This window comes from Burkholderia dolosa (assembly GCF_902499135.1).
GTDB classification, from domain to species: Bacteria; Pseudomonadota; Gammaproteobacteria; order Burkholderiales; family Burkholderiaceae; genus Burkholderia; species Burkholderia dolosa.
Window position 1 is genome coordinate 1 of sequence record NZ_CABVPR010000025.1, and the last position, 84,027, is coordinate 84,027.

Sequence of the window (84,027 nt, forward strand, 5' to 3'; positions counted from 1 at the left end):
CCGCCCGGCGCGGTCGCATCGACGATCGCGCCGTTGCCGATGCCCACACCGTTGTCGCCGTTCACGACCGTCGTCGGGCCGACCGCGATCGACTCCGCACCGACCGCGAGCGAATCGCCGGCCGTCGAATTCGCATGGAAATACTTCTGGCCGGTCACCGCGAACGACTGCAGCGCGCCGGTCAGCTGCCGCACCGTGACCGCGTCCTGCTGGCCGGTGCCGTCCGCGACGTTGGTGATCTGCCGGTACGTGCGGTTCGTCGCGTCGCCGACCGACACCGCGCCGAGCAGCGTCTGGTCGGTCGTGTCGAACGGAATCGACGCGCTGCCGTTGCGCAGGACGCCCGATGACGGCACGGTCGCCCGATCGGCGACCGAGCCCGAGCCGAGCGCGATGCTGCCGTCCACGCGCGAGATCGCGTTCGGGCCGATCGCGACGCTGTCCACGCCGATCGCCTGGCTGTCCGGCGCGGTCGAATTCGCGTGGAAGTACTTGATCCCGTGCGCGTTGATGTTGTCGAGCGCCGAGCCGACGTTGTTGTTGATCGTCGTCGAGCCGTCGGTGTTGTACGTGACGTACGACGGCGCCGAGATCGTGCCGGTGGTCGGATCGTAGGTCGCGCCGCCGCCGATCGCGCCGGCCGTGCTGTTGCCGAGGTTCGTGTTGTTGTTCGTGATCGAGCTGATCGTGGTCGACAGCGAGCCGATGCTCGTCGACGTTGCCGTAGATAGCGACGTCACGCTGCTGTTCGTCGTGCTCAGGCCGGTCGACAGCGAACCGATGCTCGACGACGTCGCGGTCGACAACGACGTGAGGCCGCTCGTCGTCGTGCTGAGCCCGGTGGACAACGAGTTGATGCTCGACGACGTCGCCGTCGACAACGACGTGATGTTGCTGTTTGCCGTGCTGAGGCCGGTGGACAGCGAGCCGATCCCGGTGGACAGCGAACCGGTAATGATCGACGTCGACGTCGACAGCGAAGTCAGGTTGCTGTTCGTCGTACTCAGGCCCGTCGACAGCGACCCGATGCTCGACGACGTGGCCGTCGACAGCGACGTGATGCTCGACGTCGTCGACGTCGACAGCGAATCGAGCGCCAGATTCGTCGAATGGAGCTGGCTGCCGTTGATCGCGTCGGTCGAACTCGCACTGATCCGCCCCGCCGCGACGTTCTGGATCTGCCGCGGCGCGGCAGCGGAACCGACGCTTACCACGTCGCCTGCTGCCGGCGTGCCGCCGGCGAACGTGTACGTTGCGCCGCCGATGACGGCGCTCGGCGTCTGCACGGCGGCCGACACCGTCGACGCGTTGCCGAGCACGACCGCGCCGTCGAGGCCCGTCGCGACGGTCACGCCGTTGCCGACGACGAACGCGTTGTTCGAATTGATCGTGTTGTTGTTGCCCAGCGAATACGAGCCCGAGCCGGTGATCGTGCTCGGATCGCCGATCGCGCCGGAGTTCGCGCCGCTGACGAGGTTGCCCGTACCGATGCTCACCGTGTTCGCGCCCGTCGCCTGCGCGCCCGCGCCCATCGCGATGGCATTCGTGCCCGACGCCTTCGCGTTCAGACCGATCGACGTAGTACCGCTTGCCGTGACGCCGATGCCGGCGTTCGTGCCGATCGCGACGTTGTCGTTGCCCGATACGAGGCTACCCGCGGAAGCGGCCAGCGTACCGTCATACGTGACCGTGCCGTCGCCCGTGCCCATCGCGACGTTGCGCGTGCCGGTGACGCCGGAGCCCGCGCCGCGCATCGCGCTCGCGATACCGCCGCCGACCGCGGTGTTCTGCGCGCCGCTGACGAGCGTGCCGGTTGCAAGACCGACGGCGACCGAACCGGTATTCGCGGTGGTCGAGCCTGCGCCTGCACCCTGGCCCGCCGCAACGGTGCCGTCGCCGATGGCGAGCGCCTGACCGCCGATCGCGAGTGCCGTGTTGCCGCTCGCTTTCGCGCCGTTGCCGACTGCGGTAGCGGCGGCATTCGTCGCCTGCGCATTCGGGCCCAGGGCGACTGCGTTGGCAGCGCTCGCCTGCGCGCTGATACCCATCGCGATACCGTAGAACCCGCTCACGGCGGACTGCCAACCGAGCGCAATGGCGTACTGATTCGTCGCACTCGCAGCCGTCCCGACGGCAATCGCGCCTTGCTGGGCAGCCGTCGCGCCCGCGCCGGCCGCGAACGTGTCCTGTGCCGAAGCCATCGCGTTCCCGCCCAATGCGATCGCCTGCAGCGCGGTGGCGGACGACGAGTCACCGATCGCGATCGCCTGACCAGAGCCATGCGTGGCGGCACCCGTACCACCCGTCGCAAAGGCACTCGGGCCGATCGCAATGTTGTTTGTGTCACTGGCCGCGGTCGAGCCCGCGGTAGCCGCGCCGACGGCGACCGAGCCTGCGCTCACCGAGTTCGCGAAACTGCCGAGCGCGCTGCTGGAGGCGCCCTGAGCCTTCGCACCTGGTCCGAGCGCCGCGGAATTGAGGCCGCTCGCGTTCGACGACGTACCGAAAGCCGACGCACCTTGAGCAGTCGCCTGCGAAAAGATCCCGACCGCCGTACCGTTGACGCCGCTCGCCATCACATTCGCACCGATCGCGATCGCACCGCTCGTGCTCGCTGCGTTTGCCGTACAACCGATCGCAATGCCATTGTTCGTGTTCGCGGTCGCGGTGCCCGGGCAGTTCGTGCCGGAAACCGCCACCTGCGCAGCCGCATCGCCGGACCACGCCAGCACGCCGCCGATCGCGGCCAGCGCCACGGCCGTCAGCGGGGACGGCACACCGCTCCACGTGCCGCCGGCTCTGTCGTCACATACGCCGCCGGCGCCGCGAATGCCGCCTTTGCCGTCGGCACGCGCGAGTTCCGACACGGCGACGAACGCGCAAAGCGACCGATTCCAGATCGTTCGAAACACCTTGTTCATGCCTTCACCTCTGCTCTTGATTGATCTATCTGATAAGGAGAACGAATTTGCAAAAACAACGACGCACAGCGACAGCACAACTGTTTCAGCTACGCCGACGGCATCGCCCACGCATTCGGGCGCACCGAAAATCGGGCGCAACGATCCACTCCGTGTGCCCGCGGCATCGCATGCGCCTCGACAAGGCGAACGAAGCCCCTCTCCACACGGAGATCAGAAAACGCGCAACAGGATCTTTAGGCCGAGACAGCCCGAAAAGACGAAGCGCCGATATGCGCCTGTCTCATGCAAACATTAGGGAGGGTTGTGACGTGCCTTCCCGCCTCGATCGACGGAAAGATCGCCAGTCAACGGACGACCGTGATGACCGTTTCGCACTGTCGGATCCGCAGCCAATCCGGCGTGACTGTATGTATTCATGTTCGTGCTCTTGTCGCAATGTGCAGCGAAATTGCGGATATCGAGGGCACCGTATCGGTGTCCCACGACCAATTTTTTGTACTTCGTTTGGACTGCCTGCGTCGTTTCTGCACTCGCTGCGGCGCATTTCCCCCAGCCCGGTCAAGCAAAAGTGCAGACTCAGCGCACCTTTAAAACTTTCGCATACGGGTTTGTAATTGTCTACAGAAAAGTTAACGAATTGTTAAATTGTGGTCTGATAAATACGATAGTGAATGTGCCGATCGAGCGCGCCGTGGCGCGGCAGCCGCGTCGATATATTCTCGCGAGCCAATGGCAGGCTTTATCGTGAAATTAACCACTCCGAGTAATCAATAGCCGCGATTGGAGTCTGTATTGCCGTCTTCATTTCGACACGGCAATGCTCGGAGGAAAGATGCGTGCGCAACTACTGCCGCGCAGTCGGCGGACATGATAATGCGGCTCGTTGAGTTTGACGTCCGGGCCGACGTCGCGACACGGACCGGGCATCGAGATCCGCTGCGGTTCGTCGAAAGGAGCCGCGCGGTGCAGTGGCCGTAACGGCCGATGACTCGATCGGCTGACCTTTAGTCCGCCGCTCACGTTCTCCGCGACGGCACGCCAAAACCGGATCGGCCGCAGTTTGGAACCGCGGCGCGCTTCAACGTGACTCGATGCCACGACTGACTGCCCGAGATGTGAAAGTGTTCCGTTGTATCGGCGGTATCGGACGCGTCGCGATCACGTCGGGGCTTCAGGCCCACGCGCATTCGCGGCCGTGCCCAAACAGAGTCCGGCACGGCCGCGAGCATGCCGGCGAGATGGCTTCACCGAAAACGTGAATCACCACCTCATCCGCGTGCATCGCACGACCGCTGCCATACAGCGCGCGATACCGGCATTGCGACGGTACTACTACCAGCCATAACGCAGCCCGGCCTGCACCGCCAGATTGCGTCGCGCGTCGCCGCCAATGTGGTGCGCGTATTTGACTTGCGTCGTCAACTGCATCGACTTGCCCAATTGCGCCGATACGCCCGCGCCCAGTTCGTACCATGTCCGCGCGAATTCGCCGGGCACCGCGCTCCCCGCGATGACGGTCGTCCCCATCGGCGTGAAGTCGTGCAGCACGTCGGCCGTCAGATACGGCGTCGCTGCACTCGTTGCCGATGCATCGGCCATGTTGGCCTTGAACAAACGGATGCCGGCCCGGCCGCGCAGCGCGTGCGTCGTATTGCCCGATACCGATGAAACCGCGTCGTCGAAGTGATTCAGATGCGTGTACTGATACATCAACTGCATCTGCGGCTCGATCGCGAACAGACCGGCGACGGCAAACGGCTGGCCGGCCTCGACCGACATGCCAGCGCCATATCCGTTCTGCACGCCCTTGCCGCGATACGCGTCGCCATACTCGGTTCGGTAGTGCGTGACTTGCGCAACCGCGTCGACGTAGCCGCTGCCGGCAAAGTAACGCGTCAGGTATGCGCCCAGCGATTGCGCATGCATTTCGGCGGTCCCCGTCTGCGTCGACAACCCGACGATCGAGCGGAGGCGATCGTCGAAGCTCGCCGACATCGAACCGATCGTGGCCGTCACGCCCGCGTGCGTGCTGCCGCTGGCTGCGTTCGAGCGCAGCGTCCAGTCCTTGCCGAACTGCGCAAAATACGTCCGCGAATCCGCGGAGAAACGCCCGGCACTCGCGTCCAGCCCGTTGCCGCCCACTCGTCCCCATACGGCATCGCGATGCGTGCCTTGCGCCCCTTCCAGTGCAGCGACATCGCCGACCCGCTCGTGCAGACGCCCGAGCACCGAGAAGCCGTAGTCGACGTTGAGCGCCGGCATCAACGCATAGCCCGCGACGGCCGGCCGATAAAGCGGCACCGGCTCCGCGCCCTGGACCGGTGCGACCGAACCCGGCGCGCCCGAGCCGGGCGTACCCGAGCCCGGAATACCGGCGTCGACGATGGTCGAGCGCAGATACCAGTCTTGTGCCGACTGAGCGCCGCCCTGGTAAAGCAGATATTGGTATGCGCCGCCCTGGACCGGGCCCGCGAGCTGGAAGCTGCCGGACGTGGACTGGACACCCTGATAGACCTGACGCTGAACCACCCGGTCCGCCGCGGCCGTCGCCTGCTGAACGCTGCTCGCGCTCGCCTGCGGACCGACCTCGACGACGAGGATCCCGTCGCCGACCGTCTTCGCGCCGACGCCGCTCGCGCGAACTGCAATCGCGGTTTGACCGCTTGCCTGCCCGTGCACGACGAGCCGGTCGGTTTGCGACGCTGCGCCGCCCTCGTTGAGCACCGTGTTGAGGACCAGCCGGCCGCCGCCCGCGTAATTGCCGCCGACGTCCAGCACGTTACCGGGCCGGCCGTTCGCCGCGGCGAGTTGCAAAGTGCCGCTGTTGGCCAGCGAGCCGCCGATTTGCAGCGTGCCGGTCGGGCCCGCGGACAACGCCGTCAGTGCATTCGCCGGTGCAAGCGTGCCGCCGTTTTGCACGGAGCCGGCGATGTGTCCGTATCCGCCGAGCGACGCACCCGACGCGACGGAGATGTCTCCCGACCCGCTCGTCGCCAGTGGATGCAACGCATCGCCGATCGCCAGCGCGCCGGCAGCGACCGTCGTGCCGCCCGCGTAGCTGTTGTTGCCGGTCAGAATCGTCGTGCCGGTCCCGCTTTGAGTCACCGCGCCGCTACCGGAAATCGTGCCGCCGTACGTGACGGTATCGGCGCGGGCAAAAGCCAGCTTGCCATTGTTCAGCACGTTGCCGACGATGCCGCCCGATGTACCGCCGTTGCCGAGTTGCAGCGTACCGGCCGAAATCGTCGTACCGCCTGTATATGTGTTGTTGCCGCCGAGCACCGTCGTGCCGGTGCCGAGCTGCGCGAGCGCGCCGCTGCCCGAGATCGTGCCGCCGAACGACACGGTATCGGATCGGTTGAACGCCAGCGTGCCGTTGTTCGTCACGTCGCCGACGATCGAGCCCGACGTGCCGCCGTTGCCGAGTTGCAGCGTGCCGGCCGAAATCGTCGTGCCGCCCGTATAGCTGTTGTTGCCCGTCAGCACCGTCGTGCCGGTACCGATCTGCGTGAGCGCGCCGCTGCCGGACACCGCGCCGCCAAACGTCGCGGTATCGGAACGATCGAACGCCAACGTGCCGTTGTTCGTCACGTCGCCGACGATCGCACCCGACGTACCGCCGTTGCCGAGCTGCAGCGTGCCGGCCGAGATCGTCGTGCCGCCCGTGTACGTGTCGTTCGCGGTGAGCAGCAACGTGCCGCCATCCGTCTTCGTCAGCGCGCCGCTGCCGCCGATCGGGCCGGTCAACGTCAGATTGCCGGTCGTCTGGAATGTCCCGCCGCCCGCGTTCAGCGTGATCGCACGCGCGGACGCAAAGTCGGCCGTATTGCGCAGCGTGCCGCCGCCGAACGACAGCGAACCGCTTGCATCGCCAAGATTGGCGTCGCCGGCCACTTGCAGCGTGCCGCCATTGACGGTGGTGCCGCCCAAATACGTGTTGTTGCCGCCGAGCACCGTCGTGCCGGTGCCGAGCTGCGCGAGCGCGCCGCTGCCCGAGATCGTGCCGCCGAACGACACGGTATCGGATCGGTTGAACGCCAGCGTGCCGTTGTTTGTCACGTTGCCCGTGATCGAACCCGACGCGCCGCCATTGCCCAGTTGCAGCGTGCCGGCCGAAATCGTCGTGCCGCCTGCATAGGTATTGTTGCCCGTCAGCACCGTCGTGCCGGTACCGATCTGCGCGAGCGCACCGCTGCCGGACACCGCGCCGCCAAACGTCGCGGTATCGGAACGATTGAACGCCAACGTGCCGTTGTTCGTCACGTCGCCGACGATCGAACCCGACGTACCGCCGTTGCCGAGCTGCAGCGTGCCCGCCGAAATCGTCGTGCCGCCCGTGTACGTGTTGTCGCCCGTGAACGTCGCCGTGCCGGTTCCGACCTTGGTCAGCGCGCCTGTCCCGCTGAACGGGGACGCTGCGGTGACATTGAAAGCGCCGGTATCGAGCGTGAGCCCGCCCGCCGCGATGTTGAGCCCGGTAGCGGTAAAGCCGCTGATGAACGCCGTGTTGCTCGCCGTTGCGCGCAAGGTGGCGCCGTCGAAGTTGACCTGCGCGGTGCCCGGTCCGCCGGTGAGCGCCTGCGTCGCCAGCGTGCCGCTGCTCGACAGATTGAGCGTGCCCTTTGCGGCGGGGAGCGCGGTCACCGTTACCGTATTGGCGGTCACCACCGCGCCGTCGGAAACTGTCAGCGTACTGCCGGTGCTGTACAGGCCGATGTTGAGCGCGCCGCCGGTGCTCAACCGGGAGCCTGCGCCGTCGACCGTGATTGCACCGGCTCCGCTCGTACTGAGGGTTAGTCCACCAATAGTGATGTTGCCGGTGGCCGTCACAGCGGCGCCGTTTGCAATGTTCAGCGTTCCGACTCCGGCGCCGTTGCCGCGGCCCAGGCCAACCGTCAAAGCTCCACCGACGTTCCACTGCGATCCAGCGCCGGAAATGCTGCCGGTACTGTTCGAGTTGCTCGCCGCAATAGTGGCGCCACCCGTCGTGAGCGTGCTTCCATTCGTTACGTTCAGCACGCCGCGACCGCCTGAAGTCTGTCCCACAGCCAGGTTGCTCGCCAAGCTGGCGGTGGCACCATTGGCAACGTTCAGCGTGCCGGTACTGCCAAGGGCCGCACCGAAGATAGTCGACGACGCCATGGACCAGCTCGAGCCCGTCCCCGTCACGGTGATGGTGGCATTGGTCGCTCCCGAACTCTGACCAATTTGATTCGTGCCCGTCGTCACGCTGGACGACAGCGTGCTGCCGTTCTGAATCGTCAGCGCGCTCGTTCCCGTCGCGGTGCCCATCTGCAGGTTGCCGATCGTCGAGTTCACCGCGCCGGAGACACCCAGCACCGTCGGATTCGGCGAGTTCGTGTTGATCGTCACCGTCGCCGTGCCGCTTGGTGCCGCGCCCGTCGACCAGTTGCTTCCCACCGTCCAGTCGCTGCTCGTCGTGCCGTGCCATACCTGCGCGGTAGCCGGCGACGACCAGCAGCCGATCGCCAGCGCGCCGATGCCGACGCTCACGACCAGCGCCTGGCATCGGCCGCTGTCCGCGCCGCTCTTGCTGCGTCGCGTGGTCAGTTCCGACGCGACCACCCAGGTGCCGAGCGCCTTCGACCAGATAATGCGGAACATGTGATTCATTGTTGTTTTCCTGTCGGTGAGTGATCGGTTCAAAGGCCCTTGCAGGTGGCAGCTCGTTGCGCCGCCGGGACTGGACATGCAAGATATCCGTCGATGCGTCGCCGCGAGGTTCCGCACTGCGCGACGCGCATCGAATCGACGCGTTATTCGAGTCTTTCGAGAACGCTTTCGAAAACGATTGAAAATGCTGCTTTCAAGATTCCGGCGCTTCCTGCCACGACGCCTGTACGGTTTCCATACCGATAAGCCGACGCACTGACGCTTCGCCTGTTGCCTGTCGCTGCGTTTCGGCATTCTCCGAACCGGCGACCGGCATCACGCGCGGCAAATAACTGCTTTGCTGAAAAGGCCATCGCGCTGTTTGCAAACCGGCCGCAACGCACACCGCGCTGCCGCATATCGCCGAAGACGACCGATCGCGCACGACGGCAGCCGCCGAACGGCGTGTCGTTCGCGCGAAAGAGTCAGTAACGGTTGAACCGGAAGTCCGCGAGCAGCACGCTCAGAGCCGGCGGGCAAACCCGCGGCGCGAATCGGAAAGCGCTGACGAAAGCAGTGATGACGCAGTCGGATGCATTCGCATCTGCGTGGAAGAAGCGTGGCCCGGCGCATCGCCAGCCCGTCGCTGTCGCAGGATCAGTACCTTTGTATTGGCATTTTGCGCACTGTGCGTCATACACCCACCCCACCAGACGGATTTCTTGTCGTGAATATGCGCAGCCGTCGCGGGCTGCGTCAGTGTTTCATCACATTACCGGCATCGATATGCATCGTCTACCGATGCCAATTCATTTTTCATTTGATTTGGCTTGCGAATTCCGTCATGTTCGATTACACCCGGGACGCCCGGTTGTCGGGCTCGACACCACAGCGCCGATCGCCTCGGAACGCCGGCATGCAGCGGCGTTTGACAAGCCATTCCGGCATCCGACGCGCGGTTGCGACGCCGGATTGCCCAGCAACGATGCTAAAGGGGGAAGATCAGACGAATGTTTGATGAATCGCCCGTTTTGTTTGGTCGGGCGTACGCGGCCCGACCGTCACGCGCAGCGAGCGCTCCACCGCCACGCGCGGACGGATTCGACGCACCGGCGCGACGCACGCAAATCGTCAATCGATCGACCGCTCAGGTCGATCGATATCGCGATCGTTCAGCGACCGTTCAGCGATCGACCTTCGAATCCGATACGACGGCAATCGCTTCGACTTCGATCAGCGCGTCGGGCGAAAAGAGCGCCGCCACCTCGACGAGGCTCTCCGCCGGATACGGTGCCGAAAACCATTTGCGCCGTACGTCGACCATCTTGTCGAGATACGACATCGACGACAGGAATACCGTCGTCTTGACGACGCGGTCCATCCCGGAGCCGGCCGCTTCCAGTACGCGCGCCAGATTGCCGAAAGCGCGCTCGGCCTGGCGTTCGAAGTCGCCCGGCCCGTCGATCCGGCCGTCGTCGCCGATCGCCGGCTGGCCCGACACGAACACGAAGTCCCCTACCCGGATTGCCTGTGATAATAGGAACGGCGCATAAGGATCGGGATGGATATGTACTTGTTCGATTTTCAAGAGCGACCTCCGGGTTCGACTCGTCATCAGGGACCGCAGTATCGGTCCAGCGCCCGGGCGCAACAAATGGTCAATTCTCACCTTACGGATGAACGCTTTTAATCCATGCGCAAACTCCCTCCATTGAGCTCGCTGCGCGCGTTCGAGGCCGCGGCGCGGCGCGCCGGGTTCAAAGCGGCGGCGGAAGAACTGAATGTCACGCCTACCGCCATCAGCCATCAGATCCGCCAGCTCGAAGACTGGCTCGGCGTGAAGCTGTTCGAACGGCAGACGCGCGGCGTGCGATTGACGGAATGCGGAAAGGCGCTGTTTCCGGCGCTGCGCGACGGGTTCGACGGTTTCGAGCGCGCGATCGAAACGACGAGAAACATCGACGACGGCAAGGTCGCCACGTTGACGTCGACGGTCGCCTTTACCGCGAAATGCCTCGCCGCTCGCGCCGGCGGATTCCGCGCCGCATATCCGAACTGGACGCTTCGGCTCGACGCAACGAACGCGATCGTGGATCTCGACCAGTCCGCCCATGCATCGATCCGTTACGGGCCCGGCTATTACCCGGGCCTCGTTTCCGAGCCGCTTTTCAGAGACCACTTCGCGCCGGTATGCCGTCCGGGCTTGTCGATTACGACCGGCGACGATTTGCGGCGCGCGACGCTGATTCATTTCGACTGGGGCGCGTCCATTCGCGACGATCCGCGGGCGATCACGTGGGGACACTGGCTCGATGCCGCCGGAATGTCGGGCATCGATCCGAACGCCGGGCTGAGATTCAACGACGAGATCCATGCGATGCAGGCGACGCTCGCCGGACAGGGCGTTGGCCTGATCAGCCTGACGCTCGTCGCAGACGAACTGGCCAACGGCACGCTCGTGCGGCCGTTCGACCTGGCGCTGGAGAGCTTTCAATACGACCTCGTCTATAGCCCGCGCTCCGCAACCCGCCAGGCGACCGAAATATTGAAAGGCTGGGTTCGTCGGGAGTTCGCGAATACGCATTCGCGCGCGGCGGCCGACGCGGTGCATTGTGCGGCGACGGCGGACTGACGGTGTTCCGCGCACGCGATTTCGCCGATATGTCGCGGCCGCGATCCGTATGGCCGCAATGCGTTGCACGCAACGGGGCGCCGATCGACCCGCGATAGAAAACCGCGCCCGATGCGGCCGTCCGCTACGGCAGCACGCCGCCTGCTCAGGCAGCGCGGCGGCTTGCTGCCCGCGCGCGATTGCGCGCGATTCCGCTCACTTTCGACTCAGTCTTCATTGGTAAAGTGAGTGCGTGACAGCCGGCATCACCGGCGGCGCGCCGTCGGCATCCGCGATACAGCCGCCGACGCGCCGCTCACTGCCCCACCAGAGAAGACCATGAGACCCGACCATTCCGCAGCCGTCGACGCCGCGTCGGCTGCGGCCGTTTCCACCTCTGCCCGCGCATGGCTGTCCGTGCTGACGGTGGCCATCAGCGCATTCGCGTTCGTCACCACGGAGTTCCTGCCGGTCGGCGTACTGCCGCGCGTCGCGGCCGACTTCGGCGTGACGGCCGGCGCCGCCGGGCTGATGGTCACGATCCCGGGAATCGTTGCGTTGTTCGCTGCGCCGGGAATCGTGCTGGCCGCCGGCCGGCTGAACCGGCGTCGCGTCGTGCTGCTGTTGACCGCGTGCCTGCTCGCGTCCAACGTCATCGCCGCGCTCGCTCCGGATCTGTCGACGATGCTGATCGGTCGCGCGCTGCTCGGTGCCGCGCTCGGCGGGTTCTGGACGCTCGCGATAGCCGCCGCGACGCGGCTCGTCCAGCCGGCCGACGTGCCGAAGGCCATGGCAACGATCCTCGGCGGCGTCACATGCGCGACGGTGATCGGCGTGCCGATCGGCACCTATATCGCGGGTATCGCTTCGTGGCGCGCTGCGTTCGCGTCCACCGCGGTTCTCGTCGGCATCGCGCTCGCCGCGCAGTTCCGGCTCGTGCCGTCGCTGCCGTCGCATACCGCGATACGCGGACAAGACCTCGTTGGCCCGTTGCGCGAGCGTCAGGTGCGGCTCGTGCTGCTCGTCGCCGGCCTGCTGTTTGGTGCGCATTTCTGCGCGTACACGTACATCGCGCCGTTCGTGGTCGCGCATACGAACTTCACGATGTCGAGCGTCACGTGGCTGCTGCTCGGCTTCGGAATCGTCGGCTTCCTGTCGAACCTCGCCTTTTCGAAGGCGGTCGAGCGCGATGTGACGCGTTCCATCGTGGTCGCCGCCGTCATGCTGCTCGCCGCGCAGGCCGCGTTGCCCGTCGTCGCGCCCGTCAAGGCTGGCGTCGCCGCGGTTTTGATGCTGTGGGGCATTGCGTTCGGCGGCATCCCGCTCTGCTGCAGCGTGTGGATGCAACGCACGACGCCCGACAATGCGGAAGCCGGTTCCGCGTTGTTCGTCTGCGTTCTGCAGCTGGCGATTGCGATCGGCTCGTCGGTGGGCGGATTCGTCGTCGACCATGTCGGCTCGGCCGACGTCTTCGGCGTCGGCGCCATCCTCGCGCTGGTTACGCTGCTGATGTTCGAGCTGAAAAAGCCGGGCACCGCGCGGACGATGCCGCTTCGCGTCAGCAATGACGTGCGCGCTCGCGAATGCCCAACCGCGATGGCGCCGCGCGTGCCCGCCGGCGAAAACGAATGAAGGTACCGGGCGGCGATCGCGGCGACCGAGCATCGGCTGAGCGCATCGCCGGCCGCGTCGTCGCACGTCGTATCGGAAGCCGGCAGAGACGCCGTCGGCACAGCTCGCCGGCAGCATGCGCGACGACGTGGAAAGCGCCGCGCGAACTGCGTCGCGCCTGGATTCGACCGCACGCTATTACCGGAGGTGAACCTCGATGAACAGCAGCGAACATGCCGCCGCACGCGTCATCTCGAGAATGGCGGCCTGGCTCGAACGCGTCGATCCGGGCGCCCATCGACGCATCAAGGGTTTGAGGCTCGTGACCGCTTACGGGCTCGCGGCAGCGCTCGGCTCGCTGCACGACCTGACGCACGGTGTGCCGCCCGATGTGTCGGTCGGCACGCTCGCGGCGACGTTCGCGCTGTGGGCGAGCGTATCGGAAGCGCGTACGACCCGCGCGGAATCGAGCCGCGATCTGGTCATTCTGTGCACGGCCGCGGCCGTCGGCGCATTGACCTTTGCTTGGTCCGCGCCATCGTTCGCCGGCCTCGGCCGCGCAGGCACGGAGCTGATCCTCGTGACGGGCGCCTTCTGCGCCGGATACCTGAAGCGCTTCGGCATCACCGGCGCGGGTGTCGGGTCGCAGCTTTATATCGGCCAGCTCGCCGCATATGCAATGAATCTCGCGCCGATCGACGCATGGGTCGTCGCGCTCGCGCTGCTGATAGCGATGCTCGCCGCCATCGTGCCGCGCCTGCTGAGCGGCCCCGCCGAGCGCCCTGCCAGCTTGCCCGCACTCGCACCGGAAGCGGCGTACGGCCAACAGTCGGTATCGCCCGCATTGGCGATGGGCTTGCAGGCAGCGAGCGGAGCGCTCGTCGTGGTGCTGCTCAACGCGGTGTTCTCGCTGGAGGAATCGGCCTGGGCGATCACGGCGTGCGTCTATGTCGTCGCGACGTCGTCGGCAGGCACGGCGGACCGCGTGCGGCGACGCATCTACGGCACGCTGATCGGCGTACCCGCCGGGCTCGCGTGCTTGCCGCTCGCCGAACATTTGCCGCTCGTCGTGTGGGCAATGGCAGCGCTCGCGATGATCGTCTACTCGATGGCGTTGCCCGATCGCTACGACATCGCGTGCGGCGCGTTCGCTTTCGCGCTGATCGTGACGCTGGCCGCGAGCGGCGTGCATTCGGTCCCGCTGCTGGCCGCACGCGCATGGGAAACGCTGATCGGCGGCGCATTGGGGCTCGTTTCCGCGAGGCTGATCCTGCCTTTGAGGCCGGCGCGGTAGCCGAGCCGTCCACGTGAAAACGCCGGAAGGCGCTCTCTCGAGCATCTTCCGGCGAACGTCGGCGGCACGGAGCAATCGTCGCCGAAACGCTAGCGCGGCATCTGCTGCGCCGCACTATTCGACTTGCGGGTCCGCCGGCGCACGGGCTCCTCGGGCTGCGGATCTTCCGACATCCTCGCCAGCAACACCTGCTTCGCCTTCACGACATGCGCGCCGGCGAGCATCGCCGCGGCATCGGCGTCTTTCGCCCGAATCGCCGCGAGCAGATGACGGTGATCGTCGACTACTCCGGCGAATCGCTCGGGGCCGTATTCGTAACGCCGCCATAGCGCGGCGATGAGCAGCCAGTGCCGGTTGAGCAGCGTCACGGCGTCGGGATTCTGCGCAACTTCGCCGATCAGCCGATGCAGTTCGCGATTGGCGCGCAATACGGCCGGAAAATCGCCACTCGCGATGTTCGCCTCGACCTCCTGTTCGATTTGCTCGAGCTGCGCGAGATCGTCGGCCGTGCACCGCGACACCATCTGGCGAACGATGAGCATCTCGAGCGAGCATCGCAGATCGAAGATGTTGCTGACGAAATGCCGGTCCAGCGAACGCACGCGCGCGCCGCGGTTCGGTTCGATGACGAGCAGGCCTTCGCCGTGCAGCGCGCGCAGCGCTTCGCGGATCGGCATCTGGCTGACGCCGTAGCGGTTCGCCAGCTCCGCAATGGTGATCCGCGAGCCGAACTGAAGTTCGCCTGCAACGATGTCCTCGCGGATGCGATGCTCGATGTCCTGTATCTGAACCATGACGTTTTTGAATGGATTTTCCGCCCGCCCGATGCGACGCGCGGCGGGCGCCGCCGCGTCGGACCGTAGTGTAGCGCAACCGGCGCCAGGCCCGGCGCGGCCGCCCGCCCGCTTGCGCGCCGCGCCTGAAGCGGCAGCCGCAAGCGAACAGGCCCCGACGCGCCGCCGGGGCCGGCGCCAGCGCAATCGCCGCGTCGCGCCGCACCGTGAAGCGACGAGCGGATCAGACCTCCTCGAGTTCGCGCCGCGTCGTGTTGAGAAAGGGCGACGCGACTGCGATCAGCGCACAGCCGAGATAGCCGCACGAATAGATCGCGACCGCACGCAGCCCCCACGTGCTGAGCAGCATCGGCGCGAGCACCAGGTTCAGCGCGATCGCCAGCCGCGTCACGCACTGCGCGATGCCCGAACCGAGCGCACGAAGTTCGGTCGGGAACGCTTCCGAACTCCATACCCACGACAGCACGCCGGGACCGAACCACGTCAGCATCGAATACGCGACGAAGCACAACAGCAGCGCGACCTCGCTGTGCGGGCCGACGAATGCAATGCCCATCCCGGCGGCAAATACGGCAAGACACGACCAGATGCCCATGCGGCGGCGATCGACGTTATCGATGATCAGCGAGCCGATGAATACCGCGACCAACCCGATTACGAAGCCGGCGAGCGCGAACTCCAGCGAGCGGCTCGTGCCGAGGCCGCTGCTCGCGAGCACGAGCGGCCCCGCGATCGTCGCCACCGCACCGGCAAAGCCGTTCAGTGCGAAGAACCCGGTGACCGCCAACAGGCGGCGAAGCGCCTGGCCGCGCAGCAGGTTGCGATACTCGCGCTTCGGCACCGCGACGTTCACCGGCTCCGGAAGACCGAGCGCGCGGAAGATCTCGCGCGCCTCGTCGACACGCCCGTGCGCGCGCAACCACCGCGGCGACTCCGGCAGGAACTGACGCGCGATCAGCACGCCGAGCGCCGGGATCGCTGCGAGACCGAACAGCCAGCGCCACGTGTTTTCGCCGGTGATCGGCTGCAGCACCAATGCGAGAACGACGCTCGCGATCGCGCCGCCGAGCCACATCAGGTTCGGCAGCGACCCGGCCATGCGTCCGCGTCGGGCGCTGGGCGCGATTTCGGCGAGAAAGCTGTGCGAAGTCGGAATGTCCATCCCGACCGCGATGCCGATCACGAAACGGGCGATCAGCAGTTGCCAGACGTCGGTCACGAATGCGGAAGCCAGCGACGCAACGACGAAAAACACCAGATTCAATACGAAGATGACCTTGCGTCCGAGGCGATCCGAAAGATCGCCGAATACGACCAGCCCAAGCGCCGTGCCGATGAACGCGGCGGCGGCAAGCCAGCCCTTTTCGGTGCCGGTCAGATGCAGCTGCGGCCCGATGAACAACAGCGCAGCCCCCATCACGAGCAGGTCGTAGCCGTCGATGAATTCTCCAAACGCCACGAGCCGCGGCGTCCACACGCGGATACGGTCCGCGGCCTGCGGCGAAAGCGCCGAAATGGTTGTCATGCTCTCCTCCAGATCCGTCAATCACGTGCCCGCCGATGCGGGCCCTATGTATGGCCGGTGCGATAGCCGTCGCGTTGCCCGCCGCTTCGCACCCGGTTCGTCGCCGACGTCGTCGGCGCGGTGGCTAGAACGCCGTGCGCAGGCCGATCGTGAACGCCCACGGATCGAAGCCGGGCGTCACCTTCGCGAACGACGTCTGGTTGCCGGGCGCGGCATTCAGCGTGCCGAGGCCGATCGTGCTGTTCGCGCTGTTGAAAAGCCGCGTGTAAAGCGTGTAGAGCTGCGTGCGCTTCGAAATGAAATAGACGTAGCCGACGTCGAAGCTCGTGGCGCTGCCCACGCCGCCGACCTGCGAGCTATTGATATGACCGACGCCGAGATTGAGCTGGCCCGGACCGATCGGGGCGACCGCCGTGGTCGTCCACGAAGAGGCGAACCGGTTCAGGCTGTCGCTCGCGTACACGTAGTCGGCACCCACGGTCGCGAAGCTCAGGCTGTACGTCGCGCCGACGATGTGCGTCTTCAGGCTCGTCAGCGCGCCGTCGATGTAGTAGTGGGAATTGTTGAAGCCATAGCCGATCTTCAGGCCGTTGCGTGCGTAGATCAGGTTCGCGCCGAGGTTCTTGCCGTCCTGCGTATTGTCCTGCACACCGTTCGCGCCGGTCGAATACGTGATCTCGGACGTCAGGCCGCCGAACAGTACCGGCGTGCGGTAGCTGACCGAGTTGTTGCTGAACCCGCCGAGCCCCGAGAACGCGCCGCCCAGCGTCGTGCTCGATCGCTGCGCGCCGAAAATCTGCGACAGAACCGCCTGGTGCTGGATATTCGGTGCGGTGTAGCTGTCGAGGCGATAGGTATTCGCGTCCTCGAACAGGTAAACCCAGAACGTCGGCGCGCGGTAGCGGCCCAGCGTGACCGTCCCCTGCCTGCCGGTCAGCGCGACCCATGCTTCCCGCGTGAACAGGCCCGAGCCCGCAATCGTGCCGTCGCTGACGTTGAACTGGTTCTCGAGATGGAACTGGGCGCTCAGGCCGCCGCCCAGATCCTCGTTACCGGTCAGCATGATCCGGTTCGCCTGCAGATTGCCGTTCTGAAACCGATACAGCGTCGGATGATTCGACGGATCCGACTTCAGCGCGCCGACCCGCGAAACCTCGAAGCCGCCGTCGATGATCCCGCTCAACGTGACCGATGACTGGGCATGTGTGCTTCCTGCGACACCCAGCGCACACATGCAGAACGCCAGCCTTTTCATTTTCATTTTTCGCTTCCCCTCCGTCGTACTAATTAAAGACGCGAATAACTTCCCGCCGCAAAAGCGGCGCGGGCTAACCGCGATTCGGTGCAGGTGATTTACAGATGCGCGCCGCCGTCGACCGGAATATCGGCACCGGTGATGAACGCGCCCGCCGCCGAAGCCAGCAACAGCACGAGATGCGCCACTTCCTCCGGGACGCCCGCGCGATGCATCGGGTTCGCGTCGTGCTCGATCCGGCGCCATTCGTCGGCGTTCTCGCGCCGCCACGCATTGCGCGGCGTCGAGATCAGGCCGGGCGAAACCGTATTGAGCGTCACGCCGTTCGCGGCGTGAACGCGCGCGAGATTGCGAATCAGGTTGTGATGCGCGGCCTTCATCGCGGCATAAACGGCCAGTTCGGGATCCGGCCGGTTCTGGTTCAGGCTGCCGATCGAGATGACGCGGCCCCAGCCTGCGTCGGCCATTGCCGGCAATGCCGCCTGCAGCATTTCGACCGACGCTTCGAAATTCACGCGCGCATGCTTCGCGACCGACTCCGCCGTCACGGACGCGAACGGCTCGCGCGTCTGCGTCGAGGCACAGACGACCAGCACGTCGACGCCGCCGAGCGCTTCATTCGCGCGCTCGACCAGCCGGACACCGCTGGCCGGTACGCTCAGATCGACGTCGAGACCGACCGCGCGCGGCGAATGCGCCTGCAAATCCTTCACGAGCGCGGCGGCAGCGCCTGCATAGCCGGTCATCTCGTCGACCTGATGCGAATAGTGGATCGCGACGTCCGCGCCTTCGGCCGCGAAGAGTCGCGCGACTTCGCGTCCGATGCCAAGGCTGGCGCCGGTAATCAGCACGCGGCGGCCTGCGTGCGAAGTCAGGCGGTGCGGCTGCGCGTAATGGGTCGTTGTCGTCACAGGTGGGCTCCGGTTGTTGGCGCTATTTGAAACCCTCGGCAGCCCGCTCCACCATCCGTGCAATCCCGTAGATATGATCATAATTACAAATTCATCACGATAACTAGCGCGGTTTACTCGCGACATTTGATCATTTATGATCAAATCAGCATCACAACTCCGAACTGGAAGATCATGCGAACGCAACAGGTGACGGTGGCGAGCCGCGGCAGCGACGTACTCGGCGAATCGCCCGTTTGGGACGCGCGCGACGGCGTGCTGTATTGGGTCGACATTCGCGAAGGCGCGTTACGCCGATTGCAGATGTCGGATGACGGGCCCGGCGAGCGCACGCGATCGTTCAGGCTCGGCGTCGGGCTGTTGACCGGCGTCACCACCGCGACCGGCAACGCATTGCTGATCGGTCTTGCGCGCGGCATCGCGACGGCAGGCACGCGCGATCTCGATGCGCCGGATATCCTGCGGCCGGTTCTCGCGGCGCAATGCCTCGCACCGCAAAACAGGCTCAACGAAATCAAGACCGATCCGTCCGGGCGCATCTGGTGCGGAGCGATGTGGGACTACGCGAGGGGCCGCTCGGGCGCGCTCTACCGCGTGGACGGAACGGACCTGACGTGCGTCCGTCCGCACGTCACCGTGCCGAACGCGCTCGCGTTTTCGCCCGACGGCAAATGGATCTATTTCTGCGATTCGGCGATCGGCGTCATCGAACGCGCGCCGTTCGACGTCGAGTCGGGCCGGGTCGGCGCGTGGCACGAGCTGATCGGCGCGGCGCAGGCGCCGGGCAAGCCCGACGGACTCGCTGTCGACGCCGACGGATGCTTGTGGAGCGCCCGGTTCGGCGCGGGCTGCGTGATCCGCTTCACGCCGGACGGCAAGCGCGACACCGTGATCGAGCTGCCCGTCAGTCAGCCGACGTCGTGCGCATTCGGCGGCGACGACCTCCGCACGCTGTTCATCACCACCGCCACGCAAGGGCTCGCCGCGCACGACCTCGCGCGCGAGCCGCTCGCCGGCAGTCTCTTCTCCGTCAGGACGTCCGCAAGCGGCTTGCCGCTCGCCGACGCACGCGTGCCCGGCAGTTGAGCAGCGCGTGTCGCATGTGCGAGAACGCATCATCGGCGCACCGGCATCGCGACGCTGCCTCCACCACACCAACAACCGTTTTTCCCGACACATGAACGCAGAAATCGGCATCGACTCCATCACGCTTTCCATCGCACGCGTCACGCCGTCCACGCATTGGACGTTCGTCGAGATCGTCGACGAAGAAAACCGGATCGGCCTCGGCGAGGCCACGTTGACGGGGCGCGACAGCGAACTGCTGCGCGCGGCGAGCGACATGTTTCCGGCCATCGTCGACATGCGCGTCGATGATGCGGCCTCGTGGCTCGATACGCTCGAGCTCGGCACGATCGCCCGCGCCGCCGTGGCGTCGGCGCTCAGCCACGCCGTGACGGATCTGCGCGCGCGGATCCGCAACCGGAGCATTGCGGAGCTGCTCGGCCATCCGGTACGCGCGTTCATCCCGATGTACGCGAACATCAACCGGCGCACGCATACGCGGTCGCCAGACAGCTTCGCGCACAGCGCGCGTTCGGCCGTAGCCGCCGGCTTCTCCGCGGTCAAGATCGCGCCGTTCGACGGCGTGACGCTGTACGGCAGCGATGCACACGCGCAGCCGTCGCTGATCGACGCGGCGCTCGAGCGCATTGCCGCGGTGCGCGATGCAGTCGGCCCCGCGGTCGACGTGATGGTCGATTGCCATTGGCGGCTCAATGCACACGTCGCGCGTCAGGTGCTCGCGAGCGACGTATGCGACGGCCTGCACTGGCTCGAATGTCCGCTGCCCGAGACGCCGGACCGCCTGCACGAGCTGCGCGCGCTCCGGTCGCTGGCGAACGACCGCGGCATTCGTCTCGCCGGCTGTGAAGAGGCGATCAGGGCCGAAGGCTTCATGCCGTTTGTTGAAGCCGGCGCTTACGACGTGATGATGCCCGACGTCAAATACGTCGGCAGCGTCGACGAAATGCTGCATGTCGCGCAGCTGCTCGGCCGGCACGACGTCGAATTTTCGCCGCACAACCCGAGCGGGCCCGTCGCTCACGCGGTCAGCATGCAGATCTGTTCGCTGGTGCCCAATTTCAGACGTATGGAAATGCAGTTCGACGAAACACCGTACTTCCATACGCTCACGGGCGCGACCGTGCCCGTGCCGGACAACGGCGGCGCGCAGATCGCCAGGACGTCGGGCATCGGGATGCGGCTCGATCGCGATGCGCTCGACCCGCTGACGATACGCCGGCTGCAGTTTCATCGCGCATGCCGGGCCGGTGAGCTCGTCGTCACCTGACACGCCGACGTCTGCCGCCGGATCGGTCTTACCTCTTTCATTTGTGTCCGCCCTCTCCGTCAACCGTCACGCGATAGCCATGAGCCAGCCTACGAACGCCTCCTCACCCACGCCGGTGTCCGCACCGCCGTCGTCATTCCACGCCCACGCTGCACGCGCCTCCGGCGACGATCGCGGCACGCACGCAGACTGCCCGGTACTGATCGGGCTCGACTGGGGCACCACGTCGCTGCGCGCCTACCTGTTCGACGCGGCCGGCCGCGTCGTTGCGCAACGTTCGTCCGCGGCAGGAATCATGAATCTTCCGTGTCCCGCGGACGAAGGCGGCTTCGATACCGCATTCGACGCCGTATGCGGAGAATGGCTCGCGCAACGCGCGGACGTGCCGGTCGTTGCATCGGGGATGGTCGGCAGCGCGCAAGGATGGATGCTTGCGCCTTATGCGGAAGTGCCGGCCGGCGCCGATTCGCTCGTCCGGCGACTCGTGCAGGTTCGCACCGCACGCGGCACGACGATCTCGATCGTGCCCGGCCTGATCGAAGACGGCGAGCTGCCCAACGTCATGCGCGGCGAGGAGACGCAGATCGTCGGCGCGTCGTTGCAGAATGCGGCACTCGCAAGCGGCGGTTCGCGGATGCTGGTCGGCCTGCCGGGCACGCATGCGAAGTGGGCGATCGTCGTCGACGGGACGATTCAGCGTTTCTATACGTTCATGACGGGCGAAGTGTTCGCGGCGCTGCGCGGCCACACGATTCTCGGCCGGACGATGGTCGCGCCATCGAGCCCGCAGACCGATGCGTTTCTGCACGGTGTCGACGTCGCGCGCCGCACCGATTCGGCCGGTGTGCTGTCGACGATATTCACGATGCGCACGCTCGGGCTCACGGCGCGCCTGCGTGCCGACCAGCAATCCGATTACCTGTCCGGCCTGCTGATCGGTCATGAGCTCGCCGGACTCGAACGCATGCTGGCCGCGCAGCAGATGACGCTTCGCGAACGGCCGCCGATACTCGTCGGCGACGCATCGCTGTGCGCACGTTACCGGCTCGCGCTGTCGCTGTTCGGATGCGCGGAGGTCACGCTGACCGAGCGCGCGACCGAACTGGGCCTTTGGTCGATCGCAGTGAAGGCCGGGCTCGTTGCCGCTACGTCCGCACGCCACGCCGGCAGCCGCTGACGCACTGCATCAGCCGACCGCCCGAATCTGATCAAAAACCGCGTCGGCGTCGCGCGCATACAGCCGTTCCGCGCCGTCCGCTCGAGGGCGGCCGCGTTCGCCAGCCGCTGCATTCGAGCCGCGCATGCGCGGGCGCAGCATGCGCAGTCCATCATATCGTTGACCGCCGCAGAATCGACTACCATGAAACTGGCCCTGTGACCGGAAGCGGACAACGCGTGCGTCGTCGCGCCGCGCACAGGCTTGGGTCGTTCGCCCGGAGGTCATCATGAAAGCCAGAATGCTGGTCATCGCGTTCGGAATCGCTTGTGCGGCCGGTGTTCAACCGGCGGCCGGTGTTCAACCGGCGGCCGCGCAAACGGCCGAACAGCAGCCCGCGGTGTCGCCGCCGCAATGCGATTCCGTCAGTTTCGCGCAAGGTACGGCCGCGAATCGTGCCGCGTGCCGTCGCGTCTATGCGCACGACGTGTACGGAAACCGGACGAACGTGCCGCATTGGGCGGTCGACTACGAGTGGTGAGCGCATCGCGTCGGCCGCTTCGGGAACCGGCGCACGCGCCGCTTGCCGGCCTCACACGTTCGCCGCGCGATTGCGCGTTGCACGCGCCGCGGGCTTTCGCGCGATGCGCGTCGTGACCGCATGCTCGCCGTCGGCAGTGCGTCGCCGCGCGTGCAAATGCGTCCGGCGCGGCGCTCACGCAGCCGCGCCGGACGCGCTGACGACATCGACCGTCACTGCGGCGTGAAGCGGAACGCCGTGATCGAATGCGCGGGGAACGTCCACTGGAACGTCGACGTGCCGACGTTGGCGACCTGATCCGCCAGTTGCACGGTGTACGGCGCGGACGGCGTGTTGTCCGACGTAATCGACGTCGACGCCAGCGTCTCGACCGTCGCGCTCGCGCCGTGCGGCAGATTTTGCGGCTGGACGGTCGCCGTCACCGGCGTTTCCGGATCCTGGTTCACGACGATCAGATAGCCGTTTCCGCTCGCGTCCACCGATGCGATCGGCACGAGCGCTTTCAGCGTCTGCCCGCTCGTGAGCGTGCGAACCGGGTTGTTCGTCGTCGAGCTCGACACGAGCGTCGTACCGCTGAAGTGCGTGAACATCTTCATCGCGAGCGCGGCGGGCGTCGCGATCGTCTGCGGACCGGGGCCGCCGAACAACACGTTGTCCGGGAGACTGACGCCCGTGTTGACCGGCGGCGTACCGAACGTGTAGTCCGTGAGCGCGTGGCGCTCGGCTGCCCGAATGTCGTGATTCATCCATGCCTGCAGCGTCAGGCCTTCGAATATCGCCGCGCCCATCGAGCGGAGAAAATTCGGCGCGTAACTCGGCTGCGGATCCTGGATGCCGTACTCGCTGATCAGGATGTCGACCTTCGGCCCCTGCGTGGTGCCCAGCACGCTGTTGATCGTCTGTCGCATCGACTGCACCTGGCCGCCGAGCGCCGACACTTGCAGCATGCGCTCGCCGAAGTATTCGTCGATGTCGGTGGGCGAGCTGAGCGTCGGCGCATATTGATGCATGACGACGCAGTCGAACGGGTTGGCCGTTCCCAATACGTTCGGCGCGGCGGTCGACGCACACACCTTGACGGACGGATTCACGGCCTTGATCGCCGCATAGTACGCCGTGAAGCCGTCGTGCGGGCCCGATTGATACGTCGCGGTAATCTTGCTTCCGCTCGGCGGAATCGCACCCTTCGCGCCGTCGCCGAACGTGATCTGCCCCGTCGCGGGATTGAACGTATAGACCTGATCGGTCGGCCCGGCCGACGATAGCGACGCAACCGGCGTCCACGCAGTGCTGCCGACGTAGATCGTCTGCGAGCCGGGCACAGCCGGCTTGTACGACACGTAGAAGCTCTGATTCGGCGCACCGGTACTCACCGACGCGGACGATTGCCAGTTGTCCGGCGCCACGACCGGCTGCTTGGTGAAGCTCGTCGTGCCGCCGAACGCGTACAGGCACGGCACCTTGTTCGACGAACACGCGGCATTGATCGTGACGGGCGTGCCGGTCATCCAGTAAGTCTGGTTGCCGAGGCTCATCTCGTTGCCCACTTCGACGTACGCGATGTTGTACGGCGCGACGTGACCGTTCGCGGCGCGCATCGCGGCCCAGTCCACGCCGTCCACCACGCCGGCACCTTGGGGCGCCGTCATGTACGCGACGAAGTGCGCGGCATCCGCGGCGGACTCGGTCGCGAAATTGACTATCAGATTGCCCGCCGCGCCGGTCCGATCCAGCAGATTGCCGAATTCGTCCGGACCGAACGTGCTGTCGAGCGGTACGGCGGCGTTCACGTTGCCGTTGACCTGCGTTTTACGCTGCGACTGCGGCCCGATTGCGTTGTACCAGTGATACGTGTTCGCCATCGTGCCGCCGGGAAAGCGCAGCATCGTGATGCCGGCATCCGCTATCTGCGACACCAGCGTCGGATACGTGATGCCCGTCGTCGGATCGGCGCTGCCGCTCCCATAGACGCCGTATCGATGGTTCGCACCGAACACGCCGCGATGAACCGTGCCGGTCTGCGCGGCCGCGTTGAATGTGACGACGGTCTGCGCCGACGCGCCGACGCAACCCAGCAGGCCGACCAGCGCGGCCAACGTTGTTCTTCTCGCGTGCATCGCCTTCTTCTCCTCGATGTTGTACTTGCCTCCGATCGAACCCACGACGGGCTCGCCCATGGATTTGATCATAAATTATTTGAAAACACGTACAACGGCGCGTTTACCACTAGCCAAAATGATTTTTTGATCATAAATGAAAGCTGAACGTCATCTCTCGCAGGGATGGCGTCGCGAGGAATCCGGCTGGTAGACGGCGCGCACGGCATCGGCGCGGCGGTTTCATGCCGGCAGACAGGCGTTGTGGGTCGGTCCGTGCGGAACGACGGCCGAGTACAGAAATGCCGATGCGGTGTGTCGCCGTGATCGCGCAAACGGCGAGCAAGCATGCGGACGCGGTGGCGCGATGAAATCGGCGTTCGTCGACGTCCCGCCGTGCCGCGCTAATTGTGTGCTCATGCGCGGTCGCTACGCTGGCATCGTTGCAGAGGCGATGAAGAGAATGTCGACGGGCAACCGCGATGCCGGCGAACCACAAGCGCATCGAATGCGCGGCGCTTCGCGCGAGCGATGCGCGAGCGTACACACAGATGCCGTGAAAGCTTGAAATCGACCGAACCCGCGAAACGTTCGCACCGCATTGCCATGCACGGCTCCATTCCCCGCGTAGCAGGAAATGCAGCACCAGTCGCCGGGAAGACACTTCGTTCCTCCATATCGAAGGACAACCCATGACCGAACGACTTCCCACGCATCGCGTCACCGGAATCAGCAAGGGTACCGGACACCGCATCGCACGCACCGGCCGCACGACGCCCACGCTCCGCGCTCGACGGTTCGTACACGCGCACGCCGGGCAACGGCAATCCCGCGAGTGGCCCGACACCTATCGGGACGCGCGTAACGAGCCGAATCGCGACGCGGCGATGCAACCGGCGCGTGCGCGTGCGCGTGCGCGCGCCGCGCTAACCGCGCGCGATCGCGACACGCCGGTCGATGTGGCGACGAACGGCCGTCAGCGTGCCGATGCACAGCTGAAAGAACTGGCCGACCGATACGGCGTTTTCTACAGCAGCCATACGTCGGCCCAGCGCCTGTTCCGCCGGATCTTGATGGCGCTGCGCGTTCACGGGCGAGAAGTCGAACTCTGTTCGTGGTTCGCGTATCGCGTCTACTGCACGCTGGCGCGACGCGGCGCGGGTACTACGGCGCTGCACGGCCCGTTTGCACCGGCGATACGGCAAGTCGGGGCAAAGCTCGCGAGCCGGCAGACGATCGTGGAGTCCATCCGCCGATGCAGCGACGATGCGGACTTCATTCGTTTCAGCGCCCGAACGGCATCGGATCGCCGCTCGCCGATTGCGGAAAGCGGACTCAATGCCGCCTACCGCAACGCGGCGGCGCTCCTTCGACCGGTGATCCGGGCAGAGCAGCGCGTCAAGCCGCCCGCGGCCGCGACCGGGTACGCGAGACACGACGCCGAACGTCACGCGCACTCCGAAACGTCGCGCGGCACGGGCCAGCGATCGAAGCTGACGACGATCGCGCTCGCATTGGCGGCCGGCATGTTCGTCGGCGCGCTCGTCGCGTTCATCGTGCTCCATGGCCGGGCCGGCTGGATGTATTGGCTCTACAACCGCGACAGCACCGCGTTCATCATCCGTTGACGAATGCGGAGAAGGAACGCCGGGCACTGCGTTTACCACGGATTGCAGCGCTTCCGCGTTGCGCGTTTCCGCTCGGCTGGTCCCGCTTCGTCGGAGCACGAAGCGGGAGTCGCAGCTCGACGCTCGCGTGCGTGTACCTCATTCAACGTCTACCGCGAACTACCCGATATCGCTGCGCTCACGATCTCTTCGCACATTCCGAAGCTGTGTGACGAGTCGTCATCGCGGGACCGGCCTGGCTGCTACGCGTCGCGTAAAACAGTGCCGGTTAAACGGCACGAAGAAACCGCGTACCTCCGCTCACATAGCGCTAATTCAAGGTCCTTAATATTTTCTCCAGAGACAAGTTCATTTTGCACGGAATGCCGTGCATTGCTCCCAGGAGAAAATCATGCTCGACAAGTTCTTCAGCAGACTGTTAGCAACGCTGATCGTGTCGGAAGATACGCGACGCGACGCCTATCTCAGCCGTTCCGCCGATCTGGCCGATCTCGAACGGCGCAGCCGCTATTTCGAAGCGAATCACTCGCCGTTCTCGATGTCGTACGACGATCGTCGACGCGACGGGCAAGACTGATCTCGCTTCCGCCGCGCTTTTCGGCCCGCTCTTCATTCGACAAGCGGCGCACCGGCTCCGTATCAGGTACGTGCAAGCGTGACGCGATCGGGCACAAGGCCCGTATGCGGGATTCGCTCGCCGTCGCACCGCATCGCGGAGTGTCGCTGCCGCCCGCGTGGACCGTCCACGCGATCGATCGAACTCATCTTGATCTCATTCGAGCGGTTCAAGATGAAGACGCGGCATCCGATCAGTTCGATGTTTCCGTGTCTCCCTTTTTCAGCCGAGCCAGAATATGTCCAAGACCGTCGTCGTTGCGATCAATCACAATTTCACCGATTCGTTTCTCGCGTCCGCGCTCGAAACCGCGCGGCATTGCGATGCGCGAATCGCTGCCGTCCATGTCGTGGACCTGACGCACTGCTATGCGGGATTGGGCGACTCCAATTACGGTCTGGTAGTCGGTGCGATGCTCGCGTACGGCCGCGCCGCGCTGGCCCGCGCGATGACCACGCTGAACGACAATCCGCGTGGCGCCGACGCACATCTGCTGACACTGCCCGTGCGCGGCTCGCACATCGGCCGCGAGATCGCGTCGGTCTGCGAGGCATCGAATGCGGAGCTGGTCCTGCTCGGCGCACGCAAGCGCGTATGGTGGCAGGTAATCGGCGAAGATGTCGCTGCGACGCTGCGCAAGGCCACGCGTACGCCGGTTCAGATCGTGCGCGCGGCACCGGGATGTCAGACGACGCCGCAAACGTCGAATGCGCACCCCGGCGTACGTAACGGGCAGCGCCGTTTGCAACGTTAGTCCGTCACCCGGTTTCAGCCGGTTCGACGCGTCGTTTTCGCCGTGCAATGCCGGCGCGTGCATCGAACTCGTGTCGCACGTGCCGATCGCCGTTCAGAACAACGCTGAAGCAATGACTCAGGAGGCAGGTGATGTCACACGACATTCGCGGCGCTCGCAGCGCACGCTCGTCCCGCAACGGAACGACGCCGTCACTTCGTCATGCGGCGCTCGCGCTGTTGATGGCCGGCATGCTGAACGCCCCCATTTCCGCGCGCACCGTCAGCTATTCCGCGACCGGCGATTGCGCGGCCATCGCGGGCGATCCGGTCTCGCGCGCTTCGCTTCACCAGCAGATTGCCCATACGGCAAACGGCGACATCGCGTATTACCGCTTCGGAAGCGGCAGCCCGATCGTGCTGCAAACCGGCTTTCGCGCGACGATCGCCGAATGGAATCGCGCCTTTCTTCGCAGCCTCGCGCAGCATCATGAAGTGATCGTGTTCGACAACCGCGGTGTCGGGCGCTCGATTCCCGATGCCGCGCGCTTCACCGTGCGCGACATGGCGTCCGATCTGAACGCGCTGATCGATACGCTCGGGCTGAAGGACGTCACGGTGGTCGGATGGTCGATGGGCGGTGCGGTCGCCGCGCAATTTGCGGTCGAGCATCCGCGCGCGGCGCAGCGGATCGTGCTGATGGCCGCGCCTGCGCCGGGGTCGAGCGCTGCGCGCATTGCGCCCGACGTCGACGCCACGCTGTCCGGCACGCCGGGTACGACGTTCGACGACGTGATGGCCGTGCTCTTCCCGAAGTCCGCGCTGCCCGTGGCCGAACGATGCTTTCGCGATGCGATGTTCGTGCCGCCCGACTACACGCTTCCCGACATTTCCGCGCCCGTGACCGCCGGCCAGTCCGCGCTGCTGCGCGACTGGGCGAACGATGCCGACGCCGCGCAGTCGCTGCGACGGCTGTCGCTGCCGACGCTGGTGCTCGCCGGCGACGACGATCAAGTACTGCCACGACGCAATGCGGAAACGCTCGCCGATACGATCGCCGGCTCGCAACTGCTGGTGGTGCGCGCAGCCGGCCACGCAATGATGTACCAGTATCCGCGCGAACTCGCCGCCGCCATCGACGCCTTTATCGCGCGAACGAATGCGGCCGCCGCGGGACGATGAAGCGTCGAAACGAGTGCGCCGGCTCGTCGCGGTAGGAATACCGGCGCGCATGCCGACCGACCGCGACCGCGCTGTCCGGCGCGTTGCAAAGCACGTTCATTGCTGCGACGAGCGGATGCGGCCAACCGTCTTCACCGTGACCGCGCAAAACGCGAACAACGACACGGCGACCAGCAACCACATGCAAGCCCGATAACCGTGCAAGAAATAACGCGTGACGAGCTCGCGAGCTGCATCGTGATCGATGCCCAGACGTGACAGCCGCGCGTCGGCCGACAATGGATCCGCGACGATCGATGCGGTTCGATCGGCATCGATCATGACTCGCGCGGCCAATGCGGCGGACAACCCGTGTCCGGCGAAAACCTGGTAAACGGTCGTGGCGACCGACAGCCCCGTCGCGCCGCCGAGGTTGTGCATCGTCCAGCTCGTGCCGACCGCCACGCCGCCGACGTCTTCGGGAACGGACGCGAGCGCGAGCACGGTCGACGGCCCGAGGACGCACGCCCAGCCGATGCCCATCACGGCGAACGCGGCGATCACATAGCCGATCGAAACGGAACGCGCAAACTGCACCTGCATCGCCGCGGACACCGCAAAGAACAGAAAGCCCGCGGCCAGGAACCGGACAGGCCCGATGCGGTCGGTCGCGCGTCCGACGAACGGCGACAGCAGCGCAATGAGCGCAGTGGTCGGCAGCAGCATGACGCCGATCATCACGTCGCTGAACCCGGCGACGATCTTCAGATAGAGCGGCATCAGGAAGAATGCCGCGCAGTAGAAGAACGCGAGCGACGAAGTCGCGATCGATGCGCGGACGAAATCGCGATTCGAGAACAGCTCCAAACGAATCAGCGGCGACCGAACGGTGCGTTCGACGCGGACCAGCGCCGCAAAAAGCGCGACCGCAACGGCAAAGGAAGCCGACGTCCTGAACGAAGTCCAGCCCCAGCGATTGCCCTGCGTGATGTCGAGCAGCAGCAGCGGCACGGCGACGGCGAGCAAAAGCACGCCGCACCAGTCGATCCGGCCGCGCTCTTTGACGTCCGGCAATTCGCTTGCACCGTAGAGGCACAGCGCGACGCTCGCCAGCACGAACGGCACGTTGACGAGAAACACCGAGCGCCAGCCGAGCGCACCGACCAGCACACCGCCGACGACCGGACCGATCGCGAGGCCGATGCCGTTCGCTCCGAACAGAATGCCGAGCGCCTTGCCGCGTTCGTCTTCCCCGAACGCGGCGGAGGCAATCGCCGTCGTCGCGGTATAGAGCACCGCACATGCGATGCCCTGCACGAAGCGACACGCGATCACGCCGGCGATCGCGGTCGCCAGCCCCGCGCCGAGCGACGACAGCCCGAATACCGTCAGCCCGATATACAGCACCGGACGCCTGCCATACAGGTCGGCCATCCGTCCCGCGGCGACCATGCTCGCGCAAAGCGCGATCAGGAACGCGGTGACGATCCATTGGCTCTGCGTGACACTCGCGTGCAGATCGGCCTGGATGTCGGGGATCGCGGTATTGACGATCGTGAAATCGATGCAGCCGAGAAAGCTGGCGATGCATACGCCGGCCAGCAACCACCATCGTCGGGCGCGCGCAGCAGCGGAACAGGAGTCGGCGAGTTCGCTCATGTCGGATCTGGAAAGCGGTAGTCGAGACGCAATGCACGTTCGTCCGAGTCTATCCGGCGCTCGTCTCGACGTCTGCCGTCTTTACAGACGACAAACGCGACACGCACGCATCGCGCCCCGCAAAAGGCGCGACGACACACATCTGCACGAACGGCACGCGTCGGGTGCCGGCGCGAAACACCCTCACTGGACGCTCATTCTCCGGTTCGACAATGAAGTCGTTGGCAGCGGCCCTTCATCGGAGAGGAGTTCGAAAATGACCAAGAGAATTCTCGTAGCAGTCAGCGCGCGCACCGCACCGTGTGTGCTCGCCAGTGCCCTTGCCGCGTCGCGCGAATGCGATGCGCCGATCACGCTGCTGCACGTGATCGATACGGCGAGCTGCTTCGTCGGCGCAGCCGATTTCGACTGCGGGCTCGTGATGGAAGCGATGCAGGAGCAAGGCCGGCAAATCCTGTCGCTCGCGGAACAATGGTTCGCGTCGCGAGGCTGTACCGTCACCACGCACATGCTTCAGTTGCCGACGTACGGGCTCACGGTCGGACACGCAATTGCCGTCTTCGCGAGCGGAATCGACGCCGATCCGGTCCTGCTCGGCAGCAGAAAGCACGATGGGTGGCAATGGTTGCGCGACGATATCGCCGCGGACATCGTGCGCAATACCGGCGTGGCGGTGCGCCGCGTTCCGGACGATGCGCCAACCGACGTGCCGCATCGCAGCGCGCCGCAACGCGCAGCCACCCCTGCCGCCGGACGTGCATAGCGTCCTTTCCACCGGCCGACGCCGGCTCGATCGCGAGCGTTCCGCGCAATGCTCGCCGATCGGCCGGCGCTTGACTGTCGCGCGTTTCCCGAACAGAATCTTTCCAATGGAATAATCTGCGCTCGATCTCGCGGACGAGCGCCTCGCTCGGGCCGCTCCCGCATAGATACGTCAACCGTCTTACGGATCGCTACATGACCATGTTCAGCTCGCTCGGGCAGCACGGCGCGGCTGCCGTCACCGCCTTGGGTCGAGAGCTCCGAGCGTGGAAAGGCACGCGCACGCGCGCGCTGTTCGGCGCGCAAGCGGTTCTGTCGGTCGCGCTCGCGGTGCTGCTCGCGCGAATGCTGCATCTCGAGCATACGTGGTGGGCGGCGATCAGCGGCTTTGCAATACTGCGCGACAACTTGCGCGGCTGCCTGGAGCGCGGCGCTCATCGCCTGCTCGGCACGCTCGTCGGGGCCGCGTTCGGTGTACTCGCGGGGCCGTGGATCGGCGATCGACCGTGGCTGCTCGTACCTGTGCTCGGCGTGGTCGCCGGCTGCACGGTGCTGCGCGCGAACGATTCGACATCGTCGTACGCGTGGGTGCTCGGCGGCGTCACGGCGATGATGGTGCTCGACGAAGCGCGTGTGCTCGGGTCCACGAGCGCTACGTTCGACTTTGCGCGTTCCCGGGTCATCGAAGTCGCAGTGGGCACGCTGGCATGCGTGCTGGTCGCTACCGTCGTGCAACGCATCCTCGTCCAGCAGCGCTGTGCAGGTACGGCGGCAGCGGGCGGCGCGCGCGCGTCGGCCGCCGACGTACCGCTGCAGCACGCGCCGACTGCGAGCCCGTCCACGTACGCCACGCGCGTGCGGCTCGGCATCTGCGCGGCATTGGCCACCGGCCTGATGGCCGCGCTCAGCTATTTCCTTCATTTGCCGGGGCTCGCGCAAGGCATGGTGACGTCGGTCGCCCTGCTGATCCTGCCCGCCGATGCGCTCGTCGAGCGCACGCCGGCCGCGATCCGCGAACGCATGACGCAGCGCCTGATCGGCTGTCTGCTTGCGGGTGCGCTCGGCGTGGGCCTGCTCCCGCTGATGGACGGCGCAGCGCTGGGCTGCATGCTGGTGCTGTCGCTCGGCGTGTGGGTCGGATGTCACGTGCAGACGGGTGCCGAAGGCGCAAGCTACGTCGGCAGACAGTTCACGGTCGCGTTCATCATGGTGTTCGTGCAGGACCACCACTGGTCGGCCGATCCGCATCCGGCGCTGATGCGCTTCTGCGGCATTCTGATGGGTGTCGTCGCGCTGTCAGCCGTGATGCTCGCGATGCAAGCGCTACGGCCTGCGCGCGATCGCGGTGCGGATCCGGAAAATGGCGATCCCGGCGCAAGCGCATCGCGATGACGAGCGACGAACATCTGCCGGCGCATGCGCGCCACGCGCTGCGGAACGAGCGCTTTCGCGTACGGTGCGTTTTTGACTGGGCTGACTCTTTTTGTTAGAGTCGGCCATCTTTATCGACTCCGGCAACTATGACTCAAGGGACAGGCGGCCAGCGCGCTTCGCGTTCGTCGAAGGCGCAGACCGGGAAGAGGTCCGCCCGCTCCTCTTCCGACAAGCCCTACCACCACGGCGCGCTACCTCAGGCGCTGCTCGATGCAGCGGAAGTCGTGTTACGCAGGGACGGCATGCGCGGGCTGACGCTCAGAGCGATTTCCCGCGAAGCAGGCGTGTCGCATACCGCGGCACAGCACCACTTCGGCGACATGTCCGGCGTGCTGAGCGAGCTGGCGGCCAGCGGCCATCGGCGGCTCGCTTCGGCGCTGTCGAGCGCGATGCAGAACGTGAAGGCAACGCAGGCAGGCCGTCAGGCCGTCGCCCACGCGTACGTGCGCTTCGCAGTCGATAATCCGGACCTGTTCCGTCTGATGTCGCGCAACGAACTGCTGGACGCCACGCGCCCGGCTCTGCTCGAGGCTCGCCGAATCAACGCACGTGCGCTCGCACGCCTGCATGGCGTGGACGACGCGGCCGCACGCGACAGCGATCAGTATGGCGGGCCCGACATCAAGCAGGCGATCGGCATGACGTCCGCGTGGGCGTACGTGCACGGCCTCGCGAGCCTGTTGATCGACGGCCGTCTGAATGCGCTGGCCACCGCGACCGAAGGCGTGCGCGACGCCGAGGATCTCGTCACCGCCGCGATCGAACAGGTACGTCTCGTGCAAAGCGCGCCGCCCGAGCGCACCAAGCGCGGCTGATCGCCACACGCCGTCGCATCGCCGTCCCGCTTTCACGATTCACGCTCGTCGACGGCAGGAAAGTGCCGATGCACGAACGCCGCGACCCGATCGGCAACGATACGGTGCGTGCGTGTCGTCGGATGCACGATGTCCCAGAACACGAACGCATCCGGATTCCTGCACGCCGCGCGCGGCCGATGACTTTCCATGAAGTTCGACAGCCCCGTCCGGTCGATCTCGAGACACGACTCGGTGCTGTTCGCAAAACCATATGCGCGCGGCTCGTCGAACAGACTGCTGAACAGCGCGTTCGTATCGAACAGCTGGATATTGACGCTGCCGGCGTGTTCGTCGCGAATCGATGCGACCATCGCGGCCAGGCCGAGATTGACCGCGTCGACCTGCGCAGCGGCGCGGTTCGCACCGGCTTTCAGCTGGAAAATCGGTGCGCGCGAAACATCCGGCAGATTCATCACGAGAATATTCTTCGCGCCGCCATCGATCAGAACGTCGATCGCTTCGCGCTCCTTCGCGAGAATCTCGTCGGACGGCGTATCGAAATAGATCAGATCGTTACCGCCCACCATCACGGTGAACAATGTCCGCGCCGGATCGTACGAACGATCGTCGCGCGTCGCACTGCGCCACGCTCGTACCTGCGACAGCAGCCCCGGCATGGCGACCCACGGCAACACGCGGCGATCGGCCACGCCGGTGCCGCCCACCGCCCAGTCGTAGAGCGGCACGTGCAGATCGCCGGCCAGATATTCGACCCAGTTGCGGCCGTTCGTGAAGCGGCCGTCGAACCACGACTTATTGTCCGGAATGCGGCCGTGCGACGCGTTGTACAGATTGTGCGTGTCCGACAAGCTGTCGCCGAACGCCACGACGCGATCGATACGCGTACCGCGGCGGCCCGCGCTCCACGGCGCGTAGTCGATTGCGGAAGCGCCGTCGCCTGCCGCCCAGCCGATGACGGCGCTGTCAATTCCGTCGCGTCGCAGGCTCCCTTCGCAAAGCGAACGAAGCTGGCTCGGCGACTCCGTCGTGTAGAAGATCGACTCCCAACGGTGCGTGTCGCCTCCGTGCCACTCGCCGCGCAGTCGATAGAACCAGTCGGTGGCCGGATCGATCGCCCATACGTAGCCGGTATCGAAACGAAACGAATCGCCGGACTTTCGGTAGTAGCAACGCAGATACGTCGATGTCTGCGGTTCGCTCGCCGATACATCGGGCAGCGTGCCGCCACGCACCGTATCGGGACCGGCCGACGGCCAATCCGCGGGGGATTCACGCGTGGTCGCATCGCACCCGGTCAGCATCGCAGCGACAAGCAACAGCGCACACGCGAATAGCCGTCGCAGAGAATAGCTGCTCATGCGCGACACTCCGCTGCGAACGCAACGATCGTCGCGGCGCGTGGCGCACACGCGCCAACGGCATGCGAGCACGAAGCCAGCCGTCGAAGATCCGACGCTTCGTGCAGACGCACACGCGCACAACCGCCGCCGGTTCGCGTGTCGTTTACGACGATCAGCTGCATACCTGCTCGTACGAAAGAAAGTGCGACGCGCTTCGCATCAGCAGAAACGGCGGAAATGCCGGCAGCTTCATTTTTACGCAGTCGGCGCTGATCATGCCCATCGAGTGATAGAACCGGATAGCGCCGGTCGCGCTCGCGGACACCGCGAGCGACAGATTGTCCTGATAGCCGGCCGCGCATGCCATTGCTTCGGCGGCGCGAAACAACGTCTTGCCGATACCCTTGTGCTGCATGTCGGCGACGACCGCCAGCGCGTCGATGTAGAAACTGTCCGGAATCCGCAAGGTTTTGAACGGTTCGTGCAAGCCTTCGATGCTGTGCGGCGAACACCTGCTCCAGTCGGTCGGCGCAAAATCGTTCAGCGGCGCGCACACCAGCGCGCCGATGACCCTGTTGCCGCGCGCGGTATCGAGCAGCACGTACGAATTCGCCAGACGCGGCGCCACGAGAAATCGCGTCAGAAACGCGCGATAGTCGAGCCCGTCCGAATTGTTCGCTACCGCGGTTCGATACGGCCCGGTCGTACAGATCAGTTCGACGAGTTCGTCGATATGGTGCGGTTCGGCGCCGACGACGTCGCTCATGGCCGTTTCCTCATCGTGTTGCATGAGCGACCAATCTAGTGCGCGTTTATGAGCTGATCATGAGCAAGCGAGTGCGCCGCGCAGGCTGAGGCGACGCGCACCGCGACATCGACGACCGCTTACGCGCAAGCCGGGAAGCTGATCGACGCGACGAGTCCGGACGCGCCGTCGCTGCGATTGCGCAGGATCGCGTCGCCGCCGTATCGGGTCGCGACGGCCTTCACGATCGACAATCCGAGGCCCGTTCCCTCGATCTCCGTATTCGCGCGGAAGAAGCGGTCGAATACGCGCGACAGCAGGTGATCGGGAATGCCCGGCCCCGTGTCGACGACGTCGATCCACGCGACATCCCCGACCTCGCGCACGCACAGATCGATCTTCCCGCCGTCGGGCGTATACCGTATCGCGTTGCATACGAGATTCCGGATCGCGACACTGACGTCGGACGCGATAGCGTTCACGTAAACCGGCGGCAGATCGTCGGCGCCGATGTCGATATCGCGGCTGGCCGCGATAGGCAGCACTTCCGCAATCGCATTGACGATCACCGACGTCACATCGACACGCGTGAGCGCGTCCGCGCACACCGCGGTCTCGGCCCTCGCCAGACCGAGCAGCTGCTCGACCACGCGTGCACCTCGCGCAATGCCGCCTTGAAGTTCGCGAAATCGCTGCTGATTGCTCGGAAAGATGTCGTGCGCGAGATTGGTCGCCTGAATCTGAAGCGCGGTAAACGGCGTTCTCAGTTCGTGCGCGGCATCGGAGATGAACTTGCGCTCCGCCTCGATCGACTTTGCGAGTCGTTCGATCATCCGGTTGATCGAGTCGATGAACGGCCGGATTTCGACGGGGACGTGCTTGACCGACAGCGTCTGCAACCTGCTGACGTCGATACGCTGCACTTCGTCCCCGAGCCCGTCGAGCGGCCCGAGCGACCAGTTGATCACGACCAGCACGAGCACGCAGACAAGCGGAATCAGCACGATCATCGGCCACAGCGTCTTCATCGCGTTCTGCTCGGCCAGCTCCGCGAGCACCGAAGACCGTTGCGCAACCTGGATCACGCGATCCCGGTCGTGCAGCGTATAGACGCGCCAGCGCTCGTTGCCGATCGTCACCGTAGCGAATCCGTCCGATGCGTCGCGCGGCAACTGCAGCGTCGGTTCGGTGCTCCGATAAGGTGCGGACCGCGCGTCCTTCCAGATCGTGACGACGACGTCGCGTTCCGGCTGCGAATCGCGCGATGCGGTCTCGGGCAACAGATTGCCCATGTCGCCGCGCATCCGGTTCGCGACCTGTTCGAGCCGTAAATCGAGCAGCGCACTCATGCCGTCTTTCGACAGCTGATAGGAGCTCAGCCCCTGGACGACCGCGAATACCGCAACGAGCATGCACAGCGCAAACGCGAGCCGCCCTCGAAGCGAGTGGTTCATGTTGACTTTCGTATTGACGTTGAAGCGATGCCGGCTGACGCGACGAAGCGCCGATGCGACGAGCCCGCCTGCGTCGACATGCGCTCGATCGGCGCGCCACAACGTAGCGGTGACGCGAACGATATCACACAATCTTTCCAATGGAAATATTTCGTACGTGCGGCGGCCGATTTCGATCGAGCGTCGGCGAAGGCAGCCGGGCTTTGCATGGTCGTGTCGTACAGGCTGTCCTTCCGTGAGAGGACAGACACGTGCTCGAAGCCACCCTAGAATCGCCTCCGGGCTGGCTCGGTGCTCGCGCCCGTTTCGCCGCATCGTTGTGCGCGCATCGGCTTTCTTCTTTTCACGGAGATACTCAATTGGTCAGAAAAATCGTGACGGCAACGGCCGCAGCGGTACTTGCGATAGCCGCCACCGCGGCATACGCGGACGATCTCGCTCGGCATCCGAACATTGCCGCGGCAGACAGCTACGCGCAGAACGCAATCGCGCGGATGCACGAAGCACAGCGTGCGAACAACTACGACATGCACGGTCATGCGGCGCGCGCGATCAGCCTGCTCGAGGAAGCGCGCGGCGAAATGCGCGCGGCCGCGGCCGACGCCTCGCACTGACGCTGCCGAACGTGCGTACCGGACGCTGCGCACGTTCTCCGACTATCCCGCATCGACTCCCGAGCTGGCCTCCATCCGGCGCCTTCGCCTGCACGACGATACCGGCTGCGTCCCACGAAGCAGGGACTGAATCACTGTGATACCGAATCATGAGATTGCTACTGGTTGAAGACGATCTGTCGATCGGGCAGAGCCTGCTGCGCGCGCTGTCCGATGCAGGCTATGGTGTCGAATGGGTGCGCGACGGCGCCGCGGGGCACGCGTCGATCGACGCGTTCGAATACACCGCCGTTTTGCTGGATCTCGGCCTGCCCGGCATGAGCGGCCTCGACGTGCTCAGGGCTGTGCGCGCGAGCCACAAGGAAGTGCCGATACTGATATTGACCGCGCGAGACGACGTCGACACGCGCGTTCAGGGCCTGGATCTCGGTGCCGACGATTACATCGCGAAACCGTTCCAGGTTCGCGAGCTGCTCGCACGCGTGCGGGCGGTCATGCGGCGCAAGGCCGGCTATGCCGCATCGCGGCTCGGCGACGACTCGCTCTGCCTCGATCTCGACAAGCGCACGCTGAACTGCCGTGGCGTAGAGCTCCCGCTGACTTCCCGCGAATTCGCGCTCATGCTGGCTTTTCTCGAACGGCCGGGCACGATCCTGTCGCGCGAACAGCTCGAAGAAAAGCTGTATGGATGGGGCCGAGAAATCGAAAGCAACGCGATCGACGTCCTGATCTACTCGATTCGCAAGAAGTTCGGGCAGTCGGTGATTCGCAACGTCCGCGGCATCGGCTGGACCGTGATCCTCGATCAGGACAGCGCGCACTGACGTGCCGGACGCCGCGCGACGCGGCGAACGAGCGCTTTGCCGGCGAGCGCAGCAACGCTCGCCGGACTCGGCTGCGCGCTTCGGCCAAATAGCGCCGGACCCGGCCGGCCACCGCGAACCGGCCACCGCAAACCGACCGCAGCGGCGCCGCGTGCGCCGTTAACGCCGTCGTCTCGCCGATAAATATTTCCAATGGAAAGATATCTTGACCGGCGCAAGCGTTATCGCCACAATCTTGCCACTGGAAACATAGAGCGGTCCGTCGTTCGCGGCCGCTCCGCTCAATGGAACGCTGATGAACCTGTTACCGGCTGTTGCCCCGCTTCTGTCGTCGGCCGCGATCGGATCCGCGCTGTGCGCGTTGCATACCGCCGTCCGCAGTGCAGCCGCCGCTGCCGCGATGCCGCTTCGCGATATTTCGCTCACGCCGCAACCCGCGTACGCACGGACAAGCCCGAATCGGTTGTCGACTCCGGTTCGCATTCCGCCATGGACGAAGCCGTACACGGGCCGAGCCGCGATGTAACGCATATGAGCACCTTCACCTCCGCCCGATTCGCCGAATGCATACGCGCCGCCGGTTTCGACGATTTCGTCGCGACGCTCGTGCAGGCACTGAACCAAACCGTGTCGATCGATTGTGCGGTGCTCGTCGACGTCGGTCCTGACGGTACGCGGCTGTCGAGTTGTGCGTCGCACCGCGCAGGGCCGTGTTTCGATCCGTCCGCGGAAGCAATCGCATGCGCGAGCGTGTTCGGCGCGTGGCGGACCTGCGAACGGTCGGCGGGGAAGGCACGCGCGCTGCGGGATCCCGTGCTGCTGCACCGGTCGACGGACGAATGCGCGGATCGAAGCCTGTACGGCTCCGTGCCGATGGCCGATCGCTGCTTCGTCGTTCTGCCTCGCGGCGACAACACCGCGATACTCGGCCTGTACCGGCGTCCCGGCAACCGGTCGTTCTGCGATGCCGATCGGCACGCGATTTCCGCTGCGATCGACGTGGTCGCCGCGCTCGCGGACATTCATCTTCGCATCGGTGCGGTCCGCAACGTACCGCGCGACGTCGAGCAAGCGTGGAACGCCGGCCTGTCCGATCGCGAACGCGCGGTCGCACGGCTGCTCGCGCGCGGTGAAACGTCGCGCACGATCGCCGCGATGCTGGGCGTCGCACCGACCAGCGTGATCACTTACAAAAAGCGCGCATTCGTGAAGCTCGGCGTCACACGCCAGTGCGAGTTGACCGCGCTGGTCGGCGCGCTCGGCTGACGCGCGCGTCGCGCCGCCGCGGGCGACCGCCCACAGCGCAAAAGAGCCGTCGTTCACGACAGCTTTCGATATATCGGATTTGGAACGCTTCGTAGCGAGCCGGACGAATCCCGAGATTGCTTGCACGCACAACCATCGTCGACACGCGACGCGCAAGGACCGGCGGCTGCGATCGCGCCGATCATTCATCGCGTTGAATCCGACCACATTGCACGCGCGCCGCAGTCGATGCCCGTGCAGGAGCCGTAAACGACGCACGATACCGATGTGGTCATTGCCGGCGCCGGATCCGCGGCGCGTGTGCGCTATGAAGACCGCACCGGGCGGCCGCGCCGTCGGCCGTTGCGACCGGACGACGCCGCCCGTGCCCCGCGCGAAGCGGCGACGCGCTCGACCGTAGACGCGCGTCGTCCGCTGCCGCTTACGCTCATTGCCAAGTGCCGTTCGGCAGGCGTCCGTGATACGGCGTATCGCGGCAATGTCCCCACGGACCCAGCCAGTATCCCGGCGGGCACACGTTGCTCGGCGGGGGCGGCGGGTAAATCACCGGTTGCGGCGCCACGTAAACCGGCGCCGCATAGCGACAGTACCCCCAAGGACCGCGCCACCCGTTCGGGCCGCAACCCTGGGCGGCGACCGCGGTTCCGGTGGCAAGGACAGATGCCGCTAATACGGCTGCAATGATCGAATGACGAGGTTTGAACATGATGTTTTCCGCCGAGATGTGATGTCGGGACCCGAAGGAACGGTTTGCTTCCGGGTTCATGATCGCTCGGCAGAATGAGCGCACAGTGAGCACTCGAGCCAGCATCGCACGCTATCGATGCGTGCGACCGGCAGCGCCGCAACTGCGGCGATCGGCGGCCCGTTGCGCCGACGTCGGCCTGATCCGCGGCCGTGGTTTCGACGCACCGCTATCCGCGCTATCCGTGCGATCTTCGCGGTCGCTGGCCATCAGCCGACTTGCAACGACCTGATCAGTTCCGCAAGACCGAGCCAGAAAATCTGAACGCCGATACAGAACAGCACGAACGCGAACAGCCGCATCGCAGCCTGCGTTCCGGTCTTGCCGAGCAGGTCCTCGATCGCCGCGCAGAATCGGACGCACGCATAAATGCTCGCGCACAACACGGCCAGCGCGGCGACGACGCCGACGATGTGGACGGGAGCCAGTCCTTCCCGCGGAGAACCGGTGCCCAACGCGATCGCGACTGCAATCGAACCCGGCCCGACGGTAAATGGAAGGGTCAGCGGATAAAACGCCTTCGCGCGCAGCGACTCGCGCGGCGCACGTCTTTCGTGCTCGTCGATGGTGTCGCGGTCCTTGTTCAGCAGGTTCCACCCTGCGATGCCGATCACGATGCCGGCCGCCACGCGCAATACCGGCATCGATATGCCGAAGAACGACAGCACATACGCGCCGATCGACAGCGAAGCCGCGAGTATCGCGAGGCTGTTGAACGCGATACGCCGTGCCAGTTCTTCCCTGTCGGCGGGCGTCGCATCGGGGACCATGCTCAGTACCATCAGCCCGGCAGCCGGCGGATTGATGACGGGAAAGAGCGCGGCGACGATCAGCAGAATGGTTTTGGTGAATTCGTGCAGCATCATGTCGACGTTCGTGATTGACCGGAGTATCGGCGGCTTGCCGTCGCAAGTCTGTCCTCCAACCGGGCGACAGCGGCGGCCGCAGCGGCGATTCGCTCCGCATCGCTGCCGTTGCGCGCATCCATTTACCTGCGCCGGCGATGCACGGCGACGTGGCCGTCGACGATCAGCGATGACGCGGCCGCGCACTGCGCCGCCACGCGTCGACGCTCATACCGTTACCCACTTCGCCGCGCGCTCGATTGCAAGGCTGCCGGTTTTCGCGTGCAGCATCGCCGCGGTCGGCCGCGCTTCGCGATCGGCGCGCTTGCTCGCCGGTGCGCGCGTGCGGCGGTCCGACACACCGCTCGAATCGGGGCTCGCGCCGCCCGACATCCATCCGCCGCCTCTGACGTTGACGATCGCCGAGCGTCCGAACCGTTTGCGAATCTGGTGAATCAGCACGTCGAGCGCGTTGCTTTCCACTTCCTTGCCCCAGCCGTAGAGCCGGTCCTCGAGCTGCGCGCGCGACAGCAGCAATCCCGGCCTTTCGAGCAGTGCGTGCATCAGCGCGAACTCGCGCACCGACAACGGCGCTGCCGTCCCCATGAAGCACAGCGTGCGCGTATCGAGATCGAGGCTCAGCGCGTCGCTGCCGATTCGCGACGTTGCGTGCCCCGCCCTGCGCCGCAATACGGCGCGGATTCGCGCGAGGACTTCGACCATCTCGAGTGCGCTGTGCAGGCAATCGTCGGCGCCGTTGTCCAGGCTGCGGACGCATGCGTCGTCCGTGGGCTCGGCAAGCGTCATCACCGGAACCGTCTCGCCGCGGCTGCGAATCGTTTTTAAAACCTCGATCCCGCCGACTCCCGGCAAGCCGACCGCGATCAGCACCAGCGCGTAATAGGCGCCGTTGAACGCGAGCTGTCCTGCCTGCGCATCGCGAACCCAGTCCACGCTGAAACCGTCACCGGTCAGCGCACGCCGCAGGCTTTCGCCGCGGTCGATATCGTTGTCAATCAACAGTGTTCTCATAGCCTTTGCGACGCGAGCCGACCGTGTCGGTTCGCCACATGAAAAAAGATTGAAAGAGTCCGCGCCGTCGGGCACATGGCCCGGCCGAGCACCGCCCGGCAAGCCGGCGACCGCGACCAGCCGTGTGCGTTGGCCATCGCATTCGCGATGGCGTGCGATACGTCGCGCGCGCGACGCTGCGATCGTGTGTCGGCCGAGCGTCCGGCACGATGCGCACCGAGCATGCTCGGTCTCCCGGGTTTCGACATCACGCCGTTTTCTCCGAACGTTGCGCGTGCACCGGATCGCACGACTGAAACAGTTCGTCCATCCAGCCGCAGACTTCCTGCACGAGCCGCAGCCGCGCATTGACCTGGCAGTGCCCGTCGGCGCCGGTGGCCGCATCCAGCTCCACGAGGTCCTTCTTCGCCGATGCGATCCGTTCGTGCCATTCGCGTGCTTGTGCGATGAAAATCGGCGAATCGCCGAGCCCGACGATCGACAGAAACGGCAGCGCCACGCGCGCAGGATCGGCACGCGCGCCGCGCCAGCGTTCGATGAACGCCTGCGGCGAAGCCGCACCGGCCTTCCACAGCATCATCTGCCTGCTTCGCAACGCGGCCGAACTCGCGTCCCCGCTCGCGTTGTCGTCCCGCGCCGCTTGCACGCTGGCGCCGAATAGCGCGCCCGGCTCGGGAAACGGCGTACTCGCGATCACTGCTGCAAGCCGCTTCTCGTAGCCGGCCGCCCGCGTCACGAAATAGCCGCCGAGACTCAGCCCGAGCAGCACGATGCGCGCCGGCCGCGCATCGAAGTGCTGCAGAAGATGATCGACGACCGCACCAATCGCATGTTCCGGCTCGATCTGCCAATGCAGCCCGTTCGCCGCGGTATTGCCCTGCCCGGGCAGATCGACCATCGCGACCGCATATCCGCGCTCGCGGATGCCGCGACCGACCGACAGGAACAAGTCCTCGAAGCTCGTGTCCGCACCGCCGATGACGAGCACCACCGGCGCGTCCGGCGTCGCCGCGGAAACGAACGCCCCCGGCAGTTCGCCCTCGCCGAACGGCACGTTGAAGAACGTGCACGGAATCGCAAGCTCGGCCATTGCGTGCGCAAACGCCGTTTGATGCTGACGATACAGCCGCGAGAACATGTCGCCGCCCGCAGCTGCAAACTGCCAGGCCGAGCGATAGCTGGCAAACGCCTTCAACCTCGCTTCGCCGGCAGCGCGACGCCAGCCGCGCTGCGCCCACGTATCGGCCTGCGCGTTCTGCAGATCGCCGTACGCGGCAAACGCGCCGACCCAGCTGTCCGCGTCGCCGTCGGCGATCGTCGACGCGACGTGAAACGCCTGACCGATATCGAGCCCGCCTGTCGGCCCCCAGCTCAGCGCGGACATGAAAAACAGATCCATGTCGGCATCGTCGAAGCGATACCGGCGCGACAGCCGCTGATCGGGGCGCGCGTCCGCTCCGTCGTGCCGCGCGTTGTCGTTGCCCGCCTGAATCGATTGTGTCGTTCCCACATTAGCTCCCGTGTCCCGGTCGATGCGCGTACGCTGCGTATCGGGCCGGTGCGTTCATGATGAAGAGATAATATGAGCGATGCTCAGGTTTGGAAACTCGCGTTCCGGCACACCCGCAAGGCGGAGGAAATCTTTGGAAAATCAAAGTGTTACGCGTCGAAACCCGCGGCAGGCGCGCTCGCTGCACAAGGTCGAACTCATATTGGAGGCAGCGATGCAGCTGCTCGAGAGCGCCGGCCTGGAAAAGCTGACGACGAACGCGGTGGCCGCGAAGGCCGGCGTGAGCATCGGCACGCTGTATCAGTACTTCGGCAGCAAACAGGCGTTGCTCGATGCACTGGTGACGCGCGAACTGAGCGCGATGTCGGCGAAGGTCGTCGCGTCGTTACGGATGGACGCGCCTGCGTCGCCCGGCGACCGGATACGGCGTATCGTGCGGGCCGTGAACGCGACGTATGGCGGACGCAATCGCGTTCACCGCCTGCTGATCGAACATGCGTCGGCAACGCAGCCCGCCGGCCGGCTCATGCCGCTGTTCGCCGAGCTGATCGACCTGTGGACGAACGAAGGCATCGCGGCGCCGGGCGACGGCCGCCGCCGGCTGTCGCGCGCCGACGCGTTCGTGATGGTTCACTCGATCGCCGGCGTGCTGCGTACGTTGGCTGCCAGCAAAGACGCACCGCCGGCAGCGGAGGTCGAAGACGCGCTCGTCCGCATGATCGTCGGCTTCGTTTCGGGCAGCGAAGGCCGCCGGCGCCCGCCGACCGCGTGATCGGTCGATCGCACCGATACTCGGATGTGTGAACGCGCGAATCGTTGCGTCCTCAACGAGCGCAAAAGCGCTCCGGCCTGCTCGGCGACCGTTTAGCAGCGCGCTGCATCCGGCAAAGCGCGCGCCGGCTCGTCGGCGACGAACGCATAGTTGCTGCGCAAGATCGCTTCCAGATGCCGGCCATATGTCGATGTCGAATCCGACATGGGCGCCGCATCGAGATCGAGCGGCGTCTCGAGTCCGCAGTCGTAAAAGAAGGCGATCGAATAGCGGTCGGCCGCTTCCGGCGTCAACACGCGATGCGGGGTCGGCTTGATCCGGCCTCCGCTCCATCGCGCGATCACCTGACCGGTGTTCAGCACCAGCGAATTCTTCACCACCGGCACGTCGAACCATTCCCCGCGATCGGACTGCACCTGCAGCCCGCCGACGTCGTCCTGCGCGACGAACGTCAGGCATCCGTAATCGGTGTGCGGAGCCGAGCCGAAAACGTCCGGCCCACGATGCGGCACCGCCGGATAGTGAAGCAGACGCAGAATCGGGTTCGGCACGCGGAAGTAGTCGCGCAGTCCGTCGCGCGGCAGCCCGAGCATGACCGCAAAGCAAGGCAGGATCGCGTCGCCCAGCTCGATCATCGCGCGCCGATACCGTCGCGCAGCATGCTCGAACCCGGCAATTTCCGGCCACGGTTGCGTGCCGCCCATCGCCGAATTTTTCCAGTCGGGCAGCAACGATTCGGGCAAGTCGCCGAGAACGACGAACGAATCGCTGTGATTCGGCCGCTTCGCGGCGCCGAGCGTCGACGCCTTGAGCACCGACGTGTTGAGCGGCAGATAGCCGCGCAGCGTCGTGCGATAACGCATCGCCATCTTGCGCTCGAGCGGCCACGCATGAAAGCTTCGCGACGCGTCGAACAGTGCATCGACGATGTCGGCCCCGACGCCGTGATTGACGAGAATCGAGAAGCCGACGCGTGTGTGCGCGTCCAGCAGCTGCTGCATGACGTGCCGCCAGCCGGCCGCCTCGTTGCTTCGCAACGGGCTCACATCGATGATCGGTACGTTCATGTTTCACTCTCCGCGTCGTTCAGCGCGGCGAAGCGACGGCGCCGCGATACGGCGGCTGCATCGCTGAAATGCCGCGTGAGCATCAATCTATCGTCGAAAACTTAGCGATGAATTAACGCGCTTGCGGCAGCGGCGCCGAAGCGTTCACAGGCTGCGACGGCGTTGCAAAGCGCAAACGCCGCGCCGTTACCGCATGACCTTCGCGCTCGCATCGGCCAACGGCAACGACTGTATGCCGCGATCGATCGGCGCTCGATCCGCGGCGGCCGGACCGCCGGCATTGCGGAGAGCAGTTGCGCGCTGGCGTTCGCTCATGAGCGGCGCGCGTTCGACGCCGGCGGTCGATGCGTCGATCGCGCCGGCAGCGCCGTGCGCCTCCGTCGCACCGCGTCTCGCGCGCGCCGCGCCGGCTGCCGGATGAACCGGCGCGTCCGTCTCGCGCCATGCGTAGCGCTTCAGCAGCTCCCAGTAGCCGCCGCGGATCACATATCCGCCGTTTTTGTCCGCGTAGGCTCGAGCACGCCCGAGATAGACGCGCCGCAGCAGATACCACGGCAGCCCCGGAAGGTCGTGGTGAACGACGTGGTAGTTGTTGTTCAGATAGAGCAGCCGCATCGGCAGCCCGGCTTCGTTGATCGCGATGCGATGCTTCGGATCGTCGGCCGCGCGATGTTCGTACAGCGATCGGATCATCGCGACGGACAGCGCCGGCCACGTGACCGCGAGCAGGTAGTACCACCATGCGATCCCTTCTGCGCACTGCAGCCATGCGAGCAGCAGGCACGCGGCGATCGCATGCGCGAACCACGTGCGCGCATAGCGGCGATCGCCGCGACGCCACTCGCCGATCGCTTCGGCGAGCATCGTCGACACGCTCAGCGGAGGACCGACGATCAATCGGCCGACGAAGCGCTTGCGTGTCCGCCATAGGTATCGCTGCACGGCGTTCGCATCGTTCCATTGCTCGCGCAGCACGTACGTGCTTTCCGGATCGATGCCGGGCACCGTCAGCGTCGCGTCGCGATGGTGAGCGAGATGCGTGTCGCGATAGATCGTGTACGGATACCAGATCGCGAGCGGAACGCTGCCCAGCAGCCGGTTGACGAGCGCGGAGCGCGTCGGATGCCCGTGCAGCAACTCGTGCTGCAGCGACATGTGCCACGCGGACAGGATGACGAGAAGCGGCGTCGCGGCAAACCGGGGCAGCCGCCCGGCATGCATCGACATGACGACGGCAAGCCACCCGCCATGAATGACGACGACGAGAAGCCACGTCGGCCATTCGGTGCGCGCGGCGAACGTCGATCGCAAAGCGGCAACTTCGCGTGCGTGCGCGCTATCGAGGTATTCGTCCAATTCCGTTGTGCTCGAATCCGTTGCTGATCGCGCACAATCTAGGCGGGAAAAATGAGGGGAAATTGACGAACGTCCGCGCGCCGTCGGATTCGTGCCGGCGCGGGCGGCGATGGCAGCCGCCGGCCGGATGGCGACGCACGCGATACGGCCGGCGTGTCGGTGCGTTGCGCTACGCGTTCGCGGACGCGGACGCGGACACTTCGGTCGTAACCGACGTTGCGAGTGTCGCGACGATCCACTCGATCACGACGCGGACTCTCGGCGAAAGCTGCTTGTTCTGCGGATATAACAGGAACGCCGGCAACGGCGGCACCGGAGAATCGGGCAGTACCCGCGCCAGTTGCCCCATCCGACGCCGGCAGCCCCCGCTTTACGCCCGCGTCGGCCGCGCGCCCTCACCGGCTCGCACGACCGCATTACCCGCAGACGCCGGCTGAAACGCGAAGTCCTGACCGCGCGACTCGCGCGATGCGATCACCGCGACGAACGCAGGCAGCGCCATCAGCATCGCGTAACCGGCGACGAAGATCGCCGAGCCGGTATAGCTGACGAGCAGCGTGCCGACGATCGGTGCGATCGAGCCGCCGAGCACCGATGCGAGCTGATAGCTGGTCGACAGTGCGGTAAAGCGCACGCGCGTCGGAAACAGTTCGGCCATGTACGCGGCCATCGGCCCGAGAATGATGCCGTGGCAGGTCAGGCACGCGATCAATGCCAGTTGCAGATGCGCATAGTCGCTGCCCGGCGACAGCGTGAACAGCGAACAACCGGCAACCGCCGCGCCGAGCAAGCCGGCGATCAGCACCGGGCGCCGCCCGATCCGGTCCGACACGTGCGCGGCGATCAGGATCACGACGACCTCGATCGCCGATGCCCACATCAGCGCAGACAGCGCCTGCGGCCGGCTGAAGTGCAGATAGCCGGTCGCGAGGCCGAGCGCGAACGTCGAGAACAGATACAGGAACGTGTTTTCCGCGGCCTTCACGAAGAACGCCCGCGTCATCTGCCGCCAGTTGCCCGCGCACGCTTCGCGCAGCGACGCACGCTCGACCGTCTGGTGCGCGGCGGCCAGCTCGGCGAACGCCGCCGATTCCTCGACGCGCCGGCGCGTCCAGAAGCCGACGATCACGAGCAGCGCGGAGATGAAGAACGGAATCCGCCACGCCCAGTCAACGAACGCGGCATCGCCGTAGAAGCGCTGCACCATCCCGATCACGAACGCGGTCAGCACGTTCGCGAGCGGCCCGGCGAACATCGTGAAGCTGGTCCAGAAGCCGCGCTGCGTGCCGGGCATCGACTCGGCGATCATCAGGATCGCGCCGGTCGCTTCGCCGCCGACCGCGATTCCCTGCACGATGCGCAGCAGCACGAGCAGCAGCGGCGCCGCGATGCCGATCGACGCATAGGTCGGCAGCAGGCCGACGCAGAACGTGCTGATGCCCATCATCAGCAGGCTGACGACGAGCGTCTTGCGGCGGCCGATGCGGTCGCCGATCATCCCGAACACGATGCCGCCGAGCGGCCGTGCGACGAAGCCGACGGCGAACGTCGCAAGCGCGAGCAGCGTGGCCGCGAGCGGATTGCCGACGACGAAGAACTGCTTGTCGAACACGAGCACCGCGCACGCGGCGAACGCGAAAAAGTCGTACCACTCGAGCGTGGTGCCGACGGTACAGGCGAACATCAGGTTGGCACGCTTTTTCATCGCGGATGTCTCCGGTCTTTTATGGTTTGTGAGGCGCGGCGCCGCGGCGCCGCCGTGCGTTCAGAGTTCGAGAACGAGCCGCTCGCCGCCGCACGCGCGCGAACAGCAGGCCATCATGCGATCGTGCGCGTCGCGTTCGGCGCGCGTCAGCACGCTGTCGCGATGATCGACGCGACCGGCGAGCACGCGCACTTCGCACGATCCGCACAGTCCTTCGCGGCAGTCGCTCTGCACGTCGATGTTCGCGTGCTGCAACGCGTCGAGCACGGTCTGGTTCGCCGCGACCGTCAGCGTGATGCCCGAATCCTTCAGCTCGACTTCGAACGGCTGCTCTTTCGACGGATCGAGCGCCGCCTTCGTCGATACGAAGTGTTCGACCCGCAGCGCATCGCGCGGCCAGTGCGCGCAGCTCGCTTCGAGCGCGTCGAGCATTCGCGCGGGTCCGCATGCGTAGATGTGCGTGTCGTCGGCGGGCGTTGCGAACAGCGCGCGGAAGTCGTTGCGCGTCCCCTCTTCCGACACGTACACGTGTAAACGCTCGCCGTGCAGCGCGGCGAGCGTGTCGAGCATCGCCATCGACGCGCGTCGTGCACCGCTGTAGTGGATTTCGTAGTCGATGCCGCGCGCCTTCGCTTCGCGCGCCATCGCGCCGATCGGCGTGATGCCGATGCCGCCCGCAACGAAGATCGCCTTGCCGGCGTCGGCCGCGAATCGGAAGTGATTGCGCGGGCCGCGGATCTTCAGCACGTCGCCGACGCGCAGATTCGCATGCACCCACGCCGATCCGCCGCGGCTCTGCGCTTCGCGCAGCACCGCGATCTCGTACGCGTCGCGCTCGTCCGGGTCGCCGCACAGCGAATACTGGCGCGTGATGCCGGTATCGCCGCAGATCACGTCGATATGCGAGCCGGGCGTCCAGCGCGGCAGCGGGCGGCCGTCGGCGGACACGATCCGGATATGCGCGACGCGATCCGCGCACATCGAGACGCGCTCGACTTTCACCGCGCGGCTCACCGCGTGCGACGACGGCTCGCCGATGCGCACCGCCGCACGCGGCCGCAGCACCGACGGGTCGCGGCGCTCGGGGTTCAGCGCCGGGTCCCATTCGACGTACAGATGCTCGGGGCCGCGAAACGACGTGTTCGGCACGTACGTGAAGCGCTGCTCGGCAAGCTTCATGTGCGGCAGACGGCGCGTGAACTCGTCGAGGAAGATCTGCATCTCCATGCGCGCGAGATTCTTGCCCATGCACTGATGCGATCCGTAGCCGAACGTCAGTTGATCGCTCGCGTTCTCGCGGCGAATGTCGAACAGATCCGCATCCGCGAAGCGCGCTTCGTCATGATTCGCGGACGACGTGACGATCAGCAGCTTCGAGCCGGCCGGAATGTCGACGCCGCCGATCGTCACGTCCTTCGTCGCGAGCCGTCGCCATGCGGCGACCGAACCGTTGTGCCGCAGGCACTCCTCGACCGCATTCGGGATCAGCGACGGATCCTCGCAGATGTCGCGCCACGCATCGGGATGCTGGAGCAGCAGCTTCATCGCGTTGGCCGTCGCGTTCGCGGTCGTCTCGTGCGCGGCGACGATGCCCGCCATCATCATCGAATGCAGGTACGAGTCGGTGATCACATCGGGCAGCTCCTTCTGCTTGCGGATCCCGTACTGCATCCAGCCCGGCCCGGACGGATCCTCGCGCATCTTGTCGAGCACCTTGCCCGCGAACTGCCAGAACTTGCCCACCGCATGCGCGACCGCGACCTGCTCGTCCGGTTTCGGACGGCCCCACGTGTTGATCGTGTGCGCGATCGAGTATTCCCGCAGCGTATCCATGTCCTCTTCGGGCACCCCGAGAAAATGCAGCGCGACGGTGAGCGGCACTTCCCACAGCATCTGGTCGACCAGATCCGCGCGGCCGTCGTCGATGAAGCGATCGACGTATTCGCGCGCGAGCCGGCGCACCATCGGTTCGTGATGCTTCAGCGCGTCGGGCGTGAACGGGTCCAGCAGCGCGCGGCGGCGCGGCATGTGCGCGGGCTCGTCCTCGTTGACGAGCGTGCGGTTCAGCGCGAAGCCGTACGACGCGAGCACCGCGTTCGCTTCGGGGCCGGTCGGCGTGATCTTCTCGAGCGCGATCGACGGGCTGAACGTGATGTTGTCGCGAAAGATCGCCTTGATGTCGTCGTAGCGCGTGACGACCCAATAGCCGAGCTTCGGGCTGTAGAACACCGGCTCCTGCTCGCGCGCCCAGCGGACGTACTCGGGCGGATCCTGCTGATAGCCGTCGTCGAACGGGTCGAACGCGGCCGCAGCCGCGCTGACCGGACAGCCGTTCGGCGCGGTCGCACCTGTCGGCGCGGGATGAAACGGACATTTCGACGCTGATGCGTGGCGCTCCGTGGCGGACATGATTGGCTCCCGTGCTATGCTTTTGCGTAAATCTAATACGCATTGCGTAATCACACGACTGGGGTAAACCTTGGCGACCGATCGCCGCCGGTCGTCGAGCTAGAATCCGCGCTATGGAAAAAATCGCGAAAACGAAGAGGACGGCTTCCGCCGAGCGAGACCGCAGGCAGCGCGTTCAATCCGCGTCGACCGGGCTGCTCGTGCTGAAGGAACTGGCCGCGTGCGGCGGCCGCGCGACGCTGACCGCGCTCGCGGGACGGCTCGACGAGAATCCCGCGAAGGTGCACCGCTATCTGGCGAGCCTGATGGAGGAATCGTTCGTCACGCAGGACCGCGACACGCAGCAATACATGCTCGGCCCGCAATGCATCTCGATCGGGCTCGCCGCGATGCGGATGGCCGACCCGATACGGCTTGCCGAACCGTCGCTCGTGCGGCTGCGCGAGCGTCTGGAAGTGACGTGCTTCGTCGCGATCATGGGCAATCGCGGGCCGACGATCATGCGCTTCGAGGAGCCCGGCTTGCCGGTGACGGTCAACGTTCGCGCCGGCTCGGTGATGTCGTTGCTGTGGTCCGCGACCGGCCGGCTGTTCCTCGCGCTGCTCGACGAGCCGCGCGTGCGGCAGCTCGCGGAAGACGAGCTCGCATCGGCGTCGACCGAATTGCGCGCACTGCTCGATCGACGCGATCCGGTCGGCAAATTGCAGCGTGAAATCCGCACGGCCGGCGTCGCGACCGTCTGCGACACGAATCTGAAGGGGATCAGCGCGGTATCGGCACCGCTATTCGATGCGAACGGGCATATGTGCGCGGCGCTCACCGCATTGGGCGCAACGGGCGGCTTCGACGCGTCGATCGACGGGCCGATCGCGACGGCGCTGCGTCACGAGGCCGAACGGATCAGCGCCGAACTCGGGTATACGGGCTGATCGCGGACGCCGGCTTGCCGTTCACGATACCGGCGCGGCGAATTGCACGGCGACGTGACGAACCGGCTCGAGCGCTCACACCGGTTGCGCGGACAACGCGGCCAGCCGCTCGAGCAACGCCGCCCGCGGTACGCCGTCGCCCGCTGCCTGCCGGCTGCGCGGACGCGGCACATCGACGCGCAGCTCGTGCACGATGCCGCCGCCCGCGTCGTTTTGCCCAGCCTGCATCACGAGCACGCGGTCCGACAGCAGCAGCGCTTCGTCCACGTCGTGCGTCACGACGAGCGCGCCCATCCGGTGCGACGACGTGACCTGCAACAGAAGATCCTGCAGACGCATTCGCGTGATCGCATCGACCGCGCTGAACGGTTCGTCGAGCAGCAGCACGCTCGGACGCGAAAACAGGCCGCGCGCTATTGCGACGCGTTGCGCCATGCCGCCGGACAGTTCCTTCGGCCAGCGCGCGTCGATGCCGGGCAGGCCGACCTCGGCCAGCAGTGCCGCGACACGGTCGGCCGCTTCGCCGCGAGCGCGCAGCGGAAAGCACACGTTGTTCGCCACATCGAGCCACGGCAGAAGCCGCGGCTCCTGAAAGATCACGCCAAGCTCGGGCGACGGACCGTCGAGCGGTACGCCATGCAGCTTGACCGAGCCGTCGAAATCGCGATCGAGGCCGGCGACGATCCGCAGCAGCGTGCTCTTGCCGCAGCCGCTCGGACCGAGCAGGCTCACGATCTCGCCCGCGCGCACCGCAAGCCGCGTGTCGTTCAGCACCGTGCGGCCGCCGTAGCGCTTCCGCCGTACGCGTATCTCGAGCAGGGGTGCGCTCATCGTCGCCTCTCGCCGGTATCGGTATCGCGCCATACCAGCACGCGCGCTTCGAGGGCCTTCATCGCGCCGTCGGTCAGCTTGCCCATCAGCGCGAGCAGAATGATCGCGCCGAACACGATGTCGGGGCGTCCGGTTTCGCGTCCGTCGCTCAGCAGATAGCCGAGGCCGCGCGTGGCGGCGATCAGTTCCGCGGCAACGACGAACATCCATGCGAGGCTCAGACCCGTGCGCAGGCCCGTGAACAGTTGCGGAAGCGCCGCCGGCAGCAGGATGCGCGCGAGCATGCGCGCCGGGCTCAGACGATAAACGGAACCGAGCTCCACGAACTTGCGATCGACGTTGCGAATGCCGGCCACGACCGCAAGGTGGACCGGAAAGAATGCGCCGACCGCGACGAGCGCGATCTTCGGTGCTTCGTCGATACCCATCCACAGCAGCAGCACCGGCACCCACGCGAGCGACGGAATCGCGCGCAGCGCCTGGAACGACGGATCGAACAGCGCATCGAGCTTGCGGCTCAGCCCCATCGCCGCGCCGATCGACACGCCGAGCGCCGCACCGAGACCGAAGCCCGCGAGCACGCGCAGCGTACTGGCGCCGACATGGCGCAGCAGCCGCTCGCCGCCCATGTGCATCAGCGTGCCGGCGATCGTCGACGGCGCGGGCACCAGGTTGGCGGGCAGCATCTGCATCCGAACCAGCAATTCGATGGCGGCGAGAAACGCCATCGGCAATGCGAGCCCCGCCCAATGCCAGCGACGCAAGCGTTTTTCCGCGGCTTCGACGGGTGCGCCATCCGATGCGCGATTGCGCATCGCGGCGCTCGTATCCGACGCAACAGCAGCCTGTGCGGCGCTCCGCGATTGCACGTCGTGCGCGGGCACCGTGCCCGATGCGTGGCTGTCGCGCAGCGCGAGCGAGTCGTCCATCGGCATCGCGCGGTCCTTTACGGTGTGCGCGTCGACGCGACGACTGCCTGGGCGGGCCGCACGTCGATCAGCGCGTCGACGACCTGCTCCACCTTCGTGCCGGGCTTCACCAGCTGCTCCTGCGTGAGGATGGGCGCCGCGGCCTTGAGCGCCGCGATCTGCTTCGGCCCCGGCTGCGGCTGACTGAAATCGTTGCGGCTCAACTGCAGCTTCGCCACCGCGAGCGACACCTTCGATTCGCTCGCAATGATCCGTGCGGTCTCGTCCGGATGCGCGGCGATCCATAGCCGCGCCTTCTCGTAGACTTTCAGCACGCGCGCGAGCGCATCGGGGTACTGCTGGATGAAGTCTTCGCGCGCGTTCAGAAAGCCCCACGTGTTGAAGTCCACGTTGCGGTACAGGAGCCGTGCGCCGTTGTCCACTTCGGCCGCGGCCATGTGCGGATCGAGCCCGGCCCACGCATCGACCTGCCCGTTGACGAGCGCCGTGCGTCCATCGGGATGCTGGAGATTGACGATCTCGACGTCGTCCGCGGACAAGCCGGCCGTGTGCAGCGCGCGCAGCGTGAACAGATACGGGTCGGTGCCCTTCGTCGCGGCAATCTTCCTGCCCTTGAGCTGCGCAAGCGACCGGATGTCCGAGTCCTTGCGCACGACGAGCGCCGTCCACTCGGGACGCGAGAAGATGTAAACGGTGCGGATGGGGTTGCCGTTCGCCTTGGCCAGCACCGCGGCCAGTCCCGCGCTGGAGCCGATCTGGATCGCGCCGCTGTTCAGGTATTCGAGCGCACGATTGCTGCCGAGACTCAGCACCCACGTGATCTTCGTGTGGTCCGGCGCAAACGCCTCTTCGAGCCACCCGTGATGGCGGATCACGAGGCTTTCGGGCGAGTAGTACGCGTAGTCGAGCTTCAGTTCCGCCGGTACGGCGTCGGCAGCGCAGGCCGCGCGCGGCAGGACGGCCGCGCTCAGCAGCGTGAACGCGACGGCGATCAATGCGGCGCCAGCCGCCCGTGCGCGCGCGAAGGCGACGCGGCTCGATTGCTTCATGGTCAATTCCCCGGTTTTGGTCAGTCGTATCGGCGTGCCGGCGTGTGCCGTCGCGATCGGCGCGGCAACGCCTGCGCTCGACGGCATGCGATCGAGTTCACGCAGCGAGACCGACGATGCTAACGGCCGCGCGCACATCGGCGAACTGATGTTTCGAGCGAAGCAAATGACGGCGTGCGAATTGCGTTCCCCGCATGCTTCGCGCCGCTCCGGGCGCCGTTACCGGCGCGGCACCGGATGCGTTATCGCGTATGAGCATAAGCATCGAACGATCGAATCTTTGGCAGGATGGATCGCACGCGGTTAATCTGCCGCTTTCTCTTTTCCTGCTTCATGCCGTTGCGCCGCGCGCACGCCGCGTCGCCGGCAATACGTCGACGCCCTTTCCGTTCATGTCCAGCACCGTCGAAAAAGCCGCCGACTGGCTGCTGTCGGGTCTCGCGCTGAAAAGCACGCTGTTTCACGTCGGGCAGTATTGCGGCGCGTTCCGGGCGTCGACCGCCGGCTACCGGCGCGCGAGCTTTCATCTCGTTCTGCACGGCGAGTGCTGGCTGCATCTTCAGGAGCGGGACGGCCGTCCGGCCACGAGCACGCGCCTCGCCGCCGGCGACGCGGTGTTTCTGCTGCACGACATCGGCCACTGCCTGTCGCCGCACGACGCGGCGCCGACCGCGCACGATTTCCGCACGCGCGCCGGAACGATGACGCCGCTCGACGAAGTGGCCGACGCAGCACCGGGCAGCGTCGGACTGGCGTGCGGTTTCTTCGAATTCGGCTCGGACCTGGGCGACGCCATCGCGGGCCTGCTACCCGATCATGTCGTCGCACGGCACGACGATCCGCAACTCGCCGGCGCCCGCGTCGTGTTCGATCTGATCCGCGCGGAGGCGCTGCGCACGCACGAACTTCCGTCGCCGCTGCTCGAACGGCTCACCGACGTGCTGTTCTTCTACGCGCTGCGCGCCGCCGCCTGCGCCGACGAACTGGCGCCCGGGCTATGGTCGGCGATGCGCCGCCCGGAATTCGCGCCGCTGGTGAACGCGATCATCGCGCGCCCCGGCGAAGAGTGGAACACGAGCTCGATGGCCGCGTTCTGCCATATGTCGCGCGCGCGTTTCTGCAAGCAGTTCGCCGACGCATGCGGTCAGCCTCCCGCGCAGTTCGTCGCGCTGATCCGCATGAAGGCGGCTGCCGCGCTGCTTCGAAGCGGAACGAGCACGTCGCGCGCGGCCGAGTACGTCGGCTATCAGTCCGAGTCCGCGTTCGCGCATGCGTTCAAGCGCATCACCGGCATGCAGCCCGGCATGTGGCGCAGGGAAAGCGCGGGCATGGCGGCAACGGGCCGCAATACGAGCTACGCATGCGCGCACTGAGCGCACCGAGCGCGCGAGACGAATCCGCATAAAGCGTGGACGGGCGCGCATTGCTGCTTCGACGCGCGCTCGCAACAATGGGGCTTTACCGAACGAGGAAGCCATGAGCCGCCTACCGCTGCAGACCGTCGATACCGCGCCGCCCGCGAGCCGTCCGTTTCTCGAGAAATCGCTCGCGAACAACGGCTTTCTGCCGAACCTCGTTGCGTCGCTCGCGAATGCACCGGTTGCGCTCGAAGCCTATCTGACGGTGGGCGAGATCAATGCGCGCGGCGGTCTCACGCTCGCGGAGCGCGAAGTGGTGCAGATCACCGCTGCGGCGATCCACGGCTGCGGGTTCTGCGTCGCCGGGCATACCGCGGTCGCGGTGAACAAGGCGCGGCTGCCGCGCGAGCGGGTCGACGAGATCCGTAATCAGCAGACCCTGTCCGACGCACGCCTGAACGCGATCGCCGAGTTCACGCGCGCGGTGATCGCCACGCGCGGCGCCGTGTCCGACGCGGCGCTCGACGCGTTTCGCGCGGCCGGCCTGACGGACGCCAACGCGCTCGAAGTCATTCTCGGCGTGAGCCTCGCGACGCTGTGCAACTTCGCGAACAACCTCGCACGCAACGAACTGAACCCGGAACTCGCCGCGTGGAGCTGGGAACCCGCGGCGCAGATCGTATGAGCAGCGTCGTATCCGCGATCGCGCATGGCGAGCCGGCATCGGCCAAGCTCGGCGCGTGGCTCGACACCCATGCCGACGCGCTGGACACCGACGCGTCGCGCGCAGCCGACGTGCTGCCGCAACTGGCGAAGGCCGGCATCACGCGCGTCGGCGTACCCGGCTCGATGGGCGGCAGCGGCGGCACGATCGCCGATGCGATCGTCGCCGTTGCCGACGTAGCGCAGCATTCGCTCACGGCAGCGTTCGTGCTGTGGGGGCACCGGACCTTCATCGAATACCTGGTGCAGAGCGACAACGTCGCGTTGCGAAGCCGCTGGCTACCCGCGCTGCTCGCCGGGCACGTCGCCGGTGCGACGGGTCTGTCCAATGCGATGAAGTATCTGTCCAGCATCGAACCGTTGCAGATGCACGCGTCGCGCAGCGGCACCGGATGGTCGCTCGCCGGCGCGCTGCCGTGGATCACCAATCTGCGGCCGCAGGGCTTCGTCGCGGCTGCCGCATTCGAACACGACGACGGCACGCCGCCGTCGATCTTCGCGATCGCGCACGACGCGCCGGGTGTCGAGCGCAGCGCGGACCTCGACCTCGTCGCGATGCGCGCGAGCAACACCGCCGCGCTGAAAGTGAACGGCACCATACTCGACGATGCGTCGCGCATCGCCAACGACGCACGCGCGTTTCTCGTGCGCGTACGCCCCGCGTTCCTCGGGCTGCAATGCGGGATGTCGGTGGGCCTCGCGCGGCGCGCGCTTGCCGAAGTCTCCGCGGCGAACGCCGGCTCGCGCGCGGCGCTCGCGGACGAAGCCGCAGACGTCGACGCGCGACTCACGGCGCAGACGAAGCAGCTGCTCGACGGCGTGCTGAACGGTACGTTCCGCGACGAGCCGGCGGCGCTGTTCGAACTGCGGATCGCACTCGCGAAGACGGTCGAACACGCCGTCGCGCTCGAAGTGCAGGCAAGCGGCGGGCGCGGCTACCTTCGCGCGACGGGCGGCACCGCGCGCCGGGTGCGCGAGGCGTCGTTCGTCCCGATCGTCACGCCCAGCCTGGTGCAGCTGAAAGCGCAGCTTGCCGCCTATTACCGGACGGCCGCACGATGAGCGGCGCCCGCATCGCCGTCAATGGCGTGTCGCTCGCGTATGCCGCGCACCGCGTGCTGCACGGCGTCGAGCTGACAGTCGAGCGCGGCGAACTCGTTGCCGTACTGGGCCCGAGCGGCTGCGGCAAGTCTTCGCTGCTGCGTGTGCTCGCCGGCCTCGTGCGGCCGACGGCAGGCGCCGTCCGCATCGACGACGTGCCCGTGACCGGCCCGCGGCCCGACGTTGCACTTGCGTTTCAGCAGTCGTCGCTGCTGCCGTGGCTGAGCGTCGAGCGCAACGTCGCGTTCGGGCTCGCGTTCAAGCGGCAGCCGCGCCTGTCTCGCGCGAGCCGCCGCGCGCGCGTGCTCGACGCACTACGCGAAGTCGGCCTCGAGCACGTGCGCTCATGGCACCCGTCGCAGCTTTCCGGCGGCATGGCGCAGCGCGCGGCGCTCGCGCGCAGCCTCGCACGCGAGCCGCGCGTACTGCTGCTCGACGAACCGTTCGGCGCGCTCGACGAAGTAACGCGGGCCGACATGCAGCGCCTGCTGCTTGCCGTCGTGCGCCGCACCGGCGCATCGACCGTGCTGGTCACGCACGACATCGACGAAGCGCTGCTCGTTGCCGACCGTATCGTGCTGCTCGGCGAGCGCGGCACGCCGGCAGCGCAATGGGCAGTTGACGTGCCGCAGCCTCGAGAAGTGCAGCTCGACAGACTCGACCCGCTGCGCATTCAGATACGCACGGCGTTGCAGCGGGTCATCGCGCGCGCTGCATGAAGCCGTCCACCATCGGGGAATCTCATGTGTCAGTTATCGATATCGCGCCGCGAATGGTTGAAGCTCGCGGCCATGTTCACCGTGGCCGGCGCCGCACCGCTGCTGCGCGCGCTGGACGCACGCGCGGCCGCCGAACCCGATGCGCCGGTACGCATCGGCTATCTGCCGATCACGGACGCCGCGCCGCTGCTGGTCGCGCACAACAACGGCTATTTCGACGCGGCCGGCCTGCGCGCCGAACGGCCCACGCTGTTACGCAGCTGGGCGCAGCTCGTCGAAGCGTTTCTGTCGGGCCAGGTCAACGTCGTGCACCTGCTGTCGCCGATGACGATCTGGGCGCGCTACGGCAGCCACGCACCGGCGAAGGTCGTGGCGTGGAATCACGTCAACGGCTCCGCGCTTACCGTCGGTCCCGACATATCGACGCTCGCGGACCTGCGCGGCAAGACGGTTGCGGTGCCCTTCTGGTACTCGATCCATAACGTGGTGCTGCAGGACTTGTTGCGTGCGCAAGGGCTTCAGCCGGTCTTGAAGAAGGCGACGTCGATCGGACCGAACGAAGTCAACCTGGTCGTGATGGCGCCGTCGGACATGCCGCCCGCGCTGGCGGCGCGCCGGATAGCCGGCTACATCGTCGCCGAGCCGTTCAATGCCGCGGCGGAGCAGCTGGGCGTCGGCAAGATTCTGCGCTTCACCGGCGACGTCTGGAAAAGCCACGCGTGCTGCGTCGTGTTCATGCACGAGCAGGATCTGACGCAGCGGCCCGAATGGTCGCAGAAGGTGGTAAACGCACTCGTCAATGCGCAGCTGTGGACGCGCGCGCATCCGCAGGAGGCCGCCGCGCTGCTGTCGAAGGAAGGCGCGAATCGCTACACGCCCCATTCGCCGCAACTGCTGGCGCGCGTGCTGAGCCCGGCGCCCGACGACGGCGCGCGCTACCTCGGCGACCGCGCCGTGCTCCACGCGGACTGGCACCAGAAGCGCATCGACTTTCAGCCGTACCCGTACCCGAGCTACACCGAGGAACTGGTACGCCGGCTCAAGTCGACGCAGACCGAAGGTGCCGGGCAGTTCATTGCAGGCCTCGATCCGGCTTTCGTCGCACGCGATCTCGTCGACGACCGCTTCGTGAAGAAGAGCATCGAGGCCGCCGGCGGCATGAAGGCGTTCGGGCTGCCGAACGGCTTCTCGCGCAAGGAGACGATCGTTGTCTAGCGTCGTCGCTCAACGCGCGGCCCACGGGCGTCGGAGCGCGGCGTCCGCGCGCGGCGGATCGCGCGCGCGCGCCGTCGTGCTCGGCACGAGCGGGCTGCTTGCCGTGATCGCGCTCTGGTGGCTCGCGGTCACGCTCGCCGGCACCCGCAATCCGATGGTCGCGCAGTTCGCACCGCAACGCACATTGGCGGCGCTGCCTGCGCTGGTCGCACAGGACCAGCTCGTTATGCACGTCGCGACGAGCGTCAAGCGCGTCGCCGTCGGCCTCGCGTGGGCGCTCGTCGTCGGCGTCCCGGCCGGGTTTGCGATCGGGCGGCTGCGCTGGCTCGAGCAGATGCTGTCGCCCGCGATTCAGTTTCTGCGCATGGTATCGCCGCTGTCGTGGATGCCGATCGCCGTCATGTCGCTCGGCGTCGGCGACCGCGCGGTGTACTTCCTGCTCGCGTTCTCGGCCGTGTGGCCGCTGCTGATGAACACGGCTGCCGGCGTCGCGCAACTGGATCGGCGCTGGATCGAACTCGGCGACAGCCTCGCTGCGACACGCATCGAAATGATCTGGCACATCTACGTGCCGGGCATCGCCGCACACGTGCTGACGGGCGTGAGGCTCGCGATCGGCGTGCTGTGGATCGTGCTCGTGCCCGCCGAAATGCTGGGCGTGAGCGCGGGGCTCGGCTATCTGATTCTCGATACACGCGACCGTCTCGCCTATTCCGAACTGACCGCGGTGATTCTCGTGATCGGCGCGCTCGGCTTCGCGCTCGATCTTGCGGCGCGCGCGCTCGCGGCGCGGTTTCATCGCGGCGCGTCGCAGAGAAACTGAAACGGCCGGCGCTTCAGTCATACAATTGCACGTCGACGCTGGAGCGACGCCGCGCGATTGCCGTCGACGGTCGCGTGCAGATGGAACGACGACGCACGTGCCGGCTTGCTGCAGTTTCCCGGCCGGCAGGATCGGCGTGCATCGCGCGACGTATGCCGCCGCGTCCACCGCGTCGGCGATTTTTTTGCTTGCCGTCGCACTGCGCCGGCATCCGGCGGACGACCCGACAGGATGAACGCAATGGCAAAATCCGACTACCCGACCGTCGCCCTCGTAGGCCCGGGCGCAATCGGCACGACCGTAGCCGCGGCCCTGCACGAAGCCGGCCGCACGCCGGCGATCTGCGGCCGCTCGGCGCACGAGCAACTGACGTTGCGCTTCGACGGCGGCGAGATCGTCGTACCGGGGCCCGTACTGACCGATCCTCGACCGGTGAAGACGAGGTTCGATCTCGTGTTCGTTGCAGTCAAATCGACGCAGACCGCGAGCGCGGCACCGTGGGTCTCCGCGCTGTGCGATGCGAACACCGTTGTCTGCGTACTGCAAAACGGCGTCGAGCAGCAAACCACGTTCGCGCCGTATGCGGCCGGCGCGACGGTCGTGCCGTCGGTGGTCTGGTTTCCCGCGCAACGCGAATCGGGTTCGTCGGTATGGCTGCGCGGCGAACCGCGGCTCACGCTGCCCGCTACGCCGGCGACCGACGTGGTGGTCGCGGCTTTGCGCGGCACGCGATGTTCGGTCGAGGTCGCGCAAGACTTCGTCTCGCTCGCGTGGCGAAAGCTTCTGCAGAATGCCGTGGCCGGGCTCATGGTGCTGACCGGCCGCCGCGCGGGGATGTTCTCGCGAAGCGACATTACCGAGCTGTCGCTCGCCTATCTGCGCGAATGTCTCGAGGTCGCGCGTGCGGAGGGCGCGAAGCTGGGCGACGAAGTGCCGCAGCAGATCGTCGACGCGTTCCATCGCTATCCGCCCGATCTCGGTACGTCGATTCTTGCCGACCGGCAAAGCAACCACGCGCTCGAATGGGACTGCCGCAACGGCGTCGTGCAGCGATACGGACGATCTCACGGCATTCCGACACCAATCAGCGATCTGGTCGTGCCGCTTCTGGCCGCCGCCAGCGACGGTCCGGGCTGACGGCGACGAACCGGCATTCGGTCCGACCGGGCGGACGCTCACCGCAGGCCGCTCCGATCAGCTATACCGACAGCGCGATCCATACGGCGACGTCCGTCATCGCGTGCCGCTGCCCGCGCCGACGAGCCGCATCAACGTTCCGGCGTTGCGCACTCCGACGTCGCAGTAGCAGTTGTTGAACACGACGTGCGTATGCGCGGTGCGCGCCGCCACGTCGACGATCGGTCCGGCAAGGTCTCGCAGTTCGTCGTCGCTGTATTCGTAGTTGAACCGTTCGGCCACCGACGCGGACCCGTTCCAGGTCGACGCATTGCGGCCGTGCAACCGCACGATCACGAGCTTCGGCGACGTCACTTCCCAGATCGAATGCACGCGGTTCGTCACGCCTTCCGGCGCATCGACGATCACGTGCACGATTCCGCGCTCCCGCTCCATCGCAAGCGTCGACTCACAGTGCTTTTCATCGAACCAGCTTTCGTGCCGGAATTCGAACGCGGTGAGCAGCGGATACATCCGCTCGGCGCAGTGCCCGACGTGCGCGAGCGACTTCGGTGCCGCGGTGATCCAGTGCGGAAACTGAAACAGCACCGCGCCGAGCTTGCCGGCCTCGTGGAGCGGGCGCAGCGCCTCGAAGAAGCGCGACCACAATTCCTCGACGATCGGCGCCGGCACGTCCTTGTAGTACAGGTTCTTCTTGCCGTTGTCCGGCAACTCCGCCTGCAGATCCTTCGGAAAGAACTTGCGCTCGGTCTGGTGGCCGGTGAACAGGCGAAACGCCTTCATGTCGAACACGAAGCCCGGCGGCGTCCGCTCGACCCATAGCGCACTATTCGCGGCGCTCGGCATCGCATAGTACGAGGAATCGACCTCGACCAGCGGAAAGACGCTCGCGTAATGCCGCAGGCGCGCGTCCGCGCTGTTGCAGCCCGGCGGATAGAACGCGCCGGATTCGATCAGCGTCTTGTCGGTCCACGAAGCCGTTCCCACCAGAATCGACATGGCAGCCTCCAGTTGGCCGGGCCCGCCGGCAGCCGTGCTGCGCGGCGGCCCGATCTTTTGCAGCGACCTGCATATCTTCGGTTTCCGATCCATCGTTTCGCGCCGGTCGAAAAGCGGAGCGATCGGCGTCTCGTCGAGACTTCGAGCGTACGTACGACGTCCTTTTGTATCGCGTCGCGCGCACCGTCGGCGCACGACGCGCGTGTCGCTGCAAAATGCGTTCCCGCCTCCCGTCCTTGTCGCGTCGCTGCTCGCCATGCGTTACAACGTCGGCCTCGATGCAGGCAAAGGCGTCGCGGTATCGGCACGTGACAAAAAACCTGACGATCGGCTTCGAGGTCGACCGCTTTCGGCGCTCCTCCCGTGCGTTTGCGGCGTTCGCCGCCGTCTCCGTGGCTGTGCGTCATCTTCGCGCCCGGCTACGCCCGAAGCGGCCGGCAATCGAACCGCATTGCCACACCCGCCGTCCGGCACACGCCTTGCGCAAGCATCCCGCGATCACAGGCGGGGATGCACATGACGGTGAAGATGCAGCTGCGCGACATGCGCAAGACCATGCGCGAGCGATTCGGGATTGCGCGCCTGCGCGGCGGACAAGAGGACATCATCCGCAGCGTCGCGGCACGGCGCGACACGCTGGCCACGATGCCGTCCGGTGCGGGCAAGTCGTTGTGCTACCAGTTGCCGGCACTGCATCTGCACGGCGTGACCCTCGTCGTGTCGCCGCTGATCTCGCTGATGAAGGACCAGGCCGACAAGCTTCGGGCGCTCGGCATCGACTGCCTGCTGCTGAACAGCACGCTGAAGCGCAATGATGAGCAATCGGCGTTGCAGGCGTTGCGCGAGGGCCGCACGCGCATCGTCTTCGTGACGCCGGAACGCCTCGCGCAGCCCGCGTTCGTCGACGTCCTCGCCGGTCGCATGCAGCTGCCGGTGGAACTCGTCGTCGTCGACGAAGCGCACTGCGTGTCCAAGTGGGGCCATGATTTCCGGCCGGCATTTCTCGACATCGCGCATGCGGTGGAGACGATCGGTGGGCCGCCGGTCCTCGCGCTCACCGCCACCGCGACGCCGGAAGTCGTCGAAGACATCGTGCACGCGTTGCGGCTGCGCGAGCCCACGATCGTTCGCACGGGCACGTACCGGCCCAACCTGCATTACCGCGTGATTCATACGGGAGCCGGTCACGGGCGCCGCGAAGCTGCGCGCGCGCTCGAACTGAAGCAGCAGCGGCTGCTCGATCTGGCCCGCGAACTGCAAGGCTCCGGCATCGTCTACGTCGCCACCGTGCGCGACGTGCAGCGCGTATGGGCGTGGCTCGCGGCGAGCGGGGAAAGCGTGGCGCGCTACCACGGGCGGCTGACGGCCAACGAACGCCGCGAACAGCAGGACCGCTTCATGAATGGGGACGCACGCCTGATCGTCGCGACGAACGCGTTCGGCATGGGCATCGACAAGCCGGACGTGCGCTTCGTCATTCACTACCAGATCCCCGGCAGTCTGGACGCGTATTACCAGGAAACGGGGCGCGCCGGGCGCGACGGCGACAACGCCGATTGCGTGCTGCTGTTCGACCTCAACGACCGGCGCATTCAGCAGTTCTTCCTCGCGGGCAAATATCCGGACGCCGAGCTGGTAGTGCAGGTGTTCGACGCAATCGCGGGGACGGCAAGCGGCGAGCGGCATGAAGCCGCGTCGCCGGCCGCCGCGCCCGTGTCCGGGAAAGCGCTCGCGGAAAAGCTGACGGACGTTCCGTCCGGCAAGCTCGACGTGGCGCTCGCGATGCTGATCGATGCACGCATCGTTCAGCGCGATCGTCAGCATCGCTACCGGCTGCGCCACGGCGCCGAACCCGCGCAATTGCGCGACGCGATTCCGGCTGCCGCGCAGCAATTCCAGCAGATGCGCGAGCGCGATCGCGACGCATTGCAGCGGATGATCGACTACGCGCAAAGCGCGCGCTGCCGCTGGCGGCTTATGCTCGAGTACTACGAGGAACACACGAAGATCGAACGCTGCGGCACGTGCGACAACTGCGTGCATCCACCGCACGCCGAGCCGCTCCCGGAAGTGCATTCGCCGGCGGCGATCGCGCGCCGCCGTACCGCGCGCATGGCCGAGCAAAAGCGTGGGTGGGCTCGCGGAGAAAAGGCGCGGGTCGCGCGTTTCGGTGTCGGCGAAGTGGTCATGTCGACCGACGAGCAGGTCGCGATCCTGTTTCCCGACGGAAACGTGCGTACGTTCGTCGCGAATCGCGTGCGGCACGTGCGAGAGGCCGAGCAGCGCGACGGCGATGCACGGGACGCGGCAGCGAGCGTCGATGCGTAGGCATGCCTTCTTGGCAACGGCGGACGTCGCCGGCTGTCGGGCCGATTCGGCCTGCGCTCTGTCGCTTGCGACTTACGATTTGCGACTTACTGCTTACGGCTTGCTGCATACGCTTGCGGCTTACTGCTTACGGCTTACGGCATACGCTTGCGACTTGCGGCTTACGAGAGAAAGTGACCCTCGCCTGCCGCCCTCGCTTCCAACCTCGCAACTCGTGGCCGAGGCCGCGATACGGTCGATGTGGCCGCAATGCATCGTTCCCGGTCGGCACGATGCCGCACGGCGAGCGCGCCGACAGCGACACACCGACGTAGCCCTCCAGTCCCCCGATCGACGGCCCCGGCGACGGCTGCACTATGAACGGCTTTCCGGCTGCATTGCCGATGCAGCAAGCGATCCGTCGTCGTCACCCGTCGGCGCCGCGATCAGCACATCGGCCAGTTTCAGAACCGGACAATGCGCGCCGGCATCGGCGACGGCACCGCGGTACGTATCGGTGACGGCCGCCGCGATCGCATGCGCGGCGTCGACGCCTTTTGCCATCGCCGAGTAGTAGGACAGATCCTTGAACGCGTTCGCCATATGGAACGGCAGCGCGGACGTGTCGCCCGTCTCGAGGAACGGACGCAGCCGGTTCAGCGCCGCCCCGCCGCCACCGCCGTTCGCGAGCACGTCGGCGAGCACCGCGACGTCGACGCCCGAGCGCTTCGCACACGCGACGGCTTCCGACAGCAGCGCGATGGTCCCGAGCGACACATAGTTGTGCAGCAGCTTCATGCTGTGACCGGCGCCGACGTCGCCCACGCGCGTGATGTTTTCCGCGAAGCATGCGAGCACCGGCCTGATCTCGGCGAACAGCTCCGGCGTCGCGCCGACCAGCAAATTGAGCCGGCCCTCGTGCGCCTCCCTCGCGCCGCGTGTCATCGGCGCGTCGACGAAGCGGCCGCCTGCCGCTTCGACGAGCCGCGCCATTCTGGCCGTCGACTCCGGAACGGCGGTCGAGCAATCGACGACGATCGCGTTGCCTTTCAAGCCGGACAGCACGCCCTCTTCACCGGTGAGCACCGCTTCCACTTCCGGAGAGCCGGTCACGCACAGAATGACGACGTCCGATTCGACTGCCAGTTCGCGCGCGGTGCGCACGGCCCGCGCGCCGCCGCGCAGCAGTTCGTCGAGCGGCTGGTTGCCCGGATGCTCGACGACCGTGAGCGGATAGCCGTGCTTCAGCACGTTGCGTGCAATGCCATGTCCCATCAAACCCACACCGATCAGGCCAATCTGCTGTTTCATGTCGTTTCCGTCAAAAGAATGGGGCCGCGGCACGGCGTCCGCGGCGAAGTGAATTGCCGTCAGCGATCGACGAGCCGCGCCGGCAACAGCATCGTGAGCACCAGCCCCAGCAACAGGCACGCGACCATCACGAACAGCGGCGCGGCGAGGCTGCCGGAAATCTGCTTCAGATAGCCGACCGCATACGGCCCGAAGAAGCCGCCCAGGTTGCCGAACGAGCTGATCACCGCGATGCCCATCGACATCGACGCGGTGCCGAGCGCCGCGGTGGGCATGCTCCAGAACAGCGGCGGGAACGAGATGAGCCCGGCGTTCGCGATGCAAAGTGCCAACATACCGAGCCACAGCCGATCGTGCCACACGACCGACAATCCAAGCCCGGCCGCCCCCATCAGCAGCAGCGCGGCGACGTGCAGACGCCGGGCGCCGCGGCGGTCCGCACTGCGTCCGAACAGCACCATCACGACGACGGCCACCGCATTCGGCAGCGCGGCGAGCAAACCGATGACGAAGTCGCTTCCGATGCCCATCTGCTTGATCATCGTCGGCGCCCAGAACGTATAGCCGTAAATCGCGAACACGTCGAGAAAGTAGATCACGCAGAACGCCCACACGAGCCAGCTCGAGAACAGCCCGCGATGGCCGGCCGACTCGGTCGTCGCACGATCGTCGGCGAGCACGCGTGCGAGGATCGCCAAGTCGGCTGGCGAGAAGCGCTCGCTGCGCGTGACGTCGTCGTCGAGTCCCTTCCATACGTACAGCGCAGCCAGAAACGCGGGCAGCGCCTCGACGATGAAGATCCATTTCCAGCCCGGTATCTGCATCGCACCGTCGAAATACTGAAGAATGAAGCCGGTCAGCGGCGAGCCGATCAGCCCGGCCAGTGCGAGCGCCGCATAGAACATCGACAGGATCCGCGCGCGCCGCGTGCGCGGGAACGAACGCGCCATGTAAAGCACGATCGCCGGGATGAAGCCGGCCTCGGCGACGCCGAGCAGAAAGCGCATCACGTAGAACTGCATCGGCGTCGACACGAATGCGGTCAATCCCGAAACGAGTCCCCAGGACACGACGATGCGGGTGATCCAGCGCCGCGGCCCGACGCGCACCAGCAGCATGTTGCCGGGTACCTCGAAGATCACGTAGCCGAGAAAGAATATTCCGGCGCCGAAGCCGAACACCGCGTCGGAAAAGCCCAGTTGCTCGCTCATCTGCAGCTTCGCGAAGCTGACGTTGACCCGATCGATGTACGACGTCACGTACGCGAACATCAGGATCGGCAGAATCTGCACGGCAAGCCGGCGAAAGATCCGGTCCTCGTGCGCACGGTCGTGCGCCGATGCCGGAGCGGCAAGGTCGCGCGGATTGCAGGTCGCGTCGATTTCCACGTTTGTCTCCGAAAGTTCATGGGCAGCCGCGCGTGCATGCTCGCGTCGCTGCGTGCAGCCGCTGCCGGGGCAGGTGTCTGCGACAGCGGACGATTCGAATCTACCGGCTGCCCCGCCCGCCCGATATGCGAAATCCTTCAAGCGGCACTTCGAATATCTCGAACGCACGCGCCGGCCGGCCGCCTGCGATGCAATGCACCAATGACCGGAACACGGATACTAGCCGACGATCGCTTGCGCGGCACGCGCCGATGCGGCGCGACGGCGGCAGCGCGGTGTGCGGCGCAGCATCCGCCGCCGGTCAGGGTTAGCACCACGTCGCGCGGCGCGACCGCGCGCGCGGGATGGATGACATACTTCCCGCAGTTTCAATCGGAGCCCGCGCTTGTTCGATCTCACGTCACTCGCCCTGTTCGTCCGCGCAGCCGAGCTCGGCAGCCTGTCGCGCGCCGCGCAGCAGTCCCACATGTCGCTTTCCACCGCGAGCCGCCGGATCGCGCTGCTCGAGCATCACTTCCACGTGGTGCTCTTGAACCGTACGGTCGCGGGCGTCGAGCTCACGCCTGCCGGCGAAGCGCTGCTGCGCCACGCGACCGATCTGCTGCTGCGCACGGACGCGATCTACAGCGAGCTTTCCGACTATACGAAAGGCTCGATCGGGCGCGTTCGCGTGTTCGCGAACATCTCGGCGATCAGCCAGGATCTTCCCGATCAGCTGCGCGCGTTCTCGCAACGCTATCGCGACATCAAGCTGCAGATCAGCGAGCTGAGAAGCGCCGACATCCTGCAGGCGCTGCGCGAAGGCCGCGCGGACGTCGGAATCGTCACGTCGCGCACCGCGACCGAAGGCATTCATCTCGCGCCGTACTGCATGGACCGGGCAAGCGTGGTCGTCCCCGAAGACTACCCGCTGACCGGCGAGTCGATCGACTTCAGCGCGTTGCTCGAGCACGATCTGGTCGCACTCGACGATCGATCGGAACTCACCCGTTCGCTCGTGAAGGAGGCCGCGCTGCTCGGCAAGTCGGTGCGTTTTCGCGTGCAGGTGCAGAGCTTCGAGGCGATGTGCCGGCTGATCGCCGCCGGACAGGGAATCGGCATCCTGCCGGAGCGCGCCGTCGCGCTGTTTCGCGAGCCGATGCGGCTGCGCTTCATCCGCCTCAACGATCCGTGGGCGAACCGCGTCATGTCGGTCGGCATCCGCACCGGCGCCGTGCCGCAGCCGACGCGCAAGCTGTTCGAGTTCCTCGCGTCGTTCGCGCCGGCTTCGCTCGCCGCCGGCGACACCGGACCGTCGAACGACTGACGCGGCCCGCCTCCGCTGCACGCGTGCGGGTTCGCGTGCGCGTTGCAGATTTTCGAAGGTCCCGTTCAGCAATCCGCACTTCCTTCCCGCGTCGGCGACACGATAGATTCGACGGACGGATTCGACTGTCCGTCCGCTACCGCAACGGAAAGAGACGCAGCAGGCACGTTGGCGCGATTCGATGCGGCCGGCGACGGCATCGCGTACGAAGCGTCGCACCGCGCGAGCAGTCGATCAGTCGATCAGCCGGTCGGCGATCCGCGGCGCGGCGCGGCGCGGCGCGCCGCGGCGCCCGCGCGCCTGCCGCATGCCCGCGCCCCGCGTCATGCCGTCTTCATCCTGGAGGTTTCCCGCAACATGAAGAACCCACATCGCATCGCGGTCATCGCCGGAGACGGCATCGGCAAGGAAGTGATGCCCGAAGGACTGCGCGTGCTGCGCGCGGCCGCCGACCGCTTCGACATTCCGCTGGCGTTCGACGAGTTCGGCGACTGGTGCACCGATCACTATGTTCGCCACGGCACGATGATGCCGGCCGACTGGGCACGTCAGATCGGCGGCCACGATGCGATCTTCTTCGGCGCGGTCGGCTCGCCCGATGTCGTGCCGGACCACGTCGCCGTGTGGGAATCGCTGATCAGGATCCGGCGCGAGTTCGATCAGTACGTGAACCTGCGCCCGGTCCGGCTGATGCCGGGCGTGCCCGCGCCGCTCGCCGGACGCCGTCCCGGCGACATCGACTTCGTCGTCGTGCGCGAAAACACGGAAGGAGAATATTCGTCGGTGGGCGGCCGGATGTTCGCCGGCACCGACCGCGAGATCGCGATACAGGAGTCGATTTTCTCGCGCGTCGGCGTCGATCGCGTACTCAGGTTCGCGTTCGAGCTCGCGCGCTCGCGCCCGCGCAAGCAGCTGACCGCGGCGACGAAATCGAACGGCATCTCGATCACGATGCCGTTCTGGGACGAGCGGCTCGCGGAAATGGCGAGGTCGTTCCCGGACATCGAAACGCGCAAGTATCACATCGACATCCTGTGCGCGCACTTCGTCCAGCATCCGGACCGCTTCGACGTCGTCGTCGCGTCCAACCTGTTCGGCGACATCCTGTCGGACCTCGGCCCCGCGTGTACCGGCACGATCGGCATCGCGCCGTCCGCGAACCTGAATCCGGAGCGCCGCTTTCCGTCGCTGTTCGAGCCGGTGCACGGGTCGGCGCCCGACATAGCCGGCCGCGGCATCGCGAATCCGATCGGCCAGATCTGGTCGGCCGCGTTGCTGCTTCAGCACGTCGGCCGCGGCGAATCGCGCTACGAAGCCGCAGCCGCCGAAATCGTCGCCGCGATCGAGTCCGTGCTCCTTGCCGGCCCGCGCACGCGCGACATGGGCGGCACGGCCACCACCGAGGAACTGGGCGCCGCGATAGCGCACGCCGTCGCGAATCCCGCATCGATCGAGGAATGACCCATGCAATTCGATCACTACATCGACAACGCCCGCGTCGCGCCGAATACCGGCGCTCGAATCGACGTCGTCGATCCGAGCACCGGCGAACCGTTCGCGACGATCGCGCGCGGCGACGCGCACGACGTGCAGCACGCCGTTTCGGCGGCACGGCGCGCGATGGGCGACACGCTGAACGGCCCATGGGCGAAGCTGTCGCCGGTCGAGCGCAGCAACCTGCTGTTCGCGTACGCGGCGGCCGTATCGCGGCATGCGGACGAGCTCGCGCAGCTCGAGGCGCGCGACACCGGCAAGGCGCTGAATACCGCGCGCACCGATGCCGCGGTGCTGGCGCGCTACCTGCAGTACTACGCCGGATGCGTGGACAAGCTGCACGGCGACACGCTGCCGTATACCGCCGGGTTCACGGTATTGACGGTGCGCGAACCGATCGGCGTGACGGGCCACATCATTCCGTGGAATTACCCGATGCAGATCTACGGCCGGTCGGTCGGCGCGTCGCTCGCGGCCGGCAACGCGTGCGTCGTCAAACCGGCCGAGGACGCGAGCCTGTCGATTCTCCGCTTGGCCGAGCTCGCGGCGGACGTCGGCTTTCCGGCGGGCACCGTCAATGTCGTCACCGGACTGGGCAGCGAAGCGGGCGCGGCGCTGTCGGCCAATCCCGGCATCGGTCACATCTCGTTTACCGGGTCGACCGGCACGGGCGCGCTCGTCGCGCGCGCGGCGGCCGACCGTCACTGCCCGACGGTGCTCGAGCTGGGCGGCAAGTCGCCGCAACTGCTGTTCGACGATGCCGACCTCGAACAGGCGCTGCCCGCGATCGTCAACGCGATCGTGCAGAACGCGGGCCAGACGTGCTCGGCCGGCAGCCGTCTGCTCGTCCAGCGCAACGTCTACGAGCGCGTGCTCGATCGGCTTGCGCAGCAATTTGCGCGTCTGCGCTCGGGGCCGCCGTCGATGAACCTGGAGATGGGGCCGCTCGTCAACGCCGCGCAGCATGCGCGGGTTCGGGCCATCGTCGAGCGCGCACAGGCGGACGGCATTCGCGTGGCGGCCCGCGGCACGATCGCGCCCGGCGCATCGGGTTCGGGCTACTACCAGGAAGCGGTGCTGTTCCGCGACGTGCCGCCCGACAGCGAACTCGCGCAGGAAGAGGTATTCGGTCCCGTGCTCGCAGCGATGCCGTTCGACGACGAAGACGCGGCGATCGCGCTCGCGAACAGCACGCGGTACGGCCTCGTCGCCGGCGTGTGGACCCGCGACGGCGCACGCGCGTTGCGGCTCGCGCGCAAGCTGCAGGCCGGACAGGTCTTCATCAACAACTACGGCGCCGGCGGCGGCGTGGAGCTGCCGTTCGGCGGCGTGAAGGCCAGCGGCTATGGTCGCGAGAAAGGCTTCGAAGCGCTGCTCGGCTTTACCGCGCTCAAGACGATTGCGATTCGGCACGATTGAGCGCTGCAACGCGGCGGCCGCCGTTCGGGCGGCCGCAGCGGAATCGTCGCCTCTTCATCGATCGCCGTGCGTGCTGCCGCTTCGGCAAAACGCTCGGGCATCCGATCGTCGCGGATCCATGCGCCGTCCCGTCATCGCGAAAAATGCCGGTACGCAGACTCTCGGCGACGACCGCAACGAGTCACGCGTGCCGGCGACTCCGTTGCCGACGCTCGCGCTGCGACTGGAGCGGACCGATCGCGGTCGACCGAAGTCTTCATCGACATGACGAACGCAGCCGACGGCGCCGGCGAAGCAACGGCACCGCGATCCAATTCACCGATCCCACATCGGCGAACGACATCGGCGCCGGCCTATGTCGGCCGCGCGAGTTCGTCCGATCGCGCATCGGACGCGCACCCGCGGTAGCGCCATCGCCATCGCCACCGTCCATAGTTTGCGTCCCGCCGTCACACAACCTATCGATTCTTATAGACGTCAAGCCGGCTTCAACGGTCTAGCATCGGCTACAGCCCGCTATCGGATCTTCGACAAGCGCCGGCGAGCCGCTTCGTCAGCCCCATATCGGTGCAAGCGGCGCCAGGCGCGACGGGTGTGCGCCTCTAACGCACGCCGCCATCAAAGAGCCGCCCGAGCACCGCGACTGCAGCCGGCGCTCACCGCACCGTCTTCATCAGGCGTCGCTGGCAACGAGCCGGATGCACACGCAGCGCAATGCATTGCGTTGCGTGCACTCACTGTGCGCCGACGTCGACCGCAGCGCGGTCAACCGGCCATTCGGAGCGCCGGTTGCCACGCGCGACGAAGCCGCCTTTCACGCGACCGGATCGGCGACGCGTCCATCGGCCGCCTCGGATGCGAATCTCTCGAAGGATTCCGCTGCCGGAGCGACGACGTTCAGGATTACCGGCCAGCCGATGTACGCGGTCATATGCATGATCAGTTCGGCAAGTTCGTCGCGCGTCCACGCGGCCTCCATGCACTGCCGAATCTGATCGCGCAGCACGGACGGATCGCGCCGCGCCGTTATCACGACCGCCAATGCCGCCAGTTGCCGACTCTTCTCCGGCAGCCCCGGACCGTCGAACGCGCCGGCCGCGATCTTGTCGAGATGGCTCGCGAGAGCGGCTTGCGCACAAGCGAAAGTGTGACCGCTATCGCTTGCCGCGCCGACGAACATTTCCGGCAGCAGACCGTCCGCAGCCGAGCGCGACGAATGCCCCTTCGACGCCGGATATCGTTCGATCAGTACTTCGCATGCGATATCGATCGCACTTGTCGCGGCTCGCTCCGACTGATTCGCGATCCCGCTCAGCACGGTCTCGATCAGCGCGCGGGGCTGCCAGCCCGTATTCAACATTCCCGCGCAGTGGAACTTCAGCGCGATCGGCACGTCGCCGCACGCGGCCAGCGTGGCGACCGTCGCGACTTCACGCTGCGGCAGCGACAATGCGGGGCGGCTGATCAAATCGCCGTACGCTGTCTCCACCAGCACCTGCGGCAGTTCCGGCGAAAGTCTTCTCAGGCGCTGCAGCAGCGGAGCGGCGTAGCTTCCGCCCACAGCGGCCAGCGTTAGCGTACCTACGTGATAGCGATCACTCCAAGCGGTGGTTTCCATCAGATCTCCAGACGAAAGAAAGGGTTGTCGCCGATCGTTCACGCAGGCTCGCGTTTGACGAGATCCGCAATTGCGCGACCATTGAGCAAGGCCCAGGGAATCAGCAATCCCGTGCGTGCCTTGTAGTCGGCCCAGCCGGGGTATCGAGCGATGGAAGCATCCTTCGCGAGCATGCGAGGGAAGAAGACCGTGACCGACGCATAGGCGAGAATCGCCCACGCGAGCCAGTGACCGGCCAGCAGGCAATAGGCGCTGTAGATCATGATCTCGCCGAAGTAGTTCGGATTGCGTGTGTACCGAAAGACACCGTCGGTCACGAGCCCGGCGCGGTAGCGCATCAGCAGGTTCTTCTGCACGTCGGCCGTCGCCATCAGAACGACGCCTAACGTGTGAAGCGCGATCGCGACGAAGATCGTCCAGCCGTCGGGCCGCACATGACCGGCGATCAGCAGCCACGGCATCAGCCAGTACCAGCCGATCAGCGCGACGTAAAGGTAGATCACGCCGCCGACGGTCAGCGGCATATCGAGTGCGCGATTCGGATACGCGATGTCCTTGATGAGCCACGTATAGCCGTAGATGCCGTGCAGCGCGAGATAAACCCACGCGGCGGTACTGAACTCGTGATAGCCGACCATCATCCCGTATATGACGAAGAGGGTGACGACCTTATGGAAATTCACGGCCCACCGGATCGTCGCGACCCGCGGCCCGCCGCCGAGCGTGCAGCCCCGCTCGAAACATTTCATGAAGAAGCGAACCCACAACGGCGCGAGCCGACGGTCGCCTGCCGTTACGAGATCCGATGCCGAAGCATCCATGCCGTTCCCCTTCGTCGATGTCGCCGCGCCGCGATTCTTCCGAGGCCCCGCCTACGATTGCCATGATCGTCGGTGCACGCGGGCAGGAAAAGCTCGACGTTCTTATAGGTTCTTCGCGTGAACGTTCATGCAATGACGGGCGTTGGGCGGTCGACATAACAGGTCGATGGTGCCGGACGGATCGTGGGCGCACTGTCGACACATAACGGGAATCGCAGATGCGGGCTGACTATCCGGCGAGATGATCGAACGCTTGCCCGACAAGCGTCGGCGGTCCGCCGGCCCGAACGCCGACACCGACGAAGGCGGTCGTCCGCCGCCGGGCAAGCGATAGCGGCCATTTCTCGCGGCGGCTCCGGTCGCGACCACGCACGTGCAAAGTGCGGACAGCATGTCGGATCGAATGGCTTGCGCGCGCAACACCACGTTGGACGCCGATTTGGCGGTCGCGAGTCGCCGGGCCGGCATCAAACAAAAAAGCCTGGCTATTGCCAGGCTTTTGAACTTGCGGTCACCGTCCCGTTACGGTCGGTACGCGATTCGTGTCACGCGGTTGCGGTCGCCGTGCCGCCGGCCGCCTGATACGCGGTAAGCAGAACGGCAACGCTGTTCTGCCGTTGTCCGTAGTCGTTGCCCGGCAACGAAGCCCAGATGTTCGAGCACGCGCGAACGGCCTCGTCGAACATGCCCTCGTCGATATATTGAAGCGCACCGCGTTCGCGAATTTGCTGCAAGGCGACCAGATCCTGGGATACCGGGCTGAAGTCCGGCAGCTTGAGGATGGTCTTGTACGGTTGCCAGAACCGGTGCAGAAGCTGATACCGTCCCGCTGCGGTCGATTTCAGACCGTTGTGATTGATCGTCACGAGAACGTTCGGATGATCCGCATAGCTGCTGAAACGCTGCGGACCGTTCACGCCGGTTACCAGAACGTCGTAGCCGTCGTCTTTCGTCGCGGGATCATGCACCGTGCCTTCCGAATGGGCAATCATATCGAGGAAGGCGATGCGATTTTTACCGCCGGCCTGTTCGGCCGAAATCCTTGCCATAGTTGGCTCCTGGTCACTGAAACTCTACGCGATGAATCGGCCGGAACGGCCTTGTTCCCATACCTTCGCAATGCAACGCATGCAGGCTGAACGGTATAGGCTTTCGTCGCGGCCGCACACCTATAGACATCTACAGGGAAGGCGGCCGCGCGGCGTCGTTGCGGCTTCGTTCATCGCGCCGACGGGCGACGGGCGACATGAGAATCGGCCCTGCCTCGCTGTGGAGCCGGCGGCGAGTCAGAACGTCGTTTGCTGCACGTAACCCTGTCTCGTCATGCAGTTGCCGACTTGCGCATCGCGCGCATCGCCGTTGACGTCGACATTCGCGAATTCCGGCGGCACGTAGTAGCCGGGCATGTACCGGCAGTGCTCGTGGTGATGGTGCTCCCTGCACCAGGTCTCGGGCGGAGTGATATAGCCCGGACTGACCATTTCCGTGCGGACATCGGGCGGCACGCGGTTATATGCGGACGCCTCGCAGGCCGCGAGATCCCTGTCACGTACTTCGGGCGGCGTGCCCGGCCTCACCCACGCGACGCAACCGGCAAGCGGTAACGCAATCAGGATCGCAGCCCAACGTGCCAGTTCTTTTTGCGCCGTCATATCTCCTCCGATCAAGTGTCTCGCCGCAATACTAAATAAATGATCGGCCGACCTCAATCGCGCTTGTCGAACATGCGCGTGGTATCGCTGAGCAACGACGCGCCGTGCGTGCTTCCGCTGGCGGACGCGTGGCGATCGATATCGACAACGCGGTTAGCGACTAGCGGCTTCCGACTTGCACCATCGACCGAACGACGTCGCGAAACCGATCGGCGACGAACCGGCGGCCGGCGTGGGTTGCAACGCACGCGTCGAGCTTGTCGCGTTCGGCTTGCTGCGTGTCCGATCGCAGGAATCACCGCAATGGTGCACTCCGATCGAGCGCAGCTCGTCGAACACCTATGCGTTCTTATAGTTTTGCGCGCCGCACGAGCCTCTCAGAATCGACGCCTGGAGATTCATCCCGCGTTGCCGATACAACAGGGGCGCGGCCTCCTTGATTGTCGATCCGATGGTTCAAATCTCGAAGGAGCAAACATGAGCAATCGACTGGCCGCGGAAGCATTCGGCACCTTCTGGCTCGTACTCGGCGGTTGCGGCAGCGCGGTGCTTGCCGCCGCACCGACGCCGCAGTCGGGCATCGGCATGGCCGGCGTCGCGCTGGCATTCGGTTTGACGGTTCTTACGATGGCCTATGCAGTCGGGCACATCTCGGGCGCGCACTTCAATCCTGCAGTCACCGTGGGACTCTGGGCCGGCGGCCGGTTCAACAGCAAAGACGTCGTGCCGTATATCGTCGCGCAAGTAATCGGCGGCATCGCGGCCGCGGCCGTCCTGTACGGCATTGCGAGCGGTAAGGCCGGCTTTAGCGCGACCGATACCGGATTCGCGGCAAACGGCTTCGGCGAGCACTCTCCGGCGGGATACGGGCTTTCCGCAGCCATTCTCTCCGAGTTCGTGCTGACGGCATTCTTCGTCATCGTGATTCACGGCGCCACCGACGAACGCGCGCCCAAAGGGTTCGCGCCCATCGCGATCGGCCTCGCGCTGACGCTGATTCACCTGATCAGCATTCCCGTCACGAACACGTCGGTCAATCCGGCTCGCAGCACGGCAGTCGCCATCTTTCAGGGCACCTGGGCGCTGCATCAGCTGTGGCTGTTCTGGGTGGTGCCGATCGCCGGCGGGGTGATCGGAGGCTTCGTTTACCGGTTTCTGTTCGGGCAGAAAAGCGACGCGCCGGCAGTTGCTGCCGCTGCTGCGGATGCAAGCGCCGCACAATAGACTCATCGCTCCATCCACGAACGACGCTCGCCCGGTAGCGGGATTTCGCTGTATCAGCTACGGAACAGAGCGCTCAATGGCGGCCTGCTGAAGAGCCAACGGCAACAGCAGGCCGCATACGCAATTCCCACGTCATCCAGCGGTAACAACCGTGCGCGCAATTGTCGGACGGGCGAGCCGCGCGCGCGGGCAGTCGGGATTTCCCTCTTCCCCACGCTTCTCAAACGCGCAACGCGCGTCAGCCAGGAGATTCAAAATGAGCACCAGCGTCAACTACGGTGACGTCTTCGCACTAAGGAGTTCGTCGAACGGCCAGGTCATCTTCCTTGCAGTTCCCGAGCAACCCGGCGAGAACAACTACTACTATCTCGGGCCCGCGGCTGCTGGGCTGTACGACACCGAGTCGTATCTGTTCCGCGCGATGCCCGCCGGACAAAACACGAAGATGTTCGGCGATCCGATCGAACCGGGCGACGAGTTCATCATCGTGACGGCAATCAGCCAGGGCCCGCGCGCGTCGATGGCGTGCATGGTCGTGCCAGGCGGCGTGTGCGCACTGAGACTCGGCAATGAAAGTTCGGTCTTCAACGTTCGCACGCAGTCGGCAATCGTCGACCTGGGTAACGGAACGGTTCAGCAGGCCGGCGTGCCCGTTAGTCCGGTGCAGTACGGCGACGGGTGCTATGCCACTTTCAGCTCGTTCGACGGGACGCAGCCGATCTACCTTTTCTGGTTCCCGTCGCTGCCCGAAGTCGGATTCACGTCTCAATACAACGATCAGCCCGGCTACTGGTGGCAATTCGAGCCGTCGTCGATCCTGGCCAATCCAACGCCCGGCCCGACGCCTAGCCCGACGCCGACGCCCAGCCCATCGCCGACGCCGACGCCGACGCCGACGCCTACGCCCAGCCCGTCGCCCACGCCCACGCCCACGCCGACGCCCACGCCCACGCCCACGCCGACTCCAACGTCGACCCCGTCATCGACGCCGACGCCGTCGCCCGGTCCGGAGCCGCATCCGCTTCGTATGCCGGCGGGCACGCGCTTCGCGGTCACCGTGTTGTTCAACTCTTCCGTCGAGCAAACGGTAGAGGTCTACCTGGATCAGGACACGCAGCCGAGCTATACGACGACGGGAAGCGGCAGCCCGGACGACAACCGCGGCACCACGATTCTCACCGCGAAAACCGGCGGGATCGTTCGAGTGAAGGTGATCGCCGACGGGCGCGAACTGCCGCTCATTTCCCGTCAGGTCGATCTTCCGCACTCGCAAACCACGTACGTCGCCGTGATCGCGGCGTACAACGGCAGCGACAAGGACGACCGCTACAACGACGCTTACGTGCTCTGCAACTGGACCGTAGCTAGCCACTGAGCGGCTTCACTTATTCAAGGAGGTACGACTATGTCGACCGCAGCTGCAGGCAACTCCGACACTCAAGAGACGATCCAGCTGGAGACCGGGAAAAAGTACGGCGTGACCGTACTCGTCAATTCCACTTCGCTGCAGACCGTCAATCTGTATCTGGACGGCGGCGCGACGCCTGCCCACACGTTCACCGGGCAAGCGACCGGACCCGAAACCAGCAACATGGGGACCTACGTGTTCACGGCCGGGTCCACCGGCAAAGCAAGCATCACCGTGACGTCCGGCACGCAGGCGTCTGCGCTCACGCTGCGCGATGTCGTCGACGACTCGGTCGACTTCTCGATGGTGGTCATCGGCGCCGGCGCTCCCAATAGTTCGCCGCAGCTCTTCAACGACGTGATCATCGCCGTGAACGGGCCGCTCTGAGCGGCAGGCGCGCAGACATCTTCCGCAACGGCGCGGCTTCGGCTTTCCGCAGGTCGATCGCCGCGCCAAATTTGCGTCCGACAGCCTAAGCATGTCGAGCGTGCCGGCAAGCTATGCGTTTTCGTCGCGGTGCTGTCCGTCGAAGTTCTGCCTCGCTTCCCGGAAGCGGTCCGCATTTTCGACGATCCATGTCGACTGCGGAACCATGCGAACAAGCAGTTCCATGCCCGTGTCGGGCAGCTAGTATTCGACTCCGGGAGGTATCTCTTCGAAATCGTGACGGAGAACCAAGCCGCTACGCTCGAGCGGTCGCAACGTGCACGTCAACATGTTGCGTCGGACTGCAGCGAGTCATCGTGAATGCGACCGTCAAAGGATCTGTTGAGGGAAGGCACCGCGACGGTGTGATATATGCGGCGGGCGGAACCGGAATCGCAATCCGTATCGCGTTCTACTCCGGGGTGCGCATGCGAAGCGCTCCATCGGCAACGCTGATGCGCGTTGCGATTTCACTGTTGCGGGCAACGGGTCTGGAATGTCGAGCGTGAAACGATCGATGCGGAAGCATGGCGTTTCGGTCGGAAGCTCCGGATAGCGTGCACTCGCTGCGACACCTGAAGCAACTGCAGGCGCGAAAACGATTCGTTCACGCTCGCGAGCCTCTTCCTGCTGACGGGTTGTCGATCGTGCAAGCGGCTGTGCTTACCGTGGCCTCGCGCAGATCGACGTGATCAGCAACGATCCCGCGACAAGGCTACCTCGTCGGATCTTCTTATTCGTGCCTTTCAATCTCGTGATTACGCGCAGTGCGTAACCCTCCAGATCACGGCAAGGATTTAATCAACTCAAGCGCCTTAGCCAACTTCTCGCGAACATCGCGCAAATTCCGCTTACGCTGATAAGCGGCAATTTCGACCATGCGCAATTGCGGAGGACGAGATTTCACGTCCTCATGAGCGCTTCCAACTTGCCTTGCTACTTGTCGAACAGCAGATCGAGCAGCGACTCCCGCCATCGACTAAAACTGGCCGGTCAGCTGGAAGCCCAGTGTGACACGGGCCGTTGGAAACCCGGACGGCTTGTACACCGGCGCGCCGGCAAACAGGTCATACCCGTACGCCGCAAAGCGCGTGCCGATGCTTCCCTTGATGCCGATTACCGCGCCGGCCAACTGCGTGCCGACGAGTGCGACCGGCTGAGGTCCCCACACGCGGCCGTAGTCCAATCCAGCATAGACAGCCTGCCCTGTCTGGCCGATCGGCATTTGCAGCTCGTTGCGCCAGTAAAAGCCGCGCGCTGCGGCCAACATCGTTTCGCCGTCGAAGCCGCGCACCGTGTAGCGGCTGCCGATCGTCAAGTCGTCGATGTAATACAACGAGTTGCCGGTGTATTGGCCGTGAACCGAGCCGACGTAGCGGAACGGCTGATTCGCGATTGCGAAAGGCACCGAGAGGTTCGCATCCACGACGGCCATTTTGTACCGGTAAGTCGGACCGCCGTCGATCGCCAGCACGTCGTCTTGCGCGCCAAATGCGCCGATGCCCTGGCGATAGGCAAGCGTGCCGTCGAACTGCGCGCCGCCGAAATAGTGACGATCAGTCATGCCAAGTTCGAGGAATGTGTTGTTGCGGCGCTGCTGCGGAATTTCCGTGTCTTCGATGAAGCTCTGCCCGAAGCGGCGCGACAGGCGGACGTAGCTGCCGAACACGTCGTTCTGACTACGTGCAAGCACTCGGGCAAGCTTGAAATCGATCGTCTTTGAATTGCCGCTTGCAACGAATGTTTGATTCACGCCAGCGATTTGCTGGTAGTACGTGTTCGTGTAGGCCGATAACGTCGCGGTCCAATAGCCCCACGGGATCGAATAGAAACCGTTCCAGCCGTGCGAACCAAGGCGCTTGTCGCCAAGTTCGAGGTCCTGGCTCGCGCCGACGTTGAAAATGTCGTTCAGGCCGAGCGGGTTATCGATGCCGATCGACAAGTTGCCTTGCAGTTTCCCGGTCGCGCGCGTGCCCGAGTTGTCGATCGATGCAACGACTGTCCAAGGCTTGCCACGCTTCACATCAAGCACGACATCGCTCTCGCCCGGCACATCGGCCGGAACGATCTGCATCGACACGTCTTGGCTCTGTACGCGCTTCATCTGCTCCAGACCTTGCTCAAGGTCGCGCAAGTTCAACAGTTCGCCGTCGCGTGTTGGAAACGCGGTTTTCCGTGTGCCACGCAGTTTTTCATCGGCGAAGCGCACGTGTCGGATCACGCCGGGAATCAGCGAGACTCTCAATGTGCCCGTCGACAAATCCTGTTCGGGCAGCAGTACGCGCGTCGTGATATACCCGCGCGAAAGAATATCCTGCGACAGCGCTTTGACAAGCACATCAAGCCCTTGCTTACCAACGCACTGTCCGGTGTAGTGTTCAAGCCATTCAAGCGCGAACGCGAAGCGATCGAGCGGCAGCGTGGACGCACCCTGTGATTTCACTGCTGCAGGCAGCGAGTCCGGAACATCTAGCGTGAAGCGGTCGATGCGAAAGCATGGCGTTTCGGACGGAAGCGCTGGATATCCTCCGCTCGCGGCAACACTCGAACGAACTCCCGGCGCGGAAACGCTTCGTTCATGCTCGCGCGCTTCTTCCCGCTGACGGGCCTGTTGGTCGTTACCAAGCGGCTGAACCGACTGCGCCATCGTGCAGGTCGATGCGATAAGCAGCGCACCAGCGACAAAGCTACCCCCTCGGATTTTCTTCTTCATGTAATTTGATTCTCTAGATTACGCGTACCGCCTGACCATCCAAATCACGGCAAGGACTTAATCAACTCTAGCGCCATAGCTAGCTTCTCCCGCACCTCCCGTGAGTGCCGCTATTCTGATATGCGACAATTTCGACCATTTGCATTTTGGTGGACAAAACTTCGCATCCTCGCCCCTCACACTCTCAACCTGCACGATACTCGTCGGGCCAACCAATACCCAATAAATATCTTCAGCTTGATCCGGTATCCAATTAATCACAAATGCGTGTTTCAAACCCGGAAAAATCCACGCAGAGCTACGCCCAATGCATCTGAATTATTGCTCGAAATTAGATTGGTGGATCGCTCAATCAACTGATTCCGCATCACTCCCGCACCTTCCTGCCTGCTCGAATTCATTTCAATTTCCGCCGGAAATGCACTTACCAGATTTCCAAACTTGTCCGCCAAGACAGCATTTCCCTAAAGGCTCCCGGCATTGAAATCCTTAGGAGACTTGGCTAGCACATCGCGCACCACTGATTGAAATTCGCCGCGCACCAACACAACCTCACCGGCCTCTCTTGAATTTTCCTTAAATCCGTAGATCAACTTCGCCGACTCGTCGTACTCGACCAAAAAAATATAATACCCCTCATCCGAAAGACTTTCCGCCGACACGAGATGAGTAAAATCATTGCTTTCCGCGCCAGAGTCCATTGACGGAAATGCGCGATTACATAGCTCACGGTAAGCGTCTTCCGGTGAAATATGGAAAAGTTCTGCATCCTCGACGGTATTTCTCATGCAGTGCAACCGCGAAAGCATGCTCAAATCGACTCCCAATGTTGAGTTACTGGACCAAACCAGCTTCCCCCCCATGAAATAGCCAAGGCATCCGTTTGCGAATGCGGGCGTTGACCACGACTCAACTGCGTCGCACCAAATTGCAAATGTATGAGGGTTTCCTGATAGCATTTATCTTCCTTTAAATCCGAGGGTCCGCTTCACGTCAATTGGAATCTTTGACACATTTAAAGGCGAAGAGGAATCCCCTGTAGCACCTGACCAATGGTAAACGCCGTTGCCATCTGAGAAAAATCGATTGATGTTGCCCTTTGAGTCAATGGCATATCGAACACCATCCCCACCCGGTATAGAAGAATTAAACAAATCAAGCGAGTTACGCGGCTCCGTTCCAGCGTTCGACCGGTTGCCATCCAATCCGGGAGTATGCTTTGGATTCGATTTCACCTCCAAGCCGTTGTCAGCCGTAACTTGCTCAGGAATTGGAAGGCGATTATCTCTGCCGCTGTCCGCGAGCGTAGCATTATCCGGCGCATAGCCTGCAACACCCGGCTTCGCAACTTGCCCGGCCGCCCCTGCCTCTCCTGCCAACACCAGCCCCGGACTTGCCGCAGGCGGCTTACTGCCTCCAAACCCACTAATCGCATTCAGCCCGTTGGCTATACCCTGCAATACAAGATCAAGCGCCGTCGTTTTCTTACGGAACGTACCTTGCCCACTGGCCGCTTCAAGCGTGTCCGTATCCGTGTGGTTCCACTGGTTGTACAGGTTCACGTTCGAAGCCGTCGCTGCGCCCGCTGTTCCACCGACCAGCCCGCCCAATGCACCGATGAGCAAGTTTCCTGACACCTTCCCGGCAAGGGTCGAATCCGTCGCACTGGCCACCGCATTTGCGGCCTGCTTCGTCTGATCGGCCAGCAACGCTGCCAGTCCTGCTCCAGCCGCACCCTGCGCCGCGCTCCCGACTCCGCCGCCGCCCAAGCCACCGATGAGCGCGCCTCCTGCTATGTGCAGATAAAGTCGGTTCGTTCCGCCTTCGTCCCACGAATCGGCTTCGGCTTGATAGGCAGCTTGCGCCGTCGTATCGCCCGCCAGCTTGGCCGCATCGGCCGCGTGTTGGGCTTCCTTCTGCTTCATATCTGCGTAAGCGCCGATGCCTTG

The 84,027-nt window shown here is 65.5% G+C and carries 67 protein-coding genes and 2 pseudogenes; 34 read left to right on the forward strand and 35 right to left on the reverse strand.

Annotation, left to right across the window (positions count from 1 at the left end; genetic code table 11):
- The 3 genes from BUB20358_RS13370 to BUB20358_RS13385 all read right to left on the reverse strand — a co-directional run.
- On the reverse strand, nt 1–2,921 hold a 2,921-nt coding region (locus BUB20358_RS13370), incomplete at its 3' end, for an ESPR-type extended signal peptide-containing protein (protein ID WP_174905077.1).
- Nucleotides 2,922–4,256: 1,335 nt separating this feature from the next.
- Nucleotides 4,257–8,558, reverse strand: coding sequence for an autotransporter outer membrane beta-barrel domain-containing protein (locus tag BUB20358_RS13375; RefSeq protein ID WP_159101911.1), 4,302 nt, complete (start codon nt 8,556–8,558; stop codon nt 4,257–4,259).
- Between the two features lie 1,162 nt (nt 8,559–9,720).
- Complete coding sequence (locus tag BUB20358_RS13385; RefSeq protein WP_035973854.1) at nt 9,721–10,125, reverse strand: RidA family protein; 405 nt, start codon at nt 10,123–10,125, stop codon at nt 9,721–9,723.
- Nucleotides 10,126–10,230: 105 nt separating this feature from the next.
- On the opposite strand from BUB20358_RS13385, the gene BUB20358_RS13390 reads away from it, so the two are divergent.
- The 3 genes from BUB20358_RS13390 to BUB20358_RS13400 all read left to right on the forward strand — a co-directional run bounded on the left by BUB20358_RS13390 (nt 10,231) and on the right by BUB20358_RS13400 (nt 14,053).
- Nucleotides 10,231–11,169, forward strand: coding sequence for a LysR substrate-binding domain-containing protein (locus BUB20358_RS13390; RefSeq protein WP_045552259.1), 939 nt, complete (start codon nt 10,231–10,233; stop codon nt 11,167–11,169).
- A gap of 318 nt (nt 11,170–11,487) precedes the next feature.
- Nucleotides 11,488–12,780, forward strand: coding sequence for an MFS transporter (locus BUB20358_RS13395; protein WP_045552260.1), 1,293 nt, complete (start codon nt 11,488–11,490; stop codon nt 12,778–12,780).
- Nucleotides 12,781–12,976: 196 nt separating this feature from the next.
- Nucleotides 12,977–14,053, forward strand: coding sequence for an FUSC family protein (locus tag BUB20358_RS13400; protein ID WP_006765659.1), 1,077 nt, complete (start codon nt 12,977–12,979; stop codon nt 14,051–14,053).
- Nucleotides 14,054–14,142: 89 nt separating this feature from the next.
- On the opposite strand, the gene BUB20358_RS13405 is transcribed toward BUB20358_RS13400, so the two are convergent.
- The 4 genes from BUB20358_RS13405 to BUB20358_RS13420 all read right to left on the reverse strand — a co-directional run bounded on the left by BUB20358_RS13405 (nt 14,143) and on the right by BUB20358_RS13420 (nt 18,724).
- Nucleotides 14,143–15,033 (reverse strand): GntR family transcriptional regulator, encoded by an 891-nt coding sequence (locus tag BUB20358_RS13405; RefSeq protein ID WP_006765658.1) that lies wholly within the window; start codon nt 15,031–15,033, stop codon nt 14,143–14,145.
- Between the two features lie 37 nt (nt 15,034–15,070).
- Nucleotides 15,071–16,372, reverse strand: coding sequence for an MFS transporter (locus BUB20358_RS13410; protein WP_035973848.1), 1,302 nt, complete (start codon nt 16,370–16,372; stop codon nt 15,071–15,073).
- A gap of 124 nt (nt 16,373–16,496) precedes the next feature.
- A complete protein-coding gene (locus tag BUB20358_RS13415; protein WP_081293656.1) occupies nt 16,497–17,633 on the reverse strand; it encodes a porin in 1,137 nt (378 codons plus the stop codon).
- Nucleotides 17,634–17,725: 92 nt separating this feature from the next.
- Nucleotides 17,726–18,724, reverse strand: a complete 999-nt coding sequence (locus tag BUB20358_RS13420; protein WP_006765656.1) for an SDR family NAD(P)-dependent oxidoreductase — start codon at nt 18,722–18,724, stop codon at nt 17,726–17,728.
- On the opposite strand from BUB20358_RS13420, the gene BUB20358_RS13425 reads away from it, so the two are divergent.
- The 4 genes from BUB20358_RS13425 (at nt 18,713) to BUB20358_RS13440 (ending at nt 22,588) form a co-directional block, all read left to right on the forward strand.
- On the forward strand, nt 18,713–19,624 hold the full coding sequence (locus BUB20358_RS13425; protein ID WP_045552311.1) for an SMP-30/gluconolactonase/LRE family protein: 912 nt from the start codon (nt 18,713–18,715) through the stop codon (nt 19,622–19,624). The genes BUB20358_RS13420 and BUB20358_RS13425 overlap by 12 nt on opposite strands.
- Nucleotides 19,625–19,715: 91 nt before the next feature.
- Nucleotides 19,716–20,891 carry an enolase C-terminal domain-like protein gene (locus BUB20358_RS13430; protein ID WP_035973845.1) on the forward strand — a complete coding sequence of 392 codons (1,176 nt, stop codon included), beginning with the start codon at nt 19,716–19,718 and terminating at the stop codon, nt 20,889–20,891.
- A 79-nt stretch (nt 20,892–20,970) separates the two neighbouring features.
- A complete protein-coding gene (locus tag BUB20358_RS13435) occupies nt 20,971–22,068 on the forward strand; it encodes a 2-dehydro-3-deoxygalactonokinase (RefSeq protein WP_035973842.1) in 1,098 nt (365 codons plus the stop codon).
- 268 nt (nt 22,069–22,336) lie between these two features.
- Nucleotides 22,337–22,588, forward strand: coding sequence for a hypothetical protein (locus BUB20358_RS13440; RefSeq protein ID WP_123806721.1), 252 nt, complete (start codon nt 22,337–22,339; stop codon nt 22,586–22,588).
- A 212-nt stretch (nt 22,589–22,800) separates the two neighbouring features.
- Here the strand turns inward: BUB20358_RS13440 and BUB20358_RS13445 are convergent, their stop codons facing one another.
- Nucleotides 22,801–24,750 (reverse strand): alpha-L-arabinofuranosidase family protein, encoded by a 1,950-nt coding sequence (locus BUB20358_RS13445; RefSeq protein ID WP_158380440.1) that lies wholly within the window; start codon nt 24,748–24,750, stop codon nt 22,801–22,803.
- An 893-nt stretch (nt 24,751–25,643) separates the two neighbouring features.
- Between BUB20358_RS13445 and BUB20358_RS13450 the strand changes: the two genes are divergently transcribed.
- The 4 genes from BUB20358_RS13450 to BUB20358_RS13465 all read left to right on the forward strand — a co-directional run bounded on the left by BUB20358_RS13450 (nt 25,644) and on the right by BUB20358_RS13465 (nt 28,842).
- Complete coding sequence (locus tag BUB20358_RS13450) at nt 25,644–26,312, forward strand: hypothetical protein (protein WP_123806722.1); 669 nt, start codon at nt 25,644–25,646, stop codon at nt 26,310–26,312.
- Between the two features lie 391 nt (nt 26,313–26,703).
- Nucleotides 26,704–26,889, forward strand: a complete 186-nt coding sequence (locus BUB20358_RS13455; protein ID WP_035973824.1) for a DUF3563 family protein — start codon at nt 26,704–26,706, stop codon at nt 26,887–26,889.
- 277 nt (nt 26,890–27,166) lie between these two features.
- Entirely contained in the window at nt 27,167–27,682 is a 516-nt protein-coding gene (locus tag BUB20358_RS13460) for a universal stress protein (RefSeq protein WP_006765652.1), read from the forward strand.
- 131 nt (nt 27,683–27,813) lie between these two features.
- On the forward strand, nt 27,814–28,842 hold the full coding sequence (locus tag BUB20358_RS13465) for an alpha/beta fold hydrolase (RefSeq protein WP_081293654.1): 1,029 nt from the start codon (nt 27,814–27,816) through the stop codon (nt 28,840–28,842).
- 96 nt (nt 28,843–28,938) lie between these two features.
- Here BUB20358_RS13465 and BUB20358_RS13470 read toward each other — a convergent pair whose 3' ends face one another.
- The gene (locus tag BUB20358_RS13470) at nt 28,939–30,480 is read right to left on the reverse strand and encodes an MFS transporter (protein ID WP_006765650.1); all 1,542 of its coding nucleotides are present in this window, start codon (nt 30,478–30,480) and stop codon (nt 28,939–28,941) included.
- Between BUB20358_RS13470 and BUB20358_RS13475 the strand changes: the two genes are divergently transcribed.
- The 3 genes from BUB20358_RS13475 (at nt 30,479) to BUB20358_RS13485 (ending at nt 33,491) form a co-directional block, all read left to right on the forward strand.
- Nucleotides 30,479–31,243, forward strand: coding sequence for a universal stress protein (locus BUB20358_RS13475; RefSeq protein ID WP_158380441.1), 765 nt, complete (start codon nt 30,479–30,481; stop codon nt 31,241–31,243). The genes BUB20358_RS13470 and BUB20358_RS13475 overlap by 2 nt on opposite strands.
- Before the next feature lie 194 nt (nt 31,244–31,437).
- Nucleotides 31,438–32,634 carry an FUSC family protein gene (locus tag BUB20358_RS13480; RefSeq protein WP_006765649.1) on the forward strand — a complete coding sequence of 399 codons (1,197 nt, stop codon included), beginning with the start codon at nt 31,438–31,440 and terminating at the stop codon, nt 32,632–32,634.
- A 128-nt stretch (nt 32,635–32,762) separates the two neighbouring features.
- Nucleotides 32,763–33,491 carry a TetR/AcrR family transcriptional regulator gene (locus BUB20358_RS13485; RefSeq protein ID WP_006765648.1) on the forward strand — a complete coding sequence of 243 codons (729 nt, stop codon included), beginning with the start codon at nt 32,763–32,765 and terminating at the stop codon, nt 33,489–33,491.
- Nucleotides 33,492–33,523: 32 nt separating this feature from the next.
- Here the strand turns inward: BUB20358_RS13485 and BUB20358_RS13490 are convergent, their stop codons facing one another.
- The 3 genes from BUB20358_RS13490 to BUB20358_RS13500 form a co-directional block, all read right to left on the reverse strand.
- Entirely contained in the window at nt 33,524–34,852 is a 1,329-nt protein-coding gene (locus BUB20358_RS13490) for an SGNH/GDSL hydrolase family protein (protein ID WP_081293652.1), read from the reverse strand.
- Nucleotides 34,853–35,006: 154 nt separating this feature from the next.
- Nucleotides 35,007–35,600, reverse strand: a complete 594-nt coding sequence (locus tag BUB20358_RS13495) for a GNAT family N-acetyltransferase (RefSeq protein WP_035973819.1) — start codon at nt 35,598–35,600, stop codon at nt 35,007–35,009.
- Nucleotides 35,601–35,719: 119 nt separating this feature from the next.
- Nucleotides 35,720–37,033, reverse strand: a complete 1,314-nt coding sequence (locus tag BUB20358_RS13500) for a sensor histidine kinase (protein ID WP_035975184.1) — start codon at nt 37,031–37,033, stop codon at nt 35,720–35,722.
- A gap of 359 nt (nt 37,034–37,392) precedes the next feature.
- Between BUB20358_RS13500 and BUB20358_RS13505 the strand changes: the two genes are divergently transcribed.
- The 3 genes from BUB20358_RS13505 to BUB20358_RS13515 all read left to right on the forward strand — a co-directional run bounded on the left by BUB20358_RS13505 (nt 37,393) and on the right by BUB20358_RS13515 (nt 39,737).
- Nucleotides 37,393–37,647, forward strand: a complete 255-nt coding sequence (locus BUB20358_RS13505) for a hypothetical protein (RefSeq protein ID WP_045552261.1) — start codon at nt 37,393–37,395, stop codon at nt 37,645–37,647.
- 149 nt (nt 37,648–37,796) lie between these two features.
- The gene (locus tag BUB20358_RS13510) at nt 37,797–38,471 is read left to right on the forward strand and encodes a response regulator transcription factor (RefSeq protein WP_006765644.1); all 675 of its coding nucleotides are present in this window, start codon (nt 37,797–37,799) and stop codon (nt 38,469–38,471) included.
- A 531-nt stretch (nt 38,472–39,002) separates the two neighbouring features.
- Complete coding sequence (locus BUB20358_RS13515) at nt 39,003–39,737, forward strand: helix-turn-helix transcriptional regulator (protein WP_158380442.1); 735 nt, start codon at nt 39,003–39,005, stop codon at nt 39,735–39,737.
- Between the two features lie 427 nt (nt 39,738–40,164).
- Here the strand turns inward: BUB20358_RS13515 and BUB20358_RS28775 are convergent, their stop codons facing one another.
- The 4 genes from BUB20358_RS28775 to BUB20358_RS13530 all read right to left on the reverse strand — a co-directional run bounded on the left by BUB20358_RS28775 (nt 40,165) and on the right by BUB20358_RS13530 (nt 43,869).
- Nucleotides 40,165–40,443: a GCG_CRPN prefix-to-repeats domain-containing protein gene (locus tag BUB20358_RS28775; protein ID WP_094190695.1), complete on the reverse strand. Its 279-nt coding sequence runs from the start codon at nt 40,441–40,443 to the stop codon at nt 40,165–40,167.
- A 248-nt stretch (nt 40,444–40,691) separates the two neighbouring features.
- Complete coding sequence (locus BUB20358_RS13520; protein WP_006765643.1) at nt 40,692–41,534, reverse strand: MarC family protein; 843 nt, start codon at nt 41,532–41,534, stop codon at nt 40,692–40,694.
- Nucleotides 41,535–41,555: 21 nt separating this feature from the next.
- Nucleotides 41,556–42,347, reverse strand: coding sequence for a response regulator transcription factor (locus tag BUB20358_RS13525; RefSeq protein ID WP_308810673.1), 792 nt, complete (start codon nt 42,345–42,347; stop codon nt 41,556–41,558).
- A gap of 259 nt (nt 42,348–42,606) precedes the next feature.
- Nucleotides 42,607–43,869, reverse strand: coding sequence for an alpha/beta hydrolase family protein (locus BUB20358_RS13530; RefSeq protein ID WP_006765641.1), 1,263 nt, complete (start codon nt 43,867–43,869; stop codon nt 42,607–42,609).
- Between the two features lie 79 nt (nt 43,870–43,948).
- Here BUB20358_RS13530 and BUB20358_RS13535 point away from each other — a divergent pair, with 79 nt between their 5' ends.
- Nucleotides 43,949–44,641: a TetR/AcrR family transcriptional regulator gene (locus BUB20358_RS13535; protein WP_006765640.1), complete on the forward strand. Its 693-nt coding sequence runs from the start codon at nt 43,949–43,951 to the stop codon at nt 44,639–44,641.
- A gap of 92 nt (nt 44,642–44,733) precedes the next feature.
- Here BUB20358_RS13535 and BUB20358_RS13540 read toward each other — a convergent pair whose 3' ends face one another.
- From BUB20358_RS13540 to BUB20358_RS13555, 4 genes are all read right to left on the reverse strand, one after another.
- Complete coding sequence (locus BUB20358_RS13540; RefSeq protein WP_006765639.1) at nt 44,734–45,708, reverse strand: isopenicillin N synthase family dioxygenase; 975 nt, start codon at nt 45,706–45,708, stop codon at nt 44,734–44,736.
- Between the two features lie 186 nt (nt 45,709–45,894).
- On the reverse strand, nt 45,895–47,064 hold the full coding sequence (locus tag BUB20358_RS13545) for a fatty acid desaturase (RefSeq protein WP_006765638.1): 1,170 nt from the start codon (nt 47,062–47,064) through the stop codon (nt 45,895–45,897).
- A 370-nt stretch (nt 47,065–47,434) separates the two neighbouring features.
- Nucleotides 47,435–48,769 carry an MFS transporter gene (locus BUB20358_RS13550; RefSeq protein WP_006765637.1) on the reverse strand — a complete coding sequence of 445 codons (1,335 nt, stop codon included), beginning with the start codon at nt 48,767–48,769 and terminating at the stop codon, nt 47,435–47,437.
- Between the two features lie 60 nt (nt 48,770–48,829).
- Complete coding sequence (locus tag BUB20358_RS13555) at nt 48,830–51,178, reverse strand: cytochrome P450/oxidoreductase (RefSeq protein ID WP_035973812.1); 2,349 nt, start codon at nt 51,176–51,178, stop codon at nt 48,830–48,832.
- 113 nt (nt 51,179–51,291) lie between these two features.
- On the opposite strand from BUB20358_RS13555, the gene BUB20358_RS13560 reads away from it, so the two are divergent.
- Nucleotides 51,292–52,107 carry an IclR family transcriptional regulator gene (locus BUB20358_RS13560; RefSeq protein ID WP_006765635.1) on the forward strand — a complete coding sequence of 272 codons (816 nt, stop codon included), beginning with the start codon at nt 51,292–51,294 and terminating at the stop codon, nt 52,105–52,107.
- Nucleotides 52,108–52,182: 75 nt separating this feature from the next.
- On the opposite strand, the gene BUB20358_RS13565 is transcribed toward BUB20358_RS13560, so the two are convergent.
- The 3 genes from BUB20358_RS13565 to BUB20358_RS13575 form a co-directional block, all read right to left on the reverse strand.
- Nucleotides 52,183–52,938: an ABC transporter ATP-binding protein gene (locus BUB20358_RS13565; protein WP_052688582.1), complete on the reverse strand. Its 756-nt coding sequence runs from the start codon at nt 52,936–52,938 to the stop codon at nt 52,183–52,185.
- Nucleotides 52,935–53,753 (reverse strand): ABC transporter permease, encoded by an 819-nt coding sequence (locus BUB20358_RS13570; RefSeq protein WP_035975166.1) that lies wholly within the window; start codon nt 53,751–53,753, stop codon nt 52,935–52,937. Before BUB20358_RS13570 ends, BUB20358_RS13565 begins: the two co-directional genes overlap by 4 nt.
- A 131-nt stretch (nt 53,754–53,884) precedes the next feature.
- Nucleotides 53,885–54,916, reverse strand: coding sequence for an aliphatic sulfonate ABC transporter substrate-binding protein (locus tag BUB20358_RS13575; RefSeq protein ID WP_035975165.1), 1,032 nt, complete (start codon nt 54,914–54,916; stop codon nt 53,885–53,887).
- On the opposite strand from BUB20358_RS13575, the gene BUB20358_RS13580 reads away from it, so the two are divergent.
- The 8 genes from BUB20358_RS13580 (at nt 54,915) to BUB20358_RS13615 (ending at nt 61,992) form a co-directional block, all read left to right on the forward strand.
- Nucleotides 54,915–55,223 (forward strand): hypothetical protein, encoded by a 309-nt coding sequence (locus BUB20358_RS13580; RefSeq protein WP_123806724.1) that lies wholly within the window; start codon nt 54,915–54,917, stop codon nt 55,221–55,223. The two genes, BUB20358_RS13575 and BUB20358_RS13580, sit on opposite strands and share 2 nt — an antisense overlap.
- A gap of 85 nt (nt 55,224–55,308) precedes the next feature.
- Nucleotides 55,309–56,289 (forward strand): AraC family transcriptional regulator, encoded by a 981-nt coding sequence (locus BUB20358_RS13585; RefSeq protein ID WP_006765632.1) that lies wholly within the window; start codon nt 55,309–55,311, stop codon nt 56,287–56,289.
- Between the two features lie 103 nt (nt 56,290–56,392).
- On the forward strand, nt 56,393–56,959 hold the full coding sequence (locus BUB20358_RS13590; RefSeq protein WP_006765631.1) for a carboxymuconolactone decarboxylase family protein: 567 nt from the start codon (nt 56,393–56,395) through the stop codon (nt 56,957–56,959).
- Nucleotides 56,956–58,059, forward strand: a complete 1,104-nt coding sequence (locus BUB20358_RS13595; RefSeq protein ID WP_045552262.1) for an acyl-CoA dehydrogenase family protein — start codon at nt 56,956–56,958, stop codon at nt 58,057–58,059. The genes BUB20358_RS13590 and BUB20358_RS13595 overlap by 4 nt, the downstream gene beginning before the upstream one ends.
- Nucleotides 58,056–58,817, forward strand: a complete 762-nt coding sequence (locus BUB20358_RS13600) for an ABC transporter ATP-binding protein (protein ID WP_035973810.1) — start codon at nt 58,056–58,058, stop codon at nt 58,815–58,817. The genes BUB20358_RS13595 and BUB20358_RS13600 overlap by 4 nt, the downstream gene beginning before the upstream one ends.
- A gap of 24 nt (nt 58,818–58,841) precedes the next feature.
- On the forward strand, nt 58,842–60,032 hold the full coding sequence (locus tag BUB20358_RS13605; protein WP_006765629.1) for an ABC transporter substrate-binding protein: 1,191 nt from the start codon (nt 58,842–58,844) through the stop codon (nt 60,030–60,032).
- Nucleotides 60,025–60,855 carry an ABC transporter permease gene (locus BUB20358_RS13610; RefSeq protein ID WP_035973808.1) on the forward strand — a complete coding sequence of 277 codons (831 nt, stop codon included), beginning with the start codon at nt 60,025–60,027 and terminating at the stop codon, nt 60,853–60,855. The genes BUB20358_RS13605 and BUB20358_RS13610 overlap by 8 nt, the downstream gene beginning before the upstream one ends.
- Nucleotides 60,856–61,095: 240 nt before the next feature.
- Nucleotides 61,096–61,992 (forward strand): oxidoreductase, encoded by an 897-nt coding sequence (locus BUB20358_RS13615; RefSeq protein WP_035975159.1) that lies wholly within the window; start codon nt 61,096–61,098, stop codon nt 61,990–61,992.
- A gap of 96 nt (nt 61,993–62,088) precedes the next feature.
- On the opposite strand, the gene BUB20358_RS13620 is transcribed toward BUB20358_RS13615, so the two are convergent.
- A complete protein-coding gene (locus BUB20358_RS13620) occupies nt 62,089–62,991 on the reverse strand; it encodes a DUF72 domain-containing protein (RefSeq protein ID WP_035975156.1) in 903 nt (300 codons plus the stop codon).
- Between the two features lie 516 nt (nt 62,992–63,507).
- Here BUB20358_RS13620 and BUB20358_RS13625 point away from each other — a divergent pair.
- Entirely contained in the window at nt 63,508–65,319 is a 1,812-nt protein-coding gene (locus BUB20358_RS13625) for a RecQ family ATP-dependent DNA helicase (protein ID WP_035975155.1), read from the forward strand.
- A gap of 354 nt (nt 65,320–65,673) precedes the next feature.
- On the opposite strand, the gene BUB20358_RS13630 is transcribed toward BUB20358_RS13625, so the two are convergent.
- The gene (locus BUB20358_RS13630; RefSeq protein WP_045552263.1) at nt 65,674–66,609 is read right to left on the reverse strand and encodes an NAD(P)-dependent oxidoreductase; all 936 of its coding nucleotides are present in this window, start codon (nt 66,607–66,609) and stop codon (nt 65,674–65,676) included.
- A 59-nt stretch (nt 66,610–66,668) separates the two neighbouring features.
- Nucleotides 66,669–67,997: an MFS transporter gene (locus BUB20358_RS13635; RefSeq protein ID WP_035973806.1), complete on the reverse strand. Its 1,329-nt coding sequence runs from the start codon at nt 67,995–67,997 to the stop codon at nt 66,669–66,671.
- A 385-nt stretch (nt 67,998–68,382) separates the two neighbouring features.
- Between BUB20358_RS13635 and BUB20358_RS13640 the strand changes: the two genes are divergently transcribed.
- The 3 genes from BUB20358_RS13640 to BUB20358_RS13650 all read left to right on the forward strand — a co-directional run bounded on the left by BUB20358_RS13640 (nt 68,383) and on the right by BUB20358_RS13650 (nt 72,216).
- Nucleotides 68,383–69,303 (forward strand): LysR family transcriptional regulator, encoded by a 921-nt coding sequence (locus tag BUB20358_RS13640; RefSeq protein ID WP_006765623.1) that lies wholly within the window; start codon nt 68,383–68,385, stop codon nt 69,301–69,303.
- A 357-nt stretch (nt 69,304–69,660) separates the two neighbouring features.
- Nucleotides 69,661–70,764, forward strand: coding sequence for a tartrate dehydrogenase (locus tag BUB20358_RS13645; RefSeq protein ID WP_035975151.1), 1,104 nt, complete (start codon nt 69,661–69,663; stop codon nt 70,762–70,764).
- 3 nt (nt 70,765–70,767) lie between these two features.
- Nucleotides 70,768–72,216 (forward strand): aldehyde dehydrogenase family protein, encoded by a 1,449-nt coding sequence (locus BUB20358_RS13650; protein WP_006765622.1) that lies wholly within the window; start codon nt 70,768–70,770, stop codon nt 72,214–72,216.
- Nucleotides 72,217–73,030: 814 nt separating this feature from the next.
- On the opposite strand, the gene BUB20358_RS13655 is transcribed toward BUB20358_RS13650, so the two are convergent.
- From BUB20358_RS13655 to BUB20358_RS13670, 4 genes are all read right to left on the reverse strand, one after another.
- Nucleotides 73,031–73,834 (reverse strand): carboxymuconolactone decarboxylase family protein, encoded by an 804-nt coding sequence (locus BUB20358_RS13655; protein ID WP_081293649.1) that lies wholly within the window; start codon nt 73,832–73,834, stop codon nt 73,031–73,033.
- A gap of 38 nt (nt 73,835–73,872) precedes the next feature.
- Entirely contained in the window at nt 73,873–74,517 is a 645-nt protein-coding gene (locus BUB20358_RS13660) for a DUF1295 domain-containing protein (RefSeq protein ID WP_199901236.1), read from the reverse strand.
- Between the two features lie 683 nt (nt 74,518–75,200).
- A complete protein-coding gene (locus BUB20358_RS13665; protein ID WP_035973802.1) occupies nt 75,201–75,704 on the reverse strand; it encodes a glycoside hydrolase family 24 protein in 504 nt (167 codons plus the stop codon).
- Nucleotides 75,705–75,941: 237 nt separating this feature from the next.
- Nucleotides 75,942–76,307: a hypothetical protein gene (locus BUB20358_RS13670; protein WP_123806725.1), complete on the reverse strand. Its 366-nt coding sequence runs from the start codon at nt 76,305–76,307 to the stop codon at nt 75,942–75,944.
- A gap of 477 nt (nt 76,308–76,784) precedes the next feature.
- Between BUB20358_RS13670 and aqpZ the strand changes: the two genes are divergently transcribed.
- The 3 genes from aqpZ to BUB20358_RS13685 all read left to right on the forward strand — a co-directional run bounded on the left by aqpZ (nt 76,785) and on the right by BUB20358_RS13685 (nt 79,326).
- Entirely contained in the window at nt 76,785–77,531 is a 747-nt protein-coding gene (aqpZ, locus tag BUB20358_RS13675; protein WP_035973798.1) for an aquaporin Z, read from the forward strand.
- Nucleotides 77,532–77,787: 256 nt separating this feature from the next.
- A complete protein-coding gene (locus tag BUB20358_RS13680) occupies nt 77,788–78,906 on the forward strand; it encodes a fucose-binding lectin II (protein WP_035973796.1) in 1,119 nt (372 codons plus the stop codon).
- 30 nt (nt 78,907–78,936) lie between these two features.
- The gene (locus BUB20358_RS13685) at nt 78,937–79,326 is read left to right on the forward strand and encodes a fucose-binding lectin II (RefSeq protein ID WP_035973794.1); all 390 of its coding nucleotides are present in this window, start codon (nt 78,937–78,939) and stop codon (nt 79,324–79,326) included.
- A 240-nt stretch (nt 79,327–79,566) separates the two neighbouring features.
- Here the strand turns inward: BUB20358_RS13685 and BUB20358_RS28780 are convergent.
- From BUB20358_RS28780 to BUB20358_RS13705, 5 genes and pseudogenes are all read right to left on the reverse strand, one after another.
- Nucleotides 79,567–79,659: pseudogene (locus tag BUB20358_RS28780) on the reverse strand (winged helix-turn-helix transcriptional regulator); the annotation flags it as partial.
- Between the two features lie 129 nt (nt 79,660–79,788).
- Nucleotides 79,789–80,001, reverse strand: a pseudogene (locus BUB20358_RS28365) (ShlB/FhaC/HecB family hemolysin secretion/activation protein); the annotation flags it as partial.
- Between the two features lie 343 nt (nt 80,002–80,344).
- The gene (locus BUB20358_RS13695) at nt 80,345–82,012 is read right to left on the reverse strand and encodes a ShlB/FhaC/HecB family hemolysin secretion/activation protein (RefSeq protein WP_223473332.1); all 1,668 of its coding nucleotides are present in this window, start codon (nt 82,010–82,012) and stop codon (nt 80,345–80,347) included.
- Nucleotides 82,013–82,542: 530 nt separating this feature from the next.
- Complete coding sequence (locus tag BUB20358_RS13700) at nt 82,543–83,037, reverse strand: immunity 42 family protein (RefSeq protein ID WP_035973792.1); 495 nt, start codon at nt 83,035–83,037, stop codon at nt 82,543–82,545.
- Nucleotides 83,038–84,027, reverse strand: a 990-nt coding sequence (locus BUB20358_RS13705) for a hypothetical protein (RefSeq protein WP_437340532.1), incomplete at its 5' end; no start/stop codon positions are given. It lies immediately after the preceding gene.

Bases quoted from the DNA above. Each gene is read 5' to 3' on its own strand.
- BUB20358_RS13375 (WP_159101911.1), bottom strand. From the start codon at position 8,558: ATGAATCACATGTTCCGCATTATCTGGTCGAAGGCGCTCGGCACCTGG.
- BUB20358_RS13390 (WP_045552259.1), top strand. From the start codon at position 10,231: ATGCGCAAACTCCCTCCATTGAGCTCGCTGCGCGCGTTCGAGGCCGCG.
- BUB20358_RS13395 (WP_045552260.1), top strand. From the start codon at position 11,488: ATGAGACCCGACCATTCCGCAGCCGTCGACGCCGCGTCGGCTGCGGCC.
- BUB20358_RS13400 (WP_006765659.1), top strand. From the start codon at position 12,977: ATGAACAGCAGCGAACATGCCGCCGCACGCGTCATCTCGAGAATGGCG.
- BUB20358_RS13410 (WP_035973848.1), bottom strand. From the start codon at position 16,372: ATGACAACCATTTCGGCGCTTTCGCCGCAGGCCGCGGACCGTATCCGC.
- BUB20358_RS13415 (WP_081293656.1), bottom strand. From the start codon at position 17,633: ATGAAAATGAAAAGGCTGGCGTTCTGCATGTGTGCGCTGGGTGTCGCA.
- BUB20358_RS13425 (WP_045552311.1), top strand. From the start codon at position 18,713: ATGCGAACGCAACAGGTGACGGTGGCGAGCCGCGGCAGCGACGTACTC.
- BUB20358_RS13430 (WP_035973845.1), top strand. From the start codon at position 19,716: ATGAACGCAGAAATCGGCATCGACTCCATCACGCTTTCCATCGCACGC.
- BUB20358_RS13435 (WP_035973842.1), top strand. From the start codon at position 20,971: ATGAGCCAGCCTACGAACGCCTCCTCACCCACGCCGGTGTCCGCACCG.
- BUB20358_RS13440 (WP_123806721.1), top strand. From the start codon at position 22,337: ATGAAAGCCAGAATGCTGGTCATCGCGTTCGGAATCGCTTGTGCGGCC.
- BUB20358_RS13455 (WP_035973824.1), top strand. From the start codon at position 26,704: ATGCTCGACAAGTTCTTCAGCAGACTGTTAGCAACGCTGATCGTGTCG.
- BUB20358_RS13460 (WP_006765652.1), top strand. From the start codon at position 27,167: ATGTCCAAGACCGTCGTCGTTGCGATCAATCACAATTTCACCGATTCG.
- BUB20358_RS13465 (WP_081293654.1), top strand. From the start codon at position 27,814: ATGTCACACGACATTCGCGGCGCTCGCAGCGCACGCTCGTCCCGCAAC.
- BUB20358_RS13475 (WP_158380441.1), top strand. From the start codon at position 30,479: ATGTCGGATCTGGAAAGCGGTAGTCGAGACGCAATGCACGTTCGTCCG.
- BUB20358_RS13470 (WP_006765650.1), bottom strand. From the start codon at position 30,480: ATGAGCGAACTCGCCGACTCCTGTTCCGCTGCTGCGCGCGCCCGACGA.
- BUB20358_RS13480 (WP_006765649.1), top strand. From the start codon at position 31,438: ATGACCATGTTCAGCTCGCTCGGGCAGCACGGCGCGGCTGCCGTCACC.
- BUB20358_RS13485 (WP_006765648.1), top strand. From the start codon at position 32,763: ATGACTCAAGGGACAGGCGGCCAGCGCGCTTCGCGTTCGTCGAAGGCG.
- BUB20358_RS13490 (WP_081293652.1), bottom strand. From the start codon at position 34,852: ATGAGCAGCTATTCTCTGCGACGGCTATTCGCGTGTGCGCTGTTGCTT.
- BUB20358_RS13495 (WP_035973819.1), bottom strand. From the start codon at position 35,600: ATGAGCGACGTCGTCGGCGCCGAACCGCACCATATCGACGAACTCGTC.
- BUB20358_RS13500 (WP_035975184.1), bottom strand. From the start codon at position 37,033: ATGAACCACTCGCTTCGAGGGCGGCTCGCGTTTGCGCTGTGCATGCTC.
- BUB20358_RS13510 (WP_006765644.1), top strand. From the start codon at position 37,797: ATGAGATTGCTACTGGTTGAAGACGATCTGTCGATCGGGCAGAGCCTG.
- BUB20358_RS13515 (WP_158380442.1), top strand. From the start codon at position 39,003: ATGAGCACCTTCACCTCCGCCCGATTCGCCGAATGCATACGCGCCGCC.
- BUB20358_RS28775 (WP_094190695.1), bottom strand. From the start codon at position 40,443: ATGTTCAAACCTCGTCATTCGATCATTGCAGCCGTATTAGCGGCATCT.
- BUB20358_RS13535 (WP_006765640.1), top strand. From the start codon at position 43,949: ATGCTCAGGTTTGGAAACTCGCGTTCCGGCACACCCGCAAGGCGGAGG.
- BUB20358_RS13540 (WP_006765639.1), bottom strand. From the start codon at position 45,708: ATGAACGTACCGATCATCGATGTGAGCCCGTTGCGAAGCAACGAGGCG.
- BUB20358_RS13550 (WP_006765637.1), bottom strand. From the start codon at position 48,769: ATGAAAAAGCGTGCCAACCTGATGTTCGCCTGTACCGTCGGCACCACG.
- BUB20358_RS13555 (WP_035973812.1), bottom strand. From the start codon at position 51,178: ATGTCCGCCACGGAGCGCCACGCATCAGCGTCGAAATGTCCGTTTCAT.
- BUB20358_RS13560 (WP_006765635.1), top strand. From the start codon at position 51,292: ATGGAAAAAATCGCGAAAACGAAGAGGACGGCTTCCGCCGAGCGAGAC.
- BUB20358_RS13565 (WP_052688582.1), bottom strand. From the start codon at position 52,938: ATGAGCGCACCCCTGCTCGAGATACGCGTACGGCGGAAGCGCTACGGC.
- BUB20358_RS13570 (WP_035975166.1), bottom strand. From the start codon at position 53,753: ATGCGCAATCGCGCATCGGATGGCGCACCCGTCGAAGCCGCGGAAAAA.
- BUB20358_RS13580 (WP_123806724.1), top strand. From the start codon at position 54,915: ATGGTCAATTCCCCGGTTTTGGTCAGTCGTATCGGCGTGCCGGCGTGT.
- BUB20358_RS13575 (WP_035975165.1), bottom strand. From the start codon at position 54,916: ATGAAGCAATCGAGCCGCGTCGCCTTCGCGCGCGCACGGGCGGCTGGC.
- BUB20358_RS13585 (WP_006765632.1), top strand. From the start codon at position 55,309: ATGTCCAGCACCGTCGAAAAAGCCGCCGACTGGCTGCTGTCGGGTCTC.
- BUB20358_RS13590 (WP_006765631.1), top strand. From the start codon at position 56,393: ATGAGCCGCCTACCGCTGCAGACCGTCGATACCGCGCCGCCCGCGAGC.
- BUB20358_RS13595 (WP_045552262.1), top strand. From the start codon at position 56,956: ATGAGCAGCGTCGTATCCGCGATCGCGCATGGCGAGCCGGCATCGGCC.
- BUB20358_RS13600 (WP_035973810.1), top strand. From the start codon at position 58,056: ATGAGCGGCGCCCGCATCGCCGTCAATGGCGTGTCGCTCGCGTATGCC.
- BUB20358_RS13605 (WP_006765629.1), top strand. From the start codon at position 58,842: ATGTGTCAGTTATCGATATCGCGCCGCGAATGGTTGAAGCTCGCGGCC.
- BUB20358_RS13615 (WP_035975159.1), top strand. From the start codon at position 61,096: ATGGCAAAATCCGACTACCCGACCGTCGCCCTCGTAGGCCCGGGCGCA.
- BUB20358_RS13620 (WP_035975156.1), bottom strand. From the start codon at position 62,991: ATGTCGATTCTGGTGGGAACGGCTTCGTGGACCGACAAGACGCTGATC.
- BUB20358_RS13625 (WP_035975155.1), top strand. From the start codon at position 63,508: ATGACGGTGAAGATGCAGCTGCGCGACATGCGCAAGACCATGCGCGAG.
- BUB20358_RS13630 (WP_045552263.1), bottom strand. From the start codon at position 66,609: ATGAAACAGCAGATTGGCCTGATCGGTGTGGGTTTGATGGGACATGGC.
- BUB20358_RS13645 (WP_035975151.1), top strand. From the start codon at position 69,661: ATGAAGAACCCACATCGCATCGCGGTCATCGCCGGAGACGGCATCGGC.
- BUB20358_RS13650 (WP_006765622.1), top strand. From the start codon at position 70,768: ATGCAATTCGATCACTACATCGACAACGCCCGCGTCGCGCCGAATACC.
- BUB20358_RS13655 (WP_081293649.1), bottom strand. From the start codon at position 73,834: ATGGAAACCACCGCTTGGAGTGATCGCTATCACGTAGGTACGCTAACG.
- BUB20358_RS13665 (WP_035973802.1), bottom strand. From the start codon at position 75,704: ATGGCAAGGATTTCGGCCGAACAGGCCGGCGGTAAAAATCGCATCGCC.
- BUB20358_RS13670 (WP_123806725.1), bottom strand. From the start codon at position 76,307: ATGACGGCGCAAAAAGAACTGGCACGTTGGGCTGCGATCCTGATTGCG.
- aqpZ (WP_035973798.1), top strand. From the start codon at position 76,785: ATGAGCAATCGACTGGCCGCGGAAGCATTCGGCACCTTCTGGCTCGTA.
- BUB20358_RS13680 (WP_035973796.1), top strand. From the start codon at position 77,788: ATGAGCACCAGCGTCAACTACGGTGACGTCTTCGCACTAAGGAGTTCG.
- BUB20358_RS13685 (WP_035973794.1), top strand. From the start codon at position 78,937: ATGTCGACCGCAGCTGCAGGCAACTCCGACACTCAAGAGACGATCCAG.
- BUB20358_RS13695 (WP_223473332.1), bottom strand. From the start codon at position 82,012: ATGGCGCAGTCGGTTCAGCCGCTTGGTAACGACCAACAGGCCCGTCAG.
- BUB20358_RS13700 (WP_035973792.1), bottom strand. From the start codon at position 83,037: ATGCTATCAGGAAACCCTCATACATTTGCAATTTGGTGCGACGCAGTT.